Below are 114514 nucleotides of genomic sequence, written 5' to 3'. Positions count from 1 at the left end.
CGACCAGCTGCTTCAGGTAGGCGGCGTTGGCGGCGGCGTCCAAGGACTTGCCCGCGCCGGCCATCTCGTACTTGCCGCCCGCGAAATACTCGGTCGCGGCGCAGTCGAGCGCCAGCGCGATTTCAGCTCCCGGCTTGTAGCCCGCCGTCTCAATCGCCTTCATGATGAAGTCGAGCGCCTCGTCGGCGGATTTCAGATCCGGCGCGAATCCGCCCTCGTCGCCGACATTGGTGTTGTGGCCGCCCTGCGTCAGGCCTTTCTTCAGCGCATGAAAGACCTCCGCGCCCCAACGGACGGCTTCGGCCAGGCTGTCGGCGCCGACGGGCGCGATCATGAACTCCTGAAAGTCGATCGGATTGTCGGCATGCGCCCCGCCGTTGACGATGTTCATCATCGGCGTCGGCAAGGTGCGCGCGAAGGCCCCGCCGACATAGCGATAAAGCGGCAGGCCGGCGTCTTCGGCCGCCGCCTTGGCGACCGCCAAGCTGACGCCCAGGATCGCGTTGGCGCCGAGCCGCGCCTTGTTGGGCGTTCCGTCGAGCGCGATCATTTTAGAATCGAGGTCGACCTGATCCTCGGCGTCCAGGCCGGAGAGCAGATCGAAGATTTCGCCGTTGACCGCATCAACGGCGTCGCGAACGCCCTTGCCGCCGTAGCGCGCGCCGCCGTCGCGCAGCTCATGCGCCTCATGCGCGCCGGTCGAGGCGCCGCTGGGCACGGCCGCGCGGCCAGAGGCGCCGCTCTCCAGCACTACATCCACCTCCACCGTGGGATTGCCCCGGCTGTCGAGAATCTCACGGGCGTGCACGTCGAGAATGGCGGTCATGGAAGCGTCTCTCCTGGCTGCATCGGTGGGCGGCCCTTGCTATAGCCGCGCAAGCCCAGCGCTTCAAGGCGGCGCCGCCGTTCGCCCGCGACGCGCTCGGGGGGACGGGCCTGCAGCGGAGGGAGCTGAATTCGTCGGCCCGGACCTGTTCCGGGCCAACCGAGGCAGGCGCCGCCCGTGCGATCAGCCGGTCCGTCGGACCGGGTCCCTACCCCGCCGCGATCTCCGACAGGCGGTCGGCGAGCTGGCGGGCGCCTTTGAGGCGGTCGGCCTCGCCGTCCCAATCGCGCATCACGACCAGCTTGTGATCGGGGCGCAGCTTGGCCGAGCCTGCGAACTTCTGGATGAAGCCGATCAGCCCCTGAGGGTTGGGGAAGTCGTTGTTGCGGAAGGCGACGACGGCGCCCTTCGGACCGGCGTCCAGCTTCTCCACATGCGCGCGTTTGCAGGCCTGCTTGATGGCGACGACCTGCAGCAGGTTCTCCACCTCGGCGGGCAGCGGACCGAAGCGATCCACGAGTTCGACCGCGAAGGCGTCGATCTCCCGCCGGTCGGTCAGCGCAGAGAGCCGGCGATAGAGGCCGAGGCGCACGGACAGGTCGCTGACGTACTTCTCCGGGATCAGCACCGGCGCGCCGATGGTAATGGCGGGCGACCAGGTTTCCTCCACCTCCTCGGCCGCCACCTCGTCGCGCGCGGCGGCGACCGCCTCTTCCAACATGCGCTGATAAATCTCGACGCCGACCTCGCGTACCTGGCCCGACTGCTCGTCGCCGAGCAGGTTGCCCGCGCCGCGGATGTCGAGATCGTGGCTCGCCAGCGTGAAACCGGCGCCGAGCCCGTCCAGCGTCTGCATGACGTCGAGCCGCTTCTTCGCCGTCTCGCTAAGGAGCCGGCCCGGCGGCAGCGTCAGGTAGCAATAGGCGCGCTGCTTGCCGCGCCCGATGCGCCCGCGCAGCTGATAGAGCTGCGCGAGGCCGAACATGTCCGCGCGGTGGACGATCATCGTGTTGGCGTTCGGGATGTCGAGGCCGCTCTCGACGATGTTGGTGGAGAGAAGCACGTCGTACTTGCCGTCGATGAAGTCGCCCATGACGGCCTCGAGCTCGCTGGCGCTCATCTTGCCGTGCGCCATGGCGACCCCGGCGTCGGGGGCGAGCTCGCGCAGCCGCTCGCGCACCCGGTCGAGGTCGGCGACGCGCGGGCAGACGTAAAAGATCTGGCCGCCGCGGAAGCGCTCGCGCCGGATCGCCTCGCGCAGCACCATCGGATCGTAGGGCAGTACGAAGGTGCGCACCGCCAGCCGGTCGACCGGCGGGGTCGCAATGATCGACATGTCGCGCACGCCGGCCAGCGCCATCTGAAGCGTGCGCGGGATCGGCGTGGCGGTCAGCGTCAGCACGTGGACGTTGGCGCGCAGCTGCTTCAAGCGCTCCTTTTGGGCGACGCCGAAATGCTGCTCCTCGTCGACGATCATCAGGCCCAACTCGCGGAACTCAACCGCCTTGGACAGCACCGCGTGGGTGCCCACGACGATGTCGACCGTGCCGTCCTTCAGGCCCGTCTTGGTCGCGGCGGCGTCCTTGGTTGAGGCGAGACGCGAGAGCTGGCCGATCTTGACCGGCAGCCCCTCGAAACGCTCCTTGAACAGCTTGAAGTGCTGACGCGCCAGCAGCGTCGTCGGCACCACGACCGCGACCTGAAAGCCGTTCATCACCGCCAGGAAGGCCGCGCGCAACGCCACCTCGGTCTTGCCGAAACCGACATCGCCGCAAATCAGGCGATCCATCGGGCGGCCGGACTGCAGGTCCTCCGCCACATCTTCGATCGCGCGCAGTTGATCGTCGGTCTCCGAATAAGGGAAGCGCGCCACGAACTCGTCATAGGCGCCTTCGGTCGGCAGCAGCCGGTCGCCCTTCTTGAGCTCCCGCGCGGCGGCCACCTTGAGGAGCTGGTCCGCCATCTCGCGCACCCGCTCCTTGATCTTGGCCTTGCGCGCCTGCCACGCCGCCCCGCCGAGACGGTCGAGCTGCACCTCCGACTCCTCGGAGCCGTATTTGGTCAGGACCTCCAGGTTCTCGACCGGCAGGTACAGCTTGTCCCCGCCGTGATAAATCAGGCGCAGGCAGTCGTGCGGCGCGCGGTCGACGGTCAGCGTCTCCAGCCCGTCATAGCGTCCGATCCCGTGGTCGACGTGGACGACGACGTCGCCGATCTCGATGGCGGAGAGTTCGGTGATGAACTCCTCCCCCTTGCGCCGGCGCCGCGCGGGGCGCGCCATGCGCTCGCCCAGGATGTCGCTTTCGGTCAGGACCTGGATCGCGTCGGTCTCGAAGCCGCGCTCGATGTTGAGCGCCGCGATCGACGCCCGGCCGGGCGGCCGCTCCAACGCCTCCGACCAGCGCGACACGCCGGGAAGATCGCCGAGCCCCGCCTCGCCGAGCAGCAGCTTCAGGCGTTCGCGCGAGCCCTCGCTGGCCGCGGCGATCAGCGTCGGCTTGCCCGTCTGGCGGCGTACGCGCTCCGCCACCGCTTCGTAGAGGTTGACGTGCGGATCAGTGCGGGCGGCCGCGAAATCGACCATCCGATGCGCCCCGAAATCGATGATCTCGCCGGTCTCCGGACTCGCCGTCAGGTCCGCGTCGGCTGCGAAGGGGGTGAGGTGCGCGTGCGCGCGGGCGTCCAACGCCTGGCCCCATTCCTGATCGGTCAGGTAGAGCTTCTCCGGCGGCAGGGGCTTGTAGAGCGGCGGCGCGTCGGCGTCCTTCCGCTTCTGGGCGATCTCCAGATCCTCGCGCCGGGCGGCGTAGTGGTCGCGCACCATCTCAAGGCGCGCTTCCACCGCCTCGTCGGCCTGGTGGTCGAGCAGAACCGGCGCGCCGTCGGGCAGGTAGTCGAACAGGGTCTCGAGCCGTTCGTGAAACAGCGGCAACCAGTGTTCGACGCCCGGCGGGCGCCGGCCCTCGCTCACCGCCTCGAACAGCGGATCGCCCTCGGTCGAGCCGCCGAACAATTGTCGATAGTTCTGACGGAAGCGATCGATGCTGTCGCCTTCCATCATCACCTCGGAAACCGGCTTTAGACTCAAGCGCTCGGCCTCGCCGGTCGAGCGTTGGCTCATCGCGTCGAAGCGGCGCACGGTCTCCAGCTCGTCGCCGAAGAAGTCGAGGCGCAGGGGCTCGGGCTCCCCGGGCGGGAAGACGTCCAGGATGCCGCCGCGCACCGCGAATTCCCCCGGCTCGCGCACAGTGTCCGCCCGGCGATAGCCGTTGCGCGCGAAGAAGGCCGTCAGCGTCTCCATCGAGGCGTCGTCGCCCGGTTTGAGGACCAGCGCCGCGTCGGCCAGCCGGTCGCGGGCGAGCAGGCGTTGGGTCGCCGCGGCAACGGTGGTCAGCACGATCGTGCGCGCGTCCGCCCCCTCGGCGGCGAGCCGGGTCAGCGCCTCCAGGCGGCGCGCCACCGAGTGGCTGTTGGGCGACACGCGGTCGTAGGGCAGACAGTCCCAGGCCGGGACCTCGATCACCGACGCCTCGGGATCGAGGAAGCGCAGCACCTCCGCCGTCGCCGCCATGCGGCCTTCGTCGCGGGCCACGAACAGACAGGCGCGGCCGGCCGCGCGCGCGGCGTGCAGGATCGCCAGCGCGTCGGCGCCTTCCGGCGCGCCGGCGACGACGCCGCGGCCCGGCCGGGCGAAAAGGGCGCGCAAATCGGTCATGGGAGAGGCGGTCTCTTGAACGGAGGCGGTCAGGAGAAGCGGCTTTCGGCGTAATCGACGATCTCGCGCATCATCGGCGTGTCGTAGACCGGCGGGATCGGCCCGTCCTTGACCAGCATGTTGTAGAAATCTTGGTCCGGGATGTGCAGCAGCGCCTCGAAGGCGTCGAGCTCCGCATCGCTCATTCCCTCGATTCGGGCCTGGGCGAAGCCGCCGAGGAGAATGTCCATCTCCTTGGTGCCGCGATGCCAGGCGCGGAACATCAGCTTGCGCACCCGCGCGCCGCGCTCGCCCGCGCTATTGTCGTTCACCGGATCCATCGCTCCGCCGTCCTTGCTTCCCGTCCGCTTTGATCGCGCGCGAGGGGATATAGCGCCGGGGGGCGGTCAGGTAAACCGGCGGACGCCGTCCTCCTTGCGCAAGGCCGGGGTGACGCCGTTTGCCGGACCTCGCCCGCCGCCCTTTCGGCGCCCCGGACCCGTTCCGGCCCGACCGCCGCCCTTGTCGCCGCCGAAGCCGGGGCGCTAGGTTGGACGCCGTCCAGCCAAGCGTGAGCGCCGCCCGTCATGCGTCCCGAAATCCTCTTTCCCCTGTTCACGCCCGTGACCGCGCTGAAGGGCGTCGGCGCGCGGATCGCGGCGTTGCTGGAGAAGGCGGCGGGTCCGAAGGTGGTGGATCTGCTGTGGCATCTCCCGCGCGAGGTGATCGACCGCGGCGAGGTCGAGAGCGTCCAGGCCGCGCTTCCCGACCGGATCGCGACGCTGAGCGCGATCGTCGACAAGCACGAGCCCCCGGCGGACCGCAAGCGGCCCTACCGCGTGCTGCTGCGCGACGAGACGGGGTTCGTGACGCTCGTCTTCTTCCACGCCGACAAGCGCTATGTCGGCAGCGTCCTGCCGGAGGGCGAGCGCGTCGCGGTGAGCGGGCGGGTGGAAACCTACGGGAGCCGCAAGCAGATCGTCCATCCTGACTACATCGTCCCCGCCGACAAGCGCGACGAGATCCCGCGGATCGAGCCGATTTATCCGCTGACCGCCGGCCTGACGCCCAAGGTGATCCACAAGCATGTGCGTCAGGCCCTGGATCTCGCCCCGGACCTGCCGGAATGGCTGGACCCCGCCTATCTGGACCGCGAGCGCTGGCCCGGATGGCGCGAGGCCTTGGAGACGGCGCACGCGCCGTCGAGCGAGGGCGCGCTGTCGCCGCTCTCGCCGGCGCGCAAGCGGCTCGCCTATGACGAGCTGCTGGCGAACCAATTGGCGCTGGCCATCATGCGCCGGCGGGCGAAGCGGCAAAGCGGGCGATCGGTCCAGGGCGACAAGCGCCTGCGCAAAAAGGCCCTCTCCGCCCTGCCCTTCGAGCTGACCGGCAGCCAAATCCAGGCGTTGCAGGAGATCGGCGCCGACATGGCGGCCGAGACCCGCATGCTGCGCCTGCTGCAGGGCGACGTCGGCAGCGGCAAGACGGTGGTCGCCCTGATGGCGATGCTGAACGTCATCGAATGCGGCGGACAAGCGGCCTTGATGGCCCCGACGGAAATCCTGGCCCGCCAGCATTTCGAGACAATCAAGCCGCTGGCCGACGCCGCCGGCGTCAAGGCGGCCGTGCTGACCGGCCGCGACAAGGGCAAGGGCCGGGCCGCGCTGCTGGAGCAGTTGGCGCGCGGCGAGATCCAGTTGATCGTCGGCACCCACGCGCTGTTTCAGGAGGAGGTGATCTTCCACCGCCTGATGTTGGCGGTTGTGGACGAGCAGCATCGCTTCGGCGTGCACCAGCGCCTCAACCTAGCGGCCAAGGGCAAGGCGGTCGACATGCTGGTGATGACGGCGACGCCGATCCCGCGCACGCTGATGATGTCGGCCTATGGCGACCTGGACAGCTCGCGCCTCACCGACAAGCCGCCGGGTCGCAAACCGGTGAAGACCGTCGTGGTCGCCGCCCCGCGGGTCGAGGAGGTGGTCGCCGGAATCGAGCGTCAGATGCGCGAGGGCGCCAAGATCTACTGGGTCTGCCCGTTGGTCGAGGAATCGGAAACCAGCGACATGGCCGCCGCCGAGGCGCGCTACGCCGACCTGCGGGCGCGCTTCGGGGACGAGAAGACCGCCCTCGTCCACGGCCGCATGAAGGGTCCGGACAAGGACGCCGCCATGGCGCGCTTCGCCGACGGGACGGCGCAGATCCTGGTCGCGACCACGGTGATAGAGGTCGGCGTCAACGTGCCGGAAGCCACCGTCATGGTGATCGAACATGCGGAGCGTTTCGGCCTCGCCCAGCTGCATCAGCTGCGCGGACGCATCGGGCGCGGCGACAAGGCGTCCACCTGCATCCTGCTGCGCTCCGAGCAGATGACGGAGACCGCCCGCGAACGTCTGAAGACGCTGGCCGAGACCGAAGACGGCTTCGTCATCGCAGAGAAGGACCTGGAATTGCGCGGCGCCGGCGAAATCCTGGGATCGCGGCAAAGCGGCCTGCCCGTCTTTCGCCTGGCCGACATCGCGCTGCACGGCGAGCTGATGGCGGTCGCGCACGACGATTCCCGCCTGATTTTGGAACGCGATCCGGAGTTGGAGGGCGAGCGCGGGCGGCGCCTGCGCACCTTGCTTTATCTGTTCGAACGGGACGCAGCGATCGCGACCCTGCGCTCAGGCTGAGCGTGCGCAGGCCGGGCGCGACGCCGGCGCCTCAGGCGTCCTCGCGGCTGCCCCGGTCGGCCAGCGCTTTTCCGATCGCATCGCGCGTGGCGGCGGGCGTGCGCGCCTCCTCCGGCTCGGGCAGGCCCAGGTCCGGCTCGGCGGGGCTTTGGCGCGGCGGGGTGACGATGCCGGCGGAGATCACCAGCTTCACCGCGTCCTCAACCGGCATGTCGAGGATCACAACCTCGTCGCTCGGCACGAAGAGGAGGAACCCGGACGTCGGGTTGGGCGTCGTCGGCAGGAAGACGTTGACGTGGTCCTTGGCCAGCTTCTCGCGGATCTCCCCCTTGGTGGAGGCGGTCAAGAAGGCGACGGCCCAAAGCCCGCGGCGCGGATACTCCACCAGCACAGCCTGGCGAAAGGCGTCGGACTGGTTGCGCAGCACGGTCTCGAAAATCTGCTTGGTCAGCTTGTAAAAGCTGCGGATGATCGGCATGCGGTCGAGCAGTTTCTCGCCCATGCCGAACACCCAGCGCCCGACCAGACCGGCCGCCAGGAAGCCGATCAGCGTGATCGCGACGACCAGCACCACGAGTCCGAGGCCCGGCAGACCGAATTCGACGCCCAGATACTCCCGGAAGTAGGTGTCGGGATTCCAGCGGGCGGGGATCAGCGGGACGACCTGGCTGTCGATCAGCTCCACCAGCCACCAAGCCAGCGCGGCGGTGATCCCGATCGGCGCGGTGACCAGCACGCCGGCCAGAAAATAGCCGCGCAGCCGGGCCAGCAGGCCGCGGCCGTGATGGCCTTTGCCGTCGCCGCCGTCCGAGCCGCCGGCCGGCGCATTGGTCTGCGGATCGTGCTTCATGGCGCGCCTGCATCCCCTTCGCCGCATTTCGCAAATGCGAAAAACTCTCGTCTATATAGGGGTCGAAAGGCCCGAGGGGAAGGCGCGTTCGTTTAACCCTCGCGCCGGTGGAACATCGCCTCGACGGCGCCCAGACGACTGGCGGGAAAGACGGCGTGGACGCTGGTTCCGACGCCCGGCGCGCTGTCGATCGAAAGCCGCCCGCCGTGCAGTTCCAGCAGATTGACGGCCAAAGGCAATCCCAACCCGGTGCCGTCGGCGCGCCGGGCGTGCGTCCGATCCAGTTGACCGAACTTCGACAAGGCGACGGGTATCTCTTCGGCCGTCATGCCGCGCCCGGTGTCGCGGACGGTAAGGATCAGATCGCCGTTCTCCGCACGCGTCGCCGCAAGCGAGATCAAACCGCCCCGATCGGTGAACTTGATCGCGTTCGAAAGGAGATTCAGTAGAATTTGCTTCACCCGCCTTTCGTCGCACAGCAACAGCGGCAGGCCCTCGGCCGCTTTCACCTCCAGCGTCAGGCCGGCTGTGTGCGCGCGCTCGCGCACCAGACGCACCGCGCCGTCGATCACGGTCCGGATCTGCGCCGGGCTCTCGTTCAACTCGAGCCGCCCCGCCTCCGCCTTCGACAGGTCGAGGATGTCGTTGATGAGCGACAAGAGATGGCGGCCGCTGACTTTGATGTCGTGGGCGTAGTCGACGAACTCGCCCGCGTCGGCGCGTCGGGCGAGTTCCTGCTCCAGCACCTCGGAAAAGCCGATCACGGCGTTAAGCGGCGTGCGCAGCTCGTGGCTCATATTGGCGAGAAACTCGGACTTCGTGCGATTGGCGACCTCCGCGGCTTCAAGCGCGCGGGCGAGTTCTTGCGTGCGCACTCGGACCCGCTCGGCCACTTGACGGTTGGTGAACAGCATCAGGCCGAGCGAGAGCGCAATCAGCGCGAAGACGAGCGGCCCGCCGAATCGCACGGCGCGCCCGAGATCCAGACCCGGACCGCCCTGATAGGCCGGCAACAGGTCCCACTGAAAACGCCATGTGGTCTCCCCAAAAGGCTGGACGTGCGTGAAGGTGGCCGCAGTGTCCGGCGGCGGGGCCGAGCCGCCGATCAAAGCGGTCGTCCGCTCGCCCCCGTCCGGCCCGCGCGCCTGCTCGCTCAACCGCAGGACCAACCCATCCGGCGCGGCGGTCGCCAGCACCTCGCGCAGGAAGGCGCCGATGTCGAAGACGCCGATCAGCACGGACGACGCTTCGCCGTTTTCCACCCGCGCGGCGAAGGCGGCCAACCGCTCCGGACGCCCCCGCTCGGCCCGGCCCTCGAAGGCCGAGCTCAGCGCGACCTGGCCCGGCGCCAGATAGGCCGCGTCGGCCGCGCGCGCCAACGCCGAGTGGCTGGCGAGATCGGACCCGACCGGCAGCAGGTCGTCGCGGTAGAGCGTCATCGTCACCGCATAGCCGTCCAGATCCGGGTCGCGTCCTTCAGCAGCCGGCAATCCGATCGGCGAAAGCGCACGGCTGAGCGCCGCCTCGGCCTTCGCGCGCGCGCCGGCGGCGAACCGGCGCGCGACCGCCACGCTCTCGAAGCGCACCGACCGATAGCGATAGAGAATTCGACGCGCCTCCCGCTGAAAGCGCTCGGACGGCAGGACCCGCTCCGGGCTGAAACCGCCGGCGACGACGCGCAAGCCGGCTTCCGCCTGGGCCAAGGACAAGGTGGTGAACTCGGTGAGGCGCGCGGCCTCGACCGCCGCCTGATCGCGCCAGGCGGCGCGAGCGGTATCGTCCATCTCGGCTGCGATCAGGAAAGAGGCGAACGCCCCGGCCGCAACGACGATGAGCGTCAACAGAGCGCCGGCGGCCGCCGGGCCTATCGCCGCGCGCGGCGCCCCGTCCGGCCGCCGGCCGCCCTGGCGGCGCCGGCTGACGAAGCGTCCGAGCAAATCATTCATTGGCGCTTGCGAATCCTGAGGTCCCAACCGCCGTTGCGACGCGGCGCCCGCCGCGCGCAATGCGGCTTTAGCGCGCATTCGACAACCTGCTCGCATCCGGGTCAACCAATTGCTAAGCTCGCGGTCTCCGTTTGGGGGGTGGGGACAAGGGACGCCAAACGACATGACCGTCGAGCAGGATCAACGCTCGCTTTCCGACATTGCGATCTTCGACGATCTGACGGCGGAGGAGTTGCGGGCCGTCGAAGCGCGCTGTCGCTGGCGAAACTATGCGCCGCACGAGCAAATCATCGACTTCCAGGACGACTCCAAAGACGTGTTCTTCGTGACGCGCGGCGCCGTGCGCGTGGTCAATTACTCGATCTCCGGCCGGGAGGTCGCCTTCGACGACATCCAGGCGGGCCACATCTTCGGCGAACTCGCCGCGCTCGACGGCGAGCGTCGTTCCGCCAACGTGGTCGCCGTCACGCCGACCACCGTCGCCAGCATGAGCCCGTCAGCCTTTCAAGAGATGCTGTGCGCCCACCCGCAGGTGGCGATCAAGCTGATGCAGCGGTTGGCCCGCATCATCCGCATTTCGGTCGAGCGAATCATGGATTTGAGCACGCTTGGCGCAAACAACCGCGTCTATGCGGAGATCCTGCGGCTCGCCAAGCTGGGGCGCATAGAGGACGGCCGCTCCACCATCAGCCCGGTGCCGATCCACGGCGAAATCGCAAGCCGCGTCAGCACGACCCGCGAGACGGTCGCCCGGGTGATGAGCGACCTGGCGCGCAAGGGACTGGTCAAGCGCAAGGGCTCGGTGCTGGAGATCGCCGACATCGAGATGCTGCAGGACATGGTCGAAGAGTTCCGCGGCGAGTGAAGCGAGACGAGGCGCGCCGCGCGTCGGAGCGATCGAGCGCCGGAGCACGGCTGGCGTCGCGCCAAAAGATTGCTACACTTCACGCTATGGGAGCGAGAGAGGGCATTCCGCGCGACCTCTTCACCACGGAGGGCGCGCCGCAGGAGGAGCGCTTCGCACGCTGGCGCGAGGCGATTTCGGTCTATTTCGACGTCGAGCGCGCCGCGCCGCTGCCCGATCGCGCCCTGTCGAGCCGACTGGAGAGCTATCTGATCGGCGAGACCGGATTCGTGCGCTGCGACAGCCACGGCCAACGCTTCCTCCGTCGACCCGGCCGCTATGCGCTCGACGACCTCGATCACTATCTGGTCCAGCTCTATGTCGCCGGCGCCTCCGAGCATCGCCGCGGCGCGCAAGAGGTGGCGGTCCGTACCGGGGACATCGCGATCTATGATCTGGCGGACGTGCACGAGGCGCTCACCTCCGACAGCTACAGCAATCTGACCCTGATCGTACCGCGTCGGCGCCTCGCCCCGCTGCTTCGCGCGCCGGACAGTCAACAAGGCCGCACGCTGGCGCGCGAGGGTTTCGCGGCGGGGGTGTTGCGTGACGTGATGCTGCGCCTCGATAAAGGGGCGGGCGACATCGACCCGCGCGCCGCCGCCGCTTTCTCGACCGGCCTGATCAATTTGTGCGCGGCGGCGATGAACGAAGGCGAAAGCGTTCCCGCCGGTCGCGGCGCGCTCGATTATCCGCGCATCTATCGGGTTCGCCGCCTGATGCAGGAGCGGCTCGGCGACCCGGAACTGAACCCGGAGACTCTGGCCGACTTGGCCGGTCTGTCGCGCGCCTCCATCTACCGGCTCTTCAAGGAACGCGGCGGGGTCCAACAAGAGCTCTTTCGGATGCGCTTGAACCGCGCCGCTGCCGAGTTGGCCGATCCGGCCCAAGCGCGGTTGAGCGTCGCCGAAATCGGCTTTCGATGCGGCTTCAAAAGCCCGGCGCATTTCTCGCGCCTGTTCAAGGACTCCTTCGGGCGCAGCCCGAGGGCGTTCCGGACCGAGCGGCGCCGATTCAACCCGCAGAGCGACGGCCTTTTGCCGCGATGGTTCACGACGCTGAGCGCGTAAAAATCTCCGCACCGCCCAGCGACCCCTTCCTGAAACGCCCAGGCATCTTTCTGAGACGCCCAAGTCTTTGCGCCGGTTGAGAGACGCGTACCATAAGCGCCTTGAAGCGATGCGGCGCGCCTGGGAACCGGCGCCGGATCGCACGGCGGGAAGCCAATGTCCTTACTCTGACAGAGGATTAGACCGCGGGGACGGCGATGGGCGGAGACAATACGGAAGACTGCAACTCTTGGGCGCGTTTGTTGCTCCGGGCCCACGGTCCGAACGCGGCGGCCGAGGCGCGGAAACTCGCGTATGAGGCGCGCCTTTCGGGCGATCGGGCGGCAGCGGCTAAATGGACGAAGGTCAGCGATCTGGCCGTCCGCGGGGGCGTCGCGACCCAGCGCTGACGCCGCGCGGACGATACCCCGCTCCGGCCCGGGGCATTACGTGCAGAGGGCGCAAAACCTCCCGCGATAGAGGTATTTCCATCAATTGATTTCTTTCTCGTGCGTATTCCAACGCACGGTGTTTTACTGTTTCAGATGGGAGCGTTCGTTTGGTGCGGTTGTATCGGATGATGCAGGATGAATAGGCGTGCGTTGCGGATGTTGCTCGGATCGGGGCGATTTCTGTGCTTCGACGTGCGACAGCCGTTTCAGGACCTGAAGGTCAAGGCCGCGGCCGACCGAGATCAAGCCGACACGAACGCCCCCGAGCAATCGGGCGTGCCCGGGACGCTTTTCGATCTCAGCACTCTCAATTTGGGGATTTTTTTCAAGGAAGTGGGGGCCGCCCAGGACGACGACGACGACGTGGGCGTCACGACCCGCATCTTCTTTCCCTACAACGACGAGGACATCCTCGAAGGGGGCGAAAGCACTTCGGCCGATCCGAAGGAGATTTTCGAGATCCTGAGCAAGCGCGGGGCCGTCAAGCCGGGCGAGCAGTTCACGCCGCATGATCAGAAGGTGTTGGAGGTCCTCTCCACCCTGCCGACCTTCGATCCCTTCCTGCTGCTGTCCCGCCGACGCGAATTGGAAAGCGACCGGTCGGTCAACGGGGCCTATTTCGAGATTTCGGAAGCCGACTGGGCGCGCATTCGCAAGCCGGTCATGTCCCGCATCTCCATGCTGGTCAGCAAGGCCAACCAGGGCTCGGCGGTCGACGTCTACCAACAATACGTCAACGGCGGCCAGCAGAGCGGCGAAGACGAGGCGGCGCGGATGATGACGTCCGCCGTGGTCGACAGCATTTGGCGCGGCGAAGCCACGCAGGGCGCGCGCCAGCTGATTCGCAGTTTCCGGTTGGAGGAGGCGGAAACCGCCCAGATCCTGTTCGCCTGGAAAGGCATCAACTATTACGAATACCAGTATCAGAGTTACGAAGTGAAGCTGCGCAGCTTCTACCGCTGGCTGGGCTCCACCGATTCGATGCCGAAGGACGCGACCGGCATGGAATCGAGCGCCATCGATCGTTTCACCTATCGCCGCGACAAGGCGCGCAAGCTGATCCGCGCGACGCACGCCAAGATCACCTCGATCCTGATCGAGTACAATCAGGCGTTCGACGCGCTGATCGACGAGGACAGCCCCGGCCGCTTTCAGGAATTCCTGCGCACCGCGCCGCAAAGCTTTATAACCGTCGGGCTGTCGATCGGCGTGCTGGCGCACACCGCCAACGCCTGGGCCGAGCTGACCAGCGACGGTCGCAAGCCGTTGCAGAAGGCGAGCGTTCTGGAGCCGTTCTATGACTTCATCATCGCGGTGAACGGTCAGGACTATTCGATGGAGCGCGCTTCATGAGCCGCGGCGCCGGCGACATCCAGGCGGGAGCAAGCTTTTTCTTCGACGTCGCGGAGGCGGGCGAAATCCGTCGCTGCGAGGGCGACACGTTCGCCGCCCTGGGCCTGTCGCCCACCGCGATCGAGGGCGTCAGCCTCTACGATCTGATCTCGGGCGAAGACGTTTGGCTCGCTTCGGACGCGATCGAAAGCGTGTTGCGGTCCGGCGCGCCGCAGGAAGACCGCATCAGCGTCAACGATCATATCGGCGGCGCCCTGCCCTTTCGGATGAAGTTCTCCCGCCTGAGCGGCGGCGGCGACGCCGGCGTCGTGCGCGTCTTCGCGATGCAGGACGAAGGCGACGGCTCCCTCGAGGTCGACGCCGAACCGCTGGAGAGCGTCGCCGACATCCTGGCCGACGTGGAACGGGACCTCGCGGACGGCGCCTACGCGGACCCGATGCTGTCGATCTATGCGCTGGACGCCGACATGGAGGCGCAAGGGGCCGACATCGACGGGATCGTCGCCGCCGCCGACCGCATGGCGCGCAGCGTCCAGCTTGCGGCCGAAGGACGCGGCCGCGCCTTCCGCGTCGATCGGCAGACCGTCTCCGTGCTGCACGGCGACGACTTCGACGCCGACGCGGCGTCGGACCGGGCGAACAAGGCCGCCGGCCCCGACTACGAGGTCGGCCGCGCGGCCGTCGATCTGGCCGACGCCGAGATGGACGTGCAGGAAAAGCTGGACGTCATCGAGAAGACGATCACCGCGACGCGGCTCGCCGGCGTGCGGCTCGAGCCGGGCGCGGTGCAGAGCCCCGCCGCGGCGCGCAAGGCGGTCGACGCCGCGCTGATCGACAAACGCACGCGCCAAGCCTACGGGTTGGAGATCGCCTACTCGACGCGGACCGGCGCCCCCGTTCTGGCGCTGCTCGATTTCGCCAATGCGCTGTCCGATCTGGGCGAGAAGCCGTCAGCTGAGGAATTCCGCCTGGCGCTCAGCCTGCTGACCGGCCGGATCGAGGCGGCGGAAGCCGCCGGCGGCGACAGCGGCGCGCCCGCATGCGTGGCGATGGACGCCACCATGCTCGCCCGGTTAGGCCGCGGGGCCGTGCAGGCGCTGAAGCCGGACGTGCTGATCCTGACGACCGGCGTGCGCGCCCTCTCCTCCGGCGACGGCCAGCGTTTCGCCGCCGTCTTCAGCCACATCAAACGCGCCATCGTCGACGGCGTCGATCTGGCCCAATCGAACGCGCTGCAGCGCCTGGTCTCTCAGACCGGGAACGTCGAGTTCATTCGCGTACCCCGAGAGCGGTTCGGGGCCGACCCCGCGGCGGTCGCCGAAAGCTTCCGCCAGATCGCCCAACTCTGCGCGCGCCGCGACGTCGCCCTTTACGTCAACGGCGTCGACGACGCGGGCGCCGCCATGCAGCTGCGCGCCGTAGACCGCATCTGCCTGGGCGGCCCGGCGGTGTTTCCCGGCCTGTTCGAGGGATGAGGCGGCAGGTCAGCCGTCTCGTGCAAGACTTTAAGCGTCGAATGTAATGCGTTGAAAAAATGGTGAGCCCGACAGGGTTCGAACCTGTGACCTACTGATTAAAAGTCAGTTGCTCTACCAGCTGAGCTACGGGCCCTTGATCGTCGGGGCGGCGCGGGGCCGACCCGGCGGACGGCGCGGAAAATAGAAGGCCGGGTTCGGGGCGTCAATTGCTCTTGGGCGCGACGCCCGATAAAAGGCGGCAGCCGACCGTCATTCCGCGAGAAAGCGCCCGATGCCCTCCGCCCTCAAGAAAGCCGCGCTGATCGCGCTCAAGCTGGCCGTCGCCGGCGCGCTGATCTGGCTGATCGCGCGCAACGCGGATCTGACGGCGGTTTGGACGCGGCTGGCGCAGATCGACCGGGGGGCCTTCGCGCTCGGCGTGGCGGCCATGTTCGGCTTCTGCCTGGTGATGGCGCTGCGGTGGCGGATGCTGTCGGCTGCGGCGGGTCAGCCGATCGGCGGCGTCCGCTCCGCCTTGCTCTATCTCGAAGCCTTGAGCTTCAACCTGGTGCTCCCAGGCTCCGTCGGCGGCGAAGTGGTGCGGGTTTGGCGCACCACCAAACTGTTCGGCGGCCTGCGCCGCAACATCGCGGTGGTTCTCGCCGAACGGGTCGCCAATGTGGGGACGTTGGCGTTGGTCAATGTCGGGCTGTGGTCGGTGCTGCTGGCGGCGGGGTCGGTGGAGGGCTTGTTGGCGCTGGCGGGCGTGACGGCTCTCGCGCTCGCCGCCGCGCCGGGATTGAGGACGATGCTGCGATTGCTGGCGCCCTACCGGCGCCGGCGCACCCCGCGCGAGGTCTTTCGGTTCGGGTGGCTGGTGCGTCGGCGCTTCCTGAAGCCCCGCGTGCTGGCGGCGTTCCTGCTGTATTGCGCCCTCGCCTATGCGATGGCGGCGGGCGCGATCGCGGCCGCGCTCGCCGCCGCCGGTGCGACGTCCCCGGGACCGGGCGCGCTAGCGGCGGTGGCGCTGGCGGCGCTGCTCGGCTCGTCGATCCCTCTGTCGATCGCCGGGCTGGGCTTTCGCGAAGGGGCGATGGTCGCGGCGCTCGGCTGGTTCGGCGTGGCGCAGGACGCCGCCTTGGCGGCGGCCTTGCTGTTCACGGCGATGCTGCTGCTGCAGGCGGCGCCGGGTCTGGCGATCTGGCTCAGCGGACGCAACGGCGGACGCCCGGCGCCGCCCGCCCCCTATGCGGCCGACTGACCCCGCCGCGGCGTCGACGCCGAATCATTGCGACTCCGCGGATTTCCTGACACGACTCGAATCCGCGCATGCTTTACTTAAAGCATTGAAAGGGCTAATCCTACGCGGCGCGTCGGCTCGTCCAGAAGGGGCTGCGCGGACGATCGCGACGGGGAGATCGGCAGCGGTGTTGAAGCGACGGGGATTCGCGCGCAGCGTGCGCGCGCTCGCCTTGGCGGGCGCGGCGTGTCTCGCTGGGCCGATCCTGGCCTCTCCCGCGGCGGCGCAAAACGCCGAGGGCGTCAGCCTGTCCCAAACTGAAGAGACGCTGTTCCGCGCAGACGAGATCGTCAATCACGGCGATCTCGGGGTCACCGTTCTGCGCGGCGGCGTGGAGATCGCCCAGGCGGGCTACGTGCTGACCGCCGAGACCGTCAGCTACAACCGCGAGGCGGACGTCCTGAGCGCGTCCGGCGACGTAGTGCTGATGCACCCCGACGGCACGGTGATGTTCAGCACCTACATGGAGATCACCTCGGACGGCTTCAAAAACGGCGTCATCGAGAACATCCGGATATTGTTGCAGGACGACGCCCGCATCGCCGCCAACGGCGCGCGGCGCAGCGACGGCAATCGCACGGAACTCGCCAAAGCCGTTTACTCGCCGTGCGCGGTCTGCCGCGACGATCCCACGAAGGACCCTCTGTGGCAGGTCAAGGCGCGGCGGATCACCCACGACGAAGACCGTTTCCTACTGCAGTATGAGGACGCATGGCTCGAGGTCTTCGGCGTTCCGATCCTCTACACGCCCTATTTCCAGCACTACGATCCGCGCGTAGAGCGCAAATCCGGCGTCCTTGCGCCGAGTTTCGGCTCGACCGCCGGCCTGGGTCAGTTCTTTCAGCCGCGCTATTTCTGGGTGATCGACGAGAGCAAAGATATCACCGTCGAGCCGGTGCTCGGATCCAGCGGCGACGTGATCGCGGCGGCCGAGTACCGTCAGCGCTTGAGCCGCGGCGAGATAGAAGCCGATTTCTCGCTGGGCGAACTGGACCCCGTGACCGGCTCCGAGGCCGAGAATGAGGCGGTCCCGGGCGAGGACGAAATCAGCGACCGCGAGGTGCGCGGCCACATTCGGCTCGACGCGCGCTATCATCTCGACGAGACGTGGCGCGCCGGCCTGGATCTGAACCGTACGACCGACAAGTCGTACAACCGGGCCTATCCGCTCTTCGGCCTGCCGGAGACGCAACTGGTCAGCAAGGCCAACGTCGAGGGATTCCGGACCAGAAACTACGCGACGGCGGAAATGCTCTCGATCCAATCGCTGCGCATCGACAAGCCGGAAGGGTACCGGGAGCAAGACGTGATTCCGCGTCTTCTCTACAGCGGGCGCGGGGAGGCCGACCGGTTCGGCGGGCGTTGGCAGTTCGACACCGAGGCGCGGATGATTTCGGTCGAGAACGACGACGACACGCATCGCCTGACGGTGATGCCCGGCTACGGTTTCAACAAGGCGTCATCGCTCGGCTTTCGCACAGACTTCCTCGCGACCGCCCAAGCCAACGCCTATGTCGTGGAGCGGGACGCGAGCAGGTTGCCGGACGAGAAATCCTACGAGGTCGAGAGCTTCGTCCTGCCGAAAGCGTCGATGGAGGTCTCTTATCCCTTCGTCCGCTACGGCGCGGAGACCACGCAAACCGTCTCGCCGTTGCTTTTCGGTGCGATCGCTCCGAACACGACGCCCCCGAGCTCGGTCAGTTTCGAGGATACGACCCGCTTCGAACTCGAAGAACACAATATTTTCGCCCATAAGCGCCTGAACGGCCTGGACGCCGCCGAAGGCGGCTCCCGCGCGGCCGCCGGGGCGCGTTATCGGCTCGATTGGACCAACGGGATCGGCCTCAACGCCACCCTAGGCCGCCTGATCGACCGCAGCGTCAACGACGAACTCTCCGAGCGCACCGGACTCGGCCTCAACGCGCGCGATTGGGTCGGCGCGCTCTCCCTTGAACTCGCCGACTACGGGTCGGTCGACTACCGTTTCCGAAGCGGCGACCTGCTGCATGAAAACGTCCGCCGTCAGGAGCTAGATTGGTCCGTCGGTCCCCAGGTCTTCAGCGTTTCTGGCAATTACACCTTCGTGGAGGATCAGGGGAACGGGCTGGTTTCCGGCGATTCCGAGTTCATGTCCCTCGGCGTCGCCAGCCGGATCGACGAGCAATGGTCGGCCGTCGCCGCGTTCAATCGAGATATTGAGGCCGCGGCGACCCGCTCCGTCAACGGGCGCCTGCAGTGGGAGAACGAGTGCACGATCGTCAGCGCCAATCTGTCGCGCAGTTACACTGAGGTGAATGGGCGCGGGCAGCAGAACGACACCCTGTTCGTCAACTTCACGCTGAAAACTTTGGGCGAGTACGGGTTGGACATCGATCCCACGACGGACTGACCGCCCCCGCCTAGGCCTTCTTTGGGGTTCCGCGCCGTGCCAGACGCTAACCATCGCTTCGCCGGCGCCTGCCTTGCCGGCCTCACGGCGATCGGCCTGCCGATTACGCTGTTCTTTGCGTCTCAGCAGACGCCTGTGCTGTTGGCGCTGCTGCTCGCGGCGGCGGCCGGGACGATCGACGCCCCGGCCTGCGCCTGGCGCGAGGAGGCGGCGCGCTGCGTCAAGACGCCGGTCGCGCTCGCCCTCGCGCTTTTCGTCGTCTACGCGGCCTGCAGCGCGCTCTGGTCGCCCACGCCGGAAGCGACGCTCGCACGGGTCCCGAAGCTGGCCGCTCTGGCGGCGCTCGCGCTCGCAGCGCTCGCGCTCGGACGCCTGATGCGTCACAGCACGGCGCGCGGCCTGGGCTGGGCGGCGCTCATCGGCCTTGCGTTGCTGCTCGGTCTGATCGGGCTGGAAGCGGCGTTCGGCCTTTTCCGCGAAATCGAGGCGCTGTCCGAGACCCCGACGGATCGCGCGAACATCGCGAACCGCGCGGCGCTGGGCTTCGCCGTTCTGTTTTGGCCGCTGGCCGCTCTGGCGGGACCGAAACTCAGTCCCCCCGCGGCGATCCTTCTTTGTGCGGCCGGGCTCGCCGCCGCGCCGTTCACGGGAAGTCTTACAGCGGCGCTTGCGCTCGGCGGAGCCGCCGGCGTCGCGGTCGCGCACCTGCTGCGGCCGGCGGCCGGCGGGATAGCGCTCGCAGCGCTCACGATTTTGTTCGGCGGCGGCGCGGCCCTGATCGGCTTCAACGCCGAGGTCTTCGACGCCGTCGCCGCCTGGGGCTTCGACGAGGGCCTCAACAGCGTCGCCCATCGCGCCGGCGTTTGGCGCACGGCGGCTCACTTGATCGAGCAAGCGCCTTGGTTCGGTCACGGTCTCGACGCCACGCGGCACCTGCTCCCGCCCGACACGCCGCTCGGCGCCGTGATCGAGCTTCGCACAAGCATCGGCGAGCCCCACATTCTCTATCTGAGCAGGACGCCCGCGCTGCCGCTGCATCCGCACTCCGGCTGGCTGCAGGCCGGTTTGGAGTTCGGCGCGCTGGGGATCGTCGGCCTCGCCTTCGCCGCTTTCAGCGCGACTTTGCTTCTGAAAGGCTGGCCGGAGCGGGGCGCGCTGGCTGCGATCATCGTGATCGGATCCGTTAGCGTGGGACTTTGGCAGAGCTGGTGGCTTTGCCTGGGCGTGACGGCGATTTTCTTCGGGGCCGCCGCCAGGGCCGCCGCCGCGCGGCGCGCTGAGGCCGCGTCGTGATCCGACGTTCGATCCGGCTGCGCAGGATCGCGGCGCCGATCGTGTCTGCGGCGCTGATCGGCCTCGTGCTTTGGACGGTCGACCTCGGACAGGTCGGCGAAACGGTCCGCCGCGTCAGCCCGCTCGGCGTGATCGCCATCGTCGCCTGCCTATCCGTTAATCTCGCCCTCGGCGCGCAACGGCTTCGCCTGCTCACGCGCTATCTCGGCCGACTGTCCGTGGACTTCACGACGGCTTTGCGGGCCAACGTCGCAGGCCTGTTGTCCAGCTTGATCATCTTCAACGTCGTGGGCTCAATCATCGGGCGGCACGCCGTGCTGCGCAGCGCGGGCTTGAGCGCCAGCGCCCTGACCGGCCTGGTGACCTTGGAACGCCTGCTATTGGCGGCGATCGGCGGCCTGTTCATGGCGGCCGGTTTTCTGCTGCTGCAGGACGCCTCCACCTTGCAGGACATCCTCGCGGATTTGGCGCTGGTCGATATGATTTTGGCTATGGCGCTGGCTGCGGCCTTTTGCCGATTCGTCTTCGGCTGGCGCCGGGAAATCCGATGGGCGGCAGAACTTCTAAGCCGCGCCGCGCTCGCCCGGACGGCGGCGCTCGGCGGGCTCACGATCGCCGCGCATTCGCTGATGATCGCCTGTTACGTGCTCGCAGCCTTCGCTCTGGATCTGCAGGCGTCCTGGCTTGAACTGGCCGCGGCGGGGGCCGTGGTGGCCTTCGCGGCGGGCCTGCCGATCAGCGTCAACGGCTGGGGCGTGCGGGAAATCAGCGCGCTTTACGCGTTCGGCCGGCTCGGGATCTCGGCGGAGAGCGCGCTGACGCTCTCGGTCATGATCGGCGTCCTCTCGACGCTGGTCGTACTGCTGTTCGCACCCGTCGTGATGCGCCGATCCGATCCGCAAGCGGGGGCGAGCCTCCAGACCGGGCCGGGCGCGCCGGCGGCGGACCCGAAGACCGCCATGCCGCACGTGCGGGACGGCGAGCGCCAACCCACGCGGCTCTTCATCGCCGTGGTCGGGCCTTTGGCGGCCTTGCTCGTCTTTTTCCAGATTCATGTCGAGGTGGACGGAGTGCTGCTGTCGGTCAATCTGGCCGATCCGTTGGCGCTCGTCACCCTGACCCTGGCGGCGATCCTCTTGATCGCCGAGCGCGGCGCTCCGGTCCCCGTCCCGCGCGGCTTCCTGCTTTGGCTCGGCGCGTTGAGCGTGATGATGCTGGGCGGGTTCGTCCTCGGCTATATGCGCTTCGGCCCGATCGATTGGGCGATCAACAATCGGCTGGCCGGGTGGCCGATCATCCTCGGCTATGTCAGCCTTGGCGCCCTGCTCGTCAACGGCTTCGGGCAACACGGGCTGCGCCGGCTTGCGGAAGTTCTGATCTGCGCCGCGGCCGCAACCGCGCTTGTATCGTTGCTGCACCTTGAACTCGCGCTGACTTACGCCGTGGTCGAGCCATGGCTGTCCAATTTCGAGGGCTTCTCCCGCAACCGAAACACCTACGCCTTCCAATTGCTGGCGGCCGCGGCGGCCGCCCTCGCCTACAGCCGCGCGTTCGCCCGGCGCACGTCCGATTGGGCGTTGGCGATTCTGATGGGCGTCATCTTCTTCGCGATCTGGCGGACCTATTCGAAAACCGGCGTTCTGATCGAACTCTCACTGATCCTTTTCGCGGTGGCGGCGGGTTTCACGGATCGCCGGGTCGTGGTCAAAGCCTGCCTGTGCGCCGTCGGCGTCTATGCGGCCTTCAAGCTGCACGGAGTCGCGGTCGACCTCTTCTCCAGCACGAACGCCGCCACGCCGATGCTGGATAGGCTTTATGTGGGCAGCAACCAGTCCGAGCGCTGGATGACGATCGAACGCGGCCTCGACATGTGGCGCGCCCACCCGATCTTCGGGGCCGGGCTCGGCGCCTTCGCGCATCTTGATCTGGGCGAATTCGGCGGCGTTCTGGTCATCCATTCCACGCCGATCTGGCTGCTTGCCGAGTTCGGCGTCGTCGGCCTGGCCGTGGCGCTCGGTCCGCCGCTCTTCTGGCTCTGGCGAGCGCGCCGGGCGGCGTTCCGCCCCAAGCGGCCGTATCAGGCCTTCATGTTCGGGGTCGCGCTCTGCTTCGGGCTTTTCAGCCTTCCGCACGACATTTTCTATCAGCGAATTTTCTGGCTGGCGCTTGGCGGAATAGCCGCCGCCTGGGGGCTTCAGGCGCGGGCTCAGCCCTCTCCGGCGCGATAAAGAGCCTCGAAGCGATCGACCGCGCGGCTGATCGAAAATTCTTGGCGCATGCGTCGGGCGGCGGTCGCGCCCAACGCCCGCCGGGCGTTCTCGTCTGCAGTCAAGGCGCCGACGGCCTCCGCCAAGGCGTCGGCGTCGCGCGGCGCCACGACCCGTCCGGCCGCGCCGACGAGGCGCGCCGCGTCGCCGACATCGGTCGCCGCCACCGGCAGGCCGGCGGCGAGCGCTTCGGCGATGGAGTTCGACATGCCCTCCCCATAGGCCGAGCACGAGATCAGCAAATCCGCCGCCGCCAGCAGCGTCGCGGTGTCGTCGCGCGCGCCGAGCCCGCGAAAGTTCGGCGGCCCCTCGAGACGCTCAGTGCCCTCGCCCGCCGCCAGAAACTGGACCGACGGCAGTCGGCGCGCCGTCTCGATCAGAAGCGGGTAGTCCTTCATCGGATCGACCCGCGCGAGCGTAAGCGCGACGACCGCGTCGTCCGGCGCGTTCAGCGCGCGGCGCGCCGCGGCGCGCCTCTCGGCGTCCGCCGGAGCGAAACTCTCGACGTCGACCCCGTTCTCGATCACCGGCGCCGGCTCGACGATCAGGCCGAGGCGCAGATGATCGTCGCGCCCCGCTTGCGAATTGACCGCAGTCAGATCGGGCAGGCCGCGCAGCAACCGGTGCAGCGCAAGGGTGACCCGCAGCCGCCAGGAGTAGCGCTCCACCTCCATCGCCGAACAGCGTACGCCCCAGATCAGGCGCGGCCGATCCGCCTTCGGGATCACCATCAGCGCCAGCGCCGCCGCCACATTCGCGTGATACATCCAGGCCTGAAGAACGTCGGGCCGCTCGCGCCGGATAAGGCGCGCCAGCGCCAGCACGGCGGCGGGAAACCGCCACACCTGACCGGCGTCTACGGTCGTCACATGGATGCCGACCCCCTCCAGCAGCGGCCGATAGCGTCCTCCCGGCAGAAGGGACGCCACGTGATGGGCGATCGGCGCGCCGCGCCGAGGCTCGGCGTCGGCCCGGCGTCGGGATTCGGCGCACACGGTGTAGAGCATGCGCTCCGCCCCACCGCGCCCCAGGCCGGTGATCACATGCAAGACCCGGATGGGGCCCGCGGCGCCCTCGCTCATGCCCCGCCCCCCGTCAGTCGGGCGCGAGACCGAGGTCGATCTCCAGCGCAGCGCACAGCATCTGCCCGGCCAGGATGTGCATCTCCTGGATCCGGGCCGTCACGTCGCTGGGCACTGTGATGCAGAGATCCGCCGCCTCGGCAAGCGCGCCGCCGCCGCAACCGCTGAATGCGGCCGTGCGAGCGCCGACCCGCCGCGCCGCCGCGATCCCGGCCAGCACGTTCGGGCTTTCACCGCTTGTGGAGATGCCGAGGGCGAGGTCCTCGGGCTTCGCCAACGCTTCAATTTGCCGCGCGAACAGCCGTTCGAAGCCGTAATCGTTGCCGATCGCCGTCAAGGTCGAACTGTCGGTAGTGAGCGCCAACGCGGCGATCGGCGCACGGTCGGCCTTGAATCGAACCGTGAGCTCGGTCGCCAAATGCTGGGCGTCGCCGGCGCTGCCGCCGTTTCCGAAGAAAAGGATCTTGCCCCCGCCCTGGATCGTCGCGAGCCATGCGCCCGCCATCGCATCCAGGTCGGCGGCGCAACCGGCGCGCGTCGCGGCCAGCACGTCGGCGTGTTCGTCGAAACAGCGCGTGAAGAAGGCGGTGCGGTCCCCCATTCGCCGGACCCTATCGCTGCGCCGGTCGGCTGACAACGGACAAGGCCGGGCTCAGCCCGCCGGCGCTCTCGGCGGCGATGCGCCGCAGCGCCGGAGCGGCGACCGCCCGGCGCGCCGGCCTAATCCCCCGCACGATTGGCCCGGCCCATCTGCTCGAACTTCGCATCCAGCGCGCGCATAACCCGCGGGCTGACGAACTGAGAGATGTCGCCCCCCAACTGGCGGATTTCCTTCACAAACCGGCTGGAGATGAACTGATGGCGTTCAGACGACATCAGAAAGACGGTCTCCACCTCCGTATTCAGGCGGGCGTTCATGCCGGTCATCTGGAATTCATATTCGAAGTCGGACACCGCGCGCAGTCCGCGGACGATCATGCTCGCGTCGCACTCTTCGGCCCAATGCATCAGCAGACCGCTGAAGGGCTTCACTTCGATCGTCGCGCCGCCCGTGCGCGACAGCGCCTCCACCTCCGCCTGAACCAGCGCAACCCGTTCCTCCAGCGAGAAAATCGGCCCCTTGCCGGCGTTGACGGCGACGGAGACCACCAAGCGGTCGCACAGATGCTTCGCCGCGCGGCTGATGATGTCCGTGTGCCCGTTGGTGATCGGGTCGAAAGTGCCGGGATAGATCCCGACCCGTTCATGCGCCGCCATCGACTTGCCCCCTCGCGCGTCCGGCCGACATCACGCCGGCGTCACTCGTCCGTCTCGGAGCGGCTGGAAGCGTCGGGCGCCGCGTCCGACGGCGCGTCCGGCGCATCGACCGGCCCCTCTGCATCCTCCGCCTCCGAGGCGGGCGGCATTTCGCCGTCGTCGCCCTCGTCCGTTAAGCGCGCGACGGACACGACGCGTTGGCCTTCGCCGATGTCGAAAAGCCGCACGCCCTGGGTGTTGCGGCTCTTCGGCGTCAATTCGTCCAGCCGGCAGCGGATGATCTGGCCGCCGTCGGTGACCAGCATCAACTCGTCCGTGTTGGTATCCACCCAAAAGCTGGCCGCGACCTTCGCGCCGCGGGTCTTCATGTTGTTGATGCCTTTGCCGCCGCGCCCGGTGACCCGGTAGTCGTAGGCGGAGGCCAGCTGGCCCATGCCGCGATCGGAGATGGTGAGGATGAACTCCTCATTCTCGCGCATCGCCCGGAACTCCGGCGCCTCAAGCTGGGCCGCGCGCTCTTCGTCGCGCGCGCGATCCTCTCCGTCACCGCCATATTCAGGGTTGGCGAGGCGCCGGGCGGCCGACGCCGCCTGGAGATAGGCGTTGCGATCGTCCGGCGAGGCGTCGGAATGGCGCAGGATCGCCATCGAGATCACCTCGTCCCCCTCGGCCAGGCGCACGCCGCGTACGCCGACGGAGTTGCGTCCCGCGAACAACCGCACGTCTTCGACCGGGAAGCGGATCGACATCGCGCCGGCCGTGGCCAGCAGCACGTCCTCGCCCGGCTGGCAAGGCTTCACGTCGACCAAGCGGTCGCCCTCCTCCAGCTTCATGGCGATTTTGCCGTTCGCCTTGATGTTGGTGAAGTCGGAGAGGGCGTTGCGTCGCACCGCGCCGGATGCGGTCGCGAACATGACGTTGAGCGCGTCCCAGCTCTCCTCGTCCTCCGGCAGCGGCATGATGGTGGTGACGAACTCCCCCTCCTGCATCGGCAGCAGATTGACCAAAGCCTTGCCGCGCGCCTGGGGGCTTCCCAGCGGCAGCTTGTAGACCTTCATCTGATAGACCATCCCGCGGGAGGAGAAGAACAGCACCGGCGTATGGGTCGAGGCGACGAAGACGCGGCCGACGAAATCCTCGTCCTTCATCGCCATGCCGGTGCGGCCTTTACCACCGCGGCGCTGCGCGCGATAAGTGGACAGCGGCACCCGCTTGATGTAGCCGCCGTGGGTGACGGTGACGACCATCTCCTCGCGTTGGATCAGGTCTTCTATGTCGTGTTCGAACTCGTTCTCTTCGATCACGGTGCGGCGCGGGGTGTCGAAGCGCTGCTTGATGTCGAGCAGCTCCTCCTTCATCACCTCGTAGCGACGCGCGCGGGAGGCCAGGATCTCGAGATACTCCTTGATCCGCTCCGCGATTTCCTTGGTCTCCTGCTCGAGCTTCTCGCGCTCCATGCCGGTCAGGCGCTGCAGGCGAAGCTCCAGGATCGCGCGAGCCTGCCGCTCGGACAGCCACGCCTCCTCGCCTTCGATCCGCGCCTCCGGATCGTCGATCAGCTCCAGATAAGGCAAGATCTCCGCCGCCGGCCAGGAGCGGCCCATCAACGAGGCGCGCGCCGTCGCCGGATCGGGCGCGGCGCGGATCAGCTCGATCACCGGGTCGAGATTGGTGATCGCCACCATGAGGCCGGTCAGGATGTGCGCGCGGTCGCGGGCCTTGGCGAGCTCGAAGGCGGTGCGGCGCTTGATCACCTCCTCGCGGAAGTCGGTGAAGGCCTCCAGCACGTCGCGCAGCCGCATCATCTCCGGCTTGCCGCCGTTCAGCGCGAGCATGTTGACGCCGAAGCTGGTCTGCAGCGGGGTGAAGCGGAACAGCTGCGCCTTCACCACCTCCGGCTCGACGCCGCGCTTCAGCTCGATCACCACGCGCACGCCGTCGCGATCGCTTTCGTCGCGCAGATCGCCGATGCCCTCGATGGTCTTGTCGCGCACCACCTCGGCGATGCGTTCGATCATCCGGGCCTTGTTGACCTGATAGGGGATCTCGGTGACGACGAGCTGCAGCCGGTCCTGGCCGCGCTCCTCCACGTCGATCTTGGCGCGCATGACGACGGAGCCGCGGCCCGTCGTATAGGCCGCCCGGATGCCGGAGCGGCCGAGGATGGTGGCGCCCGTGGGAAAGTCCGGCCCCGGCACCAGCTCCATCAGCGCTTCGTCGCTGATGTCGGGATCGTCGATCCAGGCGATGCAGGCGTCGACCACCTCGCCCAGATTGTGCGGCGGGATATTGGTCGCCATGCCGACGGCGATGCCGCCGCCGCCGTTGACCAGCAGGTTGGGGAAGCGCGCCGGCAAAACCGACGGCTCGCGCTCGCTCTCGTCGTAGTTGGGCTGGAAGTCGACCGTGTCCTTGTCGATGTCGTCCAGCAGCGTCTCGGCCGCCTTGGCGAGACGCGCCTCGGTATACCGCATGGCCGCCGCGGCGTCGCCGTCCATCGAGCCGAAATTGCCCTGCCCGTCGATCAGCGGCAGGCGCAGCGAAAAGTCCTGCGCCATGCGCACCATGGCGTCGTAGATCGCGCTGTCGCCGTGCGGGTGATACTTACCCATGACGTCGCCGACGATGCGCGCCGACTTGCGGTAGGGCTTGGTGCTGTCGTAGCCGCCCTCCTTCATGGCGTAGAGGATGCGGCGATGCACCGGCTTCAGACCGTCGCGCACGTCCGGCAGCGCCCGGCTCACGATCACGCTCATCGCGTAATCGAGATAGCTGGAGCGCATCTCGTCTTCGATCAGAACGCTGGAGACGTCGCCGGGACCGCCCGGCCCGCCGCCCATCGGCGCGCCGGGCGGCGAGGCGGGCGGATCGTCAGGCGGGTCGATCGGCGGGGGCGCAGCAGCGCCCGGCTCAGGGGTGTCGTCGCTCAAAGGGCACTCTCTGGTACAGCCGTAAAAACAAAACCCTCTTTCCCGCGAACCCGCGGACCGAAGGCCCCAAGTCTTAGCACACCGCCCCGGGATAAAACACTCCCCAGGCCGCAAAACGCGGCGAAAAGACCGGTTGCGGCCGGCTCGATTTACCCAATCAAACCAACGACTTGCACGTGCGCGCCGAAGGCGCGGGCCGCGCCGGCCCAAAAACCCTTCGCCGCATCGCCCGCGCGGGCCCCGATCGCGGCGAAAACTCGCCGAATCGGGCCCTGCGACGACTCCCTCGCCCCAGCCCCGCTCAGTCGCCGAGCGCCTCGAACATCCGCTCGCTCTCCTCATGCGCCGGGCGGCCGGGCAGGACGAGGTTGAGGAGGATGCCGATGATGGCGGCGAGCGCCATGCCGGCCACTTCGATGTTCGGCCCCAGCTGCACCAGCGCGCCGCCGACGCCGATCGTCAGGATCACGGAGGTGATCACCAGGTTGCGCTTGATCCCCAGATCCACCTTGTTGTCGACCATCATGCGCAGGCCCGACGCCGCGATGATGCCGAACAGCATGATCGAGATGCCGCCCATGACGGGCACGGGAATCGTCGAGATGAAGGCCGAGACCTTGCCGATGAAGCCGAAGACGATGGCGAGGCAGGCCGCGCCGCCGATCACGAAGACGCTGAAGACGCGGGTAACCGCCACGACGCCGATATTCTCGCCGTAGGTCGTGTTGGGCGGCCCGCCCAGCACGCCGGCCAGGAGGGTCGCAAGCCCGTCCCCGAGCAGCGAGCGTCCCAGGCCCGGATGGCGCAAGAAGTTGCGGCCCGCCACCTTGCTCAAGACCATCTGATCGCCGATATGCTCGGCCACCGGCACGATGGCGGCGGCCAGGAAGGCGACGATGATCGCGTTATTGAGCTCTGGCGTGTAGGTCACGAAGGGCACGATGAACTGCGGGACCTGGAAGACCGGCGCCTCAACCACCCGGGAGAACTCCACCAGTCCCAGCGGGATCGAAATCAGATAGCCGGCCACGATGCCGATCAGCACCGGCACCATGGAGAGAAAATTCTTGAGGAACGTGGCGCAGACGATCGCGACCAACAACGTCGCCAAGGCCGTGACCAGGTAGGTTCCGTTATAGGTGAAGTCGGCGCCGACGCCGCCCTTCATCGCCATGTCGACCGCGACCGAGGCGAGGCCGAGCCCGATCACCATGATGACCGGCCCGACCACGACCGGCGGCAGCAGGCGCATCAGCCAGTTGACCCCGAAGGCTCGAATCAGGAGCGAGATCACGACATAGACCAGCCCCGCCGCCATGCAGCCCACCAACGCGCCTTCGACGCCGCCCATCGCGCTCGCCGCCAGGATCGGCGCGATGAAGGCGAAGCTGGAGCCGAGATAGGCGGGGATCCCGCCCTTGGTGATGACGATGTAGAGCAGCGTCCCCGCCCCGCTGGTCACCAGGGCTACCGCCGGCGGCAGCCCGGTGATCAAGGGCACCAGCACCGTCGCGCCGAACATGGCGAACAGATGCTGCAGGCTGAGCAGCCCCCAAACGGGCGCAGACGGCTTGTCGTGCAGATCAAGCGCGATCCGCCGATCCTCATGGAAGGACATCGACCTTATCCCCTCGTCAAGGCTATCGTTTTATTGTCGCTTTGGCCGCCGGGCGACCGGCTACAGGAACCCAGGCCGGCGGGACGGCCGCGTGATGCGCCGATTCGGGCGCCGAACGCCAGTCCGACGGTCTTAGATCAGAACGGAATATCGTCGTCCAGATCCTGGGAATAGTCGGCCCCGCCGCCGGAGCGGCCGCCGCCAGAGCCCCCGGAACCGCCCCCGTACGCGCCGGAGCCGCTGTCGGGGAAGTCGCCGCCGCCGCCGTAACCGCCGCCGCCCGAGCCGCCGCCGTAGCCGCCGCCGCCGCCGCCGCCGGCGCTGTCGAGCATGGTCATGTTGCCGCCGAAGCCGCGCACGACGACCTCGGTCGAATAGCGGTCCTGGCCCGACTGGTCCTGCCATTTGCGGGTCTGCAGCTGGCCTTCGATCAGCACCTTGGAGCCCTTCTTAAGGTAGCGCTCGGCGATCTCGGCGACCTTGCCGAAGATCACGACGCGGTGCCACTCGGTCCGCTCCTGCTGGTTGCCCTCGCGGTCGCGCCAGCGCTCGGACGTCGCGATCGCGAGGTTGGCGACCTTGTCGCCGTTCTGCATCGAGCGGACCTCCGGGTCGCGCCCCAGATTGCCGACCAGGATGACCTTGTTGAGACTGCCGGACATGGATCCCCCAAATTGAAATGACGTGACGGCGGCTGACGGCTGGGCGCGCCCTCGGCCCAGGCGTCCGACGGCGCGGGCGACAGCCTACGCCATCGCGCCGGACGCGCAAAGCCCTCGACGCGCGTGGGGCGCGGCAATGTGACAATCCCATTTCGCACGGGTGGAAACCGCCGCGCCGATCTGTATACTGCGCGGCTATAGAACAAGACTCCTCATCACACAGGGAAGGTACATCATGAGGAAAATGCTCGCGATCCTGCTCACTTCGGCCGCCGTCGCGGCGCCGGCCGCAGCCCAGGACACGGTCAAGATCGGCATGCTTCAAGGCTTCACCGGCCCGACCGAGTCGCTGGTCAAGCCGATGGCCGAGGGCGGCGAAATGGCGATCCAGGAGGTCTCGGACAGCGGGGTCTTCATGGGCGGCATGAAAGTCGTCTCGGTCCGCGGCGACAGCACCTGCATCGACGCCGCCGCGGCGACCGCCGCGGCCGAGCGTCTGGTGACCTCGGAAGGCGTGGCCGGAATCAACGGGGCGACCTGCTCCGGCGCCACCACGGCGGTGTTGAACAATGTGGCCCGGCCGAACGGCATGGTCCTGATCTCGCCGTCCGCGACTTCGCCGGCGCTGACGACGATCGAGGACGACGGCTACTTCTTCCGCACCGCGCCGTCCGACGCGCGTCAGGGCGAGATCATCGGCGACATTCTGGAGCGTCGCGGCATCAAGACCGCCGCGCTGACCTACACCAACAACGACTACGGCAAAGGCCTCGCCGATTCGATCCAGGCCGCCTTCGAGGCGAAGGGCGGCACGATCACGGCCGTCGCCGCGCATGAGGACGGCAAGGCCGACTACTCGGCCGAAGTCGGCACGCTGGCCGCCGCGGGCGGCGAGGTGCTGATCGTCGCCGGCTATCTCGACCAGGGCGGCAAGGGCATGATCCAGGCCTCCCTCGACACCGGCGCGTTCGACCGTTTCGTGCTGCCGGACGGCATGGTCGGCCAGGCGCTGACCGATCACTTCGGCGACGCGCTCGACGGCTCCATCGGCACCAACCCGGGCACCGACAGCCCCGGCGCCGACATGCTGGCCGAGCTGGCCGAGGGCAAGGGCTTCAAGGGCGACGATCCCTACGTCCCCGAGGCCTACGACGCCTCCGCGCTGATCCTGCTGGCCATGCAGGCGGCGAACTCGACCGATCCGGCCGTCTACAAGGACGAGATCATGATGGTCGCCAACGCGCCGGGCGAGAAGATCTTCCCGGGCGAGCTCAAGAAGGCCCTGCAGATCCTGGCGGACGGCGGCGACATCGACTATGTCGGCGGCACCGCGCTGGAGCTGATCGAGCCGGGCGAGTCCGCGGGCAGCTTCCGCGAGACCATCGTCGAGAACGGCGAGTTCACGACGGTCATGTACCACTAAGGATCGGCTTTCCGATCTGTGTCGGGAGGAACGGTCAGGGCGATCCCCTGGCCGTTCCTTCTTTCAAGGGGCGCGTCGGGGTGCGTCCAGCGGTAGTCGGGGACGGTTTTCGGTATGATCAGGGTAGAAGACGTCGAAAAACGGTTCGGCGGCATCCGCGCGGTCGACGGGGTGTCGCTGGAGATCGAGGAAGGCTCGATCACCGGGCTGATCGGCCCGAACGGGGCGGGCAAGACCACGCTGTTCAACATCATCGCCGGCGCCTTTCCGCCCTCGTCCGGCAAAATCTATCTCGACGGCGAGGACGTGACCGCGCTGCAGCCGCACGAGCTCTTCCACAAGGGCCTGCTGCGCACCTTCCAGATCGCGCATGAATTCTCCACACTCACGGTGCTCGAGAACCTGATGGTCGTCCCCGGCCAGCAGGAAGGCGAACAGCTGCGCCACACCTGGTTCAATTTCCGGAAAGTTATGGAGACCGAGGCCAAGGTGCGCGAGCGCGCGCGCGAGGTGATCGATTTCCTCGAGATCTCGCACCTTGAGAACGAGTTGGCCGGCAATCTTTCCGGCGGGCAGAAGAAGCTGCTGGAGCTCGGCCGCACGATGATGGTGGACGCGAAGATCGTCTTCCTGGACGAGGTCGGGGCCGGCGTGAATCGCACGCTGTTGAACACCATCGCCACGTCGATCCAGCGCCTCAACGAAGAGCGCGGCTACACCTTCTGCCTGATCGAGCACGACATGGACTTCATCGCGCGCCTGTGCGACCCGGTCATCGTGATGGCCGAGGGCAAGCTTCTGACCCAGGGCACGATCGAAGAGGTGAAGAACAACGAGGAGGTGATCGAGGCCTATCTCGGCACCGGCCTCAGCAATAAGAAGAAAAAGGCGGACGCATGAGTTTTCTTTCCGCAACCGGCATGACCGGCGGGTACGGCGGCGTCGACATCATCCACGACTGCTCCATCACCGTGGAGAAGGGCGAGATCGCGGTCGTCGTCGGCCCCAACGGCGCCGGCAAGTCGACGGCCATGAAGGCGGTCTTCGGCATGCTGAACCTGCGCGAGGGATCGATCGTCCTGGACGGCGAGGACATCACCCACGTGCCCCCCCAGAACCGCGTGCCGAAGGGCATGGGCTACGTGCCGCAGAACCGCAACGTCTTCGTCTCGCTCACCGTCGAGGAAAATCTCGAAATGGGCGGCTTCATCCGCGACGACGATCTGTCGGACAGCAAGGAATTCGTCTTCTCGCTGTTCCCGATCCTGGCGGAGAAGCGCAACCAGCCGGCGGGCGAGCTCTCCGGCGGCCAGCGTCAGCAGGTCGCGGTGGGCCGCGCCATGATGACCAATCCGAAGCTTCTGATGCTGGACGAGCCGACGGCCGGCGTCTCGCCGATCGTGATGGACGAGCTGTTCGACAAGATCCTGGAGATCGCCGAGACCGGCGTCGCAATCCTGATGGTCGAGCAGAACGCCCGCCAGGCGTTGGAGATCGCCGACCACGGCTTCGTGCTGGTCCAGGGCCGCAACAAATTCACCGACACGGGCGAAGCGCTCCTCGCGAACGAGGAAGTGCGGCGCTCCTTCCTGGGGGGCTGAGCCGATGGAGATCCTCAACGCCCTCGCCCTTTTCGCCAATTTCGTCGTCGTGCCGGCGACCGCCTACGGCGCGCAACTCGCCCTCGGCGCGCTGGGCGTCACGCTGATCTTCGGCATCCTGCGCTTCGCCAACTTCTCGCACGGCGAGTTGATGAGCTTCGGCGCGATGGCGTCCATCCTGGCGACTTGGGCCCTGCAGGAGGCGGGAGTGAGCATCGCCCCCTTCCCCACCGCCCTTTTGGCCCTTCCGATCGGCGTGTTGGCCGCGATCGGCATGGCGCTGGTCACCGACCGCATGGTCTTCCGCTTCTATCGCCGGCAGCGCTCCAACCCCATCGTGATGGCGATCGTCTCGGTCGGCGTGATGTTTGTGTTGGCGGGCGTGATCCGCATCGTTATCGGACCCGGCGATCAGAGCTTCGCCGACGGCGAGCGGTTCATCATCGGCGCGCTCGACAGCCGCCGCGCCATGGGCCTGGACGAGGGGATCGCCATCAAGCAGACCCAGGTGATCACCGTCGTCGTCGCCGTGGCGGTCGTCTCCGCGCTGTTCTGGTTCCTGCAGAAAACCAAGTCAGGCAAGGCGATGCGCGCCTATTCGGACGATGAGGATCTGGCGCTGCTTTCCGGCATCAGTCCGGAGAAAGTGGTCGCCATCTGCTGGATCATCGCGGCCGCGCTGGCGGCGATCGCCGGCACGCTGTACGGCCTCGACAAGACCTACAAGCCCTTCATCTTCCTGCAGATCCTGCTGCCCATTTTCGCCGCAACGATCCTCGGCGGCATCGGTCAACCGGTGGGCGCGATCCTGGGGGCCTTCATCGTCGCCTTCTCGGAGGTCATGGTGACCTACGCCTTCCGCAAGGTCTTGGCCTATCTCGGGCCGGAGGGCTGGGCGCCGGACGGGCTCGTGCAGCTGCTGTCGACGGACTACAAGTTCGCCGTCTCCTTCATCATCCTGGTGGCCGTTCTCTTGATCCGGCCGACCGGCATCATCCGCGGAAAAGTCATATGACGAAACGCATCGCCCTTCTCTACGGCCTGATGGCCCTGGTGCTGATCTTCGTCGGCTTCTACCAGAGCTGGAACGTCGCCTTTAACATCTTCAATCTCTGCGTCATCTCCGCGATCATGGCGCTGGGCGTGAACATGCAGTGGGGCTACGCCGGGCTCTTCAACGTCGGCGTGATGGGTTTCACGGCGCTGGGCGGCCTGACGGTCGTGCTGATCGCCATGCCGCCGGTGGGCGCGGCTTGGGAGGCCGCCGGCTGGGAGCTGTTCCTGTCCTTCGTCGCGCTGCTCGGCACCATCGCGGCCACTGTCGCGGTGCGCCGCGTGACGGAACGGCCGTTCAAGCTGCCGGCGACCATCGTCACGCTGCTGATCGGATATTTCGTGATCGGCCAGTTCTTCGGCCCGGCGACCTCCAAGATCGAGGCGATCGACCCGGCGCTGTCCGGCTATCTCGGCGGGCTGGGTCTGCCGGTTCTGGTCGCTTGGCCGATCGGCGCGCTGGTCGCGGCGGGCGCGGGCTGGTTCATCGGCAAGATCGCGCTGGGGCTGCGCGCCGACTACCTTGCGATTGCGACGCTCGGCATCTCCGAGATCATCATCGCCATCATCAAGTATGAGGAATGGCTCTCGCGCGGCGTGAAGAACGTCACCGGCATTCCCCGCCCCGTGCCCTACGAGGTCGATCTGGTCGAGCAGGATTGGTTCATCGGTCTGGCGAACTTCTTCGGCGCCGCCGACGTCGCGGACGCGGCCAGCCTGTTCGTGAAGCTGTGCTACGCGGTGCTGTTCGTCGCCGGCCTCGCGATCGTCATGTGGTTCGCCGAGCGCGCGTTGCGCTCCCCCTGGGGTCGGATGATGCGCGCGATCCGCGACAATCGCGACGCGGCCGCCGCAATGGGCAAGGACGTCAAGCGCCGCCACCTGCAAACCTTCATCATGGGCTGCGCGGTCTGCGGCTTCGCCGGCGCGATGCTGACGACGCTGGACGGCCAGTTGACGCCGACCAGCTATATCCCGCTGCGCTACACCTTCCTGATCTGGGTGATGGTCATCCTGGGCGGCTCGGGAAACAATTTCGGGGCCGTGCTCGGCGGCTTCGTGATCTGGTTCCTGTGGGTCCAGGCGGAGCCGATGGGCCAGTGGTTCATGCAGACGATCACCATCCCGCTGTCGGAGGATTCGACCGTCGCCCAGCATCTGGTCGCCGGCGCGGCTTACACCCGCTATCTGCTGATGGGGGCGATCCTGCTTCTGGTGATGCGCTTCGCCCCGCGGGGCCTAATCCCGGAACGCACGACGGGGAGCGCTGCGTGACGGCGCCGGCCGGCCGACCGCTCTACCCGCTTTCGGGCAAGCGCGTCTTCGTCGCGGGCCATCGCGGGCTTGTGGGCGGAGCGCTCGTCCGGCGGCTGGAGAGCGAGGGCTGCGAGATCCTCACAGCCGGGCGCGAGACCCTCGATCTCGGCCGTCAACGCGAGGTCGAGGGCTGGCTTGCGGCCGAGAAGCCGGACGCCGTCTTTGTCGCCGCCGCCAAGGTGGGCGGCATCCAGGCGAACGACACCCGGCCGGCGGAGTTCCTGTACGAGAACCTCGCGATCGAGACGCATCTGATCCACGGCGCCTACGAGGCCGGTGTGGAGAAGCTGATCTTCCTCGGCTCGTCCTGCATCTATCCCCGGCTGGCGCCGCAGCCGATGAGCGAAGACGCGCTGCTGACCGGCCCGTTGGAGCCGACGAACGAGTGGTACGCGCTCGCCAAGATCGCCGGCATCAAGCTGTGCGACGCCTATCGCCGGCAGTACGACGCCGACTTCATCTCGGTGATGCCGACCAACCTTTACGGTCCCGGCGATAATTTCAGCCTGGAGGGCGGTCACGTCCTGCCCGCCCTGCTGCGGCGCTTTCACGAGGCCAAGCAGGCCGGCGCCGCCGAGGTGACGGTCTGGGGCGACGGCTCGCCCTTGCGGGAGTTCCTGCATGTCGAGGATCTGGCCGACGGCGCGGTTTTCCTGGCCAAACACTATTCCGCCGAAGGCCACGTCAATATCGGCACGGGCGAAGAGGTGTCGATCGGCGCGCTGGCCGAGTTGGTAAAGCGCGTCGTCGGCTTCGAAGGCCGCCTCGTCTACGATGCGAGCAAGCCGAACGGAACGCCGCGCAAACTGGTCGACGCGTCGAAGCTGCAGGCGTTGGGCTGGACCCCCTCGATCGCGCTGGAGGACGGCGTGCGCCGCACCTACGACTGGCTGCTGGATCGCCTCGCGTCGGGCGAGGAGATCAACGGCTGGCCGCGCGCCGAACGCGCCGCTTGATCCATCGGCGTCGGCCCCTGATCCAAGGGGATCGCAACCCTTAGCGCGGAGATCGCGCAGAGGCCGCCCATCGTCGTCCCCGACCCACGATGCCGGGTTCGTCCGCCGCAGACCCGTCACCCCGGGCTCGTCCCGGGGGAACGGCGGATCGCAAGAGCGGCGCCGGGAGCTGTCGGCCCGGATCGCGTACGGGGCGTACGGGGAAGCGACGGGGCCTACGTGCGCAGATCCGGCGGCGGGCGTTTCGCGCCGCGCACGCGTTCGCGATAGATGGTGTAGAGGCCGCTGGCGACCACGACGCCGGCCCCGACGACGGTCCACAGGTCCGGCAGATCGTCGAAGACCAGGTAGCCGATCCCCGTCGCGAAGACGAGCATGGTGTAATTGAACGGCTGAAGGACCGAGGCCGGCGCCGCCTCAAGCGCCTGGATCAACAGCATATGCCCGGTGGCGGCCGTACAGCTCAGCAGCAACAGCCAACCCCAGTCAACCAGCGTCGGGGGCGTCCAGAAGAAGGGCCCGATCGCGGTCATCACCACAGCCCCGATCACCGCCATATAGACCAGCGAGGTCTCGCTGTCGTCATAGCGCGCGACGACCCGGGTCATCACGTTGTAGCCGGCGAACAGGAAGGCGGTGAACAACGCCACCAGCGCGCCGGGCTTCAGCGCCTCCAAGCCCGGCCGCAGGATGATCAGCACGCCGACGAAGCCGACCAGCACAGCCGCCCAGCGCCGAATCCCGACCGCCTCCCGCAGGAAGACGGCGGCGATCGCGGTCACCATCAGCGGAAAGGTCGCCATCAGCGAGTGGATTTCGGCCAGCGACAGGACGCGTATCGCGACGATGAAGAAGCCGATCTCGGCCAGGATCAGCAGCGATCGGAGGATCTGCAGCTTGGGCGCTTCGCTCTTGAAGCACTGACGCAAGGGCTTCTTGCGCATGGAAAAAAGCAACGCGAAGGCGGCGTAGAAGACGAAGCGCACCCACAGGATCTGCGCCGGCGCGTAGCTCTGGGCCAGGTGTTTGGTGATCGCGTCCTGGGTCGCGAAGATCAGCATAGCGGTCACCACCAACGTGATGCCCAGCGTGGGATTGTCCTGTTGCGGCGCGCGTCTCATGCCCCGCCGCTTAGCCGATGGGCGCCCGCGCGGCAATCTGGATTGCGGCGAAACAGCCGAGCGCGCGCGGAACATGTGCGCGCCCCCGCCTCTCCTCCCCGCTTCCCCGCCTTGAAGCCGCGCCCGCGCGGGATTAGAACCGGCGGACCTCTGGAGACAAGGAGCACGCCCCGTGCCCGACGGTACGTTTCAGGAAGCGGCGCTCAACCGCCGCACCTTCGCGATCATCTCGCACCCGGACGCCGGCAAGACCACGCTGACGGAGAAACTGCTGCTGCGCGGCGGCGCGATCCATCTGGCCGGCGAGGTGAAGGCGAAGGGCGAGCGACGGCGCGCGCGCTCCGACTGGATGAAGATCGAGCAGCAGCGCGGCATCTCGGTCACCACGTCGGTCATGCACTTCATCCGCGGCGGCGTTCACTACAATCTGCTGGACACGCCGGGTCACGAGGACTTCTCGGAAGACACGTACCGCACGCTCACGGCCGTCGACAGCGCCATCATGGTGATCGACGGCGCCAAGGGCATCGAGCCCCAGACGCGGAAGCTGTTCGAGGTGTGCCGCCTGCGCGACGTGCCGATCACGACCTTCATCAACAAGATGGACCGCGAGACCCGCGACCCCTTCGAACTGATGGACCAGATCGCCGAGGAACTGCAGCTCGACGTCACGCCGCTGACCTGGCCGATCGGCGTCGGGCAGGACTTCATGGGCTGTTACGATCTCGTGCGCGACCGGCTGCTTCTGATCGGCGACGATCGCACGGAATCGGTCGAGGTGAACGGGCTGGACGATCCCAAGATCGCCGAGCACGTCCCCGAGCGCCTGCTGGACCGCCTGCGCGAGGAGGCGGAACTGGCGCGCGAAGCGTGCCCGGATTTCGACGTGGAGGCTTATCGCGCCGGCCATATGACGCCGGTCTTCTTCGGCAGCGCGCTGCGCGATTTCGGGGTCGGCCAGGTGCTCGACGCGCTGCAGGACTACGCACCCCCGCCGCGCCGCCAGGAGGCCGATACGCGCACGGTCGACCCGCTGGAGGAGAAGGTCACCGGCTTCGTCTTCAAGGTGCAGGCCAACATGGACCCGAACCATCGCGACCGGATCGCCTTCGTGCGGCTGGTCTCGGGCCGCTTCAAGCGGGGGATGAAGCTGAAACACGTGCGCTCCGGCAAACCGATGGCGATCTACAACCCGATCCTGTTCTTCGCCCAGGACCGGGAGCTCGCCGAGGAGGCTTTCCCCGGCGACATCATCGGCGTGCCGAACCACGGCACCTTGCGCGTCGGCGACACGTTGAGCGAGGCGGACGATCTGCGCTTCACCGGCATTCCCGACTTCGCGCCCGAAATCCTGCGCCGCGTGCGCCTCGACGACCCGATGAAGGGCAAGCATCTGCAGCGCGCGCTGGAAAGCCTGGCCGAGGAAGGCGTCACCCAGGTCTTCAAGCCGGAGCTGGGCGCCAACTGGATCGTCGGCGTCGTCGGCCAGCTGCAGCTCGACGTCCTCGCCGCGCGGATCGAGGCGGAATACAACATCAAGGTCGCCCTCGAGCCCGCGCCTTACGAGACCGCGCGTTGGGTCGCGGCCGACGACAAGAAGACGCTCGATAAGTTCGAGGGGTCCATCCGTTCCGCCATGGCGCATGACCGGGACGGCAATCCGGTGTTTCTGGCGCGGAATATGTGGGAATTGAACCACCAGCAGCAGGTCAATCCGGACATCCGCTTCACCAAGACGAAGGAGCGGGCGTGAGCGCCGCCCCCGGAGGCGACGGCCCGCTGGCGGGCCTCTTCGTCGTCTCCCTGGAGCAGGCGGTGGCCGCGCCCTACTGCGCGTGCAAGTTGGCCGACGCCGGCGCGCGGGTCGTCAAGATCGAGCGGCCGGAGGGCGACTTCGCGCGCGGCTACGACCGGCTGGCGAAGGGCGAGAGCGCCTATTTCGTCTGGCTGAACCGCGGCAAGGAATCGGCCGTCGTCGACATCAAGGATCCGGACGACCTCGCCTTTCTCAAGGCGATGATCGCCAAGGCGGACGTCTTCATCCAGAACCTAGCCCCCGGGGCGGCGGCGCGCGCGGGCCTGGGCTCGGCCGACCTGCGCGCGGCGCGCCGGGAGCTGATCTGCGTCGACATCTCCGGCTACGGCGAGGACGGCCCCTATCGCGACATGAAGGCCTACGACCTGCTGATCCAGGCGGAGTCGGGCCTGTGCGCCATCACCGGCACGCCCGACGAGCCCGGGCGCGTCGGGGTCAGCGTCTGCGACGTCGCCTGCGGCATGTACGCCTATCAAGCGGTGCTGGAAGCCTTGATCCAGCGCGGGCGCACCGGCGAAGGCCGCGCGATTAAGGTCAGCCTGTTCGCCGCCATGGCGGATTGGATGACGGTGCCGCTCCTGCAGACGCAGTACGGCGCAAAGGCGCCGAAGCGCGTCGGCCTCGCCCACCCGACGATCGCGCCCTACGGCGCCTTCCCTGCGGCCGACGGCCGGCCCGTGCTGATCTCGATCCAGAACGAGCGGGAGTGGCGGCGTCTGTGCGCCCATGTGCTGGAACGTCCGGAGATGGCGGACGATCCGCGTTTTGCCGACAACAGCGCGCGCATCGACAACCGCGCGGCGCTGGACGGCGCCGTCGCCGCCGTCTTCGCGACCCAGGACAGCGCGACGCTGGCCGCGCGCCTTAAGACGGCGGGGATCGCCTACGGTCTATTGAACGACACGGCGGCGCTGATCGCGCATCCGCAGCTGCGCCGCCGGCCCGCAACCCTGCCGTCGGGCGAAGCGATCAACCTCGTCGCTCCCCCGGCCGCCTGGGACGGGCAGGCGGAGGCCTTCGGCCGCGTGCCTGGCCTGGGCGAGCACACCAAGGCGTTGCGGCTGGAGTTCGGAGAGTAGCGCGCCCCTCGCTGAGATCCCCAAGTCAAGGCCGGGGATGACGATAACGCCATGCAAATCATAAGGTGTGCATCCCCTTGACGCACGTAAGCTGTGAGCATATATTTAGGTCATCAACGGAGATGACCAATGGCCAAGCTTACTGTTCGTGACTTCTTTAACCGCTTCCCTGACGACGACGCCTGCCTGCATCACGTGATGGAGGTTCGCTATGGCGTGCGTCACGTCTGCGGCGCGTGTGGGACCGAAAGCACCTATCACAAGCTGGCCAATCGCAAGGCGTATTCCTGCGCTCACTGCGGCAATCACGTTTACCCCTGCGCGGGTACCGTCTTCCAAGACAGCCGTACGCCGCTCCAGCTCTGGTACTATGCGATCTTTCTGTTTGTCGTGACGCGCCACGGCGTGTCGGGCAAGGAACTGCAACGCCAGCTTGGCGTGACCTATAAGACGGCCTGGCGCATGGGGCAGCAGATCCGCAAGCTTATGGAGAGTGCGGACGGCTTCGCGATGCTCCAAGGGCACGTTGAAATGGACGAAGCCTATATCGGCGGCAAGCGTCCCGGTAAACGTGGGCGCGGCGCTGCGGGAAAGACCATTGTCATGGGCATGGTCGAGCGCAATGGGCGCATGGTTACTGAGGTCATTCCCGATATCCGCAAGGCTACCCTGCGGGCCGTGACGCTGCGTAACGTCGATAACGGCGCGACCGTCTCGACCGACGAGCTTATGAGTTACGGCTTACTCAAGGGCGATGGGTACAGGCACCGTGCGGTGAAGCACGGCGCCAAGGAATGGTCGCACTACGATTACCGCACCGATGCGCAGCACCATACAAACACGGTTGAGCAATTCTGGGGGCTGTTCAAGCGGGCCGTGCGCTCTACCCACACCTCGATTTCATCGAAGTATATGCAGCGCTACCTGAATGAGTTCACTTTCCGGGCGAACCATCGGGATCAGCAGAACGCGATGTTTGACCTGCTGATTTCGCGGGTTTAGCGGCCTCAGCCAGCAAGCGCTCCAATTCAGCGGGGTCGGCCGTGCCGACTCCGCGCGCCTCCTCTTGGGCGATGAATTCTTCCATACGTCCTTGGTCTCGCGCTTTCGATAATGGCAACGTCATGCAGCCCTCGCGTAGCGAATGAAGTCTTCGTCTGAAGCGTTCAGAGAGACGATATTTGCCACGTCCCCGACCATCTGGGCCTTGTCGTCCAGCGTATCTATGCTTTTGACAACCGCGTTCAGGGAGAAGGATGGATTCGCTTCTCGGATGTCCGTAAACATCAAGAACTTGCTTGATACGGAGACGGGGCTTTTTGACATAAACTCAAAGACAGCTCTACCACCTTTCGGCAACGCGATCACATTGTGTGCGTTCCACTTGGCATGACGCCCTGTAACCTCGGCCTCTTTAGCAACATTCTTGGGGCCGAACACGGTGCTTATCCGCTCAAAAATTTGTTCGTTTCGATGCTTGCTTTTTGCTTCAGCTGCGCGCCGAACAGCTTCCGCTGCTGCTTTGCACGACGCGTTTGCAACACAGATAATAGCGGACTCCGTCGCTGTTTCAGGAACCCACAAGGCAAACATTGAATGACCATCAAAAGACACTGAGAAATCTTCTGCGGCCTCTTTCGCGGCTGGAGCGTAGAAACTTTCCGCAGCCGCAAATTCCGCCTCAACGAGGCCGCTTCCCATGTCAGAGACGAAACACTTACCGCGATTTATTTCCACCTCGACAACGACCATGGCTCCGCTTGGGTACATGATCGGGAGGTCAACCAGCACACGGCCACCATCGTCGCGCATCCGAGCAACACGCGACAACGCATTTGCGATCCTCTCTCGCGCGCTTTCTGCCTCTTTAGTCAGCATCATAGCAAGGCGCCTTGATCTCCCGGACCCGGCACAGCGGACCCATTTATGATATTGATTCTACTACAAACGAGCGCAAGCCCGGTAGCAAAATCTGTAGGTTCCGGGCTCACAAGGCGAGCCTGTTCACACGCGTTGGAACGCAACTCGTTACCAGCCTTTAGACTATCGTAAAAGACGTGCTCATGCGTTTGTCCGGCGTCGATGAACAGCCCATTAATGTCGTCGGAACCATAGGGTTTGTTCCCATGGGGCTTGAGGGGGTTCATCTCCAATCGGTACAGCGCCAGGTGTTGCCTCCCAGTCGGGAGGTCACATTCAAGCTGAAAAGTCATTCGCGTGAGCGACCGGGGATAAACGGTCATCCGGAAAAATACGCCACGCGGCACACCGCCATCGACCTCGACGCGGCATTCAAGCCTTTTGCGCTGCTCGTTGCCCCTCTTAACGGCGACCGCTTCCCAACGAAGCGGCTTAAGCAACCGCTTGGGCGCGCGAAAGATATGATCCGCTATCTCGAAGGGAATCGGCATTCGCCGAATTAAGCATGCCGTCTGCCGTGTTGCGAGTCATACAGGCATGACGCGGGTCGCACCTGCTTCCAGGGGATACACGCCAATCATAAAGGGTCTCGCCATGGCCGGGCGCGACCCGGCCATCTCAGCGCGCGCGCCGGCCTTAAGCGTCCACCGTCACGAAATGATGCTGTTCGCCCAGCCCGTCGACGCCGCATTGGACCTTGTTGCCGGCGCGCAGATATTGCCGCGGGTTCATGCCGTGTCCGACGCCGGCGGGCGTTCCGGTGGCGATCACGTCGCCCGGCTGCAGCGTCATGAACTGCGAGAGGTAGGAGACCAGCTCCGCCACGCCGAAGATCATCAGTTCGGTCGAGCCGAACTGCTTGCGATCGCCGTCGACTTCGAGCCATAGCCCCAACTGCTGCGGGTCCTTGACCTTCGAAGCCGGAACGAGCCAAGGCCCCAGCGGTCCGAAGCTGTCCGCGCTCTTACCCTTGGTCCACTGGCCGCCGCGTTCGTTTTGATAGGTGCGTTCCGAGACGTCGATGGCGCAACAATAGCCGGCGACGTGGGAGAGCGCGTCCTCCTTGGCGACGTATTTCGCCTTGCGGCCGATGACGGCGGCGAGCTCGACCTCCCAATCCGTGGTCTCCGAATCACGCGGCAGCACGATCTCGTCGCGCGGGCCGACGATGGCGCTCGTCGCCTTCATGAACACCACCGGCTCTTTCGGGGCCTCGGCCCCCACTTCTTCCGCGTGATCGCGATAGTTGAGGCCGATACAGATGAACTTGCCAACGCCGTCGATCGGCGGGCCGAGGCGCGGCTTGCCGTCCACCAGGGGGAAGTCCGCCGGATCGCGGGCGGCGAGCGCGTCGAGCTTTGTCGGATCCAGCGCTTCGCCGGCTAAGTCGGCGATCTCGCTCGAGAGATCGCGGATCGCCCCGTCGGCGTCGACAAATCCCGGTTTCTCCGCGCCGATCTGGCCGTAGCGCACGAATTTCATGACGGCGTCCCCCGCTCCTTGGTCTCTTGATCGGCGATGGTAGCCGCAACGAACGGTCGTGCAATGGGGAAGTCTTGCGTCCAACGTCGGAAATTTGTATATACAAATTTGTCGAACGGGAGCGCCCGATGGCCGAAAGCGACGCCCTACCCCTTTATCTGCAGGTCAAACGCCGGCTGATGGACCGGATCGCGGCGGGCGACCTGTCTCCCGGCGACCGCGCGCCTACCGAGCGCGCGCTGGTGGAGCAGACGGGCGCCAGCCGGATGACCGTCAACCGGGCGTTGCGGGAGCTTGCCGACGAAGGCGTGATCACCCGAATCCAGGGCGCCGGCAGCTTCGTCGCCGAGCCGAAGAGCGCGAGCGACCTGCTGACGCTGCATAACATCGCCGACGAGATCGCCGGGCGTCGGCGACGCCACAGCGCCGACGTTCTGCGGCTTGCGCGCACGCGGCTGTCGGCGGACGAGGCCGCGCGAATGCGCCTGGAGCGCGGCGCAGAGGCGTTCCATTCGATCCTGGTCCATCGCGAGGACGGAACGCCGATCCAGTTGGAGGATCGCCTCGTCAACCCGGCGTCGGCCCCGGATTATCTGACCCAAGACTTCACCCGCCGCACGCCCAACGCCTACCTAACCGCCTGCGCCCCGGCGAGCGCGGTCGAGCATGTCGTGGAGGCGGGCGGCGCGGACGCGCAGACCGCCGAACGTCTGGCCATAGCCCCTGGCGCGCCGTGCCTGATCGCCTGGCGGCGCACTTGGACCGGCGGGGCCGTCGCCAGCCTCGCCCGTCTGACCCATCCCGCAGATCGTTACCGCCTGACCGCCGGCCGGCCGCCCGTCGGCGACGCCGCCCCGCTTTAGCTTTCTGAGGAGTTCTCCATGAGCGAGAGGATCGACAACAGCCGCCGCATCGCCGCCCCGCATGGGACGGAGCTCAGCTGCAAGAGCTGGCTCGCCGAAGCCCCGTTGCGCATGCTGATGAACAATCTTGACGCCGAGGTGGCGGAGCGCCCGGAGGAGCTGGTCGTCTACGGCGGCATCGGCCGGGCGGCCCGCAACTGGGCCTGCTACGACCGGATCGTCGAGGCGCTGCGCGGGCTGGAGGAGCGCCAGACCCTGCTGATCCAGTCCGGCAAGCCGGTCGGCGTCTTCACCACCCACAAGGACGCGCCGCGCGTCCTGATCGCGAACTCCAACCTGGTGCCGAAATGGGCTGATTGGGAGCATTTCGGGGAGCTAGATCGCAAAGGGTTGATGATGTACGGCCAGATGACGGCCGGCAGCTGGATCTACATCGGCAGCCAGGGGATCGTGCAGGGCACCTACGAGACCTTCGTGGAGGTCGGCCGCCGACACTATGACGGGAGCCTTGCGGGCAAATGGATTCTGACCGCAGGCCTCGGCGGCATGGGCGGCGCGCAGCCGCTGGCCGGGACGATGGCGGGCGCCTCGGTGCTCGCCGTCGAATGCCGGCCGAGCCGGATCGACATGCGCCTCAAGACCCGTTACCTCGACCGCAAGGCGCAAAGTCTGGACGAGGCGCTCTCGATGATCGAGGAGGCGACCGCAAAGCGCGAGGCGATCTCGGTCGGTCTTTTGGGCAATGCGGCCGAGATCTTTCCGGAGCTCGTGCGCCGCGGCGTCCGTCCGGACGTCGTCACCGACCAGACCAGCGCGCACGACCCGCTGAACGGCTACCTGCCGGCCGGCTGGACGCTGGAGGAATGGGCCGCCAAGCGCGACAGCGACCCTAAGGCGACGGTCAAGGCGGCCAAACGCTCGATGGTCGATCACGTCCAGGCGATGCTGGACTTCCACAAGGCGGGCGTCCCGACCCTCGACTACGGCAACAACATCCGACAGATGGCGCAGGACGAGGGGCTGGCCCACGCCTTCGACTTCCCCGGCTTCGTGCCGGCCTATATCCGCCCGCTGTTCTGCCGCGGGATCGGGCCGTTCCGCTGGGCCGCGCTCTCCGGCGATCCGGAGGACATCTACAAGACCGACGCCAAGGTGAAGGAGCTGATCCCCGACGACCCGCACCTGCACAATTGGCTCGACATGGCGCGCGAGCGGATCTCCTTCCAAGGGCTGCCGGCGCGGATCTGCTGGGTGGGCTTAGGTCAGCGCCACCGGCTCGGCCTCGCCTTCAACGAGATGGTGCGCACGGGCGCGCTGAAGGCCCCCGTCGTGATCGGGCGCGACCATCTCGACAGCGGCTCCGTCGCCTCGCCAAACCGGGAGACGGAGGCGATGCTCGACGGCTCCGACGCGGTCAGCGATTGGCCGCTTCTGAACGCGCTGCTCAACTGCGCGTCCGGCGCGACCTGGGTGTCGTTGCACCACGGCGGCGGCGTCGGCATGGGCTACTCACAGCACAGCGGCATGGTGATCGTGTGCGACGGGACCGAAGACGCGGATCGACGCCTTGAACGGGTGCTGTGGAACGATCCCGCCACCGGCGTCATGCGACACGCCGACGCCGGCTACGAGATCGCGCAGGACTGCGCCCGAGAGTACGGACTCACTCTGCCGATGATGGAGGGGTGAGGGATGCGGCTTCCGTTCGTCCGCCGCCGGCAGGTGTCCCCGCGAAGGCGGGGACCTTTTTCGCCGCGCAAAGCGAAAACGCCTGATCAGGTCGATGGAGGCCCCCGCCTTCGCGGGGGCGCCGAGCGCGCCTTGACGGCGAGGCGTCATCCTGGGCGGTCGGCCGGCCGACCCGGGATCTCGACGGGCGCTCGCCTGCCGCCAGATCCCGGCTCTCCGCTTCGCTCCTGCCGGGATGACAAGATCGTTCCGGTCCGCTGATCCGTCTCCCGATCTCCGCTCGAAAGGCTCCCACCATGCCTGACGCCCCCCGCCTTCTCACCCCTGATCTGACGCTGGCCGACTGGCGGGCGATCGCCGACGGCGCGCCGGTCGCGCTCGACCCCGCCTCGAAACCTGGCGTCGACGCCGCGCAGGCGACGGTGGCGCAGATCATCGCGGACGGGCGCACCGTCTACGGCATCAATACCGGCTTCGGCCGTTTGGCTAAGACGTCAATTTCGCGCGACAAGCTGTTGGATTTGCAGAGCAATCTGGTGATGAGCCATGCGACGGGGACGGGCGCGCCGCTGCCGGAGCGCACGGTGCGGCTGATCCTGGCGCTGAAGGCGGCCAGCCTGGCGCGCGGTCATTCCGGCGTCGCTTGGGAGACCATCGCGGCGCTGGTCCGCCTGATCGAGACCGAGACCTATCCGGTGATCCCGGCGAAAGGGTCGGTCGGCGCCTCGGGCGATCTGGCGCCGCTGGCGCACATGGCCTGCGCGCTGATCGGGGTCGGCGACGTGACCCGCGGCGGGCGGACCCTGCCGGCGGCCGAAGGGCTGGCCGAGGCTGGAATCGCGCCGCTGACGCTGGGGCCGAAGGAAGGGTTGGCGCTCTTGAACGGCACGCAGGTCTCGACCGCGCTGGCGCTGGTCGGTCTGTTCGCGGCCGAGGACGTCTTCGCCGCCGCGGCGGTCGCAGGCGCGCTGTCGGTCGACGCCGCCAAGGGCTCCGACGCGCCGTTCGATGCGCGCATCCACGCCGTGCGCGGCCATCGCGGGCAATCCGAGATGGCGGCCCTGTATCAGGATCTGATGCGCGGCAGCCGCATTCGCGAAAGCCATCTGGATTGCGACCGGGTCCAGGACCCGTACTCGCTGCGTTGCCAACCGCAGGTGATGGGCGCGTGTCTGGATCATCTGCGCGTCGCCGCATCGACCTTCGAAACCGAGGCCGCGGCCGTTTCCGACAACCCCCTGGTCTTCGCCGACGCGGGCGATGTCTTGTCCGGCGGCAATTTTCACGCAGAGCCGATCGCGCTTTCCGCCGACGTGCTGGCGATCGCGCTGTCGGAGGTGGGCGCCATCTCGGAGCGCCGCACCGCGCTCCTTATGGATCCCGCCTTGAGCGGCCTGCCCGCCTTTCTGGTCGGCGACGGCGGGGTCAATTCGGGCTTCATGATCGCCCAGGTGACGGCTGCGGCGCTCGCCAGCGAGAACAAGACGCTGGCCCACCCGGCCAGCGTCGACAGCCTGCCGACCAGCGCCAATCAGGAGGATCACGTCTCCATGGCGACCTTTGCGGCGCGTCGGCTCGGCGACATTGCGGAGAATACGGCCGGCGTCGCGGCGGTCGAACTGCTGGCCGCCGCCCAGGCGATCGACTTCCACCGCCCGCTTGAGACCTCGCCCGACTTGAAGCGCGCGATGGCGCTGATCCGCGAGCGGGTTCCGACCTACGAGGCGGATCGCTTCTGGGCCCCCGACCTGGCGGCGATCACAAAACTTGTGCAAAGCGGCGCGTTCAGAGCGTTTCTCCCGGCGGATCTTCTGCCAAGCGGCTGAGCGCGCCCCTGACCCGGGCGACGACGCCGGTCCAGTCGCCGATCGTGCGCTGCCGAAAAAGCCGCATGGTCGGGTACCAGGGCGTGGTCTCCAGGCCCCGCAGCCAGCGCCATTCGCCGCCGAAGGCGATCAGGGTCCAGACCGGCCTGCCGAGCGCGCCGGCCAGATGCGCGACCGAGGTGTCGACGCTGATCGTCAGATCCGCCGCCTGCAGGATCGCGGCCGTATCGGCGAAGTCGGCGATCTCGCCGCCATGATCGAAGACGTTCGGCCGGTCGCGATAGGCGGCCAGCTCCTCGCGCCGCGGGCCGAGCTGGACGCTGTGGAAATCGACGCCCTCCACCTCGAACAGCGGGGCGAGGCGATGAAGCGGGATCGATCGGTAGCAGTCGTCCGAATGGTTGGGCCGCCCGGCCCAGACGATCACGACCGCAAGGCGCGCGCCCTCGCTCTTCGGCAGGGCGCGCCGGCGATCGTTCGGGACGCTGAGATAGGGAGTCTCGGACGGGACGGTCTCCAGCGTCGTGCCGAGGCGATGGGGCAGCGACAGCAGGGGGACCTGCAGGTCATAGCCCACCGACACGTCCTGCATCTGCAAATGCACGACGCGGTCGACGCCTGGCAGCGTCTCCATCAGCGGATGCAGCGCCGGCTCGGTGAGGAAGGTGATCTCGGCCTCCTCCCCGACCCGGGCGCGCAGCAGCGGCAGATAGCGGCAGAATTGCAGCGTGTCGCCGAACCCCTGTTCGACATGGACCAACAGGCGCTTCGCCCCGATCGGCTTGCCGTTCCAAAGGCCGCGATGGACGTCCGGCACGTTCGCCTTGAAGCTTTTCATGCGAAAGCGGCTCTCGTAGGCCGCCCAGCCGCGCTCGTACTGGCCGTCCATCAGCAAAAGCGCGGCTGGCGCGAAGAGCCCGCGCGGATGGTCGGGCTGCAATTCGCGCACCCGGGCGTAGGCGTCGGCCGCCTCCTGATAGCGCTCGCAGCGCATCAGGGCGTTGCCGTAACTGTAAAGCAGGTCGGGATCGGCGGGCGCGCGCGCCATCGCCTGCTTGAGCAGGGAGAGCGCCTCCACCGGCGCGCCGAGCTTAAGCGTCATGTGCGCCAGCCCTTTAAGCGCGCCGATCGTATCGGGCGCCAGCAGCAGCGCCTGGCGCAGATGCGCAGCCGCGCGCTCCGGATCGCCGTTGCGCTCCAAGGCCGCGCCCATGTTGACATGGGCGCGGACGTCGTCCGGAGCGAGCGCCAGCGCGCGCTCATAGGCGCCGACGGCCTCGCCCGCGCGGTCGAGCGCGTGCAGCAGATCCGCGCGCTTACGCCAGCCCTCGGCCCAGCCGGGCGCGCGCTCCAAGGCCTGGGTCAGAACGGCAAGCGCCTCCTCGCGCTGCGGCCCGTCCGGCGCGCGCATGAGCGCTTCGGCCTTGTTGGCGTAGGCGTCGATATAGCCTGGATTGAGCGCCAGCGCCGCGTCATATTCCGCGAGCGCGGCGTCTAGCCGTCCCTGTCGCGCCAGCAGATTGCCGAGATTGGCGTGCGCCTCCGCGAAGCCCTCGCGCGCCGCGATCGCTCGGCGATAGGCCTCCTCCGCCGCCTCCAATCGACCGAGCTCGACCAGGGTGATGGCGAGGTTGTTGAGCGCTTCGGGATGGCCCGGCGCGCGCGCCGTCGCACGCTCCAAGACGGCCAGCGACTCTTGCCTGAGGCCCGACAACCGCAGCAGATATCCGTAGGTGTTGAGCAGCGTCGGATCGTCGGCCCCCGGCGGCTCGGCGGTCAGCGCCGCCATCAGCTCCACAGCCTCGCGCCCGCGGCCGAGGCGCTGCAACGCGACCGCGCGCACATGGGCGAGCGCCACGCGCTCGGCCGCGGTTCCGCGACTCGCCTCGGCCCCCGCTTCGCCCCCCGCCCCCGTTCGGCTCGCGGCGGCCGGGCCGGACTCCGCGGCTTCGGCGATTTCGGCGGCCTCCGCCGCGCGCCCGTCCTGCAGCGCGGCGACCGCGCGTCGGTGCGCGGCCTCCAGCGCCGTCTCGCGATGCGTCGTCCCTTCGCTCACAGGCTGCTGCGCCCCCTTTCTCCGCCCGCCCGACGGCGTCGTCTTCGCCCGGCTTTCGGCAAGCCTAAGCGTCCACAGGCCGGCCGTCGTGAAATTTTTTCGATAAGAAACGTTCAACTTCCCGGTCGGCTCGCGTATAAACGGGCCAACCAAGAACATCGCAACAGGGATACGGAGGAGACTCGATCCATGAAAAAATCGACCTTCAAGACGGCCGTTCTGGCGGGCCTCGCCTTCAGCTTTCTCGGCGCGGAAGTCGCCCAGGCTGTGGAATGGAACGTCTCGCTTTGGGGCAAGCGGCGCGCCTTCACCGAGAATACCGAGAAGCTGGCCGAACTGGTGGCCGCCAAGACCAACGGCGAGTTCACGCTGAACATCTCCTACGGCGGCCTGTCGAACAGCCGCGAGAATCTCGACGGCATCTCCATCGGCGCCTTTGAGATGGCGCAGTTCTGCGCCGGCTACCATCGCGACAAGAACCCCAGCATCACGGTGCTGGAACTGCCGTTCCTCGGCGTCACCTCTCTGGAGCAGGAGCGTCAGGTCTCGATGGCGCTCTACGACCACCCGGCGGTGGTCGAGGATCTGGCCCGCTGGAACGCGACGCTGCTGATGCCCTCGCCGATGCCGCAGTACAACATCATCGGCATGGGCGACGCGCCGACGACGCTGGCCGATTTCGAGGGCCTGTCGGTCCGCGCGACCGGCGGCATCGGCGCCGCGATGGAGGCCGTCGGCGCCGTCCCGACCTCGATGTCCGCGTCCGAGGTGCGTCAGGCGCTGGACAGCGGCGTCGTGAAGGCGGTCGCCTTCGCCCCGCACGCGCATATGGCCTTCGGCACGGTGGAGAAGGCCGACTGGTGGACCACGAACCTGAACCCGGGGACGGTGAACTGTCCGGTCGTGGTCAACACTGACGCGTTGAACGCGCTGTCGGACGCGCACCGCGAGGCGCTGCTCGGCTCGATCGACGAGGCGCTCGACCACTACATCGACAATTACGAGAACAACACGATGGGCAAGTGGGGCCCGACGCTGGACGAGCGGGGGATCGAGCGGATCACCTTCTCTGACGAGGCGCTGGACGCCTTCCGCAACAAGGTCGCCGGCCCGGCCGCCGCCGACTGGGTCAAGGAGATGTCGGACGCGGGCCTGCCGGCCGAGGAGCTCTACGACTTCGCCAAGGCGAAGATCGCCGAGTTCGAGTGACCGACTGACCTGAGCTGAAAAGCCCCCGCCGCCGCGCGCCGACAAGCGCGCGGCGGCGGGGTTGTTTCTTATCGACGTTCTGGCGGTTACGGGGGAAACGCGCGTGGCGATCGGCAGCACGGTCCTGACGGACGACAGCCTTCTCAGCCGCCTCGACCGGAAGCTCAACAAGCTCGAGAAGTTCCTCGCGCTGTTGAGCGGCCTCGCGGTGCTGTCGCTGATGGCGCTCGCCGTGGTCTCGGTCAGCGGGCGCAATTTCTTCAACCAACCCCTGCCCGGCTATGTCGATTGGATCGAACAGATCTTGCCGCTCATCGCCTTCATGGGCATCGCCTACACCCAGCGCGACGGCGGCCACATCCGCATGGACATGGTGGTGACCGCGCTGAAGGGACGCGCGCTGTGGACCGCGGAATTGATCAGCGTGGTCCTGATCCTGATCGTCATGATCCTGCTGGTCTGGGGCAGTTGGGCGCATTTCGAGCGCAGCTTCGATTTCGGCTCGCCGATGTGGAGTCGCGACAGCTCGATGGACATCGCGCTGCCGATCTGGCCCGCCAAGCTTTTGGCTCCGGTCGCCTTTTCCGTGCTGTGCCTGCGTCTGCTGGTGCAGATCTGGGGCTATGTCCGCGCGATCGCGCACGGCGACGACGAACCCGTCGCCGTGCCGCTGGTCGAGGACGCGGCCGCCCAGGCCAAGCGCGAGGCCGGCCACGTCTCCGGCCACGATGAATAGGGAAGCCGCCTGATGGAGCCGCTGGATATCGGCATCGTGGTTACGGGCGGCCTCCTCGTCCTGGTCGTACTGGGCATGCGGGTCGCTTTCGCGGCCGCGATGGCGGGCATTGTAGGCCTTGTCTGGATCTTCTGGGCGAAGGCCGGCTACGCGCCCGAGCGCTTCCTGTGGGCGCTGTCGGTCGCGGCCAAGACCGCCGGTCAGGTGCCGCACTCCAAACTCTCGAGCCAGGCGCTGTCGCTGATCCCGACCTTCGTGCTGATCGGCTATCTCGCCTATTACGCAGGCCTGACGCGCGCGCTTTTCGAGGCCGCCAAGCGCTGGATCGCCTGGGTGCCGGGCGGGCTCGCGGTCTCCACCGTATTCGCGACAGCCGGATTCGCGGCCGTGTCGGGCGCGTCCGTCGCGACCTCCGCCGTCTTCGCGCGCATCGCGATCCCGGAGATGCTCAAGATCGGCTACGACAAGCGCTTCGCCGCCGGCGTCGTGGCGGCGGGCGGCACGCTCGCCTCGCTGATCCCGCCGTCGGCGATCCTCGTCATCTACGCCATCATCGTGGAGCAGGACGTCGGCCGGCTGCTGCTGGCGGGCTTCATCCCCGGCGCGTTCTCGGCCGTCGTCTACGCGACCCTGATCATCGGCATGGCCATGCTGATGAAGAATTTCGGCCCGCCGGTCGGCGGCTTCACCTGGCGCGAGCGCTTCTCGGCGCTGCCCGGCGCGCTGCCGATCTTCTTCGTCGTCTTCATCATCATCGTCTTCATCTACAACCCCTTCGGCGGCGACGCCTGGGGCACGCCGACCGAAGGCGGCGCCTTGGGCGCGGCGGTGGTCTTCCTGATGGCGCTCTATCGCGGCATGCGGTGGGCCGAGCTCAAGGACGCCCTGTTGGAGACCGCCAAGCTTTCCGCGATGATCTTCACGATCATCTGGGGCGTGTTGATCTATGTGCGCTTCCTCGGCTTCGCCGACCTGCCGGCCTCGTTCGCCGACTGGATCGCAGGGTTGGAGCAGTCGCCGATGCTGACCTTGATCCTGATCCTGTTGGCCTACGCGATCCTCGGCATGTTCATGGATGCGATCGGGATGCTGCTGCTGACGCTGCCGGTCGTCTATCCGGCGGTGATGGCGTTGAACGGGGGCGAGTTCGTCTCGGCCGCCGACAGCGCCTTCGGCATGTCGGGACCGATGTGCGCCGTCTGGTTCGGCATCCTCGTGGTCAAGATGGCGGAGTTTTGTCTGATCACGCCGCCCATCGGCCTCAACTGCTTCGTCGTCGCCGGCGTGCGCGACGACGTGTCCGTGCAGGACGTCTTCAAGGGCGTCATGCCCTTCTTCGTGGCCGACGGGATCACCATCGCGCTGCTCGTCGCCTTCCCGGCCATCGTGCTGTGGCTGCCAAGTCAGGTGTAAAGGCCGTCGCGCTGCGCGATCCCGACGATTGGTATTACCGCTTGCGCGAAATAGGGCGCGGCCTATGCTTACTCCCGCGTGAGGCGGCTGAGACCGCCCTTTGTGCAAGAACAACAGATCAGTGGAGGAACTCCATGACCCGTAATTTCGTCGCCGGCCTTGCGCTGGCGCTCGCTGTCGGGGCCGGCCCGGCCCTGGCTCAAGACCGCGAAGGCTGGCCCGACAGCTTCACGGTCGGCACCGCCTCGCAGGGCGGCACCTACTTCGCCTACGGCTCCGGCTGGGCGAACCTCGTCGCCGACGAGCTCGGCATCTCCGGCGGCGGCGAAGTCACCGGCGGCCCGATGCAGAACATGGCGTTGGTTCACACCGGCGAGGCCGCCTTCGGCATGACGACGATGGGTCCCGCGGCGGAGTCGATTGAGGGATCCAATCCGATCGCGCCGGGCCTGCAGATGACCAACGCCTGCGCAATGTTCCCGATGTATCAGACGCCCTTCTCGATCACGGCGCTGTCGAGCTCGGGCATCACCTCGATCTCGGAGATCCCGGACGGGGCCAAGATCGGCTTCGGTCCGGCCGGCTCGACCTCGGACACCTACTTCCCGCGCATGCTTGAGACGCTCGGCGTCAACTTCGAGCGGCGCAACGGCGGTTGGTCCGACTTGGGCGGCCAGCTGCAGGACGGCCTGCTGGACGTCATCGCCTTTGCGGCCGGCGTGCCGGTTCCGGCGGTCAGCCAGCTCGAGGTTCAGACCGACGTGAACATCATCGAGTTCACCGAGGAAGAGCAGGCGACCATTCTCGAGGCCTTCCCGGTCTCGGAGTTCGAGATCGCGGCCGACACCTACGCCACGCTGGAGGCGCCGGCGCGCTCGGTATCCATGTGGAATTTCGCGATCGCCAACTGCGACCTTCCGGAGAGCTTCGTCTACGCGGCGACCGACGTCGTGATGTCGGACAACGAGCGCATGGTCTCGATCCATCGCGCCGCTCGCTCCACCGTCCCGTCGAACTGGGACAAGAACAAGGTCATGAAGTGGCACCCCGGCGCGGCCAAGTGGTTCAACGAGAACGGGGCCTCGATCGGCGCCGACATGATCCACGGCGGCTGATCGCCTGATCGACGCGACGTCGGGCCGCCCGCCCCGCACGGGCGGGCGGCTGCCGTCGCACTCTTTGCGAATATTCCCACGCTGAATCGTTTCTCGATTTCTTCACCTTCAGGGGACCGGGAATGGCCGCCCACGGCGATGACAAGCCCGACGCGAAACAGGACGACGACCTGCATCTGATCGCCCAGGGCGTCGACGAGGTTCCGGTCGAGGAGAACCGACGCCTTTTCGACGGCCGCATGATGACGGCGATCACGGTGGCGGCGGCGGTCTATGCGGCGTTTCACATGGCCGCGCTTAACGGTTTCGGCCTGTCCGCGATCACCTTCGGGCTGATCGACCCGCCCTTCCTGCCCGACTTCCCGATGGAGACGTGGAACTTCCGCATCACCCACGTCGCCGGCGCGCTGGCGCTCGGGTTTCTGTGGTACGCCGGCGCCGGATTCGTCGGCGAGGGCGAACGCGGCACACGCTTGTTCGACGTTCTCGGCTACCTGCTGCTGATCCCGGCCTTCGTCGCGCTGGGCGCGTCGATCTGGTTCGGCGTTCAGATCGCCGGCGGGGTCAGTTGGAACGGCATCGACCCGACCATCAAATTCAACGAGACGTGGATCTTCGGCGCGCCGCTGGTGGGCGCGACGGCCGGCGCCATCCTGCTGGGCTGGGTCGACAAGACGCCGCGCAACCGGATCGCGGCGCCCGATCTGGCGCTGACGGTCTGCGGCGTTGCGGTGGCGACATACCTCATCACCATCTACGGCACCCTGATGCGCAACTCGACCGGCACGCCGTTCGCGCCGATCGGCATCAGTCTGGCCGCGGTCGCCGGCACGTTGTTGATCATGGAGCTGACGCGGCGGGTCGCCGGGCTGGCCTTGATCGTCATCGCCACGATCTTCCTGATCTATGTTTTCGTGGGCGAGCACCTGCCTGGCTTCCTGCAAAGCCCGGCGGTCAGCTGGCAGCGCTTCTTCAGCCAAGTCTATACCGACGCCGGCATCCTGGGGCCGACCACGGCGGTGTCCTCCACCTACATCATTCTGTTCATCATCTTCGCGGCGTTCCTCCAAGCTTCCAAGGTGGGCGACTATTTCGTCAATTTCGCCTTCGCCGTCGCCGGGCGCGCGCGCGGCGGACCGGCGAAAGTGGCGATCTTCGCCTCAGGCCTGATGGGCATGATCAACGGCACCTCGGCGGGCAACGTGGTCGCCACCGGCTCGCTGACCATCCCGTTGATGAAGAAGGTCGGCTACAAGCCGAAGACCGCCGGCGCAATCGAAGCCGGCGCGTCGACCGGCGGACAGATCATGCCGCCGATCATGGGCGCCGGCGCCTTCATCATGGCCGAGATCACCGGCATCCCCTACACCGACATCGCCGTCGCGGCGATCATCCCGGCGATCCTTTATTTCGTCTCCATCTTCTTCATGGTCGATTTCGAGGCCGCGAAGCTCGGCATGCGCGGCATGCGCGACGACGAACTTCCGCGGGTGAAGGCGTTGGCGAAGCAGGTCTTCCTGTTCCTGCCGATCGTGATTTTGATCGCGGCCCTGTTCATGGGCTATTCGGTGATCCGCGCCGGTACGCTGGCGACCGTCGCCGCCGCCGTGGTCAGCTGGCTGACGCCCTACCGCATGGGTCCGCGCTCGGCCTTCAAGGCCTTCGAGCTGGCGGGCTCCATGTCAATCCAGATCATCGCGGTGTGCGCCTGCGCCGGCATCATCGTCGGCGTCATCTCGCTGACCGGCGTGGGCGCGCGCTTCTCGAACCTGCTGCTGGGACTGGCGGAGGCCTCGCAGCTCCTGGCGCTGGTCTTCGCCATGCTGATCGCCATCCTGCTGGGGATGGGCATGCCGACGACCGCGGCTTATGCGGTCGCCGCCTCGGTCGTCGCGCCGGGCTTGGTGGAGCTCGGCATCCCGATGCTGACGGCGCATTTCTTCGTCTTCTATTTTGCGGTCGTCTCGGCGATCACGCCGCCGGTTGCGCTGGCCTCCTATGCGGCCGCGGGCATATCGGGCGCGAACGCGATGGAGACGTCGGTCGCTTCCTTCAAGATCGGCATCGCGGCCTTCATCGTGCCGTTCATGTTCTTCTACAATTCCGCGCTGCTGATGGACGGGGGCACGCTCGAGATCGTGCGCGCGGGCGCAACCGCCGTGGTCGGCGTCTTCTTACTGTCATCCGGCGTGCAGGGGTGGTTCCTCGGCGGGCCGGCCGCTTGGTTCCTGCGCATCGCCTTGGCGGCGGCTGCGTTATTCATGATCGAAGGCGGCCTGATCACCGATCTGATCGGGATCGGGCTGGCGATCGCAACCTTCCTGATCCAACGCCTCTTCCGGCCGAAGGCGGAGGCGCCGACGCTGGTGCGGGGGCCGGATTGAGCGCTTTCGACCGCCGGTATGACGCCCTCAGGCTGGAACGCCCCCAGCCGGAGGTCCTGCTTGTCGTGATGAACCGACCGACCGCCCGCAACGCCTTCAACACGGCGATGGCGACAGAGTTGCTCACCGTCTTTCAGGCGCTGGCGCATGAGCCGGACGGCGTGCGCGCCGCCGTGCTGACCGGCGAAGGCGACCGCGCCTTTTGCGCCGGCGCCGACTTGAAAGAGCGACGCGGCATGAATGAGGCCGCCTGGCGCGCGCAACACAAGATCTTCGAGGATATGGCCCGCGCGATTTTGGACTGTCCGATCCCGGTGATCGGCGCGGTCAACGGCGCGGCCTTCGGCGGCGGCTGCGAATTGGCGTTGGCGTGCGACTTCGCCTATGCGGCGGACGACGCGCGCTTCGCGTTGACCGAAACCTCGATCGGGCTGATCCCCGGGATCGGCGGCACCCAGCTTTTACCGCGCCGGGTCGGAACCGCCCGGGCGAAAGAAATTCTTCTGAGCGCCCGTCCCTTCTCGGCCGAAGAGGCGGCGGCCTGGGGAATCGTCAACCGGCTGTGCGCGCGTGAAACGCTGGTCCCGGAGACGCTCGCCACGGCTGCGCGGATCGCCGCCAACGCGCCGCTGGCCGTCGCGCAGGCCATGCGGGCCGTCGACCAGGGCATGGAAAGCGGCCTTGCCCAGGGGCTTGCGGTCGAGCTCGATTGCTACGACAAGCTGGTCGGAACCGAAGACGTCGCCGAAGGCGTCGCGGCCTTCAACGAGAAACGGCAGCCGGTCTTCAAAGGTAAGTGACGGTTTCCTCATGCAGATGACGCTCGACCGGGATTGGCCCGACATTCGCGCCGCGGTGGCGAAGATCTGCGCCGACTTCCCCGGTTCCTATTGGCGGGAGAAGGACCGCGAGAGCGCCTATCCGGCCGAGTTTGTCGCCGCCTTGACCAGAGGCGGGTGGCTCGCCGCGCTGATCCCCGAGACCTACGGCGGCGCCGGACTGCCCTTGCGGGCGGCCGCCGTGATCCTGGAGACGATTCACGCCTGCGGCGCGAACGCGGGGGCCTGCCACGCGCAGATGTACATCATGGGCGCGCTGCTGCGCCACGGCACGGCCGCGCAGAAGGAACGCTGGCTGCCGCAGATCGCCGCGGGCGATCTCACGCTGCAGGCCTTCGGCGTAACCGAACCGACGACCGGCTCCGACACCACGCAGCTCAAGACCCGCGCGGTGAAAGACGGCGATCGCTACATCGTCACCGGCCAGAAGGTCTGGACCAGTCGCGCGCGCCAATCCGACCTGATGCTGCTGTTGGCCCGCACCACGCCGATCGAGGCCTGCGCCAAGCGCAGCGAGGGGCTCTCGCTGTTCCTGATCGATCTGCGCGAGGCGCGCGGAAACGGGCTGGAAATCCGACCGCTGGAGGCGATGATCAACCATAATTCCAACGAGGTCTTCTTCGACGACCTGGCGATCCCCGCCGACAGCCTGGTGGGCGAAGAGGGCGCAGGTTTCCGCTACGTCTTGGACGGGATGAACGCGGAACGGATCCTGCTCTCGGGCGAGGCGCTCGGCGACGCGCGCTGGTTCCTGGAGACGGCCTGCGCCTATGCGCGCGAGCGAGTGGTCTTCGCCCGGCCGATCGGCGCCAATCAGGGGATCCAGTTCCCGCTGGCGCGCGCGCACGCGCAGAGCGAGGCCGCCGACCTGATGGCCCGCAAGGCGGCCGCGCTGTTCGACGCGGGCGCGCCCTGCGGGGCGGAGGCTAACATGGCGAAGCTGCTCACCAGCGAGGCGGCCTGGGCCGCGGGCGAAGCCTGTTTCCAGACCCACGGCGGTTTCGCCTTCGCGCGGGAGTACGACGTCGAGCGCAAATGGCGCGAAACGCGCCTGTTTCAGACTGCGCCGATCTCCACGAACATGGTGCTGGCCTACATCGCGCAGCACGTCATGGGGTTGCCGCGTTCTTATTGACGGGCGCCTTGCAGCTTGAGCCGGCGGGCGCCTCCGGCCTATGCTTGCCGCCCCTGGGGAGGGTCCGGCCGGTCCGCGCCGTCAAGCGGCCGTTGCAAGCGTCAAGGACGGGCAGGATGACGCGCGCTTCTCTCTTCCGTCGATGGTCGGCGCCGTGCCTTTTCGCGGGGTTGGCGCTGGCCGCCGCGCCGACTGCGGCGCAGCAGGTGATCGCGCCGAACCTTTCCGAGGCGGCGGCGATGGAGAACACGCGCCCCATCGCGGTTAACCAGCTTGAGCTCGAGCGACGCTTCGAGTTCCGCGAAGAGCAGCGCGGCGCGCATGGCGTCGTCTATCGGTTGGAACGCCCGACACGGGTGGGCCGCCAGACGCTGCAGCTCGGCTACAGTCACGAGGGCGAGGCGAAAATCGCGCGGTTGGCGCTGCAACTTAGCGACAATGCGACCGTCAACCGTCTCGTGCTGACCGACGCGGTGGAGATGCTGGCCGAGACGCTGCGCCCCCAATGGACCACCGCGCGCCAGAACGCGGCCGTCGCGCTCGAGGGCGCCTTCGCCGACTGGAGCGCCGACAAGCCGGATTCCGCGTTGGCGTTGGAAACCGATCGACCGGGAGAGACCGCAGCCTTGCGCCTCTACCCCTCGCGCGCGATGGCGACGGTGGATCTGCGCCCCCGCTTGCCGCGCTACCGTTTGCTGGACCAATCGGCGACAACGCGGTTGCTGGAAGATTCGACCCTGATCATCCGCCCCGCAGACGGCCGCCCCCCCTATCGCGCCTATCATGCGCCGGACCGGCTGCTTTCCGGTCAAGCGGATGGGGCGGACGGGCTGGACACCGGGTCGTGGCGTGTGGCGGCGGACGGAACCTATTGCGTCGAAATGGCCCCGACCGCCGGATGGCGCTGCAGCGTGCTGGTTGATGTCGGGGATGGCGGCTACGCCATGATGGACGCCGTGGAGGGCCGCCCGACGGGCGTGATCCGCGCCCGGCTCGATTTCGACCCGGGCAACCCGGAAAGCTTTTTCGTCGCGCGCGTCGCCGACACGCTGCCCTCGGACATGGTCCTGGAGTTGACGTCGAATCACACGGAGCGCCGCCGCCCCGCCGACGGCGGCCCGCCGGTGACCGTCTACTTTCGGCCGGACGGCACCTTCAAAGAAGGGCCGGAAGAAGGACGCTGGAACATTCTGCAGGACGGGCGACGCTGTTGGAAGGTGGAGGCGCCGGACCCGGGCCCTTGGCGCTGCGTCTTCCTGCGCGAGGAATACGGGGCCTATTCGCACGTCGACGAGGGCGGCGAAATCCTCGCCGAAGCGCTGATCGAAGAGGGTAACCCGCGAGGCTGGTGAGACGGGCTGAGACGGCGGGGCGCGCCCCCTACCACGGCAGCAGCCCCTCGATCGCGCGCACGAGCTTAGGGTCTTCAGGCTTGGTCAGCGGCGCGAACCAGTCGACGAAGCGACCGTCGGGGCCGATCAGATATTTGTGGAAATTCCACCAGGGGCGGCGGCCGAAGAAGCCCGCCTCCTGCTTGATCCAGCGGTAGAAGGGATGGGCCTCGGGGCCGGTCACGTGGACCTTGGCCGCGATCGGAAACTCGACGTCATATTCCGACTGGCAGAAATAGCGGATCGCCTCGTCGTCCTCCGGCTCCTGGTCGGCGAAATCGTTGCTGGGCACGGCGAGCACGGTGAGCCCGCGATCGCCGTAGCGCTTGTGCAGGCGCACCAAGCCTTCGTACTGGCCGGTGAAGCCGCAGCGCGAGGCCGCGTTGACGATCAGGATCGGCCCGCCCGCGCAGTCGGCGAGTTCAAGCCGCCCGCCGCCGTTGAGGTCGAAACCGAAGGCGTGCGCGCCGGCCCGCCGCGCGGACTTTGGTTCGCGCGGGGCGTCGCCTGCCGGGCTGTTGTCCAAGGGTGCTGTCATAGACTGTTCTACGTAAGCGCACAGCCTTCGGATTGAAAGGGTCAGCGGCGATAGACGGCGACGCCGCCCAATTCGGCGAGTTTCGCCGATGCGCCGACCTCATCCGCGGCCAGTTCGAGAAACGGCGCGCCAAGGAGAAGACTGAGAAAAAGAGCCGGCGTTCGCCCGAGCGCAAAGACACATCCCCCGCCGCCCCCAGTCTCTCTGTAAAATGGTCGCGGTCCGAGGACACGCCGCATTCGTGGTCGATTGAAGAGCCCGGCCCGCTTCATCGGTTGTCATCGACCGACGCGCCCCTATAGTGCGCGCTTATGTTCCCGACCCTCTTCTTCCGCCTGAAATCCGCCGGCGTGCCGGTGACGTTGCGCGAATATCTGACGCTGTTGGAGGGCGTGGAGAAGAACGTCCCGGAATACGACCTCGATCGCTTCTATTATCTCGCGCGCGCGTCGCTGGTGAAGGACGAGCGCTATCTGGACCGCTTCGACGCCGTCTTCGGTCAGGTCTTCGAAGGCGTGGCGAGCGATCCGGGCGTGGAGGCGACGGCGCTGCCGACCGAGTGGCTGATGAAGCTCGCCGAAAAGACGCTCTCCGAAGAGGAGAAGGCGATGGTCGAGGCGCTGGGCGGCTTCGAGAAGCTGATGGAGACGCTGAAGCAGCGTCTCGCCGAGCAGGAGAAGCGCCATCAGGGCGGGAGCAAATGGATCGGCACGGCCGGGACCAGCCCCTTCGGCGCCTACGGCTACAACCCCGAAGGCGTGCGCATCGGTCAGGAGGAAAGCCGCCACCGCCGCGCGGTTAAGGTCTGGGACAAGCGCGAGTTCAAGAACCTCGACAGCGACGAGCCGCTCTCAAACCGCAACATGAAGGTGGCGCTGCGCCGGCTGCGGCGCTTCGCACGCACCGGCGCGAATTTCGAGCTGGACCTGCCCGACACGATCCGCAGCACGGCCAAGAACGGCGGCTATGTCGACATCCGCTGGCGGCGCGAGCGGCATAATGCGGTCAAGATCCTGGCGCTCTACGACGTCGGCGGTTCGATGGACGACCACATCCTGGAAAGCCGCAAACTGTTCGACGCGGTGGGCGCGGAGTTCAAGCACGCGGTCCACCTTTATTTCCACAATTACGTCTACGAGCATCTGTTCGAGGACATGCGCAACCGCTGGCGCAGCGCGATCCCGACCTGGGACGTGATCCGCACCTATCCGCGCGACTACAAGCTGGTGATCGTCGGCGACGCCACCATGAGCCCCTACGAGATCGCCTATCCCGGCGGCAGCGTGGAGCATTGGAACGAGGAGCCGGGGCGGGTGTGGATGCAGCGCCTGCTCGACCATTTCGACAAGGCCGTGTGGCTCAATCCGCAGCCGGTCGAGCGTTGGCGCTATCACCAGTCGGTGCATATGGCGATCGAGCAGATGGAGGGGCGCATGCACCCGCTGACGCTTTCCGGCCTGGACGCGGCGATGCGGGATCTGTCGTGAGGGATCGAGGCGGACCCGGTTTCTTGCGCCTGCAGCGCGCCCCCGCGAAAGCGGGGGCCTCAGGCGGCCAACCGCTAAGCGCGCGCGATCGCGCAAAGGTCCCCGCTTTCGCGGGGACTCCCGTTTGGGCGCCGTTCCTCGCGGGGTCCGTCGTGACGGGACGGCGCGAGCGCGATCTGGACCGCCTGCAGCGCGCCCCCGCGAAAGCGGGGGCCTCAGGCGGCCGGCCGCTAAGCGCGCGCGATCGCGCAAAGGTCCCCGCTTTCGCGAGGACTCCCGGTTGACCCCCGCCCCCGCCCGCGCGCTCGGCCCCGCCGTCGTGCTCGGCTCCGCCGCCGGGTTCGCGATGAACACGCCGATCGCGCCGCTGGTCTACGCCGACGGCGGGAACGCCGCGACGCTGATGGTGGCGCGCACCGGGGCGGCCGGGCTTTTGGCCCTGCTGGTCCTGATCGCAGCGCGCCGCTTGCCGCGCATCCCCCGGGCGGCGTGGCCCGCGCTCGCCTGCGCGACGGTCAGCCTGGCGGCGCAGGGGCTGGGCTATCTCGGCTCCGTCGCCTTCATTCCCGTCGGTTTGGCGGCGGTGATCTTCTTCACCTGGCCGATCATGATCGCGCTGATCGACCCGCTGCTGGGCGGGCCGAAACTCCGGAGGCTCGACGGGCTCGCCTTCCTGGTCGCCTTCGCCGGTCTTGCGCTCGCCATCGGGCCGTCGCTGGAGACGCTTGACCCGCGCGGGATCGCGTTGGCGCTGCTGGGAGCGGTCGGGCTGGCCTCCTTCTTGCTGTTCAGCCGTCATGCGCTGACCAGCGTGCCCACCATGACCGTCAGCCTGACCGCGAATTTCGGCGCCGTCGCGATCTGCGCCCTGGCCGCGCCGATGCTGTTCGGCGGCCTCTCCTTCCCCGGCGGCGAGACGGGGCGCCTTGCGATGGCGGCGGTGTGCGGCTTCTACACGTTGGCGCTGCTCTTGCAGTTCACGGCGTTGAAGATCGCCAGCGCGCCGACGATCGCGATCCTGTTCAATCTGGAGCCGGTGATCTCTATCCTGGTCGCCGCCGCGCTGCTTGGCGAAGTGCTCTCGACGGATCAATATGTCGGCGGCGCGCTGGTCGTCGCGGGGCTGCTCCTTTATAGCCGCCCGGGCAAAAGAGCCGCGCCTTAGCGGCGTCTTTTCCGATCCGTTTAAAGGGGGTAGCGTTTCACCCATGCATCTGACGACCCAACAAGTGGAAGAGTTCGACGAGCGGGGCTATCTGCTCTTCCCCGGCTTGCTGGACGCGGAGGAAGTCGCGGTCCTCAACGCCGAACGCCCTGGCCTCTACGCCCGCACGGGCGCGGAGGTGGTTCGCGAAAAGACCTCGGACGCGATCCGGCTTGTCTACGGCGCGCATGAGTATTCCGAGCCCTACCGCCGGCTTTGCCGCCTGCCCCGCCTGCTTGGGCCGGTGGAGCAGTTGCTGCGGGATCGCGCCTACATCCACCAGAGCCGCCTGAACCCGAAACAGGGCTTCACCGGCGGCGCGTGGAACTGGCATCAGGATTTCGGCACCTGGCACCGCGAAGACGGGATGCCCGAGCCGGTCTGCGTTATGACCGCGATCATGCTGGACCCGGCCAATGCGGTGAACGGCCCGCTGCTGGTCGTCCCCGGGTCGCACCGTCACGGCGAGGTTCAGGAGGTCGCGCCCGAGGCCGACGCCAAGGGCTACACCGTCATGCAGATCAGCGAGACGACGCTGCAGTCGCTGGCGGAGGACGGCGGGATCGAGCCGCTGTGCGGCCCGGCCGGCACCGTCGCCTTCATCCATTGCAACCTCGTCCACGGCTCGGCCAACAACGTCAGCCCCTGGCCGCGGGCGATCATGTACATGAACTATAACAGCGTGACCAACCTGCCGACGGGCGGGAACGACCGCGCCTGGTTCCACAACAACCCGGACCGCGCGGCGCTGGCGCCGACGGACGACGATGCGCTGCACGAGTTGGCGCGCGAGGCCGCCGCGCGCGCCGGCTGACGGCGAAGAAGGAGAGGGAAAATGCCCGACGATCTGCGCCAGGATCTGAGCCCGCCGACGCGGACGCTCGATTGCTCGGAGGCCGAGTGGAAGATGCGCGTCGATCTGGCGGCCTGCTACCGCCTGATCCATCACTACGGCTGGACCGATCAAATCTACAACCACATCACCGCGCGCGTGCCGCACGGACCCGGGGAAGAGGATCGGCACGAGATCCTGATCAACCCCTACGGCCTCGCCTATGACGAGGTCTGCGCCTCCAATCTGGTGAAGATCGATCTAGACGGCGCCGTCCTCGACGGCTCGGAATACGGGATCAACGCGGCCGGCTACACCATCCACAGCGCAGTCCACGGCGCGCGGCCGGACTTGGTCTGCGTGCTGCACACTCACAGCCGAGCCGGCGTCGCGATTTCCTGCCTGGCCGAGGGCTTTCTGCCGATGACGCAAGGCGGCTTCCAATTTTACGACAGGCTCGCCTATCACGATTACGAGGGCATCGCGCTCGACCTGTCGGAGCGCGAGCGTCTCGTGGCCGACCTTGGCGATAAGCACTCGATGATTCTTAAGAATCATGGGCTTCTTACCTGCGCGGGAAGCGTTGCGCGCGCATTCTCGCGACTGTACTATCTGGAGCAGGCGTGTCAGGTCCAGTTGGACGTGATGCAGACCGGGCGGCCGATCACCCTTCCCCCGCCGGAGGTGTGCGAGCACACCGCACAGCAGTGGGAATCAAACGAGGCCGCCGCCGGGTCGAGCGAGGCGGTGCCGGAATGGCCGGCCTATCTGCGCATGCTGGATCGGATGGACCCCAGCTACCGCAGCTAACCCCGCCGCCCGCGCGTCGTCGAAGCCCGATGGGATCGGGCGCGCCGGCCGGGGTGGGGATCCCGAAACTGCGAAAGGCCTTGATCGGTCATGGCGGGCGACGTCGCCGGGCGATGGATGCGTGCGGGCGCACTGGCGCTGGCGGCGCTGGTTTTCACCACGGCTGCGGACGACGGCCCCGCGCGCTCCGAACAGGCCGGCGGCTACACCCGCGAGGGCAGCCGGCCGGCGGTGCGCCTGCAAGAGGATTTGGGCGACTACGACCGCGGCGAGTACCTGGCCGAACGGCTGGACTGCATCAAGTGCCACGGCCCCGCCGGCTACGGCGAGAAGCCGGGCTGGCCGAAGCTCGCCGGGCAATATGAGCAGTATCTGCTGAACGCCATCAGGAATTTCCGCGACGGAAACCGCCCGCACGCGTTCATGTCGCTCTACGCCGAACAGCTGACCGAGCGGGTAATCCACGATCTCGCGCTTTACTACGCCTGCCAGACGGAGAATCCGGGGGTAGGGGACGAGGAGCGCTGTCCGCAGTGAGGCCGGGGCGGACTGCCGGGATGACCCGCCATGCTCAGAATCGCGGCGGCCCTCACCCCACCCCGATCGCCGCCCGCACGTCGGGGTCGCGCAGGCTCATATCCTCGCCGGCGTAGGCCGCGCCCGCGTCAGTGCAAAGGTAGGCGATCGCCTTCGCCGCCCAGTCCGGCGGGATATGGACGGCGGGGTCGAGTTCGCTGACCGGATTGATCCCGGAGGCCTTGATCGCGACCTGCATGTGCGTGCGCACCGTGCCGGGGCTGAGGCCCGTGACGCGAACGCCGCTTTCGCCCGCCTCCAACTGCGCGCAGCGTGTCAGCATCAGGGCCGCCGCCTTGGCCGCGCAATAATGGCTCCACCCCTCCAGCGGGCTCGTCGCCGCGCCGGAGCTGACGTTGACCACGACGCCGGCGCGCCGCGCGATCATGCCCGGCAGCACGGCCCGCAGCCCGTGATAGACGCCCTTAAGATTGACGTCGATCGTGTGGTCCCAGCCGGCCGGGTCACTTTCCGTAAGACGCGCGATCGGCTCGATCAGGCCGGCGTTGTTGACCAGAATGTCGGGCGGGCCGAAACGCTCCTCGCACAGGCTGGCGGCCGCGTCGACGGATTCCCATTCGGCGACGTCGCAGACTTCGGCCAGCGCGCGACCGCCGGCGGCTTCGATCTCGCCCGCGATCCGCTCGATCGCGGCCTCGTCGCGCGCCAGCAACAGCACCGCCGCGCCGCGCGCGGCCAGTTCGCGCGCCGTCGCCTCGCCGATGCCGCGGCTGGCCCCGGTGACGATGGCGGTCAGGCCGTCGAAATCCTTGTCGCTCATGCCGTCTCCCCTCATGCTGTCGGGCTGCAGGCCTTGCAGCCCGCGCCGTGCAACGATATCTCCCCGGCAGGCTACGCGACAAGGAACGAGCGATCATGAGCGAGCGCGACAGCATCCACATCATCGGCGGCGGCCTCGCCGGCTCGGAAGCGGCCTGGCAGGCCGCGGAGATGGGGGCGCGCGTGGTGCTCCACGAGATGCGGCCGGTGCGCAAGACCGACGCTCACCACACCGACCGGCTGGCGGAACTCGTCTGCTCCAACTCCTTTCGGTCCGACGATCCGGACTTCAACGCCGTCGGTTTGCTGCACGAGGAGATGCGGCGCTGCAATTCGCTGATCCTGCGCTGCGGCGACGCCGCCAAGGTGCCGGCCGGCGGGGCGCTGGCCGTCGACCGCGACGATTTCGCGGCCCGCGTCAGTCAGGCGATCGAAGACCACCCCAATATCGAGATCCGCCGCGAGGAGGTGGCCGGGCTGCCGCCGGCCGAGTGGGAAAGCGTCATCGTCGCGACCGGCCCCCTCACCTCGCCCGGATTGAGTCAGGCGGTGCTGGATCTGACAGGGGAGACGCAGCTCGCCTTCTTCGACGCGATCGCGCCGATCGTCTATCATGAGAGCATCGATTTCTCCCGCGCCTGGCGCCAATCACGCTACGACAAGGGCGACGGGAGCGACTATATCAACTGCGCGATGGACAAGGCGCAGTACGAAGCCTTCATCCAGGCCCTGATCGACGGCGAGAAGACCGCGTTCAAAGAGTGGGAGAAGGACACCCCCTATTTCGAGGGCTGCCTGCCGATCGAGGTGATGGCGGAGCGCGGCGTGGAGACGCTGCGCTACGGCCCGATGAAGCCGGTGGGCCTGACCAATCCGCACAGCGACGAGCGCCCCCACGCGGTCGTCCAGCTGCGCCAGGACAATAAGCTCGGCACGCTCTACAACCTCGTCGGCTTCCAGACCAAGCTGAAATACGGCGCGCAGAAAGACATTTTTCGCATGATCCCCGGACTGGAGGAGGCCGAGTTCGCCCGGCTCGGCGGGATCCATCGCAACACGTTCCTGAACAGCCCGCGGCTGCTCGACGAGCGGCTGCGCCTCAAGGCCGATCCGCGCATGCGCTTCGCCGGTCAGGTGACGGGCGTCGAAGGCTATATCGAAAGCGCCGCCATCGGCCTGATCGCCGGACGCTACGCCGCTGGCGAGCGGCTCGGCGTCGACCAGCCCGCGCCGCCGGCGGAGACCGCGCTGGGCGCGCTCGTCGCCCACATCACGACCGGCGCGGACGCGGCGACCTTTCAGCCGATGAACGTGAACTTCGGCCTGTTCCCGCCGCTGGCCGAAGAGATCGGGGTGACCAACAAGAAGCAGCGCCCGCGCGGCCGGGCGCGCAAACAGCTGCTCTCCCAGCGCGCGCTCGCCGCCCTCGACGGCTGGATCGGCCGGCAGGCGGAGGCGGCGGAGTAGCGGCGACGCGCCGGCCCTCCTCCCGACACGCCGTCAAGTCAGTCCGTCCTCCAGCCGTCCCCGTGAAGGCGGGGACGTGTCTCGCGCCCGCGCCGCCGCCGGAGCGCGCTGAGCAAGCCCCCGACTTCGCCGGGCCTCACCATGGGCGAGCTGACTTAATGACATCGCCGTTTTAAAGTCGCGACGCCCCGCTTAAAACAACGACATCTGCCCGCCCTTGCCCGTCTTGGGGTCGGATTGGGGCTCGGTGGGCTTCTCCTCTTCCTCCGCCGCATCCAGATCGATCGGCTCAAGCAGGCTCTCATCGTCGTTGCGCACGTCGTTAAGGCGCCGGTCGACCGCGTGGAAGGTCATCCGCCGGGCGCCGGCGTAGGGCTGGAGAAGCGCCTCCGCCTCTGGCTGCGGCGCGCCGAGCCAGGCCTCGAACATCTCGCGGTCCAGGATCACCGGCATGCGGTGATGGATGTCGGCGATTTCGGGCGCGGCGTCGGTGGTGACGATGGTGCAGCTGTCGATCTCGGAACCGTCCTCCGACTGCCAGCGCTCCCACAAGCCGGCGAAGGCGAAGGGCTCGCCGTCCTCGAACAGGATGCGGAAGGGCTGCTTCTTGCCGCCTATCGTCTTCCATTCATAGAAGCCGTCCGCCGGCAGAAGGCAGCGCCGGCGCTGGAAGGCTTTCTTGAAAGCCGGCTTCTCGCGCACCGTTTCGGCGCGCGCATTGATCATCTTGGCGGCGATGGAGGCGTCCTTGGCCCAACTTGGGATCAGGCCCCAGCGGCAGACGGCGCTCTTCGGCCCGCCTTCCGCCTGGTCCTGATCGCGCAAGCCGTCGCCGCGGCGCACGGTCAGGACGGCCTGGGTAGGCGCGATGTTGTAGCGCGGCGGCAGGTTCGGCAGCTCCTTGAAGCCGAACAGCTGGCGCATGCCGTCGACCGGCGTGGTCAGCGAATAGCGTCCGCACATGGACTTTCTCTCCTTACCGTCGCAGCTTTGACCGCCCGATATAGCAAGAGCTCAGTCGTCGCGAAACAGCGCGCGCGCCTGCAAGGCCCGGCCGGCGATGGTGATCCAGCAGATCGCGGCAAAGCCGTAGGCGAGCCACTGGAAGTGCTGCGGCGCGAGGCAGGCGAGGATGAAGAACAGGATCGTCTCCGTTCCTTCCGCCAGACCGCCCATATAGTAGAAACTCTTGGCCCCGCGCGCCTCTGTCGAGAGGCCGCGCTTGGCCGCGATCGTCGCAAACGCGAGGAAGCTGGAGCCGGTGCCGAAGAAGCTGACCATCAGCGCCGCCGCGGCGATTGCGTTGGCGTCCGGATCCGCCAGCAGGAAACCCAGGAGCACGGCCGCGTAGAAAATGAAATCGCTGACGATGTCGAGATAGCCGCCGAAATCCGTCAGCCGTGAATGCCGCGCGACCGCCCCGTCCAGTCCGTCGCACAGCCGATTGACGAGGATGAGCGCCAGCGCGAGCCCGTAGGCTTGGTGCGCCAACGCCCAGACCGCGCCCGCCCCCGGGATCAATGCGAAGAGGGTCACGCAATCGGCGCTGACCCCGATCCGCGCGAGTAAAGCGCCGAGCCGGTCGAGCGGCGGGTCGATGATCGTGCGCATCGCAGCGTCGAGCATGGGCGCGCCCCTTTCCTTGAGGTCCGGTCATCCTGCCCCAGGCGAGCGCCCTCGGCCATAGGCTGACGGCGACGCGGAAGTCTCCGCGCACGCCGTCCCTTCCGCACCGTCCGCCGATCCCGGCGCGGGCCGTCTGAGGCCCCCGCCTTCGCGGGGGCGCCCGGAGTAAGATGAAGATGTCTCGGGAGTCCCCGCGAAGGCGGGGACCAACCGCACCCTGCGCCGAGGCCGGGGTAAGCCGCCGACGGCCGCGCTTTCGCGAGAGCCCCCACGCCCGGCGTCGATTATGACGAAGCGAAGACTCTTTGCCTTTGACAGGAAAAGCGCTCTCGCTATATCTTGTCACTCGTTCGGCGGGGAGCACAGTATATAGTGTGGTTATCCCCGGGTTTCGAAGAGACCGCCTTGTGGATAACGGGGATCGAACAGGCCTCGGGCGGCTCAGCCCCGGAAGACGGGCGATCGCCGGCCGATGCGGCTCGGAGCACCTGTGGACAAGCGCCGGGAGAACCGGCGAACGACAACGGGATTCCGCGGACGGCGCAAGCGAAACCGTCCGATCCGCGGGGCAAGGACTGGGGGATTTGAGACGTGCCTGATGGGTCCTATAAAGCCAGCGACGAGAGCCGCGCGGCGGTGAAGCAGGATGTCGACGACGCGCTGGCGCGCCTGCGCGACCGGGTGGCGGCCGAGGGCGGCGTGCTCGATCTGGGCGGCGATGCGGCCGCGCACAGTCTGAGCGACGACGATCTGATCGGCGATCTCGACATCGACGTGCGCGACCACAAGCAGAACGATCGCGGGATCAACGTCCTCGTCGACCGTGAACGGGATTCCAACCTGACGCCCTTCGGCCTCGCCACGGTGGAGGACCGCTATCTCCTGCCCGGCGAGGAGCCGCAGGACATGTTCGCGCGCGTGGCGATGCATTTCGCCGACGACAGCGCGCACGCCCAGCGGCTTTACGACTACATCTCCAAACTCTGGTTCATGCCGGCGACGCCGGTGCTGTCCAACGGCGGCGCCAAGCGCGGTCTGCCGATCAGCTGCTTCCTGAACGAGGCCAACGACAGCCTGGAGGGCATCGTCGGCCTGTGGAACGAGAACGTGTGGCTGGCCGCCCGCGGCGGCGGCATCGGCAGCTACTGGGGCAATCTGCGCTCGATCGGCGAGACGGTCGGCCAGAACGGCAAGACGTCGGGCGTCGTCCCCTTCATCCGGGTGATGGACTCGCTGACGCTGGCGATCAGCCAGGGCTCGCTGCGCCGCGGCTCGGCCGCGGTCTATCTGCCGATCTGGCATCCGGAGATCGAGGAGTTCCTGGAGATCCGGCGGCCGACCGGCGGCGATCCGAACCGCAAGGCCCTCAACCTACATCACGGCGTGCTGCTGACCGACGACTTCATGCGCGCGGTCGAGGCCGACGAGGATTGGAAGCTGCAGAGCCCGAAGGACCGCAGCACCATCCGCAAAGTGCGCGCCCGCGACCTGTGGATCCGCATCCTGACCGCACGGATCGAGACGGGCGAGCCCTACGTCGTCTATATCGACCATGTGAACAATGCGCGGCCCGAGCATCAGAAGCTCGCCAATCTGGAGGTAAAGACCTCCAACCTCTGCTCCGAGATCACCCTGCCGACCGGCAAGGACATCTGGGGCGAGGAGCGCACGGCGGTCTGCTGCCTTTCCTCCCTCAATCTCGAGAAATATCTCGAGTGGGAGGGTGAGCCGCAGTTCATCGAGGATGTAATGCGATTCCTCGACAACGTGCTGCAGGACTTCATCGACAACGCGCCGGACGATTTCCGCCGCGCAAAGTACTCGGCGATGCGCGAGCGCTCGGTCGGCCTCGGCGTGATGGGCTTCCACAGCTTCCTGCAGAGCCAGATGATCCCCTGGGAGGGGGTCATGGCGAAGGTCTGGAACAACCGGATGTTCCGCCACATCCGCGGCCAGGCCGACGCGGCCTCCGTGACGCTGGCCGAGGAGCGCGGGGCCTGCCTCGACGCGGCCGAGTTCGGCGTGAAGGAGCGCTTCTCCAACAAGATGGCGATCGCGCCCACCGCCTCGATCTCGATCATCTGCGGCGGCGCCTCGCCGGGGATCGAGCCGATCGCGGCCAACAGCTTCACCCACAAGACGCTGTCGGGCAGCTTCTCGGTGCGCAACAAGCACCTGAAGGCGCTGCTGGCCGAGAAGGGCAAGGACGACGACGATGTCTGGTCGTCGATCTCGATCAACGAAGGCTCGGTCCAGCATCTCGACTTCCTGACGGACGAGGAGAAGGACGTCTTCAAGACCGCCTTCGAGATCGACCAGCGCTGGCTGATCGAACATGCGGCCGACCGCGCGCCGCATATCTGCCAGGCGCAGTCGCTCAACATCTTCTTGGCCGCCGACGTGCATAAGCGCGAGCTGCACCAGCTGCACTTCCAAGCGTGGAAGAAGGGGATCAAGAGCCTCTACTACTGCCGCTCCAAGTCGATCCAGCGCGCGGAGGCCGACGCCGCGATCCTGAAACCGCGCTCGGACGCCGCGGCCGGCTCCGTCGCCGTGCCGATGATGGGCAAGGTCGGCGGCGGCAAGCCCGAGGGCCCGCCGGATTACGAAGAGTGCCTGAGCTGCCAGTAAGCGGCCCGGCCCGGAACGAAACGCCTAGTTAGGGAAGACGAACGCACCATGAGCCTTCTCGACGCCAGCCCGGTCTACAAGCCATTCAACTACCCCTGGGCCTATGACGCCTGGCTCACCCAGCAGCGCATCCATTGGCTGCCGGAGGAGGTGCCGCTGGCCGACGACGTGAAGGACTGGCACCGCAATCTGAGCGAGGGCGAGCGCAACCTGCTGACCCAGATCTTCCGCTTCTTCACCCAGGCCGACGTCGAGGTGAACAACTGCTACATGAAGCGGTACAGCCAGGTCTTCCAGCCGACGGAAGTCCAGATGATGCTCTCCGCCTTCTCCAACATGGAGACGGTGCATATCGCGGCCTACAGCCATCTGCTCGACACCATCGGCATGCCGGAGGTGGAGTATCAGGCGTTCCTCAAATACAAAGAAATGAAGGACAAATACGACTACATGCAGGGCTGGGGCATGGAGTCGAAGGAGGACATCGCCAAGACGCTGGCGGTCTTCGGGGGCTTCACCGAGGGGCTGCAGCTGTTCGCCAGCTTCGCCATGCTGATGAACTTCCCGCGCAACAACAAGATGAAGGGCATGGGCCAAATCGTCAGTTGGTCGGTGCGCGACGAGTCGCTGCACACCAGCTCGATCATCCGCCTCTTCAAGACCTTCGTCGCAGAGAACCCGGAAGTCTGGACGGAGGCCTTCAAGGCCGATCTGACGGACGCCTGCGCGACCATCGTGACGCATGAAGACGCCTTCATCGACCTCGCCTTCGAGCACGGCGACGTCCAGGGCCTCTCGGCGCAGGATGTGAAGGACTACATCCGCTACATCGCCGATCGGCGCTTGGGCCAGCTGGGCCTCGAGCCGCTCTTTGGGGCGGAGAAGAACCCGTTGCGCTGGATGGACGAGATGCTGAACGGCGTCGAGCACACGAACTTCTTCGAGAACCGGGCGACCGAATATTCCAAGGCCTCCACTCAAGGCACCTGGGAGGAGGCGTTCGCGTAACACAGAGCGCGCCGCTTTTTTGATCGGATCAAAGCGGGGACGGCGCGTTCGAGAGATCCCTGGCGCTCCCTGTTGATCCCTGCGCCCTCAGCGAAGAGGGTTTCTCTTCGCCCCTCCCCCGCCGGCGGAACCGTCGGCGGGGGTTCTGTGTTAGAGGCCTGAGCCGTCCACGCTCATGAAAAGCGCCGCCGCCAAAAGCAGCGCCCCAACCAGCCCCACGATCGTGGCCCAAGGGCTGGCGGCCAACGCCTTTTCTGTAAGGCCGACGCGCATCCCGCGGCGCACATTCGCCGGGTCGTTCTCGTGTTTGCGCAAAATGCGCCGCCGTCGAATGCGAATGACAACTTCGACGAAGTAGGGGACTGCGAGCATCAGAGATCCGACCGCCCCTAGGACCGCCACCCAGTCGCTCGGCTGCATGCTCGGCTCTCGCGGCGTTACGGAGCGACCTTCGCCCGCTCTAATCGAGCGGCGGCTTCTGGCGCAGACTGCTTAAGGCGCGCCTGCAGGTCGGCGCCGTCCGGAAGGTTGTCCAGCGGAAGGGAGGCTAGGGGAACGCGGCTCCGCAACGCATCCTCTGTTTCCTCGAGGCCCGATGTGCGGCCGCCGCCGCCGCCGATGCCGACGCCGTTCGCCAACCGATAAAACGCCAACCGCATTCCAGACATCAAGATCCTCCTAGATGACCTTTCGTCACCGCTTAAGTATATGCCCTAATTCGCGTGATATTCAAACCCTTACCGCCCATTTCGCGCGTAAGGCGATATGTCGCCAAAGCGTTTTCACGGCCCAGTGCGTTCGCATTCGCGCCGAGGCGCGCGAAAGTCGCGTAGGTGTTCATCGCGGCCAACTCGAGCTGCGTGTACGCGAACGATGCATCGTCTTGCGTATCGAACCTCAGAATAACGAGCCGAACCTCAGCGCCTCCCGGCGCGGCGCTTGAATCATGCAGGACGGTGTACCAGCATGACGCCACTCCCCGCATGCCTTTGTAGACTGCGGCGCTGACCGTTTGCGACCGCGGATCAACCGCCATGACTTCAACCTCCGGACGGAGGGCCTCGTCCACTCGGCGCAACGGATCTTCTGCATATCGCGCGATCGCCACGTAGAGATCCAACGCATCCTCGAAAGCCGCGTGGGGGCCATGATCCGGACTGAGCGCCCTTTCCGTTTCCGTCGAACAGTCTATGCGAGGACCTGTCGCATCGTGCTGCAAATCCAAGAACTTGATCCTATGCTCGCCCATCCCCCCTCGCCCGCTGCCGCGAAACCCAGGGGACCCTAGACACTCAAAGAGTGTATTTCAATAATTTTACGCGACAACAAAAAAGCAATCAAAGCGGCGGCTTTCGCTCCCGGGCGAAAGCGATCGACATCCGGGGAGTTCGCCCCCCTATCGGCTGCAGGACGGCCGCGCCCGGTCTTTTGGCGCGCCCCGCTATCGCCGGCCGAGACCCGGCCCGCGCGTCGTTCCGCGCTTCAATGCACCGCCTCCTTCGGCCGCCCCTCCTCTGCGCAGACAGCGAAGCTGATCCCCGCCCGCTCCGCCGGCGCGGCGTCTTGCGTCGCCATCGCGAGCGCCAGGCCCCGCGCCTCCACCGCCAGCGCCGAGCCGACCTCCTGTCCCGCCCCGGCCAGCGGATCGAGCCCCAGCAGGTCGCAGGCGTACGCCGCCGCTCGGTCGAGCCGGCCGGCGGCGGCCGCGCCGACCAGCGTCAGCAAGCGGATTTCGTCGGCGGCGAGGCAGGGGCAGCACTGTGCGTGATGCAGGATCCGTCGGCGCGCGCCGCCGCGCATGCCCTCGACCAGACGGATCAGCCCGCCCATCACCGCCCTGCCGTCACGTCCGCCGAAGACGCCGGCGACGGCGTCCCACGCGGCGGCGTGATGCGCCTTTCCGGCGACCCAGCGCCGGAAAGCGCGGACCAACGCCTGCTCGCCATGCGACAGATCGGATAGCCGGATCGGCGCGCCCGACGCCTGCGCGCGGGGGTCGCCGGCGCTGACGGACCAGATCGGACGGGCGGCGGGACGAGAGCGGCGGGGACGAAGATTGCTCATAGCTGCAGAACCCTTGGCGATGTGAAGATCTCATCTCCGAACAACGTATTGCGAGTCATTCGCATTTGCAATGGTGATTTTACGCCGCCGCCCCGCGCCGTTCTCCGGGGTCTCGCCGTGCAGGATTACAATTCACATTTTCTATTCGTATTATATTGACAAACACCAATCGACTGCGTAAAAGACACGAACAGCGCCGATTTGAGTCTCAGCTTGCGGGCGCTTTAAAAATTCAGCTAAAGCGGGTTGCGGCTAACCGCCCAGCCCCTGGCTGCGGCGGTTTTTTCGTGCGCGAGGAACCCGCCGCTCATATAGGCCCGCAAGCCCCGCCTCCGCTCGGCGTTCTTATGAACCGAGACTATGAGAAAGGGGTCCCGCCCATGTCCGAGAGCATCCATCCGCAGACGCTGGCGCTGCACGCCGGCTATCGCGCCGATCCGACGACCGGCTCCGTCGCCGTGCCGATCTACCAGACGACGAGCTACCAGTTCGAGAATGCGGAGCACGCGCGCAAGCTCTTCGCCTTGGAGGAGCTCGGCAACATCTACACGCGCATCATGAATCCGACCTGCGACGTGCTGGAGAAACGCGTCGCGGCGTTGGAGGGCGGCGTCGCCGCGCTGGCGCTGGCCTCCGGCCAGGCGGCGAGCGCCTTCGCGATTCAGAACATCGCCAAGGCCGGCGACAACGTCGTCAGCTCCACCGACCTTTACGGCGGCACCTGGAACCTCTTCGCCAACACGCTGAAGGACCAGGGGATTGAGGTGCGCTTCGTCGATCCCGCCGATCCGGAGAATTTCCGCAACGCGATCGACGATCGCACCCGCGCCTTCTATGCTGAGACCCTTCCCAACCCCAAGCTGCAGGTCTTCCCGATCGCCGAGGTCGCCGCCATCGGGCGCGAGTACGGGATCCCGCTGATCGTCGACAACACAGCCGCGCCGATCCTGTGCAAGCCGCTTGAGCACGGCGCGGCGGTCGTCGTCTATTCCGCCACCAAGTATCTGGGCGGACACGGCACGACGATCGGCGGCCTGCTGGTCGACGGCGGCGATTTCCCGTGGGAGGACTTCAAGGAGCGTCAGCCTTACCTCAACCAGCCCGACCCCTCCTACCACGGCGCCGTCTGGACGGAGGCGGTGAAGCCGCTCGGACCCATCGCCTACATCATCAAGGCGCGGGTCACGCTGCTGCGCGATCTCGGCGCGGCGCTCAGCCCCTTCAACGCCTTCCAGGCGATCCAGGGGATCGAGACGGTCGCGCTGCGCATGCGCGAGCACAGCCGCAACGGCGCGGCCGCAGCCGAGTTCCTGGAGAAACACCCGCTGGTCGACAAGGTGATCTATCCCGGCCTGCAGGAGGGCGAAGCCAAGCGCCGCGCGGACGCCCATCTGACCGGCGGCTACGGCGGCCTGGTCGGCTTCCACATTAAGGGCGGCCGGGCGGCCGGCGCAGCCTTCATCGACGCGCTGCAGTTGTTCTATCACGTGGCCAACATCGGTGACGCACGCTCGCTCGCCATCCATCCGGCGACGACGACGCACAGCCAGTTGACCGCCGAAGAGCAGGAGCAGAGCGGCGTCACCGACGCCTATGTCCGCCTGTCGATCGGGATCGAGCATATCGACGACATCCTGGCCGACCTCGACCAGGCGCTGAAGGCGGCGAGCTCCGTCGCGGAAGCGGCCTGACGCTTCACCCCAAGGCAGGAGCGAAAGCCATGAGCGCACCGAAGATCCCAACGCCGGCGCCCGTGCGCGCCCCCGCAGATCTGGGACGGCCGCCGCCCGCGCCGGCGCGCCCGTCCCCCTCCCCCTATGACGCTTTCGCGATGGCCGGCCTGGCCGGCTGACCGCGGAGGGTCAGGAGGCGTCGCGTCCGGCCGGTTGCGGGACCCTCTGATAGCCGGACGCGCTCGCGAGAGGCCGGGTCGCTCTCCTTTCCCGCGGGGGCGGGAGGGCGGCCCGGTTTACTCGTCATTCGCAGCCCCTCAAATCGGCCCTTGCGGGCCGCATTGGGCGCCGACCCTAGCTCTAAGTCGGCCGCCGCGATCGCGGATCCACTCCGACGGGGCGAGTGATCTTCTCGTTCCGGATGCACGAGATCGGCATCGAAAAGATCTCGTCCAGGGGCCGTTCCCAGGCGATCGTCGGGGGGATAACATAGAGGGAGGCTTCCCTCCGGGCGAGAACGTAGACCGTGATTTCGCCTCCCCCGTCTTTAGCCCCGCCTGCGTCGCGCCTTTCCCCGAACGGCGCCGTGCAGGACGGACCGAGGGTCAGGACTGATTGCGAGACCGGGTAGAATCCCCCTCGGTTCATTGGAATGTAGCGGTATAGAGAGGAGGCGTACGCGCTGAGAGAGAGGTAATAGACGGCGATGAAGAACGGCGCCGAGATGGCTAAAGAGACCAGCATATGCGACTGACGGCCGCGCGGCGTCAGTATGATCGTGCTCAAAAACGCGGCGACGAATAGCGCGACGGAAAGAACCAAGTTCCCGAAGCGGAAGCCCACCTCACCAATCCAGGAAACACTTCCAAACAACACATAGGCGGAGAAGATGAAGAATGTCGCCGCCAGACAGTGCAAAACCTTCAAGAGGGCGTGACGACCCCGTTCCTTGAACAGGTTCCGATAACTGATAAGCGGAGACGCGGACACAAGCGCCAAGCCTAGAGTGAAAAAGACGTAAAAGGAGTCCCGCAGCTCCCAATCAAAAACGGGATCTTTTATCAATCGCCACTCATGATATGAAAAGAAAATTACGCAAAAGAGCGTAATCCCTATGTATATTGCAATATTAAAGAAAACGATGATTCTATAAATGAATTTCCAAAAATTAGATTGTACAAAATCTAATGGCCCGTTCTTGATCTCCAAGGCCAGTATCAACATCGAAATGATATATCCAACCAAAATCGTATAAACAAATCCGACCTCGATAAATTGGGCGCGCGTGTAGTCATGACTCGGCAGGCCGATCTGCTTCAGGAACATCGAGTTTATGAGATATCCGGAAATGAACACAAAGCCGATTAAGGCCGTCGCAAGCGCAAGAACGCTGACGCCTCCGTCAACATAGAGAGGCCCCTTGTGTCTCCGCGGTTCGCGCTCAAGCTCGGCCGATGCGCTGCGCGGTCGGGATCCCCGGTTCGACCGTCTTGGCGCCCCCCTATCGAAAAACCTATTGTTACGTTTACGCATTGAGCGCCCCAGCGAAGCAGAAAGATGCAAAACAGATTAAATGCCCGTCTTTCGGGCGTCTAGAATGCTGGCGGCGTCACGCAAGCGCAGGATGAGGTTATGCCCACCCTCTACATCGACGCCGACGCCTGTCCGGTGAAGCAGGAGGCCGTGCGGGTCGCCGAGCGCTACGGCGTGCGCGTCGTGATGGTGAGCGACGGGGGTCTGCGCCCCTCCCGCCATCCGCTGGTGGAGACGGTCGTCGTCGCGCAAGGCGCCGACGCGGCCGACGACTGGATCGCCGATCGCGTCGGACCGGAGGACGTCTGCGTCACCTCGGACATCCCGCTCGCCGACCGGTGCCTGAAATACGGCGCGCAGGCGATCCGCCCGAATGGGGAGCTGTTCACGCAAGACATGATCGGCCAAGCGCTGGCCGGCCGCGCAATCGCGGAGCATCGCCGCTCCTTCGGAGAACAGACCCGGGGTCCCAGGCCCTTCAGCAAGGCCGACCGCTCGGCCTTCCTCGATCGGCTCGATTCGCTGCTGCGGCCGTTAGCTACATCAGCCCGCGACGCTTGAACCAGAGCCAAACGCCGAGGCCGAGCGCCGCCAGCACGGCGCAGACGATCCAGAAGGCGGCGCCGCTCTCGGTTCCCGGCATGCCGCCGACATTGATTCCGAGCAGCCCCGTGACGAACCCGAGCGGCAGGAAGATCGCCGCCACCACCGCCAACATGTACATGGTCCGGTTCATCCGCTCGCCCTGGAGAGCCACCGCTTCCTCGAAGCCGACGGCCGCGCGTTCGCGCACGCCGTCCAGATCGTCGACGATGCGGCCGTACCGCTCCCGCGCGTCGCGCAAGCGCCGACGCATCGGCTCCTTCAGCCAAGGCAGATCGCATTCGGCGGCCAGCGCCAGCGCCTCGCGCTGCGGCGCGATGTAGCGGCGCAGTTCGACGGCGCGGCGCCGCGCGTCAGCCAGCGCGTGGCGATGCGCCGTCAGCGTGCGCGGATCGCGTTCGTCCAGGGCGCTCTCGAAGCCGTCTATCTCTTCCTCCAGCTTCAGCACCACGGCGTGGATCCGCTCCGCAAGCCGTTCGGCCAGCCGATGGAACAGACCGAGCGCCGTCTTCGGCCCGCGTCCCGCCGCAAGCAGGCCCTGCACGTCCTCCACCGCCCGCAGCTTCTTGAGACGCAGGGTGACGATTCGGTTCTCCGAGACCGAAAGACGCAGCGAGACCATGTCTTCCGGCTCGGCCCCCGGATTCAAATTGACGCCGCGCAGATTCGCTTCAAGCCGCCCCTCGAAGGCGTCCGCGCCGGGGCGCGTCTCGGCGGCGAGCAGCCGATCGCACAAGATCTCGTCGTAGCCGGAGCGTTCGCGCAGCCAAGCCTGGGCCTCCGGCGCATCGCGCCGCAGATGGACCCAGATCACCGCCTTGTCCGGATCGCTCCAGGCCGTCTCCAGCTCCTGCTCGGTGAGCGCGCTCGCCCCGCCCCGACCGTCGAGGCGCATTGCGAACAACAGCCAAGGGTCCTCCGGGGCGACGGTGTCGGGGTCGGTCATCATGGCCGACAGTCTCGGCCACGCGCCGACGCTTGCCAAGCCGCGCGCAAGCGTCGAGCCTGTCGTCGTCATGATCGAAATCCTCGCCGCCTTGGCCCCGATCTTTCTGGTGATCGCGCTGGGAGCCGCCTTGCGGCGCGCCGGCTGGCTTACGGACGGGTTCTGGGACGGCGCGGAGAAGCTGGTCTACTACGGCCTGTTTCCCTGTCTGTTGTTTCGCAAGGCGGCGACGGCGCCGCTGGACCAACTGGCGGCCGGGCCGGTGGCGCTGACCCTGCTCGGGGCGATCCTGGGAACCGGATTGGCGGCTTTCGCTCTGCGCCCCGCGCTCAAGCTCTCTCCGGCCGCTTTCGGCAGCGTCCTCCAAGGCTCGATCCGGATGAACACCTATGTCGGTTTCGCCGCCGCGGCGGCGTTGGCGGGCGAAGTCGGCGCGGCGGCGGCCGCGCTGTGCGCGGCGGTGATGGTTCCCAGCGTCAATGCGCTGTCGATCATCGCCCTGACCGGGCTGCACGGCGGGGCCGAGGGCGCGCGTCCGACCGGGCCTCGCCTCGCTTGGCGGATCGTGCGGGGGCTTGCGCTGCATCAATTGATCGCGGCGATTCTGGCGGGAGCGGCGCTCAACCTGGCCGACCTGCCGATCCCGCCGCTGGTCGATCCGGCGACGGAGATTCTGGCGGCGGGGGCCTTGCCGATGGCGCTGCTGACGGTGGGCGCGGGGCTGCGGCTGTCCGCGCTCAAGGAGGCCGGGCGGGCGATGGGCGCAGCGGTCTTCCTTAAGCTCGCGTTGCACCCGGCCCTGGCGGCGGGGATCGCGTTTTCGGTGGGGCTGGACGGCGCGGTTCTGCTGACGGTGATGATCTTCGCCGCCCTGCCGTCTAGCGCCAGCGGCTATCACATGGCGCGACGGATGGGCGGCGACGCGCCGCTGCTGGCGGGCGTGATTTCGGCGCAAACCCTGGCGGCGGCGGTCACGCTGCCCGCGATCATTCTGCTGCTTCGGTGAGCGACCGCGTCGTCGCGCCCTCGCCGGCCAACCGCACCGCATCCTCGACGCTCAGCACGGAGCCGGACGGAAAGCGGATGCGCACCGCGGTGCCGACGCCCAACTCGCTTTCGATCGTCATCTCCGCCCGCATCAGCGCGGCCAGACGCTTGCAGATCGCGAGCCCGATCCCGGAGCCCGAGGCCTCATGGCGACGCACGCTGGGCGCGCCTAGTTGCGTGAAGGGCTCCATCACGCGCGCGAGGTCGGCGTCCGCGATGCCGACCCCGTCATCCGCCACGCTCAGGGTGAGCGCCCCGTCAGAGTCGGTGGCGACCTGCACGTCGATGCGCCCGCCCTCGGTCGTGAACTTGATGGCGTTGCTCACCAAATTCAGCAGAATCTGCTTCACGGCCCGCCGGTCGCCGAGAACGTACACGCCCCGCCGGCCGGACTGGACGAGCGTGAGGGAGCGCGCGTCGGCGCCCTTGCCGAGCAAGCCGATCGCGGCGCGCACCACCTCGTCCACAGCGACGGGCGCGCGCTCCACCTCGTACTTGCCCGCCTCGATCTTCGACAGGTCCAGGATGTCGCCGATCACCTCCATCAGATGCTTGCCGCTGCGATAGATGTCGTCCGCATACTCTTGATAGCGCGGATTGCCGAGCGGGCCGAAGACCTCTTCGCGGATCAATTCAGCGAAGCCGAGAATCGCGTTGAGAGGGGTGCGGATCTCGTGGCTCATATTGGCGAGAAAGTCGGATTTGGCCCGGCTCGCCATCTCCGCCTCCTCCTTGGCGAGCTTGAGCGCGCGCTCCGCCTCGCTGCGCACCGTCACGTCGATGTCGAGGCCGCCGAGTCCGACGACCTCGCCCGCCTCGTTCAGGATCGGGAATTTCGTCACCTGAAACTTGCGCCCGCTGGACCGCTTGGTGTCGACGCCTTCCAGCGTGACGCAGCGATTGTCCTCGAGCACCATCCGATCGGTCTCGTGCATCTCCTCCGGCGCCTCATCGCCGAAGGCCGCCGAGATGTCCTGTCCGATCATCTGCTCAGGCGGCGCCTCGTAAGTCTCGGCGAAGTAGCGGTTGACCACTTGATAGCGCCCCTTGCGATCTTTGAGATAAATCGCGAAGGGCGCGTGGTCGAGAATCGCTTGGAAGCGCTGATTGGCCTGATGCAGCAAGGTCTCGGCGCGTTTGGCGTCGGTGATGTCCACGACCACCGCGCCGATCCCCTGAAGCTGATCGTCGGGCGCGAAGAGCGGAAACTTGACCGTGTAGAGACTGCGCACGCCGGACTTTGTCTCGACCGTGTGCTCGCGGGCGACGACTTCACGCCGCGTCATAACCTCGAGATCGTGCGCTCGGGTCGCCTCGCCCAGCGCGCCGTGATGGACCTCTTGCGGCAGCTTGCCGATGACGTCGGCGGCGGCGACGCCGAAGAGCTGCTCGAATCGCCGGTTGATCTGAAGATAGCGCCCCTCGGCGTCCTTCAGGTAAATCTCCACCGGCGCGTGATCGAAAATCGCCTTCAGCCGGCTCTCCCCAAGCGCCGCCTCGCGGGTGCGCTGATCCAGGGCGACGGCGAGCTCCGCCTGCGCGGAACGCAATTTACGCTGCTGCTGCAGCAACTGCAGGACCAGCACGCCGCCGATCGCCAAGGCTGCGGTCAGTATCCACAGCGAGAGAGACCCGACGCCGACGACGCTCGGCCCGACGGCGGTCGACCAGCTTTGCGCCGGAATAGGCGTCGCGCCCGGCGTCCCGAGGGCGGCCAACTGCATCGGGGCCGGCGGCCCGCCCGCCCTGGCGGCCGCCCACCAGCCGCCTGCGGCCGTGAGAGCGAGCGCGCCGAGCCCGGCGTGCGCCATCCGCCGGCGCATGCGCCGGCGCTTCGCCCGAAGAAAAATCCGCTCCGCCATGACGCCCCGCCCGTCCAAGATCAGAGGCCGCCGCCTGGTCGGTGACGTCGGCCCGACGGCGTACGACGGCAGCCTAGGACAAGCCGTCTTTCGCATTCGTTAACAGGGCCGGGAAAAGCGACGGGCGTCGGCGCGGCGCCAAAAGAGTTGCCGCAGACGCGCTTGGGCGTATAGTGCGGCCCCGATGTCGACCGCACCGGCCATAGGCTTCTCCCACCGCCACCTGCTTGGCATCGACGGTCTTTCCCCTCCCGAGATCACGCACCTCCTCGATCTGGCGGACAGCTACGTCGACCAATCGCGGCGCGTCGACAAGAAGTCGGAGCTCCTCAAGGGACTCACCGTCATCAACCTCTTTTTCGAGAATTCGACGCGCACCCGCACCTCTTTCGAGGCGGCGGCGAAACGTCTCGACGCCGACGTCATCAACATGGCGGTCTCGACCAGCTCGATCAAAAAGGGCGAGACCCTGATCGACACCGCGATGACGCTGAACGCCATGCATCCCGACGTGCTGGTCGTGCGCCACGGCGACTCGGGCGCCGTGCAGCTGTTGGCTGAGAAGGTGGACGGCGCGGTCATCAACGCCGGCGACGGTCGCCACGAGCATCCGACCCAGGCGTTGCTCGACGCGTTGACGATCCGCCGGCGCATCGGGCGGCTCGACAATCTGACGGTCGCGATCTGCGGCGACATCGCGCACAGCCGGGTCGCGCGGTCGAACATCCATTTGCTGCAGATCATGGGCGCGCGGGTGCGCGTCATCGCACCGCCGACCCTGCTGCCGAGCGCCATCGACCGCATGGGCGTGGACGTCTTCACCGACATGCGCGAAGGCCTCAAAGACGTCGACATCGTGATGATGCTGCGCCTGCAGTTGGAACGCATGCAGGGCTCCTTCGTCCCCTCGGTGCGCGAGTATTTCCGCTTCTTCGGGTTGGATCGCGACAAGCTCGCCTGCGCCAAATCCAACGCGCTGATCATGCATCCCGGTCCGATGAACCGCGGCGTGGAGATCGACAGCGAATTGGCCGACGACATCGACCGCTCGCTGATCCGCGATCAGGTCGAGATGGGCGTGGCCGTGCGCATGGCGGTGCTCGACGTGCTGACCAAGCCGCTGCGCGAGGCCGGCGCGGCCGAGGGGGTCTCGTCATGAATCAGGAAGGCCGGATCGCCTATCTGAACGCGCGGCTAATCGACCCGGCGACTGGGCTCGACGAGACCGGGGCGCTCCTGATCGAAGACGGCCGAATCGCCGACTTCGGGGCGCATCTTTTCCGCACCGGCGCGCCGTCGGTCAGCGAAGTGGTCGACTGCAAGGGCATGGTTCTCGCCCCGGGCCTGATCGACGCGCGCGTGCAGTTGCGCGAGCCCGGCGCCGAGCACAAGGAGACGATCGACACCGGCGCGCAGGCCGCGGCCGCCGGAGGCGTCACCGCGATGATCTGCCTGCCCAACACGGATCCGCCGGTCGACGACGTCTCGGTCGTGGAGTTCATCGCGCGCCGCTCGCGCGAGCTCAAGGCCGCCAAGGTCTACAGCTACGCCGCCCTCACCAAGGGCCTTAAGGGCGAGGAGATCACCGAGATCGGCCTGTTGAGCGAGGCCGGCGCGGTCGCCTTCACCGACGGCGAATGGGCGCTGGCCAACGCCAAGGTGATGAAACGTGCGATGAGCTACGCGCAGACCTTCGACGCCCTGATCGTGCAGCACCCGCTGGAGCCGACGCTGTCCGCCGGGGGCGTCATGAATGCGGGCGAGTTGGCGACCCGCCTCGGCCTGTCCGGCGTGCCGATGGCGGCGGAGACGATCCAGGTGGAGCGCGATCTCCACCTGCTGGAGGCGACGGGCGGGCGTCTGCATTTCGCGCACGTGACGGCGCCGAGCGCGTTGAAGGCGATCGCGGCGGCGAAGGCCCGCGGCCTGGACGTCAGCTGCGACGCGGCCCCGCACTATTTCGCGCTGAACGAAAACGCCGTCGACCAGTATCGCAGCTTCGCGAAGGTGATGCCGCCGCTGCGCGCGGAAGCCGACCGGCAGGCGCTGGTGGAGGCGATCGCCGACGGCGTCGTCGACCTGGTGGCCAGCGACCACAGCCCGCACGACCAGGACAGCAAGCGCCTGCCCTTCGAGCAGGCGGAGTTCGGCGTGATCGGCCTGCAGACGCTGCTGCCGATGACGCTGGAGCTTTACCATAACGGCCACCTGTCCCTGATCGACGCGCTGGCGCTGGTGACGTCCAAGCCGGCCGAGCGCTTTCGCGTCCCGGGCGGCCGGTTGAAGCGCGGCGCGGCCGCAGACCTGGTGCTGTTCGACCCGGACAAGCCCTGGACCGTGCGCGAGGAGGATATGCGCTCCAAATCCAAGAACACCGCCTTCGGCGATCGCCCCGTGCAGGGTCAGGTGCTGCGCACCGTCGTCGACGGCCGACCGCTCTACCGCGCGACGGGGTTCTGAGCCGGGATCTCAGCGACGCAGCGCTATGCCTCGTCGGCCCGGACTTCGGTCCGGGCCGACAGCGTCACGCGTCGGGCGGCCCGCGCCGCTGTTCTTCCTCCGGGCCAAGCCCGGGGTGACGGCAGGCAGCCTTTGAGGGCGCGGGCGGGAACGGCGCCGCCCGGCTCACCCCCCCGCCAACCCCAACTGCCTCGGCAGCCAGAGCGCCAGCGCCGGGATCAGCAGGATCAATGCGACCCGCAGCCCGTCGGCGGCGATGAAGGGCAGGATTCCGCGAGACAGCACCCGCAAGGAAAGCTCCCGGCTGACCCCCTGAATCACGAACAGGTTCATGCCGATCGGCGGGGTGATGAGCCCGATCTCCGCGACCGAGACCAGCAGGACGCCGAACCAGATCGGATCGAAGCCGAAGGCCGTGACGATGCCGAAGGCCGGCGTCACCGTCAGCAGGATCATCGACAGGCTGTCCATGAAGCAGCCCAGGATCACGTAGAAGACCAGCATCAGGACCAAGACCGCCATCGGCGGCAGCCCGGCCGCCGTGATGCTCTCCACCAGGAGCGTGGTGAGGCCCGAGGCCTCGATGAAGAAGTTGAACAGCGCGGCCCCGATCAGGATCAGGAAGATCATGCCGGTGAGTTCCGCCGTCTCCTGCATCCCCTTGCCGAGCGTGGAGAGCGTGAGCTTGCCCCGCAGGGCCGTGAACAGCAGCGCCCCGCCGGCGCCGATCGCCGCCGCTTCCGTCGGCGAGAAGATCCCGGCGTAGATCCCGCCGATCACCAGGACGATCAGCAGGAAGGCGTCCCACATCCGCCAGAAGGCTTGGAGACGCGCCGCCCCGCTCGCCTTCTCGACCGCGGGGCCGGCCGCCGGGTCGCGGCCGACGCGAACCCGGATCGCCCCCATATAGAGGAGCGCGGCGAGCGCGCCGGGGATCATGGCGGCCGCGAACAGCGCGCCGATCGACTGCTCCGTCAGCAGGGCGTAGATCACCAGCAGGATCGACGGCGGGATCAGGACGCCCAGCGTCCCGCCCGCCGCGACCGACGCGCCGGCGAGGCCGGGATCGTAGCCGCGATCGCGCATCTCCGGCAGGGCGACGCGCCCCATCGTCGCGCAGGTGGCGAGCGACGAGCCGCAGATCGCCCCGAACACGCCGCACGCGCCGACCGTCGCCATGGCGAGCCCGCCGCGCAGATGGCCCATGAAGGCGTGCACCCCGGCGTAGAGGTTGCCGGAGAGCCCCGAATGCGCCGCGAACACCCCCATGAAGATGAACAGCGGCACGACCGACAGCCCGTAGGGGAAGACCGCCTCGAACGGCAGACTGGCCATCACATAGGAGGCGGAGCGCCAGCCCATAAGCAGGATCCCGCCGAGGGCCCCCACCGCCCCCATCGCGATCGCGATCGGGACGCGAAGCGCCGCCAGCGCCAGCACCGCCAGGAAGCCGAAGAGCCCGATCAGCGGATCGTTCACCCGCGCGCCTCCCCGGCGGTCAACCGCTCCAGAAAGAGGCTGAGAGCCGCCAGCGCCGACAGCGCAAAACCGAGCAGAACAAACGCCCAATAGGCGATCATCGGGATCGCCAGATCCTGGCTGACGTCGCCGTAGCGCCACTGCTCCATCGCGCGTCCCCAGGAAAGATAGAGCAGAAAGGCGACGAGCGCCGCGGACAGCGCCGCCCCCGCGGCGTCCAAAAGCCGCGTCGCCCGCGGCCCGAAGCGGCTGGCGAACAGATCGACGGTGACGTGCGCGCCGCGCATGAAGGCGTAGGGAATCGAGAGGAACGCCGCCGCCATGACGCAGAGCTGCGTCAGATCCACAGCCCCGATCAGCGATTGCGACCCGATCCGCCGCCAAGCGACGTCGACCACGACAAGCCCGATCGCCACCGCCAACGCGGCGATCCCGACGCCGGCGAAAAGCCGGGTCGTCCGCTCCATCGCCCGGGCGAAGGCGCGCGCGATCCGGCGCGCGCCGCCGCCCAAGGCGGTGTCGCGGTGAGGGGGATCAGGGGGCGTCATCGCTTAAAGCGGCTCGTCAACCTTCTGAGAATTGGGCGACAAGCTCTTGAGCGCGCTCGTAAATCGCCATCGGATTCTCGACGCCCTCGCCGCGGAGAGACTTGAGATAGCCCTCGATCATCGGCTCGAGCTGGGCCTTCCATTCGGCGCGGGTCGCGTCGTCGATCTCGATGATGGTGTTGCCCCGCTCGACCGCGTCCTTGCGGCCTCTGGCCTCCCACTTGTCCCACCAGGGTCCGAACTTGGCGACCAGATTGTCGCCCGACAGCTCGTCGACGGCGGTGCGGACGTCCTCGGGCAGGTCGGCGTAGCGCTGCTTGTTCATCAGCACGTGGAAGCCGGCGACATAGGCGCGCGCGTCCGTGTGATAGCCGAGCAACTCGTTCAGCTTGATCGCGCCGACCAGATCCCAGGTCGTCACCACGCCGTTGATCACGCCCTTCTGAAGATTCTCGTAGATCTGCGCGGGCGGCATGCCGACGGGAGAAGCGCCGACGGATTCAAGCATCGCCGAGACCGCCGGACCCGGCGTGCGCATGCGCAGCCCTTCGAGATCTTCGAGCGAGCGCACCGGCCGATCCGCCGTGTGGAACAGTCCGCCATGATGGGTGAAGAGCGCGAGGACGTGGAAATCATCGTACTCGCCGCCCAGCATGCCTTCCTCGTAGAGGGTGTAGAGGGTCTTGGAACCTGGCCCCGCCTTCTCCACCAGGAACGGGAGCTCGATGATGGAACTCGCCGGGAATCGCCCGCGCGGAATACCGTTGAGCCCGAGCGCGATGTCGATCACGCCGGCGCGCACCTGATCCGCCTGACGCATGATGTTGCCGAAGCTGGAGGTGGCGTCATAGACCTCCACCTTCACGCGGCCGTCGGTCTTTTCGGTCAACTGCTCGCCCCAGGGGACCAGAAAATCCGTATGGAAGCCGTGACGCGGCGGCAGATAGTGGCTGATCTTCAGCGTGATCTCGTCCTGCGCGCGCACTGGGCGCAATCCGGAGGCCAGCGCCAGCGTTGTCGCGCCGGCGCCCGCCATCATGCTGCGGCGGGTGATGGTCGGGGTCATGGGTCGGTTTCCTCACCTGTTTGTCAAAGCCTCGGGCTCCGTCCCGCACCGGATCGGTGCGAGCGAACCTCTTCTTCCTCTGGCGTCCATTTCATAGGCCGGAGCGCAGCGCTTCAAGGGCGAAATCCGAGCCGACCCACCGCGAAGCCGCGTCGCGCTTTATAACGGGGCGGCAATCGCTTATGCAGGGGCGTGATGGAAACGCTCATGACGCCGCCCCTCATCGCCGCGGCGCTCGGCGGGTATCTGCTGGGCGCAATCCCCTTCGGCCTCGTGCTGAGCAAGCTCGCGGGACTCGGCGACATTCGGGCCATCGGCTCCGGGAATATCGGCGCGACCAACGTGCTGCGCACCGGGCGCAAGGGCCTGGCGGCGGCGGTGTTGCTGCTGGATTCCGGCAAGGGCGCGGCGGCCGCCTTGGCCGCGCTGGCGCTCCTCCCGGCGGAGGCGGGTCCGCTCGCCTCGCTGATCGCCGGGGTCGCTGCGGTCATCGGTCATAACTTTCCCGTCTGGCTGCGCTTCAAGGGCGGCAAAGGCGTGGCGACCACGTTGGGCGTGCTGCTGGCGGTCGCCTGGCCCATAGGGCTCGCCGCCTGCGCCACTTGGCTCGCTGTCGCGGCGCTCTTTCGCTACTCGTCGCTGGCGGCTCTGCTCTCGCTCGCCGCCGCGCCGGGATACGCCCTTCTCATCGATCGGCCCGACACGGCGGTCGCGGCCGGATTCCTCGCCGCCCTCGCCTGGGCGCGCCACCATCAGAACATCGCCCGCCTTCTGAAGGGAGAGGAAAGCAAGATCGGCGGGGAGAAGGGTTAACGGGGCGCATCGGCCCTCTTTTTTCGATTGACCGCACACACAACGTGCGATGTCCTTTGCTTCATGAATACGACCATTGAGCGCCTGCCCGAAGCGGAGCGGCTGGCGCGGCTTCGGCTTTACCGCAGCGAGAATGTCGGGCCGATCGCGTTTCGCCAGCTGTTGGCTCGTTTTCGCAGCGGCGAAGCGGCGTTGGAGGCGCTGCCGGCGCTGGCCAAGCGCGGCGGTCGGCGCCGGCCGCTGAAAGTCTGCCCGAAGGCGGAGGCGGAGCGCGAGCTTGAAGCGCTGGAGGCGGCCGGCGGCTGGATGGTCCATCGCGGCGAAGCCGGCTTTCCCGCGCCGCTGGCGACGATTGAGGACGCGCCGCCGCTGCTCTCCGGCTTCGGCCACCCGCATCTGTTGAGGCGCCCCGCCGTCGCGATCGTCGGCGCCCGCGAATGTTCCCTGAACGGCCGGCGGTTGGCGGAGCGCTTCGGCCGGGCGCTGGCGGAGGCGGGCTTCGTCGTCGTCTCCGGCATGGCGAAAGGGATCGACGCGGCCGCCCATTCGGGCGCGCTCGACGGCGGGACGATCGCGGCCTTGGCCGGCGGGGTCGACGTGATCTACCCGCGCGAGAACGCCGATCTGTACCGCGCGATCAAGGAGCGCGGCGCGCTGGTGGGCGAGATGCCCTTCGGCTTGGTCGGCCAGGCCCGGCACTTCCCACGGCGCAATCGGGTGATCTCCGGTCTGTCGCTTGGCGTGCTGGTGGTCGAGGCGCGCCAGCGCTCCGGCTCGTTGATCACGGCGCGTCTCGCCGCCGATCAAGGGCGGGAGGTGTTCGCCCTGCCGGGCTCCCCCCTCGATCCGCGGGCGCGGGGGCCGAACGACCTGATCCGCAAGGGGGCCGCGCTCGTCGAGAGCCCCGAGGAGATGATCGCCTATCTCGCGGACCTGCCCGGTCCCGACGCAATGGAGGAGCCGACCGGCGGCTTCGACGACGCGCCGGTCGGCCCGCCCGACGAGGCGAGCCTGGACGCCGCCCGCGCGGCGATCCGTCAGGCGCTTAGCCCGACGCCCGTCGGCCAAGACGAGCTGATTCGGGATCTGGGCCTGCCGCCGGCCGCGGTGCTGACCGTGCTGTTGGAGATGGAGCTGGCCGGGACCGTGGAGCGGCTGCCCGGCGGGCGGGTGTCGCTCCTCGCCCCGGAGGCGTGAGCCGCTAACCCAACGCCATATGCGCGGCGAGCCCGAGCGTGAAGCCGGCCACTGCGCCGAACGGCGGTCCCCAGGCCGCCTCGAGCCGGGCTTCCGGGGCGATGTCTTGGAAGGTGAGATAGAGAATCCCGCCCGCGGCCGTCAGCATCACGACCGCCAGCGAGTCCGGCGAATGGCCCAAGGCGAGAAAGCCGAGGGCCGCCGCCGCCGGCCCCAACAGCGCGCACAACGCAAGCAGGCCGAAGACCGTCCAGCGCCCGCCGGCGAAGCGCGCGGCGCGCAGTTCGCGATAAGCGTTGAAGGCTTCGGGCAAGTTCTGCAGCCCGATGATCAGCGCCAACAGCAGCCCGACCGGATCGCCCGTGGCGAGCAGCGCGCCCAACGCCGCCGCCTCCGGCAGGAAGTCGAGCAGCATGGCGAGCAGCTGCGCCAACTTCGCCCCGCTCTCCTGCAGGCGCTTGTCGATCCATAGGAAGACCGCGCCGCCGGCCAGCACGGCGGCCGACGCCGCGACGGGGCCGAGGCTCTCCGCTCCTTTGGGCGCGAGAACGAAGGCGACGGCCGCGACGAGCACGCCGCCCCCGAAGGCGGTGACGCTATGGCGCAGTTCGCGCTCGATCCACTGAGGCGCGAGCCCTTCCGCCGCGGCGAGGGCCGCGCCCAACAGGATCGCGCCCCCCGCCCCGCCGGCGTAAAGCAATGCTTCGAGCAGATCCGGGTCCATTCCCCGAGCCTAGCGTCGCGCGCAGACCCGACAAGCCTTCACCGTAACCGGATCGGGGGCTTTGCGCGCCGGGCCGGCTTGTCTACCATTCCCCCGGTCCGTTCATGAGGTAGAGAAAGCGCGCCGCCGATGACCTTCCCCCTCGTCTCGCCTGATTGGCTGAAATCCCAGTTGGACGATCCAAAGGTGGTCGTCCTCGACGCCACCTATCATCTGCCGACCACGGGCCGCGACGCCCGGGCGGAGTTCGAGGCCGAACGTCTTCCCGGCGCGCGTTTCTTCGATATCGACGCGATCAAGGACGAGACCGACCCTCTGCCCCACATGGTTCCCGAGGCGGCCGCCTTCGCCGAAGCCGTCCGCGCCCTCGGGATCGACGACGCAAGCGAGCAGATCGTTTGCTACGACAGTTACGGCCTCTTCTCGGCCGCCAGGGCGTGGTGGATGTTCCGCTTGTTCGGGATCGAGCGGGTCTCGATCCTGGACGGCGGGCTGAAACAGTGGAAGGCCTGCGGCTATCCGACCGAGAGCGGGCCGGCCGAGTGGCCGGCCGCCGACGCGACGCCGACGGTGCGCCTGCGCCCGGAGCTGATCCGTCGCCTTCCCGACATGCTGGACAGCCAGAAGGACGGACCCGGCGGCCCCTTCGCGATCCTCGACGCGCGCGCGCAAGGCCGCTTTGAGGGGAGCGCCCCGGAACCGCGGCCCGAGCTGCGCTCAGGCCACATACCCGGCTCGCTCAACCTGCCCTACGATCGCTTAACCGATCCCGAAACGGGACGCGTGCAGCCGGTCCAGACATTGCAAGCGCTTTACGAGGCCGCGGGCGTGCGCGTCGGCCGCGACAGGGTCGTGACCAGCTGCGGGTCGGGCGTCACGGCGGCGGCGCTCGCCTTCGGGCTTTACCTGTTGGGGGACCGCAACGCCGCAGTCTATGACGGCAGCTGGTCGGAATGGGGGGCGCGGCCGGACACGCCGGTGGAGACCGGGCCGGCGCAGCCATGACCTCCGCCGTCGAGGTCCGGGTGATCGCGAACGCCGACCGGGCGGGCGTCGTGGCGCTGTGGGAGGCGTGCGGCCTGACGCGGCCCTGGAACGACCCGGCGGCGGACATCGACCTCGCCCTCAAGACCGCCGGCGCGTCGATCTTCGTCGCCGAGGGCGAGGCGGGCGCGATCGTCGGCGCGGTAATGACAGGCTTCGACGGGCATCGCGGCTGGCTCTATTACCTGGCCGTGGACCCGCAGCGCCGCGGCGAAGGAATCGGCGTCGCCTTGATCCATGCGGCCGAAGCGCATCTGAAGCGGCTCGACTGTCCCAAAGTCGAGTTGGTCCTACGTGCGGAGAACAAGGCGCTTCAACGCTACTATGAAGCCGCCGGTTATCACGCCGAGCCGCGTCGACTGATGGCCAAATGGCTGATCGACCCGCCCGCCCCGCAGATTGAGGAGGCCGTGGACCCGGCGGCGGAAGCGGCGCTCGACGCAGCCGACGCACCGACCTTGGCGGTCACCGTAACGTATCTCGAGATGACCGAGCAGCCGCGCCGAGCGCCGACGCCGGCGCCGATGCTGGACAAGCCGCTGGCCGTCCAGCGGTTGATCGATCCGCCGGTCGATTACTACCGCTTTGTGCAGCATACGATCGGCGATCCCTGGCTCTGGTGGTTGCGCAAGACGCTCTCGGACGCCGAGATCGCCGAAATCATCGGCGACGTGGACGTCGAGATCTACGTCCTGCAACTCGGCGGCGCGCCGGCGGGGATGTTGGAGCTCGACTTCCGCGACCAGGCCCGAACAGGTGACGCGGAGCTCAAGTTTCTGGGCCTGATGCCGTGGGCGATCGGCCGCGGGCTGGGCCCTTACCTGTTGGATTGGGGCGTTCGTTGCGCCTGGGAGCGCGAGCCGCGCCCGAAGCGCCTGATTCTCGACACCTGCACCCTTGATCATCCGAAGGCCCTGGCCGGCTATCAGAAGGCCGGCTTTCGGGTCTACGACCGCAAGGTTCGCCACGACCCCGACCCCCGCGCGCGCGGCTTGGTCCCGCCGGGCGTCAAGGTGCTGAGCGATGTGCCGCCTCTGAGCGCGAAAGGCTGACGACCCCCATGACAGTCGGCGTCCTGAAAGAGATCAAACCGCAGGAAGGGCGCGTCGCCCTGCTGCCTCGTCATGTGGGGGCGCTGACGCAGTCGGGCGAACGCGTCCTGGTGGAGCGCGGCGCCGGCGCCTCAAGCGGCGCCGCGGACGCCGACTATGAGGAGGCGGGCGCCGAGCTGCGCGACGCCGCCGCGCCGATCTGGGCCGAGGCCGACTTCATCGTGAAGGTGAAGGAGGTCCTGCCGCAGGAGTACGATTTCCTGCGGCCCGGGCATCTGATCCTGACCAACCTGCACACCGCCGCCAACCGAGAGGAGACGGACCGCCTGCTGGCCGCCGGCCTCACCGCCATCGCGGCGGAGGATACGCACCGGTTCGGCAGCCCCAATTGCGCGCTGGCCGGCGAGATCGGCGCATTCGAGGGCGTCCGGCTTTGCCTCGGCCCCCAGGGCGGGCCGGGGCGGCACTTCTTCGGCCATTACGGCGCGCCGCCGATCCGCGCCGTGGTGATCGGCCTCGGCAATGTCGGACGCGGGGCGTTGCGCACCTTGTTGAGTCTCGGCTGCCGGACGACCGGCCTCGACGTGGTGTGGGGCGCGCGCTATCGCGCCGAACAGGATCACCCGACGCCGCTGTTCGATACGGGGCCTGTCGAGGATCTGCCGGACCTGTTGGGCGACGCCGACCTGATCGTGAATTGCGTCCTGTGGCCCAAGCATCGCGACGACCACCTGATCGGGCGCGCAGACCTCGCCCGCCTGAAGCCCGGCGCCGTGATCTGCGACATCGCCTGCGACGAGGGCGGCGCAATCGAGACCAGCCGTCCGACCAGCTGGGCCGATCCGGTCTACGCGGTCGACGGCGTACGGCACTTCTGCGTCGACAACATTCCCGGCGCGGCGCCAGTCGCCGCCAGCGCCGGCTACGGCGACGCGTTGATGCGCCATATCGAACAGATCCTGACCCACGGATGGCGCGAGGCTTGCCGGCGCGACGATTTCCTGCGCCGCGGCCTGGTCTGCGCCGGCGGCCTGCTGCTGCATGAGGAGACCGCGCGCGTACAGAGCCGCGAGCGCGCGTCGCCGGAGGCCGTGCTGGGGGCCTCAGAAGGCTGACGCCGCCTGAGGCCTAGCGCGATCCGTCACCGACGCGAAGCGGCGGGGGCGGCCGCACCCTCAGATGAACTCCGCCTCCGTAACCGGCTCGCGGGCGACGGCGAGCGCGTCCTTGACCGACAGCCAGCGCTCGTAGAACGCCCATCCGATGATCACGCCTTGAACCCCCGGGATGTGCTTCAGGACCGAGACGTCGTCGAGCGTACGCACGCACCCGGACGAAATCAGCGGGATCGAAATCTCCGAGCCGAGCGCCGAGGTCTCCGCGAAGGTCGCCTCGCGCTCGCCCTCGGTCGCATCGATGTCGGTGAAGACAATCGCCGCAACGCCGCTGTCCGCCAGTTCCTTGGCGAGGTCTGAGGCGGTGAAAGCGGTCTGTTCGCGCCATCCTTCGATCACGACGTAGCCGTCCCGGGCGTCGAGCGACACGACGATCTTGCCGGGATGCTTGGCGCATGCTTGGCGAACGAAGTTACGGTCCTTGACCGCAGCGGTGCCAAGGACGACGCGCGCCGCGCCGCGCTCGATCCAAAAGTCGACGCCCGCCATGCTGCGCACGCCGCCGCCGACCTGCACCGGAATGTCGACCGCGTTCAGGATCTCCTCGATCAGGTCGGCATTGTGTCGGCCGCCCTGCTCCACCCCGTCCAGATCGACGACGTGCAACTGGCGCGCGCCGGCGGCGACGAACTTCTTCGCCGCATCCACCGGGGCGATGTCATAGGTCTTGGGATCTTCGAAACTGCCGCGGCGCAGCAAAACGGTGCGGCCGCCCTTGATCTCGATATCGGGAAAGATGTCCATGGCGTGCGCTCCCTCGCGGGCTCCCTTTGGCTGTCGGCGGCGCTTCGTCGTCGATCGACGGCGCCGCGTCGGTATCGGCGAATACTAGCACAGGACGCAGGGGCATCGCGCGCCGGCGACCAATCCGAACGGTTGCGCGACATGGCCGCCCGCGCGGCGCGGGCGACGCCGGGGACAACTCTCGTTGTACGGCCGGCGTGGAATACAAGCTGACGCGCGCTTTGATTGCGCACAGACTTTCCTGCAATGTTTAGATGCAACCTGAAATCGGCGGTCTTCGCCCTCAGTCTATTCATGCTGGCGCCGACGCCGGCCGCCGCGGAGACGTTGACGCTGGCGAGCTGGAACCTGGAATGGCTGGGCGCGCCGCAGAGCGGCCCGGCCTGCGATGCGGACGCAACGGAAGAGACGCGCTGCAAGGACATGGCCGCCCTGCAGCGTACGATGCGCGCGGTGAATGCAGACGTTATCGCCTTCCAGGAGGTGAAATCGCCGGCCGCCGCGGCCGCCGTGTTCGGCGAGGATTACGTCCTCTACTTCTCCGATCGCGCCCACCGCAACCCTCAGCGCACCGACGACAGCGAACAGCGAACCGGCTTCGCCGTCGCGAAGCGGTTGGTCGAGGCGGGCCGGGTGATGGATCTGCCGGACCGCATCCTGCGCCGCAGCACCTACACCCGGCTCGGCGCCGAGACGGCGATCCGGCTCTCCGACGGACGCTGGCTGCATCTGCTTTCGGTGCATCTCAAGTCGGGCTGCAGCGGCGGCCTGTTCATCGGAACCAGCGACGCGTGCGAGGATCTGCGCGCGGAGACGCTGACGCTCGCCGATTGGATCGACGAACGCGAGATGGCCGGGGTCCCCTACATGGCGCTCGGCGACTTCAACCGGCGCTTCGACGAAGAAGCGGCGGGGCGTCCGCCGGAAGAACGCATGATGACCGCGTTGGAGGACGGCTATCACGCCGACACGCGCCTGACCCTGATCCCGTCGGGCCGCCAGGCGATCTGCTGGCCGGAGGACAAGACCTACTTCCTCGACTACATGATGTTCGGCGAGGCGTTGCGGCCGCTGGTCGAGGCCGGCAGTTTCATCGAGCATCGCTATCCGGTCGACAGCGCCCGCCGGCATCAGGCGTCCGACCACTGCCCGATCTCCGTGCGCCTGACGGTTCCGGCCGGCTAACCCTCGTCGCCGAAGGTCTCCGCGACGAAATCGACCATCAGATCGGCCAGTCCGTGTTCGTAAAGGTCGGAGTGACCGCCTCCCTCCAACACTTCAAGCTTGACCGGGGCGGCCGACGCCTCGGCCAGGGCGCGGGCGTGCCGCGGCGGAACGATCCGGTCGGCGGCGCCGTGGGCGATCAGCTTCGCGACGCCGGCGGCGCGGGCGAGTTGCGCGGCGTTGTCCCAGCGATCCTTCACCAGCCAATAGGCGGGCACGTAGGGGTAGGCCCGCTGGGCGACCGCCGCCATGCTGTCGAAGCCGCCGTCGATCACCACGGCCGCGCCGCGCCCTTCGGCCGCCAGGGTCGAGACGATCCCGGAGCCGAGCGATTCGCCGTAAAGCAGCGTCCGCTCCGGCGGGACGCCGCGCGCCGTCTCAAGCCAGCGGGAAACGGCGCGTCCGTCGGCGGTCAGCGCCGCCTCGCTCGGATCCCCGCCCAGGCCCGCATTGTAGCGGTAGGTCGTCATCAGGACGCCCCACCCCTGATCCAGATAAAACCGCGCGCGCCCCGCCCGATCGGCGAGGGAGCCGGCGTTGCCGTGGAAGTACAGCACGGTCGGCGCGCCCGGCCTTTCGGCGGGCGCCCACCAGCCGTACAGCGAAAAACCGTCAGCCGCCGGAACCGAGACCGCGCGCATCTCGGCCAAACCGGAAAGCGCGGGCGGCGGCGTCAGGCCCGAGGGATGGTACATCAGGCTGCGCTGCCCCGCATAAAGGCCCGCGACCAGAAGCCCGTAGGCGCCGGCCAGCGCGGCGGCGTACCAAATCATGCGCATGCTCTCCTCAAGCTTTTCCCGCACGGCGCGCGAGAGGCGGCGCGCGCCGGTTGCGCCCGATCCGCGTTCTGGGGTCAAATATGGCGGTCGACAGCCCGCGCCGCCAGCCGAGAGGAAAGCGCAATCCGCCCGCCCCGTTCCCTGCGCCGCGCGCTGAGCGCCCTCGCCGCCCTTGTCGCGGCGACGCTGGCCGCGTCGTCCGGCGCGCCGGCGCGCGCGCAGACGGTCGATCTGCTGCTGGTTCTGGCGATCGATTGCTCCTACAGCGTCGACGGCGGCGAATACGACTTGCAACGCAAGGGCGTGGCCTACGCGCTGCAGGATCCTGAGATCCAAGAGGCGATCCTGTCCGGGCCGAACGGGGCGATCGCGATCAGCGTCGTGCAGTGGTCGTCCGGGGCCAGCCAGGTGCTGGCCCTGCCGTGGCGTCTGCTCGACAGCCCGGAGGCGATCGCGGCGACGGCGGCCGAAATCGCTGCGCTGCCGCGAACCACCCGCGACGGCGCGACGTCTATCTCGGCGGCGATCGCCTTCTCGATGGGAGTCATCCAACGCAGCCCCTATCAGGCGGTGCGCCGGATCATCGACGTCAGCGGCGACGGCCGCAACAACAACGGTCCGCCGCTAGCGCGGTATCGCGAGGCGGCGGCCGCGCGCGGCGTCACCATCAACGGGCTCGCTATTCTGAACGAGCATCCGACGCTCGACTACTACTTCAAGGCCCAGGTGATCGCCGGCTTCGGCGCCTTTGTCGAGGCGGCGAACACCTATTCCGCCTATCAGGAGGCGATCCGGCGGAAGATGCTCCGCGAGATTCGCTACGTGCCGGTGTCCGACCGCGCGGACCGGCTCGACCCTCCGGGATGAGGGGCGGGCTTAAACCGCTTCAATTTGGCTGAAATTTCCGTATACTATGGCGCACGCGACGCGTGTTTCGCTGGTTTTGGCCGCTTTCTTGCATCCCCGACGTCATGCTTGAACGGTCGCGCGCTCTGTTTTACGGGGCAAGTGATCGTGGCGTCGCGGATCGTTGAGGGCTGAGGCCCGCGATTCAATTGGGGCCCGCCCGCCGGGGCGGGAAACCTGGGAAGGGATATGACCGACCTATCCCGCGAGGAGTTGAGAGCCCACCTGTCCGCCGTCGAGGCGCAGGTGCGCGCTGCGCTGCGGATCGTCGCGGCGGAGTCGAAGTCCGTGCAGCAGGCGCACAGCTCCTTGCGCGCGGATCTATCGGCGGCGCTGATCCGTCTTCAGTCGGAGATGAACAGCGGCTCCGGCAAGATCGACAATAAGCTCGACCGCGTGCTTTCGGACGTGAACAGCCTGGGCCGACAGCGCAAATTGACCACCGCGATCCTGACCACGCTGGTGCTTCTCTTCGGGGTGACGGTCGGGGTGCTGGCGGGCGGCAGTTGGTATTTCCTGCAACAGAACCAAGCCGGCGCCAACGTCAGCCTGCCGACGATGGAGGAGCGGGCCCCGCCTCGAGACTCCGCTGCAGCGGCCCAGAGCATGGTCCGCGACGAGCCTGCGTTGAGCGTGGAACAGCCCGCAAGCGGCGCGAGGCAGGGGGCGAGCGCCGCCGGGGCCGCGGCTTCGCCTGAGCCCCCACCGTCGGACGAGCCGAGCGTGCGGATCATCACCGCCGAATAAGTCGGACGTCATGGCCGGGATCAAACGCGTCCTTCTCATCGGCCTCGACCCCGCGATCGTCGACTACGCCCGCTGGCCGATGCTCACGCCGGCGAAGATCCACGCCGCCTTGGATCAGGCGGTCGCCGCGCTGACGGCTGAGGGATACGACGCGGACATCTGCCTGATCGAGGATCCGGAGCGCGCCGCCGAGGCCGTGCGCGCCGCCCTGACCGAGCGCCCGACGCATGCGGTCATGATCGGCGCGGGCGTGCGAACGGACGATTCCCACCTGCTGCTGTTTGAGCGCTTGATCAATCTGATCCAGGCGGCGGCCCCCTCCGCGAAGGTCTGCTTCAACCGCTTCCCCGCGGACACCGTGAACGCCGTCAAACGCTGGGTGTGAAGCATAGCCGCCCGGGCGACTAGAGCTGCCGCGCCGCGCAGTAGAGGTTGCGCGCCTTGAGCGCCGTGCACAGCGCCCGAGCGTTCGCCATGTCCGCGATCGGCCCCGCGTAAAGCCGATAGAACAAGCCCTTGCCGGGCACGTCGACCCGGCGAACGATCGGGCGCGTCCCGCCCAGCAGATCGCTGTTGGCGGCGCTCAGCTCGCGCCAACCGCGCTCGGCGTTGGCTTGCTGCTTGTAGGAGGCGAGATGCAGCGCGACTGCGCCGTCGGCCACCTCCGCGCCTTGCACGACGCTCGGCGTCGCGGCGCTCTGCTGCGGCTCGGCGGCGGCCTGGTCGCTCGGCTGGGCTGCCGGTTGCTGGGCCGCGGTCTGCTGGGCGGCGGTCTGCTGGGCGGCGGGCTGCTGGGCGGCGGGCTGGCCCGCGGCCGCGGCCCGGCCTTCGCCGCTGAGTTCCGAGGTCGGCGTCTGGCCGTCTCGCATGATCAGCACCGGCCCGTCCTGCTGATCGAAGCGCGGGTCCGGTTCGTCCATCGGATTTTCCAGCACCGGAACCGGCACCAGGGGCGACGCGGGGGGCGCGGCGCCGTCCGCCGCCATCGCCGCGTCGCCGAGCGCGCGCGACGGCTGGACGGCGCCCAGCGCGCCCTCGCCCGCCGAGGTCTTGGGATCGATAAAGGCGATGTAGCGACGGCTCAGGAAGTCGGTCATCTCACGGGTGACGCGGTTGCGCTCGGACCCGCCGCCCGGCCGGCTCACCATGCGGATGTAGTGGCCGATCTGCGGGGCGTAGTAGAAGGTCAGTTCGTTGGGACTCTGGCGCCCGCACTGAATGACGTAGGTCTCGAACCGGCCGGCGGGGACGTCGATTTCCTCCGTGCGCAACGTCTCGCAGGTCCAGACGAACTCCCACGCATAGGGCGGCCGATCGGTGCTGACGGTCGAGTTGAAAGTAACCCGCTTGCCGACCTTGAGGGGGAAGAAGGCGGGCTGCATGTCGGTGATCAAACGGCGACCGCGCCCTTGGCCTGCGCTCTCCCAGGCCAACGCCGGCAGGATCGGGTTGAGGCCGGTAGTCTGGCGATCCCCGTTGTCGGCGCTCCAGAAGATGCGGTCGTCGTCCACCCGATCGACCGTCCAGGTGACCGCCGGGTTGTCGAAGGAGAAGCGGTCGCCGGCGACCAACTGGGGCGGACCCGCCGCCAGATCTTCGAGCTCTGGACGCGGCGCGGGCGCGTCCGCGCCCTCCACCCGCGACTCTCCCGAAAACCAGTCCGACAGGAAGCTGAAGTCGAACACGCCCTCCAGGCTGCTGCAGCCGCCAAGCAGCAACGCAAAGGCCGCTGCGGTCGGCAGCCGGCTGCGGAAGCGTCGATCACGGGCGCGCGCATCGTTCATACGATAAGCTTAGACGCATCAGGCGCGCACGGCACGCACGCCGTGAAGCGACGTCGAAAAGCGGCGGAAAAGCAGGCCTTTGGCCGATCGGCCTCAAGCGCCCTGAGGGCGCGGCGCCGCCCCTGCGCCGCCGCGGCGATTCGCGGCCGGGTCGACGAACGCGGCCGCCGCATTTCCCGCAAGACAAAGCGCGACCCGCCGCCTACACTCCCGCCCATGGGGACGGAGGAGGATAAGACGGGCGCGGACGAGGGCGGGCGCAAGAAGAAGCGCCGGCGCAGTCGAGGCCCTTGGTGGAAGCCCAGCTTGGCGGCCCTGATCGCCTTCGCGGTGATCGGCGGCGGGCTTTTCCTGCGCTATGTCGATCCCTGGTTCGTCGAATTCGTGCGCGTCAAGGCGTTCGACGCCTACAATCGGATCGAGCCGCGTCAACCGCCCCCGCAAAGCCCGGTCGTGATCGTCGACATCGATGAGAAGAGCCTGGCGGCGCTCGGCCAATGGCCCTGGCCGCGCACCGTGGTCGCCGACCTGATCACGGCGCTGCGCGACAACGGCGCGGCGGTGGTCGGGTTCGACGTCGTCTTCGCCGAGCCCGACCGCACCTCGCCCAATCGGATCGCCGACAGCCTGCGCGGGGCCGAACCCCAGTTGGTCGCGGCCCTGAAAGACCTGCCGTCGAATGAGGAGGTCATGGCGCGCGCCATGCAGACCATGCGCGTCGTCATGGGCCAGGCCGGCTCCAAAGCCGCCGCCGCGACCACGCCGCCGCCGATCTCGAAATTCACCAGCGTGGGCGCCAATCTCGGGATTCTCGGCGCGACGGACACCGATCCGACCCGCTACCTCTTCAGCCAGCCGACGCTGATCCACAATCTCGAGATCCTGGAAAGCTCGTCCAGCGGCCTGGGCTTCTTCTCGGTGGAGGAGGAGGTCGACGGCGTCGTGCGCCGCGTGCCCCTGGTGATGGAGATCGCGGACGTGGTGAAGCCGACGCTGTCCGTCGAGATGTTGCGCGTCGGCTTCCAAGGCAACAGCATCGTCACCGTCGTCGATCCCGGCGGCATGCATGAAATCCGGCTGCAGACGCCGCAGGGGAATTACCCGATCCCGGTCGACGGCAAAGGGCGGCTGTGGGTCTATTTCGCGGAACCTGACCGATTCAACACGCCGGACAATTCCGGGCGCATGTACGTCTCGGCCGCCGACATCGTCCAGGGCCGCGTCGGGCCGGAACGGCTCGGCGGACGGCTGGCGCTGGTCGGCACCTCGGCGACCGGCTTGCTCGATATTCGGGCCACGCCGATCGAGCCGCGGCTGCCCGGCGTGGAGGTGCACGCCAACATCCTGGAAAACATCCTGCAGCAGGATTTCATCCGATACCCCTTCACCATGGTGCTGTGGGAGATGATCGCCATCGTCGGGGCCGGCCTGCTGCTGATCTTTTTCGTTCCGCGCGTCGGTCCGCTGGTGACTCTGGTCGGATTGGTGGGCGCGGGCGGCGGCATTGCGGCGACAAGTTGGTACCTGTTCACCGAACACAAGCTGTTCCTGGACGTGACCTATCCCGGCGCGATGGTCTTTGCGGTCTACGCGACGTTGGCGTTCGCGAACTACGCGCGCGACGCGGCCGAGAAGCGCCAGGTGCGCGGCGCCTTCAGCCAGTATCTCTCGCCCGACCTGGTGGAGCAGTTGGCCGAAAATCCAGACCAGCTGCGCCTCGGCGGCGAGACGAAGAAGATGACGCTGCTGTTCTGCGACGTACGCGGCTTCACCACCATCTCGGAGACCTTCCGCGCTGATCCGCAGGGCCTGACCCGGCTGATCAACCGGCTGCTGACGCCGCTGACCAACGAGATCCTCACCCGCCAGGGCACGATCGACAAATATATGGGCGATTGCATCATGGCCTTCTGGAACGCGCCGTTGGAGGACCCGCGGCAGGAGGCCCATGCGTGCGAGTCGGCGCTCGCCATGTTCAAGGCGCTGGAACGTCTGAACGAAGAGCGCAAGCAAGAGGCCGAAGAGGGCGGGTTCGAGTACCTGCCGCTCAACATCGGCATCGGCATCAACACCGGCGACTGCGTCGTCGGCAACATGGGCTCCGACCAGCGCTTTGACTATTCGGTGCTCGGCGACGCGGTGAACCTCGCCAGCCGCCTCGAGGGTCAGAGCAAGAGCTACGGCGTCGGCACCGTCATCGGCGACGAGACGGCGGCGGCGGTCAAAGGCCTGATGCCGACGGCCGAGCTCGACCTCATCGCGGTGAAGGGCAAGAAGGAGGCGGTGCGCATCTTCACCATCCTCGGCGCCCCGGAACTCGCCCAAACCGACGAATACGCCAAGTTCCTGGCCGACCATGACGCCATGCTGGCGGCCTATCGCGGTCAACAGTGGGACGAGGCCGAACGGCTGATGGGCGCGCTCGAAGGCCGTCTCGGCGGCGTGATGGACGAGTTCTACGCCATCTACCGCGAGCGCATCGCGATCTTCCGCGAGGAGCCGCCGCCCGCCGACTGGGACGGCGTCTTCGTGGCGACGAGCAAGTAGGCGGCGAACCGCTGCGCCGACGCCGTCTGCGCTCTATCCATCCGAAAGCGGTCTTTCGAGAGTCCCCGCGAAAGCGGGGACCTGTCTCAACCCGCACGAGACGCCCGAGCGCGCCGCAAGGAGGCCCCCGCTTTCGCGGGGGCGCCGAGAAAAACCGGTCGCCCGGGCGGCGTGGGTGAGGCCCATGTTGCCGCAGACCCGCGTCCCCGCGAAAGCGTGGACCTTGTCTCAACCGCCCGAGACGCCCGAGCGCGCCGCAAGGAGGCCCCCGCTTTCGCGGGGGAGCCGAGAAAACCGGCCGCCCGGGCGGCGTGGCTGAGGCCCATGTTGCCGCAGACCCGCGTCCCCGCGAAAGCGGGGACCTGTCTCAGCCCGCCCGAGACGCCCGAGCGCGCCGCAAGGAGGCCCCCGCTTTCGCGGGGGCGCCGAGAAAACCGGCCGCCCGTACGCCGACGGCGAGACCCCGGGTCGCCCTGCTGGGCACCCGGGATGACAGCCCTTGCGTACGAGGGACGGGCCGCCCCCTACCCGTCCAGCTTCTGCTTCAGCAGCTCGTTGACGGTTTGCGGATTGGCCTTGCCCTGGCTCGCCTTCATGACCTGGCCGACGAACCAGCCGATCAGGCCGGTTTTGCCGCCCTGATACTGCTCCACCTGGCCGGGATTGTCGGCGATCACCTGATCGACGATCGCCTCGATGGCGCCCGTGTCGGTGATCTGCTTCAACCCCTTCTCCTCGACGATCGCCTTGGCGCCGCGGCCGGTCTCGAACATCTCGTCGAAGACGTCTTTGGCGATCTTGCCGGAGATCGTGGCGTCGGCCATCAGCGCCAGGAGTTCGCCCAGCGACTCGGCGCTGACCGGGCTGTCGGCGATCGTCTTATCGGCCTTGTTGAGGCGCCCGAACAGCTCGACCGTCACCCAGTTGGCGGCCTGCTTGGGATCGCCGTGTTTGGCGACCTCCTCGTAATAGGCCGCGATCTCCCAATCGGCGACGAGCACCGAGGCGTCGTAGCCGGAGAGGCCGTAGCTCTCCATGAAGCGCTTCTTCTTCTCCGCCGGCAGTTCGGGCAAGCTGTCCCGGCACGCCTCGACGAAGGCGTCGTCGAACTCCAGCGGCAGCAGGTCCGGATCGGGGAAGTAACGGTAGTCGTGCGCCTCTTCCTTGTTGCGCATCGAGCGGGTCTCGCCCTTCGTCGGGTCGAAGAGCCGCGTCTCCTGATCGACGGTCCCGCCGTTCTCCAGGATCTCGATCTGGCGCAGCGCCTCGATCTCCACCGCCTGGCGCACGAAGCGGACCGAGTTGATGTTCTTGAGCTCCGCCCGCGTGCCGTACGGCTCGCCCGGCTTGCGCACCGAGACGTTCACGTCCGCGCGCATCGAGCCTTCGGCCATGTTGCCGTCGCAGGAGCCGATGTAGCGCACGATCGAGCGCAGCGCCGAGACGTAGGCCGCCGCCTCGTCCGGCGAGCGCATGTCGGGCTTCGAGACGATCTCCATCAGGGCGACGCCCGAGCGGTTCAAATCGATGAAGCTCTTCTTCGGATGCTGGTCGTGCATCGACTTGCCGGCGTCCTGCTCGAGATGCAGGCGCTCGATCCCGACCGTCTTGGTCGAGCCGTCGGGCAGGTCGATCTCGATCTCTCCCTCGCCCACGATCGGCTGATCGTACTGGCTGATCTGATAGCCCTGCGGCAGATCGGCGTAGAAGTAGTTCTTGCGCGAGAAGACGCTCACCTTGTTGATCGCGGCGTTGAGGGCCAGGCCCGTGCGCACGGCCTGGCGCACGCATTCGCCGTTGATCACCGGCAGCATGCCGGGCATCGCGGCGTCGACCAGGCTGACCTGCGCGTTCGGATCCGCGCCGAAAGCGGTCGCCGCGCCGGAGAACAGCTTCGCTTGGCTCGTGACCTGCGCATGCACTTCGAGGCCGATGACGACCTCCCACTCCCCGGTCTCGCCCTTCAGACGGTACTCGGCCATCGCTCTATCTCTCCTCCAAGTCCCGTCCGTCAGCCGGCCTGAAACTGCGGGCGTCCCGTGAAGCCCGCCGCCTGCTCCAGCGCATACGCCGCGCGCAGCACCGTCTCCTCGTCGAACGCCCGTCCCAGGATCTGCAAGCCCAAGGGCAGGCCCTGATCGTCCGTCCCAGCCGGCACGCTGATCCCCGGCAGCCCGGCGAGGTTCGCGGGCACGGTGAAGACGTCGTTCAGATACATCTGCACCGGGTCCGACGGCTCCTCGTCGATGCCGAAGGCGGCCGACGGGGTGGCCGGCGTCAGCAGCACGTCGCACTGCTGATAGGCCTTGGCGAAATCCTCGGCGATGCGGGTGCGGACCTTCTGGGCCTTCAGGTAATAGGCGTCGTAGTAGCCGGCGGAGAGCACGTAGGTGCCGATCAGCACCCGGCGCTTCACCTCCTCGCCGAAGCCCTCGCCGCGGCTGTTCTCATACATCTCAATCAGCGAGTCGCCGTCGACGCGCAGGCCGTAGCGGACGCCGTCATAGCGCGCGAGGTTGGACGACGCCTCCGCCGGCGCCACGATGTAATAGGCCGGCAGCGCGTACTTCGTGTGCGGCAGCGAGACGTCGACGATCTCCGCGCCCTGATCTTTCAGCCAGGCCACGCCCTGGTCCCAGAGCTGCTGGATCGCCTCGGGCATGCCGTCGACGCGGTATTCCTTCGGCACGCCCACTTTCAGGCCCTTAACCCCGCCGTCCAGCGCGGCCTCGTAATTCGGGACCGGGCGGTCGACGCTGGTCGAGTCCTTCGGATCGAACCCCGCCATCGCGCCCAGCATGAGGGCCGCGTCGCGCACGGTGCGCGTCATCGGCCCGGCCTGGTCGAGGGAACTGGCGAAGGCCACGATCCCCCAGCGCGAGCACCGCCCGTAGCTGGGCTTCAACCCGACGATGCCGGTGAAGGCCGCCGGCTGGCGGATCGAGCCGCCGGTGTCCGTCCCCGTCGCCGCCAGACAGGCGCGCGCGGCGACCGCAGCGGCCGAGCCGCCCGAGGAGCCGCCGGGGACCAGGTCCTTATCGTCGCCCTGACGCTTCCAGGGGTTCTTCACCGGCCCGTAATGGCTGGTCAGATTGGCGGAGCCCATCGCGAATTCATCGAGATTGAGCTTGCCCAGCATCACTGCGCCGGCGTCCCACAGATTGCGGGTGACCGTGCTCTCATAGGGCGGCTTGAAGCCGTCCAGGATGTGGCTGCCGGCCGTCGTCAGGACGTCTTCGGTGCAGAACAGATCCTTGATCCCGAGCGGCAGGCCTTCGAGCGCGCCGGCCTTCCCGTCCTTTAAGCGCCGGTCGGAGGCCTCGGCCATCTCGCGCGCGCGCTCGGCCGTCTCGGTGATGTAGCAGTTGAGCGGGCGCGCCGCCTCCACCGCCTTGATGTAGGCGTCGGTCAACTCGACCGAGGAGATCTCGCGCGCGACCAGCTTGTCCCGGGCGTCGGTCAGGGTGAGGTCCAGAAGATCGGTCATGGCTCGAACTGGCTCCCGCTCACTCGACGACCTTGGGGGTCGTGTAGAAATTCATTTGCGCGTCCGGCGCGTTGGCCGTGACCTTCTCGGCATAGCCGCCGTCGTCCACCACGTCCTCGCGCCAGCGCAGGCCGGTCTCGACCGCGGACGTCATCGGCGCGACGCCGTCGACGTCCACCTCGCCCAGTTGTTCGACCCAATTGACGATGCCGTCGAGCTCGCCGGCCAGGCTCTCCAGCCGCGCCTCCGGCACCTTGATGCGGGCGAGGTGCGCCACCTTCGCCACCGTCTGCTTGTCGAGCGCCATGGGCGAGCCCTCTTCTTCCAAGATCGATGCTGTCCAATGATGCGGCGACGGGCGCATGACGCCCGCCGAAAGCCGCGCGGAAGCTATCACCGGCCTCCCGGTCGGGCAAGAAGGCGGGGCGCTTGACCGATCGACCTTGCGGAGCAAATATGGCTAGGCTAGCTAAGACGCAGGAGGCGTCTCGATGAAAATCAACATGCTCGAAGCGAAAAGCCGTCTGTCGGAGCTCGCCCGCCGCGCGGCGGAAGGCGAAGAGATAATCATCGCGCGCGCGGGCGACCCCTATATGCGTCTCGTTCCCTACCACGCCGCCGCGGCTGCGCCGCGGCCGCTCGGTCAGGCGCCGGGGCGCTGCGAAATCGCGGAAGACTTCGACGCCCCGCTGGAGGATGCGGCGGGCTTCGAGGGCGGAGCGGTCTTCCCGATCGGCTCATGAGCCTGCTCCTCGACACTCACGTGCTGCTCTGGTGCGGATATCGACCGGAGGTCCTGGCCGCGCCGGTGCGCGCGCGGATCGCGGATTCATCCGTGCGCGTGTATGCGAGCGCCGCCAGCGCATGGGAGATCGCGATCAAACGCCGCTTGGGGAAGCTGACCCTGGACATCGCGGCGGAGGATCTCCTGCGCGCCCTTTCCATCGCCCCGCTGCCTATCGGTGTCGCTCATGCCGAGGCCGCGGGCGCGCTCCCGTGGGATCACCGCGATCCGTTTGACCGGATGTTGGTTGCCCAGGCGCGCGCGGAGGGGCTGACGCTGGTCACCGCCGATCAGGCGATCCTGACCGCCTTTCTCGACTGTCTGGCCGCCCGGTGAGCGCGGGCGCGCCCGAGGCTGGTCAAGCGCCCCGCGACAGGCCATAACCCGCCCATGAGCGAACCGGACGACCTCTCCGCCCTGCCCCGCGGGACTGTGCTGCTGGGCCTTGATCCCGGGACGAAGACGATCGGCGTGGCGGCCTGCGATCCGGGCTGGCAGATCGCCTCGCCGGTCGAGACCGTCAAGCGCACCAAATTCACGAAGGACGCCGAACGGCTGGAACAGCTCGCGGCCGAGCGCAAGGCCGGCGGCGTGATCATGGGCCTGCCGGTCAACATGGACGGCAGCGAGGGGCCGCGCGCCCAGTCGGTGCGCCAGCTCGCCCGCAACCTGATCGAGCTGCGCGGCTGGACGATCCCCATCGTCTTCTGGGACGAGCGGCTGTCGACCAGCGCGGTCGAGCGCTTCCTGGTCGGCGAAGCGGACATGACCCGCAAGCGCCGCGGCGAAGTCGTCGACAAGATGGCCGCCGCCTACATCCTGCAGGGGGCGCTCGATCGGTTGCGGCAAGGCCTCTGAGCGAGGGCCATTGAGCGGCGCCGCCCCCCCGGCTAGTCTTCGAGCCGAGACAGAGTTCCGTTGGGGGAGACGCGCAAAATGGACCCGACCCTGGGCCGCTATCCGACGAGCCGCATGCGGCGCAACCGCACGAATGACAATATCCGGCGCCTCGTCGCCGAGACGCGCTTGGGCCCCCAGGACTTCATCTGGCCGCTGTTCGTGAAGGACGGCGACGCCTTGCGCGAGCCGGTCGCCGCCATGCCTGGGGTGGAGCGCCTGTCGGTCGATCAGGCGGTCGAGGACGCAAAGCGGGCCGAGGACCTAGGCATCCCCGCGATCGCGCTGTTTCCCCAGACCGATCCGGCGAAGAAGGACTCCCAGGGCTCCGAAGCCCTCAATCCGGAGAACCTCGTCTGCCGCGCGACGCGCGCCGTGCGGGCCGCCTGCCCCGACATGGTGATCCTGTGCGACGCGGCCCTCGACCCCTACACGGACCACGGGCATGACGGGCTTATCGCCGACGGCCGCATCCTGAATGACGAAACGGTCGAGGTGCTGAAGCGCCAAGCCGTCAACCAGGCGGAGGCCGGCTGCGACACGATCAGCCCGTCGGACATGATGGACGGGCGCGTCGGCGCGATCCGCCAAGCCCTCGACGCGGCCGGGCATCAGGAGGTTCGGATCATCTCCTACGCCGCCAAATACGCCAGCGCCTTCTACGGCCCCTTCCGCGAGGCGGTCGGCAGCGCGTCGGCCCTGATCGGCGACAAGCGCACCTATCAGATGGACCCCGCCAACACCGACGAGGCCCTGCGCGAAGTCGCCAAGGACCTTGAGGAAGGGGCCGACCTGGTGATGGTGAAGCCGGGGATGCCCTATCTCGACATCGTGCGGCGGGTCAAAGACGCCTTCGGCGCGCCGACCTACGCCTATCAGGTCTCCGGCGAGTACGCGATGCTGGCCGGCGCGATCCAGAACGGCTGGCTCGACCGGGAGCGCGCGATCCTGGAGGCGCTGCTCTGCTTCAAGCGCGCCGGCGCCGACGGCGTCCTCACCTATTTCGCGCGCGAGGCGGCGGAGTTGCTGGCGCGGCGTTAGGTCGGGCCGGGCGGCGTCGCACAACGTCTGTTCAGCATCAGGTGTCCCCGCGAAAGCGGGGACCTGTCACAGCCCGCTCCGGACGCCGCGCGTCGGGCGCGATGACATCCCTCCTGAAAACTTCGAGAACTCGCCAAAAGCCCCTCACCGTCACCCCGGCCTTGCGCCGGGGGAACAGCGGTGCGCGCCGGCGGACGCGAGAGGCTGTTGGCCCGGAACCAGTCCAGGCCGACGGTTAGGGGTCGCGGCTCGCGGATCGTCTTTCGACATGGACTGACTTGATGACAAGAACTCACATGTCTTGCGGCTAAGACCGCCCGTCCCGCCCCCCGCGGAAGCCCTGCGCCACCACATACATCTCCGGGCTTTCCTTGCGGCTGGCGGGCGGCTTGACGTGGGCGACCTTGTCGAAGTCGCGCTTCAGGAGGTCCAGCAGATCCTTCCCCGCCCCGCCGGCGAAGACCTTGGAGACGAAGGCGCCGCCGGGCTTCAAGACCTCGGCCGCGAAATCGTAGGCGAGCTCGGCGAGAGCCTGGGTGCGCAGATGGTCGGTCTGGGCGTGGCCGGTGGTGTTGGCCGCCATGTCGGACAGCACAACGTCGGCGGGTCCCTGCATCTCGGCCTTGAGGCGCGCGGGCGCGTCGTCGTCCATGAAGTCCGCCTGGATCAGCGTCGCGCCGGCGATCGGCTCGCATTCCAGCAGGTCGACGCCGACGATCGTCCCCCGTTCGCCCATGCGCTCCAATGCGACCTGCACCCAGCCGCCGGGCGCGCAGCCGAGATCGACCACGGCGCCGCCGCCGGTCGGCAGCAGGCCGTATTTCTCGTCGATCTCCTTCAACTTGAAGGCCGCCCGCCCGCGATAGCCGAGGCGCTTGGCCTCCTGCACATAGGGGTCGTTCAACTGGCGCTGAAGCCAGCGGGTGGAGCTCGACTTGCGGCCGCGCGCGGTCTTGACACGCACCGCCTTGTGGCGCGCGTCGCTGACCTTGCCCCCGCCTTTGGGGCCGCCGCCTTTCTTGCCTGACGCCATGCCTCTCGAGGCTCCGTTTTTAGGGTCGATCGTTTCGATCGGCCGCGATGAGGTCCATAAGAATGCCGTCGCGCAAGCCCCGGTCGGCGACCCGCAGTCGGCCGACGGGCCAGCGCCGGCAGATCGCGCCCACGATCTCGCACCCCGCCAGCACCAGCCCGGCGCGATCGCGCCCGACGCAGGGATGCGCCGCGCGCGCCGACCCGTCAAGCGCGGCGAGCTCCGCGCTCAACCGGTCGATCGCCGCGAAATCGAGCCAGGCGCCGTCGACCTTGGCGCGCTGATAAGACGCCAGCTTCTGATCTAGACTGGACAGCGTGGTCACCGTGTTGGACGCGCCGATCATCTGAACCCGTCCGGCGCCGACGGCGCGGTGGAGCGCATGGGTCGCGTCGAAGGCCGCCAACCCCTCGGCAAGCAGCCGACTTTCGCCGGCGCCGACGCCGGCGGCGCGCGCCTCCGCCAAGCCCACCACGCCGACCGGGATCGACGTCGCGCCCAGCACCTCCGGGGCCGTGCGCCGGGTCGGATCGACGGCCAACCAGACGATCTGCGTGCTGCCGCCGCCGATGTCGAAAAGGATCGCGCGGTCGTGGACCCGATCCAGCAGCGGCACGCAGCCCGCAATGGCCAGACGCGCCTCCTCGCTCGGCGGGATGATCTCTATCGTCAGGCCGGTCTCCCGCCGGACCCGCGCGACGAAACGCTCGGCGTTGGCGGCGCGTCGGCACGCCTCCGTGGCGACCGCGCGCATGCGCGACACACCCCGCCGGCGCAGCTTGGCGGCGCAGACGCCCAACGCGTCGAGCGTCCTGCGCATGGCGGGCTCGCCCAATCGGCCGCCGCGACTGACGCCCTCGCCCAGCTGTACGACGCGGCTGAAGGCGTCGACAACCTTGAAGCCGCCCGCCGTCGGCGTCGCCACCAGCAGCCGGCAATTGTTGGTGCCGAGGTCGAGCGCGCCGTAGACGGCGCCCTCCGCGCGCCGCCCCCGTCCGCCCGCTTTCATCTGCGGCCGACGGCGCGCGGCGCGGCCCGCCCCGGTCGCTGGCGACGCGCCGCCTGCGCTCATCGATCGGGCCTTTCAAAAATTGGGCGTACAGCCCTAACGGCGCACAGTCTAACGCCGCCGCGCCGGCGCCAAAAGACCGGCGCCCGCGCGCGCCCGGGTTGACAGTCCCGGACGGCTTCAGTACACCCCCGCGCACCGGCGGCGCAGCGCTGGGGGATCGTCTAACGGTAGGACGCCTGACTCTGACTCAGGTAGTCTAGGTTCGAATCCTAGTCCCCCAGCCCTGCGCCGCCGGTTTTTTGATTCTCTCCTAAAATTCAATGATTTAGGCGACGGCATGCGAGTCTGGACAGGCTGCTGTAGCAAGGCGCTGTGACGTCTTCCTGTAGCAGCCGAACAGGAGGGCGCCATGCCACGCCACCTCATGAAACGCGGCGACATCTACTATTACCGGCGCTCCGCTCGGCCGCTGGCGCCGATATCCGGCGTCGATATAAGGATCGTCTTCTCCCTCAAAGCCCATGTACCCGGTGTCGCCCGCTTCCGCGCGGCCGTCGCCGACAAGGGTTTCGAGAGAATGACCGAACTGCTTCATAATGATCCGACCGCTTGGACGCTCGACGAGCGGACGCTCCACGAGGCCGTGAGCGCCGTCATCCAGACGGCGCTCGCCGAAGCGGAGCAGCAACGCATTCTCAGCGGCGAGATCTCGCCGTTTGAGGTCCAGCGCGCCGTCCAACATTGGCGCGCGGAAGCGCAGCGGCTCTCCGAAAGCCTCGCGCGCCGGTCTCCGGACGCCGCGCGGCCTTTCCTCGAGCGCCTCACGCGCGCGGGCCTCCTTCCCCCGGAGCTCGATGCGGCGTCCCAAGCGCGGGCCGCGCGCGAGGTAACCAAGGGGCTGATCCGCGCGGCGGATGAGAACGCCCGGCGCGAGACCGGGGTCTATGACGCGGTCGTCGGCGCGTCGCACGCCGCGAGCGGCGTCGGTCACGCGTCGAGCCCGCCGCCCGTCGCTTCTCTGCCGGTCGCGGCGGCGTCGGCCCCGCCGCGTGACATGTCAGCCCAAACCGCACCGCCGCCGTCGCGCGCCGAAGGAGCGGATCGCGAAGCCGCCCCGGTGTACGCAGCGCCCGCGCCCGAGCCTGCGTCGCCGGCCGCTCAGAGCGAGCCAGATGAGACCGCCTGGAGCCGCAGCCGGGCCGCGAGCGACGGCCTGATGGACCAAATCGAGGCCCGGGCCGCGCTGCCGATCACCGAGGCCATGGATAAAGCGCTCGCCCGGTCGAATATCTCGGATCATTCGAAGAAGAGCTACCGCAGCTCGGCTAAGCTCTTCGCCGCCTTTTTCGGTGATGTCGCTGTTCGCGACGTCACGGACGACATGGCGCTATCGTTCCGAGAGAAGATGCTGGATGTGCCGGCCGGCTACAGCCATGACGCGCGCTTCCGGGGCCTTAGCTTCCCAGCGATGATCGATGCGGCCGACGAGTTGGACGATGAGTTCGAGACCGACTTGACGGAGCGCCGGAAGCAGGGCGAGCTCACGGAGGCCGAGTATGAGAGCGCGTTGGAAAAGGGGCGGATCGCGCGCATGACCAAGAAGACGGCCTGCAAGCATCTGTCCGCAATGAACTCGATTTGGACCAAGTTCATCAACGCAGGCGCGACCCCCAGCCGTAAGCGCATCAATCCTTTCGGAGGGTTGATCTTCTCCGTGGCGGAACGGGATAAGGATCGCCGCGTGAAGCGGGAGTTCGAAGGGGAAGATCTGGTCAAGATCTTCTCGTCGCGGCCTTTCCGGGAGGAAATGGCGCGCGCGCCCGAAGAGCGGTCCCGCGAGTTCTGGATCACGACCTGCGTCGCTTTCACCGGCGCACGCCGGGAAGAAATCGCGCAGCTCCGGCTTGAGGACGTGAACCTCAAGACCCGCATCCCGCACTTCTCGTTCAAGGAAGGCAAGGGGCAGTCGCTCAAGACGGAGCGGGCGACGCGCGACGTGCCCATCCATCCGTTCTTGATGCACCTCGGGATCGAGGCGTACGTCGAGCGCCGCGCCGCCACCGGCAGCGTCTGGCTTTTCCCGGGGGCCGGCGACATTAATGTCGGCCATCGCAGCAAAACTTCGGCCGAGTGGTTCGGGCGCATCATTCACGATCTCGGGCTCTACGAGGAAGGGGGCTGTCTTCATAGGCTCAGGAAGAGCCTGGCGACCCAACTCGCGGACAGCCACGTAAACACGGCCTACATCAAGGACATCCTCGGTCACGAGCGGGAGTGCGTCACCGAGAGGCACTATATCGGGGGAGCGACGCTCGAAAAGAAAGCCGAGCTCCTGAAAATGGTCACCTTCGGGCTTAAACCGGCGGAGGCTTGCCGGCTCATCCCCGCCGCTTCGATCGAGGCGGGAGAAGGGAACGTTCTGCATCTGACGAGGTGAGTGCGATCGCGAGAAGTCGGTCTATCGCCCGGAAAGAACTTCTGCAGCGCCCTGACTTACGTATACGGCTCGAAGAGAACGCTATCGATGGCGAGCGCACGCGTCTCACGCACGCCCAGCTGTTCCTCAATGAAGAGGTCGAGCAGTCGGTCGCTCCCGACCTATTCGATACGCGTCGCGTTTTAGCGGCCTGCCTCGGTCGCGCCTCACTTGGATGAGCATGCCTCCGGCGGGACATGCTCCTCTCGAGACCCGTGGCGCCACGCCGAGGGACTACTCACGGGGCGGTCCGCCGAGGAAGGAGAGATGCGGGGGCGGAGCCAGGGCCGGGAGAGCCAGAGCCGGGAGAGCCAGGGGCGAACGGCTGCCGGGCCGTCGGCTCAATCATTCCGCAGCAGCCCGTAACGGCGGAGTATTCGGTT

The 114514-nt window shown here is 67.6% G+C and carries 97 protein-coding genes, 2 tRNA genes and 1 riboswitch (1 of these 100 cut by a window edge); of the genes, 60 read left to right on the top strand and 39 right to left on the bottom strand.

Going from position 1 to position 114514, the window contains the following annotated elements:
• From eno to RIB45_RS11975, 3 genes are all read right to left on the bottom strand, one after another.
• Positions 1-826: the 5' portion of a phosphopyruvate hydratase gene (gene eno, locus RIB45_RS11985; protein ID WP_350050510.1), read on the bottom strand. 449 nt of this gene lie to the left of the window's left edge; only the first 826 of its 1275 coding nucleotides appear in the window; its start codon is at positions 824-826; its stop codon lies beyond the left edge, outside the window.
• A 208-nt stretch (positions 827-1034) separates the two neighbouring features.
• Positions 1035-4541 carry a transcription-repair coupling factor gene (gene mfd / locus RIB45_RS11980; protein ID WP_350050509.1) on the bottom strand — a complete coding sequence of 1169 codons (3507 nt, stop codon included), beginning with the start codon at positions 4539-4541 and terminating at the stop codon, positions 1035-1037.
• A gap of 29 nt (positions 4542-4570) precedes the next feature.
• Complete coding sequence (locus RIB45_RS11975; RefSeq protein WP_350050508.1) at positions 4571-4861, bottom strand: succinate dehydrogenase assembly factor 2; 291 nt, start codon at positions 4859-4861, stop codon at positions 4571-4573.
• Positions 4862-5107: 246 nt separating this feature from the next.
• On the opposite strand from RIB45_RS11975, the gene recG reads away from it, so the two are divergent.
• Positions 5108-7192: an ATP-dependent DNA helicase RecG gene (gene recG / locus RIB45_RS11970; RefSeq protein ID WP_350050507.1), complete on the top strand. Its 2085-nt coding sequence runs from the start codon at positions 5108-5110 to the stop codon at positions 7190-7192.
• Between the two features lie 31 nt (positions 7193-7223).
• On the opposite strand, the gene RIB45_RS11965 is transcribed toward recG, so the two are convergent.
• The gene (locus RIB45_RS11965) at positions 7224-8042 is read right to left on the bottom strand and encodes a DUF502 domain-containing protein (protein WP_350050506.1); all 819 of its coding nucleotides are present in this window, start codon (positions 8040-8042) and stop codon (positions 7224-7226) included.
• Between the two features lie 92 nt (positions 8043-8134).
• The gene (locus RIB45_RS11960; protein ID WP_350050505.1) at positions 8135-9988 is read right to left on the bottom strand and encodes an ATP-binding protein; all 1854 of its coding nucleotides are present in this window, start codon (positions 9986-9988) and stop codon (positions 8135-8137) included.
• Between the two features lie 163 nt (positions 9989-10151).
• Between RIB45_RS11960 and RIB45_RS11955 the strand changes: the two genes are divergently transcribed.
• The 4 genes from RIB45_RS11955 (at position 10152) to RIB45_RS11940 (ending at position 15221) form a co-directional block, all read left to right on the top strand.
• Positions 10152-10853 carry a Crp/Fnr family transcriptional regulator gene (locus RIB45_RS11955; RefSeq protein ID WP_350050504.1) on the top strand — a complete coding sequence of 234 codons (702 nt, stop codon included), beginning with the start codon at positions 10152-10154 and terminating at the stop codon, positions 10851-10853.
• An 86-nt stretch (positions 10854-10939) separates the two neighbouring features.
• A complete protein-coding gene (locus RIB45_RS11950) occupies positions 10940-11962 on the top strand; it encodes a helix-turn-helix domain-containing protein (RefSeq protein ID WP_350050503.1) in 1023 nt (340 codons plus the stop codon).
• Positions 11963-12549: 587 nt separating this feature from the next.
• The gene (locus RIB45_RS11945) at positions 12550-13746 is read left to right on the top strand and encodes a hypothetical protein (protein ID WP_350050502.1); all 1197 of its coding nucleotides are present in this window, start codon (positions 12550-12552) and stop codon (positions 13744-13746) included.
• Positions 13743-15221, top strand: a complete 1479-nt coding sequence (locus RIB45_RS11940; RefSeq protein WP_350050501.1) for a PAS domain-containing protein — start codon at positions 13743-13745, stop codon at positions 15219-15221. Before RIB45_RS11945 ends, RIB45_RS11940 begins: the two co-directional genes overlap by 4 nt.
• A 60-nt stretch (positions 15222-15281) precedes the next feature.
• Here RIB45_RS11940 and RIB45_RS11935 read toward each other — a convergent pair.
• Positions 15282-15357: transfer RNA gene (locus RIB45_RS11935), tRNA-Lys, on the bottom strand.
• 138 nt (positions 15358-15495) lie between these two features.
• Here RIB45_RS11935 and RIB45_RS11930 point away from each other — a divergent pair.
• The 4 genes from RIB45_RS11930 (at position 15496) to RIB45_RS11915 (ending at position 22413) form a co-directional block, all read left to right on the top strand.
• Positions 15496-16464, top strand: coding sequence for a lysylphosphatidylglycerol synthase transmembrane domain-containing protein (locus tag RIB45_RS11930; protein WP_350050500.1), 969 nt, complete (start codon positions 15496-15498; stop codon positions 16462-16464).
• Between the two features lie 166 nt (positions 16465-16630).
• Positions 16631-18892 carry an LPS-assembly protein LptD gene (locus tag RIB45_RS11925; protein ID WP_350050499.1) on the top strand — a complete coding sequence of 754 codons (2262 nt, stop codon included), beginning with the start codon at positions 16631-16633 and terminating at the stop codon, positions 18890-18892.
• 36 nt (positions 18893-18928) lie between these two features.
• A complete protein-coding gene (locus tag RIB45_RS11920) occupies positions 18929-20185 on the top strand; it encodes an O-antigen ligase family protein (RefSeq protein WP_350050498.1) in 1257 nt (418 codons plus the stop codon).
• Entirely contained in the window at positions 20182-22413 is a 2232-nt protein-coding gene (locus tag RIB45_RS11915) for a lysylphosphatidylglycerol synthase domain-containing protein (RefSeq protein WP_350050497.1), read from the top strand. The genes RIB45_RS11920 and RIB45_RS11915 overlap by 4 nt, the downstream gene beginning before the upstream one ends.
• On the opposite strand, the gene RIB45_RS11910 is transcribed toward RIB45_RS11915, so the two are convergent.
• The 6 genes from RIB45_RS11910 to ssb form a co-directional block, all read right to left on the bottom strand.
• Positions 22392-23534, bottom strand: coding sequence for a glycosyltransferase (locus RIB45_RS11910; RefSeq protein WP_350050496.1), 1143 nt, complete (start codon positions 23532-23534; stop codon positions 22392-22394). The genes RIB45_RS11915 and RIB45_RS11910 overlap by 22 nt on opposite strands.
• 13 nt (positions 23535-23547) lie before the next feature.
• Positions 23548-24135 (bottom strand): SIS domain-containing protein, encoded by a 588-nt coding sequence (locus RIB45_RS11905; protein WP_350050495.1) that lies wholly within the window; start codon positions 24133-24135, stop codon positions 23548-23550.
• A 119-nt stretch (positions 24136-24254) separates the two neighbouring features.
• Entirely contained in the window at positions 24255-24791 is a 537-nt protein-coding gene (gene coaD, locus RIB45_RS11900; RefSeq protein WP_350050494.1) for a pantetheine-phosphate adenylyltransferase, read from the bottom strand.
• Positions 24792-24832: 41 nt separating this feature from the next.
• The gene (gene gyrA, locus RIB45_RS11895) at positions 24833-27631 is read right to left on the bottom strand and encodes a DNA gyrase subunit A (protein WP_350050512.1); all 2799 of its coding nucleotides are present in this window, start codon (positions 27629-27631) and stop codon (positions 24833-24835) included.
• A 391-nt stretch (positions 27632-28022) separates the two neighbouring features.
• Positions 28023-29339, bottom strand: coding sequence for a uracil-xanthine permease family protein (locus tag RIB45_RS11890; RefSeq protein ID WP_350050493.1), 1317 nt, complete (start codon positions 29337-29339; stop codon positions 28023-28025).
• Between the two features lie 137 nt (positions 29340-29476).
• Positions 29477-30001, bottom strand: coding sequence for a single-stranded DNA-binding protein (gene ssb / locus RIB45_RS11885; RefSeq protein WP_350050492.1), 525 nt, complete (start codon positions 29999-30001; stop codon positions 29477-29479).
• A gap of 235 nt (positions 30002-30236) precedes the next feature.
• On the opposite strand from ssb, the gene RIB45_RS11880 reads away from it, so the two are divergent.
• The 6 genes from RIB45_RS11880 to fcl all read left to right on the top strand — a co-directional run bounded on the left by RIB45_RS11880 (position 30237) and on the right by fcl (position 36351).
• Positions 30237-31424, top strand: a complete 1188-nt coding sequence (locus tag RIB45_RS11880; protein ID WP_350050491.1) for an ABC transporter substrate-binding protein — start codon at positions 30237-30239, stop codon at positions 31422-31424.
• 114 nt (positions 31425-31538) lie between these two features.
• A complete protein-coding gene (locus tag RIB45_RS11875; protein WP_350050490.1) occupies positions 31539-32324 on the top strand; it encodes an ABC transporter ATP-binding protein in 786 nt (261 codons plus the stop codon).
• A complete protein-coding gene (locus tag RIB45_RS11870; protein WP_350050489.1) occupies positions 32321-33025 on the top strand; it encodes an ABC transporter ATP-binding protein in 705 nt (234 codons plus the stop codon). The genes RIB45_RS11875 and RIB45_RS11870 overlap by 4 nt, the downstream gene beginning before the upstream one ends.
• A gap of 4 nt (positions 33026-33029) precedes the next feature.
• Positions 33030-34040, top strand: coding sequence for a branched-chain amino acid ABC transporter permease (locus RIB45_RS11865; RefSeq protein WP_350050488.1), 1011 nt, complete (start codon positions 33030-33032; stop codon positions 34038-34040).
• Complete coding sequence (locus RIB45_RS11860; RefSeq protein WP_350050487.1) at positions 34037-35353, top strand: branched-chain amino acid ABC transporter permease; 1317 nt, start codon at positions 34037-34039, stop codon at positions 35351-35353. Before RIB45_RS11865 ends, RIB45_RS11860 begins: the two co-directional genes overlap by 4 nt.
• Positions 35350-36351, top strand: coding sequence for a GDP-L-fucose synthase (fcl, locus tag RIB45_RS11855; RefSeq protein WP_350050486.1), 1002 nt, complete (start codon positions 35350-35352; stop codon positions 36349-36351). Before RIB45_RS11860 ends, fcl begins: the two co-directional genes overlap by 4 nt.
• 215 nt (positions 36352-36566) lie before the next feature.
• Here fcl and RIB45_RS11850 read toward each other — a convergent pair whose 3' ends face one another.
• Positions 36567-37472: a DMT family transporter gene (locus RIB45_RS11850; protein ID WP_350050485.1), complete on the bottom strand. Its 906-nt coding sequence runs from the start codon at positions 37470-37472 to the stop codon at positions 36567-36569.
• A 172-nt stretch (positions 37473-37644) separates the two neighbouring features.
• Between RIB45_RS11850 and RIB45_RS11845 the strand changes: the two genes are divergently transcribed.
• From RIB45_RS11845 to RIB45_RS11835, 3 genes are all read left to right on the top strand, one after another.
• Entirely contained in the window at positions 37645-39225 is a 1581-nt protein-coding gene (locus RIB45_RS11845; RefSeq protein ID WP_350050484.1) for a peptide chain release factor 3, read from the top strand.
• Complete coding sequence (locus RIB45_RS11840; protein ID WP_350050483.1) at positions 39222-40367, top strand: CaiB/BaiF CoA transferase family protein; 1146 nt, start codon at positions 39222-39224, stop codon at positions 40365-40367. Before RIB45_RS11845 ends, RIB45_RS11840 begins: the two co-directional genes overlap by 4 nt.
• 129 nt (positions 40368-40496) lie before the next feature.
• Positions 40497-41369: an IS1595 family transposase gene (locus tag RIB45_RS11835; protein WP_350050482.1), complete on the top strand. Its 873-nt coding sequence runs from the start codon at positions 40497-40499 to the stop codon at positions 41367-41369.
• Between the two features lie 120 nt (positions 41370-41489).
• On the opposite strand, the gene RIB45_RS11830 is transcribed toward RIB45_RS11835, so the two are convergent.
• The gene (locus RIB45_RS11830; protein WP_350050481.1) at positions 41490-42248 is read right to left on the bottom strand and encodes a hypothetical protein; all 759 of its coding nucleotides are present in this window, start codon (positions 42246-42248) and stop codon (positions 41490-41492) included.
• Positions 42249-42430: 182 nt separating this feature from the next.
• On the opposite strand from RIB45_RS11830, the gene RIB45_RS11825 reads away from it, so the two are divergent.
• Positions 42431-42790, top strand: coding sequence for a hypothetical protein (locus RIB45_RS11825; RefSeq protein WP_350050480.1), 360 nt, complete (start codon positions 42431-42433; stop codon positions 42788-42790).
• A 133-nt stretch (positions 42791-42923) separates the two neighbouring features.
• On the opposite strand, the gene RIB45_RS11820 is transcribed toward RIB45_RS11825, so the two are convergent.
• A complete protein-coding gene (locus RIB45_RS11820) occupies positions 42924-43769 on the bottom strand; it encodes a fumarylacetoacetate hydrolase family protein (protein WP_350050479.1) in 846 nt (281 codons plus the stop codon).
• A 128-nt stretch (positions 43770-43897) separates the two neighbouring features.
• Here RIB45_RS11820 and hutC point away from each other — a divergent pair, with 128 nt between their 5' ends.
• From hutC to hutH, 3 genes are all read left to right on the top strand, one after another.
• On the top strand, positions 43898-44632 hold the full coding sequence (hutC, locus tag RIB45_RS11815) for a histidine utilization transcriptional repressor HutC (protein WP_350050478.1): 735 nt from the start codon (positions 43898-43900) through the stop codon (positions 44630-44632).
• 18 nt (positions 44633-44650) lie between these two features.
• The gene (hutU, locus tag RIB45_RS11810) at positions 44651-46321 is read left to right on the top strand and encodes a urocanate hydratase (protein ID WP_350050477.1); all 1671 of its coding nucleotides are present in this window, start codon (positions 44651-44653) and stop codon (positions 46319-46321) included.
• 296 nt (positions 46322-46617) lie between these two features.
• Positions 46618-48147 (top strand): histidine ammonia-lyase, encoded by a 1530-nt coding sequence (gene hutH / locus RIB45_RS11805; RefSeq protein WP_350050476.1) that lies wholly within the window; start codon positions 46618-46620, stop codon positions 48145-48147.
• Here hutH and RIB45_RS11800 read toward each other — a convergent pair.
• Positions 48107-50203 carry a tetratricopeptide repeat protein gene (locus RIB45_RS11800; RefSeq protein ID WP_350050475.1) on the bottom strand — a complete coding sequence of 699 codons (2097 nt, stop codon included), beginning with the start codon at positions 50201-50203 and terminating at the stop codon, positions 48107-48109. The genes hutH and RIB45_RS11800 overlap by 41 nt on opposite strands.
• 189 nt (positions 50204-50392) lie before the next feature.
• Here RIB45_RS11800 and RIB45_RS11795 point away from each other — a divergent pair, with 189 nt between their 5' ends.
• The 8 genes from RIB45_RS11795 to RIB45_RS11760 all read left to right on the top strand — a co-directional run bounded on the left by RIB45_RS11795 (position 50393) and on the right by RIB45_RS11760 (position 60386).
• Entirely contained in the window at positions 50393-51412 is a 1020-nt protein-coding gene (locus tag RIB45_RS11795) for a C4-dicarboxylate TRAP transporter substrate-binding protein (protein ID WP_350050474.1), read from the top strand.
• Positions 51413-51515: 103 nt separating this feature from the next.
• Entirely contained in the window at positions 51516-52148 is a 633-nt protein-coding gene (locus RIB45_RS11790) for a TRAP transporter small permease subunit (RefSeq protein ID WP_350050473.1), read from the top strand.
• A 12-nt stretch (positions 52149-52160) separates the two neighbouring features.
• Complete coding sequence (locus RIB45_RS11785; RefSeq protein ID WP_350050472.1) at positions 52161-53561, top strand: TRAP transporter large permease; 1401 nt, start codon at positions 52161-52163, stop codon at positions 53559-53561.
• Between the two features lie 134 nt (positions 53562-53695).
• Positions 53696-54676, top strand: a complete 981-nt coding sequence (locus tag RIB45_RS11780) for a TAXI family TRAP transporter solute-binding subunit (RefSeq protein ID WP_350050471.1) — start codon at positions 53696-53698, stop codon at positions 54674-54676.
• 122 nt (positions 54677-54798) lie between these two features.
• A complete protein-coding gene (locus RIB45_RS11775) occupies positions 54799-57060 on the top strand; it encodes a TRAP transporter permease (protein WP_350050470.1) in 2262 nt (753 codons plus the stop codon).
• Positions 57057-57860, top strand: coding sequence for an enoyl-CoA hydratase/isomerase family protein (locus tag RIB45_RS11770; protein ID WP_350050469.1), 804 nt, complete (start codon positions 57057-57059; stop codon positions 57858-57860). Before RIB45_RS11775 ends, RIB45_RS11770 begins: the two co-directional genes overlap by 4 nt.
• 10 nt (positions 57861-57870) lie before the next feature.
• On the top strand, positions 57871-59034 hold the full coding sequence (locus tag RIB45_RS11765) for an acyl-CoA dehydrogenase family protein (RefSeq protein WP_350050468.1): 1164 nt from the start codon (positions 57871-57873) through the stop codon (positions 59032-59034).
• 116 nt (positions 59035-59150) lie between these two features.
• Complete coding sequence (locus RIB45_RS11760; RefSeq protein WP_350050467.1) at positions 59151-60386, top strand: hypothetical protein; 1236 nt, start codon at positions 59151-59153, stop codon at positions 60384-60386.
• Positions 60387-60414: 28 nt separating this feature from the next.
• On the opposite strand, the gene RIB45_RS11755 is transcribed toward RIB45_RS11760, so the two are convergent.
• Positions 60415-60963, bottom strand: a complete 549-nt coding sequence (locus RIB45_RS11755; protein ID WP_350050466.1) for a glutathione peroxidase — start codon at positions 60961-60963, stop codon at positions 60415-60417.
• Positions 60964-61274: 311 nt separating this feature from the next.
• Between RIB45_RS11755 and RIB45_RS11750 the strand changes: the two genes are divergently transcribed.
• From RIB45_RS11750 to RIB45_RS11730, 5 genes are all read left to right on the top strand, one after another.
• A complete protein-coding gene (locus RIB45_RS11750; RefSeq protein WP_350050465.1) occupies positions 61275-62450 on the top strand; it encodes a vWA domain-containing protein in 1176 nt (391 codons plus the stop codon).
• A 280-nt stretch (positions 62451-62730) separates the two neighbouring features.
• On the top strand, positions 62731-63615 hold the full coding sequence (locus tag RIB45_RS11745; RefSeq protein WP_350050464.1) for a DMT family transporter: 885 nt from the start codon (positions 62731-62733) through the stop codon (positions 63613-63615).
• Positions 63616-63658: 43 nt separating this feature from the next.
• Complete coding sequence (locus RIB45_RS11740; RefSeq protein WP_350050463.1) at positions 63659-64468, top strand: phytanoyl-CoA dioxygenase family protein; 810 nt, start codon at positions 63659-63661, stop codon at positions 64466-64468.
• A gap of 21 nt (positions 64469-64489) precedes the next feature.
• Positions 64490-65296: a class II aldolase/adducin family protein gene (locus RIB45_RS11735; protein ID WP_350050462.1), complete on the top strand. Its 807-nt coding sequence runs from the start codon at positions 64490-64492 to the stop codon at positions 65294-65296.
• A 90-nt stretch (positions 65297-65386) separates the two neighbouring features.
• Entirely contained in the window at positions 65387-65833 is a 447-nt protein-coding gene (locus tag RIB45_RS11730) for a c-type cytochrome (protein ID WP_350050461.1), read from the top strand.
• A gap of 52 nt (positions 65834-65885) precedes the next feature.
• Here RIB45_RS11730 and RIB45_RS11725 read toward each other — a convergent pair whose 3' ends face one another.
• Positions 65886-66653 (bottom strand): SDR family oxidoreductase, encoded by a 768-nt coding sequence (locus tag RIB45_RS11725; protein ID WP_350050460.1) that lies wholly within the window; start codon positions 66651-66653, stop codon positions 65886-65888.
• 95 nt (positions 66654-66748) lie between these two features.
• Between RIB45_RS11725 and trmFO the strand changes: the two genes are divergently transcribed.
• Positions 66749-68119 (top strand): methylenetetrahydrofolate--tRNA-(uracil(54)-C(5))-methyltransferase (FADH(2)-oxidizing) TrmFO, encoded by a 1371-nt coding sequence (gene trmFO / locus RIB45_RS11720; protein WP_350050459.1) that lies wholly within the window; start codon positions 66749-66751, stop codon positions 68117-68119.
• Between the two features lie 192 nt (positions 68120-68311).
• On the opposite strand, the gene RIB45_RS11715 is transcribed toward trmFO, so the two are convergent.
• Positions 68312-69082 (bottom strand): SOS response-associated peptidase, encoded by a 771-nt coding sequence (locus tag RIB45_RS11715; protein ID WP_350050458.1) that lies wholly within the window; start codon positions 69080-69082, stop codon positions 68312-68314.
• A gap of 51 nt (positions 69083-69133) precedes the next feature.
• The gene (locus tag RIB45_RS11710) at positions 69134-69745 is read right to left on the bottom strand and encodes a CDP-alcohol phosphatidyltransferase family protein (RefSeq protein WP_350050457.1); all 612 of its coding nucleotides are present in this window, start codon (positions 69743-69745) and stop codon (positions 69134-69136) included.
• 774 nt (positions 69746-70519) lie between these two features.
• Here RIB45_RS11710 and RIB45_RS11705 point away from each other — a divergent pair.
• Both RIB45_RS11705 and RIB45_RS11700 read left to right on the top strand, forming a co-directional pair.
• On the top strand, positions 70520-72376 hold the full coding sequence (locus tag RIB45_RS11705; protein ID WP_502882569.1) for a ribonucleoside-diphosphate reductase subunit alpha: 1857 nt from the start codon (positions 70520-70522) through the stop codon (positions 72374-72376).
• Positions 72377-72424: 48 nt separating this feature from the next.
• Positions 72425-73384: a ribonucleotide-diphosphate reductase subunit beta gene (locus RIB45_RS11700; protein ID WP_350050456.1), complete on the top strand. Its 960-nt coding sequence runs from the start codon at positions 72425-72427 to the stop codon at positions 73382-73384.
• A gap of 150 nt (positions 73385-73534) precedes the next feature.
• Here the strand turns inward: RIB45_RS11700 and RIB45_RS11695 are convergent, their stop codons facing one another.
• From RIB45_RS11695 to RIB45_RS11685, 3 genes are all read right to left on the bottom strand, one after another.
• Entirely contained in the window at positions 73535-73804 is a 270-nt protein-coding gene (locus RIB45_RS11695) for a hypothetical protein (RefSeq protein WP_350050455.1), read from the bottom strand.
• 280 nt (positions 73805-74084) lie between these two features.
• Entirely contained in the window at positions 74085-74609 is a 525-nt protein-coding gene (locus RIB45_RS11690; protein WP_350050454.1) for an antibiotic biosynthesis monooxygenase family protein, read from the bottom strand.
• A gap of 257 nt (positions 74610-74866) precedes the next feature.
• Positions 74867-75448 (bottom strand): hypothetical protein, encoded by a 582-nt coding sequence (locus RIB45_RS11685; RefSeq protein ID WP_350050453.1) that lies wholly within the window; start codon positions 75446-75448, stop codon positions 74867-74869.
• Between the two features lie 183 nt (positions 75449-75631).
• Positions 75632-75709: riboswitch (SAM riboswitch) on the top strand.
• Positions 75710-75828: 119 nt separating this feature from the next.
• Here RIB45_RS11685 and RIB45_RS11680 point away from each other — a divergent pair.
• Both RIB45_RS11680 and RIB45_RS11675 read left to right on the top strand, forming a co-directional pair.
• Positions 75829-77139, top strand: a complete 1311-nt coding sequence (locus RIB45_RS11680) for an O-acetylhomoserine aminocarboxypropyltransferase/cysteine synthase family protein (protein ID WP_350050452.1) — start codon at positions 75829-75831, stop codon at positions 77137-77139.
• 29 nt (positions 77140-77168) lie between these two features.
• Positions 77169-77300 (top strand): hypothetical protein, encoded by a 132-nt coding sequence (locus RIB45_RS11675; protein WP_350050451.1) that lies wholly within the window; start codon positions 77169-77171, stop codon positions 77298-77300.
• A gap of 181 nt (positions 77301-77481) precedes the next feature.
• Here RIB45_RS11675 and RIB45_RS11670 read toward each other — a convergent pair whose 3' ends face one another.
• Positions 77482-78447 (bottom strand): hypothetical protein, encoded by a 966-nt coding sequence (locus RIB45_RS11670; RefSeq protein ID WP_350050450.1) that lies wholly within the window; start codon positions 78445-78447, stop codon positions 77482-77484.
• A 306-nt stretch (positions 78448-78753) separates the two neighbouring features.
• Here RIB45_RS11670 and RIB45_RS11665 point away from each other — a divergent pair, with 306 nt between their 5' ends.
• On the top strand, positions 78754-79215 hold the full coding sequence (locus RIB45_RS11665) for a YaiI/YqxD family protein (protein ID WP_350050449.1): 462 nt from the start codon (positions 78754-78756) through the stop codon (positions 79213-79215).
• Here RIB45_RS11665 and RIB45_RS11660 read toward each other — a convergent pair.
• Positions 79193-80206 (bottom strand): zinc transporter ZntB, encoded by a 1014-nt coding sequence (locus RIB45_RS11660; protein WP_350050448.1) that lies wholly within the window; start codon positions 80204-80206, stop codon positions 79193-79195. The two genes, RIB45_RS11665 and RIB45_RS11660, sit on opposite strands and share 23 nt — an antisense overlap.
• On the opposite strand from RIB45_RS11660, the gene RIB45_RS11655 reads away from it, so the two are divergent.
• Positions 80205-81209 carry an AEC family transporter gene (locus tag RIB45_RS11655; protein ID WP_350050447.1) on the top strand — a complete coding sequence of 335 codons (1005 nt, stop codon included), beginning with the start codon at positions 80205-80207 and terminating at the stop codon, positions 81207-81209. The genes RIB45_RS11660 and RIB45_RS11655 overlap by 2 nt on opposite strands.
• Here the strand turns inward: RIB45_RS11655 and RIB45_RS11650 are convergent.
• On the bottom strand, positions 81190-83112 hold the full coding sequence (locus RIB45_RS11650; protein WP_350050446.1) for a PAS domain-containing protein: 1923 nt from the start codon (positions 83110-83112) through the stop codon (positions 81190-81192). The two genes, RIB45_RS11655 and RIB45_RS11650, sit on opposite strands and share 20 nt — an antisense overlap.
• A gap of 184 nt (positions 83113-83296) precedes the next feature.
• Here RIB45_RS11650 and RIB45_RS11645 point away from each other — a divergent pair, with 184 nt between their 5' ends.
• Together RIB45_RS11645 and pyrC are read left to right on the top strand one after the other, a co-directional pair.
• The gene (locus tag RIB45_RS11645; RefSeq protein WP_350050445.1) at positions 83297-84271 is read left to right on the top strand and encodes an aspartate carbamoyltransferase catalytic subunit; all 975 of its coding nucleotides are present in this window, start codon (positions 83297-83299) and stop codon (positions 84269-84271) included.
• On the top strand, positions 84268-85572 hold the full coding sequence (pyrC, locus tag RIB45_RS11640) for a dihydroorotase (RefSeq protein WP_350050444.1): 1305 nt from the start codon (positions 84268-84270) through the stop codon (positions 85570-85572). The genes RIB45_RS11645 and pyrC overlap by 4 nt, the downstream gene beginning before the upstream one ends.
• Before the next feature lie 165 nt (positions 85573-85737).
• Here pyrC and RIB45_RS11635 read toward each other — a convergent pair whose 3' ends face one another.
• From RIB45_RS11635 to RIB45_RS11625, 3 genes are read right to left on the bottom strand one after another with little or no spacing between them, the layout of a single operon-like run.
• Positions 85738-87051, bottom strand: a complete 1314-nt coding sequence (locus RIB45_RS11635) for a TRAP transporter large permease (protein ID WP_350050443.1) — start codon at positions 87049-87051, stop codon at positions 85738-85740.
• Positions 87048-87599 carry a TRAP transporter small permease gene (locus RIB45_RS11630; RefSeq protein ID WP_350050442.1) on the bottom strand — a complete coding sequence of 184 codons (552 nt, stop codon included), beginning with the start codon at positions 87597-87599 and terminating at the stop codon, positions 87048-87050. Before RIB45_RS11630 ends, RIB45_RS11635 begins: the two co-directional genes overlap by 4 nt.
• A 16-nt stretch (positions 87600-87615) precedes the next feature.
• Positions 87616-88665 carry a TRAP transporter substrate-binding protein gene (locus RIB45_RS11625; protein ID WP_350050441.1) on the bottom strand — a complete coding sequence of 350 codons (1050 nt, stop codon included), beginning with the start codon at positions 88663-88665 and terminating at the stop codon, positions 87616-87618.
• A gap of 195 nt (positions 88666-88860) precedes the next feature.
• Here RIB45_RS11625 and plsY point away from each other — a divergent pair, with 195 nt between their 5' ends.
• Both plsY and dprA read left to right on the top strand, forming a co-directional pair.
• On the top strand, positions 88861-89478 hold the full coding sequence (plsY, locus tag RIB45_RS11620) for a glycerol-3-phosphate 1-O-acyltransferase PlsY (RefSeq protein ID WP_350050440.1): 618 nt from the start codon (positions 88861-88863) through the stop codon (positions 89476-89478).
• A gap of 63 nt (positions 89479-89541) precedes the next feature.
• Positions 89542-90675 (top strand): DNA-processing protein DprA, encoded by a 1134-nt coding sequence (gene dprA / locus RIB45_RS11615; protein WP_350050439.1) that lies wholly within the window; start codon positions 89542-89544, stop codon positions 90673-90675.
• Between the two features lie 4 nt (positions 90676-90679).
• Here dprA and RIB45_RS11610 read toward each other — a convergent pair whose 3' ends face one another.
• Positions 90680-91399, bottom strand: a complete 720-nt coding sequence (locus RIB45_RS11610) for a ZIP family metal transporter (protein ID WP_350050438.1) — start codon at positions 91397-91399, stop codon at positions 90680-90682.
• Positions 91400-91528: 129 nt separating this feature from the next.
• On the opposite strand from RIB45_RS11610, the gene sseA reads away from it, so the two are divergent.
• The 3 genes from sseA to RIB45_RS11595 are packed head-to-tail and all read left to right on the top strand — an operon-like array spanning position 91529 to position 94610.
• Entirely contained in the window at positions 91529-92404 is an 876-nt protein-coding gene (sseA, locus tag RIB45_RS11605; protein WP_350050437.1) for a 3-mercaptopyruvate sulfurtransferase, read from the top strand.
• Positions 92401-93495, top strand: coding sequence for a GNAT family acetyltransferase (locus RIB45_RS11600; RefSeq protein WP_350050436.1), 1095 nt, complete (start codon positions 92401-92403; stop codon positions 93493-93495). Before sseA ends, RIB45_RS11600 begins: the two co-directional genes overlap by 4 nt.
• Before the next feature lie 8 nt (positions 93496-93503).
• The gene (locus RIB45_RS11595) at positions 93504-94610 is read left to right on the top strand and encodes an alanine dehydrogenase (protein ID WP_350050435.1); all 1107 of its coding nucleotides are present in this window, start codon (positions 93504-93506) and stop codon (positions 94608-94610) included.
• 60 nt (positions 94611-94670) lie between these two features.
• On the opposite strand, the gene RIB45_RS11590 is transcribed toward RIB45_RS11595, so the two are convergent.
• A complete protein-coding gene (locus RIB45_RS11590) occupies positions 94671-95414 on the bottom strand; it encodes a 1-(5-phosphoribosyl)-5-[(5-phosphoribosylamino)methylideneamino]imidazole-4-carboxamide isomerase (RefSeq protein WP_350050434.1) in 744 nt (247 codons plus the stop codon).
• Positions 95415-95660: 246 nt separating this feature from the next.
• Here RIB45_RS11590 and RIB45_RS11585 point away from each other — a divergent pair, with 246 nt between their 5' ends.
• Entirely contained in the window at positions 95661-96599 is a 939-nt protein-coding gene (locus RIB45_RS11585) for an endonuclease/exonuclease/phosphatase family protein (RefSeq protein WP_350050433.1), read from the top strand.
• Here RIB45_RS11585 and RIB45_RS11580 read toward each other — a convergent pair.
• On the bottom strand, positions 96596-97417 hold the full coding sequence (locus RIB45_RS11580; protein ID WP_350050513.1) for an alpha/beta hydrolase: 822 nt from the start codon (positions 97415-97417) through the stop codon (positions 96596-96598). The genes RIB45_RS11585 and RIB45_RS11580 overlap by 4 nt on opposite strands.
• Here RIB45_RS11580 and RIB45_RS11575 point away from each other — a divergent pair.
• The 3 genes from RIB45_RS11575 to RIB45_RS11565 all read left to right on the top strand — a co-directional run bounded on the left by RIB45_RS11575 (position 97325) and on the right by RIB45_RS11565 (position 99455).
• Positions 97325-98284, top strand: coding sequence for a DUF1194 domain-containing protein (locus RIB45_RS11575; RefSeq protein ID WP_350050432.1), 960 nt, complete (start codon positions 97325-97327; stop codon positions 98282-98284). The two genes, RIB45_RS11580 and RIB45_RS11575, sit on opposite strands and share 93 nt — an antisense overlap.
• Positions 98285-98512: 228 nt before the next feature.
• Positions 98513-99070: a hypothetical protein gene (locus RIB45_RS11570; RefSeq protein WP_350050431.1), complete on the top strand. Its 558-nt coding sequence runs from the start codon at positions 98513-98515 to the stop codon at positions 99068-99070.
• Positions 99071-99080: 10 nt separating this feature from the next.
• The gene (locus tag RIB45_RS11565) at positions 99081-99455 is read left to right on the top strand and encodes a hypothetical protein (RefSeq protein ID WP_350050430.1); all 375 of its coding nucleotides are present in this window, start codon (positions 99081-99083) and stop codon (positions 99453-99455) included.
• 19 nt (positions 99456-99474) lie between these two features.
• Here RIB45_RS11565 and RIB45_RS11560 read toward each other — a convergent pair whose 3' ends face one another.
• Positions 99475-100854: an SPOR domain-containing protein gene (locus RIB45_RS11560; protein WP_350050429.1), complete on the bottom strand. Its 1380-nt coding sequence runs from the start codon at positions 100852-100854 to the stop codon at positions 99475-99477.
• A 216-nt stretch (positions 100855-101070) separates the two neighbouring features.
• Between RIB45_RS11560 and RIB45_RS11555 the strand changes: the two genes are divergently transcribed.
• Complete coding sequence (locus tag RIB45_RS11555) at positions 101071-103401, top strand: CHASE2 domain-containing protein (RefSeq protein WP_350050428.1); 2331 nt, start codon at positions 101071-101073, stop codon at positions 103399-103401.
• Between the two features lie 524 nt (positions 103402-103925).
• Here the strand turns inward: RIB45_RS11555 and gatB are convergent.
• Genes gatB through gatC form a run of 3 tightly spaced genes read right to left on the bottom strand, consistent with a single transcriptional unit; the run spans position 103926 to position 107195 of the window.
• Positions 103926-105383, bottom strand: a complete 1458-nt coding sequence (gatB, locus tag RIB45_RS11550) for an Asp-tRNA(Asn)/Glu-tRNA(Gln) amidotransferase subunit GatB (RefSeq protein ID WP_350050427.1) — start codon at positions 105381-105383, stop codon at positions 103926-103928.
• A 29-nt stretch (positions 105384-105412) separates the two neighbouring features.
• Complete coding sequence (gatA, locus tag RIB45_RS11545) at positions 105413-106888, bottom strand: Asp-tRNA(Asn)/Glu-tRNA(Gln) amidotransferase subunit GatA (RefSeq protein WP_350050426.1); 1476 nt, start codon at positions 106886-106888, stop codon at positions 105413-105415.
• 19 nt (positions 106889-106907) lie between these two features.
• On the bottom strand, positions 106908-107195 hold the full coding sequence (gene gatC, locus RIB45_RS11540; protein ID WP_350050425.1) for an Asp-tRNA(Asn)/Glu-tRNA(Gln) amidotransferase subunit GatC: 288 nt from the start codon (positions 107193-107195) through the stop codon (positions 106908-106910).
• A gap of 184 nt (positions 107196-107379) precedes the next feature.
• Between gatC and RIB45_RS11535 the strand changes: the two genes are divergently transcribed.
• From RIB45_RS11535 to hemB, 4 genes are all read left to right on the top strand, one after another.
• The gene (locus RIB45_RS11535) at positions 107380-107631 is read left to right on the top strand and encodes a type II toxin-antitoxin system Phd/YefM family antitoxin (RefSeq protein WP_350050424.1); all 252 of its coding nucleotides are present in this window, start codon (positions 107380-107382) and stop codon (positions 107629-107631) included.
• On the top strand, positions 107628-108008 hold the full coding sequence (locus RIB45_RS11530) for a type II toxin-antitoxin system VapC family toxin (protein ID WP_350050423.1): 381 nt from the start codon (positions 107628-107630) through the stop codon (positions 108006-108008). Before RIB45_RS11535 ends, RIB45_RS11530 begins: the two co-directional genes overlap by 4 nt.
• A 54-nt stretch (positions 108009-108062) precedes the next feature.
• Positions 108063-108530, top strand: a complete 468-nt coding sequence (gene ruvX / locus RIB45_RS11525; RefSeq protein ID WP_350050422.1) for a Holliday junction resolvase RuvX — start codon at positions 108063-108065, stop codon at positions 108528-108530.
• 78 nt (positions 108531-108608) lie between these two features.
• On the top strand, positions 108609-109610 hold the full coding sequence (gene hemB, locus RIB45_RS11520; RefSeq protein WP_350050421.1) for a porphobilinogen synthase: 1002 nt from the start codon (positions 108609-108611) through the stop codon (positions 109608-109610).
• A 307-nt stretch (positions 109611-109917) separates the two neighbouring features.
• On the opposite strand, the gene RIB45_RS11515 is transcribed toward hemB, so the two are convergent.
• Both RIB45_RS11515 and RIB45_RS11510 read right to left on the bottom strand, forming a co-directional pair.
• Entirely contained in the window at positions 109918-110643 is a 726-nt protein-coding gene (locus tag RIB45_RS11515; protein WP_350050420.1) for an RlmE family RNA methyltransferase, read from the bottom strand.
• A 19-nt stretch (positions 110644-110662) separates the two neighbouring features.
• Positions 110663-111715, bottom strand: a complete 1053-nt coding sequence (locus RIB45_RS11510; protein ID WP_350050419.1) for a Ppx/GppA phosphatase family protein — start codon at positions 111713-111715, stop codon at positions 110663-110665.
• Between the two features lie 150 nt (positions 111716-111865).
• On the opposite strand from RIB45_RS11510, the gene RIB45_RS11505 reads away from it, so the two are divergent.
• A tRNA-Gln gene (locus tag RIB45_RS11505) sits at positions 111866-111936 on the top strand.
• A gap of 44 nt (positions 111937-111980) precedes the next feature.
• Here RIB45_RS11505 and RIB45_RS11500 read toward each other — a convergent pair.
• Positions 111981-112646, bottom strand: coding sequence for a hypothetical protein (locus tag RIB45_RS11500; RefSeq protein WP_350050418.1), 666 nt, complete (start codon positions 112644-112646; stop codon positions 111981-111983).
• Between the two features lie 225 nt (positions 112647-112871).
• Here RIB45_RS11500 and RIB45_RS11495 point away from each other — a divergent pair, with 225 nt between their 5' ends.
• The gene (locus RIB45_RS11495; protein ID WP_350050417.1) at positions 112872-114092 is read left to right on the top strand and encodes a tyrosine-type recombinase/integrase; all 1221 of its coding nucleotides are present in this window, start codon (positions 112872-112874) and stop codon (positions 114090-114092) included.
• Positions 114093-114514 lie beyond the last annotated feature (422 nt).

Source organism: Marivibrio sp. (assembly GCF_040218065.1).
GTDB lineage: Bacteria > Pseudomonadota > Alphaproteobacteria > UBA8366 > Aestuariispiraceae > Marivibrio.
This window is presented reverse-complemented; position numbering and strand designations above follow the sequence as displayed.

Excerpts from the sequence above, each read along its gene's own strand:
- mfd (WP_350050509.1), bottom strand. The coding sequence starts at position 4,541 with ATGACCGATTTGCGCGCCCTTTTCGCCCGGCCGGGCCGCGGCGTCGTC.
- RIB45_RS11975 (WP_350050508.1), bottom strand. The coding sequence starts at position 4,861 with ATGGATCCGGTGAACGACAATAGCGCGGGCGAGCGCGGCGCGCGGGTG.
- recG (WP_350050507.1), top strand. The coding sequence starts at position 5,108 with ATGCGTCCCGAAATCCTCTTTCCCCTGTTCACGCCCGTGACCGCGCTG.
- RIB45_RS11965 (WP_350050506.1), bottom strand. The coding sequence starts at position 8,042 with ATGAAGCACGATCCGCAGACCAATGCGCCGGCCGGCGGCTCGGACGGC.
- RIB45_RS11960 (WP_350050505.1), bottom strand. The coding sequence starts at position 9,988 with ATGAATGATTTGCTCGGACGCTTCGTCAGCCGGCGCCGCCAGGGCGGC.
- RIB45_RS11955 (WP_350050504.1), top strand. The coding sequence starts at position 10,152 with ATGACCGTCGAGCAGGATCAACGCTCGCTTTCCGACATTGCGATCTTC.
- RIB45_RS11950 (WP_350050503.1), top strand. The coding sequence starts at position 10,940 with ATGGGAGCGAGAGAGGGCATTCCGCGCGACCTCTTCACCACGGAGGGC.
- RIB45_RS11945 (WP_350050502.1), top strand. The coding sequence starts at position 12,550 with ATGTTGCTCGGATCGGGGCGATTTCTGTGCTTCGACGTGCGACAGCCG.
- RIB45_RS11940 (WP_350050501.1), top strand. The coding sequence starts at position 13,743 with ATGAGCCGCGGCGCCGGCGACATCCAGGCGGGAGCAAGCTTTTTCTTC.
- RIB45_RS11930 (WP_350050500.1), top strand. The coding sequence starts at position 15,496 with ATGCCCTCCGCCCTCAAGAAAGCCGCGCTGATCGCGCTCAAGCTGGCC.
- RIB45_RS11910 (WP_350050496.1), bottom strand. The coding sequence starts at position 23,534 with ATGAGCGAGGGCGCCGCGGGCCCCATCCGGGTCTTGCATGTGATCACC.
- RIB45_RS11905 (WP_350050495.1), bottom strand. The coding sequence starts at position 24,135 with ATGGGGGACCGCACCGCCTTCTTCACGCGCTGTTTCGACGAACACGCC.
- coaD (WP_350050494.1), bottom strand. The coding sequence starts at position 24,791 with ATGGCGGCGCATGAACGGGTCGGGATCTATCCCGGCACTTTCGACCCG.
- gyrA (WP_350050512.1), bottom strand. The coding sequence starts at position 27,631 with ATGGGCGGCGGGCCGGGCGGTCCCGGCGACGTCTCCAGCGTTCTGATC.
- RIB45_RS11890 (WP_350050493.1), bottom strand. The coding sequence starts at position 29,339 with ATGTCCTTCCATGAGGATCGGCGGATCGCGCTTGATCTGCACGACAAG.
- ssb (WP_350050492.1), bottom strand. The coding sequence starts at position 30,001 with ATGTCCGGCAGTCTCAACAAGGTCATCCTGGTCGGCAATCTGGGGCGC.
- RIB45_RS11880 (WP_350050491.1), top strand. The coding sequence starts at position 30,237 with ATGAGGAAAATGCTCGCGATCCTGCTCACTTCGGCCGCCGTCGCGGCG.
- RIB45_RS11875 (WP_350050490.1), top strand. The coding sequence starts at position 31,539 with ATGATCAGGGTAGAAGACGTCGAAAAACGGTTCGGCGGCATCCGCGCG.
- RIB45_RS11870 (WP_350050489.1), top strand. The coding sequence starts at position 32,321 with ATGAGTTTTCTTTCCGCAACCGGCATGACCGGCGGGTACGGCGGCGTC.
- RIB45_RS11865 (WP_350050488.1), top strand. The coding sequence starts at position 33,030 with ATGGAGATCCTCAACGCCCTCGCCCTTTTCGCCAATTTCGTCGTCGTG.
- RIB45_RS11860 (WP_350050487.1), top strand. The coding sequence starts at position 34,037 with ATGACGAAACGCATCGCCCTTCTCTACGGCCTGATGGCCCTGGTGCTG.
- RIB45_RS11850 (WP_350050485.1), bottom strand. The coding sequence starts at position 37,472 with ATGAGACGCGCGCCGCAACAGGACAATCCCACGCTGGGCATCACGTTG.
- RIB45_RS11835 (WP_350050482.1), top strand. The coding sequence starts at position 40,497 with ATGGCCAAGCTTACTGTTCGTGACTTCTTTAACCGCTTCCCTGACGAC.
- RIB45_RS11830 (WP_350050481.1), bottom strand. The coding sequence starts at position 42,248 with ATGATGCTGACTAAAGAGGCAGAAAGCGCGCGAGAGAGGATCGCAAAT.
- RIB45_RS11825 (WP_350050480.1), top strand. The coding sequence starts at position 42,431 with ATGCGTTTGTCCGGCGTCGATGAACAGCCCATTAATGTCGTCGGAACC.
- RIB45_RS11820 (WP_350050479.1), bottom strand. The coding sequence starts at position 43,769 with ATGAAATTCGTGCGCTACGGCCAGATCGGCGCGGAGAAACCGGGATTT.
- hutC (WP_350050478.1), top strand. The coding sequence starts at position 43,898 with ATGGCCGAAAGCGACGCCCTACCCCTTTATCTGCAGGTCAAACGCCGG.
- hutU (WP_350050477.1), top strand. The coding sequence starts at position 44,651 with ATGAGCGAGAGGATCGACAACAGCCGCCGCATCGCCGCCCCGCATGGG.
- hutH (WP_350050476.1), top strand. The coding sequence starts at position 46,618 with ATGCCTGACGCCCCCCGCCTTCTCACCCCTGATCTGACGCTGGCCGAC.
- RIB45_RS11795 (WP_350050474.1), top strand. The coding sequence starts at position 50,393 with ATGAAAAAATCGACCTTCAAGACGGCCGTTCTGGCGGGCCTCGCCTTC.
- RIB45_RS11785 (WP_350050472.1), top strand. The coding sequence starts at position 52,161 with ATGGAGCCGCTGGATATCGGCATCGTGGTTACGGGCGGCCTCCTCGTC.
- RIB45_RS11780 (WP_350050471.1), top strand. The coding sequence starts at position 53,696 with ATGACCCGTAATTTCGTCGCCGGCCTTGCGCTGGCGCTCGCTGTCGGG.
- RIB45_RS11775 (WP_350050470.1), top strand. The coding sequence starts at position 54,799 with ATGGCCGCCCACGGCGATGACAAGCCCGACGCGAAACAGGACGACGAC.
- RIB45_RS11765 (WP_350050468.1), top strand. The coding sequence starts at position 57,871 with ATGCAGATGACGCTCGACCGGGATTGGCCCGACATTCGCGCCGCGGTG.
- RIB45_RS11760 (WP_350050467.1), top strand. The coding sequence starts at position 59,151 with ATGACGCGCGCTTCTCTCTTCCGTCGATGGTCGGCGCCGTGCCTTTTC.
- RIB45_RS11755 (WP_350050466.1), bottom strand. The coding sequence starts at position 60,963 with ATGACAGCACCCTTGGACAACAGCCCGGCAGGCGACGCCCCGCGCGAA.
- RIB45_RS11750 (WP_350050465.1), top strand. The coding sequence starts at position 61,275 with ATGTTCCCGACCCTCTTCTTCCGCCTGAAATCCGCCGGCGTGCCGGTG.
- RIB45_RS11740 (WP_350050463.1), top strand. The coding sequence starts at position 63,659 with ATGCATCTGACGACCCAACAAGTGGAAGAGTTCGACGAGCGGGGCTAT.
- RIB45_RS11735 (WP_350050462.1), top strand. The coding sequence starts at position 64,490 with ATGCCCGACGATCTGCGCCAGGATCTGAGCCCGCCGACGCGGACGCTC.
- RIB45_RS11730 (WP_350050461.1), top strand. The coding sequence starts at position 65,387 with ATGGCGGGCGACGTCGCCGGGCGATGGATGCGTGCGGGCGCACTGGCG.
- RIB45_RS11725 (WP_350050460.1), bottom strand. The coding sequence starts at position 66,653 with ATGAGCGACAAGGATTTCGACGGCCTGACCGCCATCGTCACCGGGGCC.
- trmFO (WP_350050459.1), top strand. The coding sequence starts at position 66,749 with ATGAGCGAGCGCGACAGCATCCACATCATCGGCGGCGGCCTCGCCGGC.
- RIB45_RS11715 (WP_350050458.1), bottom strand. The coding sequence starts at position 69,082 with ATGTGCGGACGCTATTCGCTGACCACGCCGGTCGACGGCATGCGCCAG.
- RIB45_RS11710 (WP_350050457.1), bottom strand. The coding sequence starts at position 69,745 with ATGCTCGACGCTGCGATGCGCACGATCATCGACCCGCCGCTCGACCGG.
- RIB45_RS11700 (WP_350050456.1), top strand. The coding sequence starts at position 72,425 with ATGAGCCTTCTCGACGCCAGCCCGGTCTACAAGCCATTCAACTACCCC.
- RIB45_RS11695 (WP_350050455.1), bottom strand. The coding sequence starts at position 73,804 with ATGCAGCCGAGCGACTGGGTGGCGGTCCTAGGGGCGGTCGGATCTCTG.
- RIB45_RS11685 (WP_350050453.1), bottom strand. The coding sequence starts at position 75,448 with ATGAGCAATCTTCGTCCCCGCCGCTCTCGTCCCGCCGCCCGTCCGATC.
- RIB45_RS11680 (WP_350050452.1), top strand. The coding sequence starts at position 75,829 with ATGTCCGAGAGCATCCATCCGCAGACGCTGGCGCTGCACGCCGGCTAT.
- RIB45_RS11675 (WP_350050451.1), top strand. The coding sequence starts at position 77,169 with ATGAGCGCACCGAAGATCCCAACGCCGGCGCCCGTGCGCGCCCCCGCA.
- RIB45_RS11670 (WP_350050450.1), bottom strand. The coding sequence starts at position 78,447 with ATGTTCCTGAAGCAGATCGGCCTGCCGAGTCATGACTACACGCGCGCC.
- RIB45_RS11665 (WP_350050449.1), top strand. The coding sequence starts at position 78,754 with ATGCCCACCCTCTACATCGACGCCGACGCCTGTCCGGTGAAGCAGGAG.
- RIB45_RS11655 (WP_350050447.1), top strand. The coding sequence starts at position 80,205 with ATGGCCGACAGTCTCGGCCACGCGCCGACGCTTGCCAAGCCGCGCGCA.
- RIB45_RS11660 (WP_350050448.1), bottom strand. The coding sequence starts at position 80,206 with ATGATGACCGACCCCGACACCGTCGCCCCGGAGGACCCTTGGCTGTTG.
- RIB45_RS11650 (WP_350050446.1), bottom strand. The coding sequence starts at position 83,112 with ATGGCGGAGCGGATTTTTCTTCGGGCGAAGCGCCGGCGCATGCGCCGG.
- RIB45_RS11645 (WP_350050445.1), top strand. The coding sequence starts at position 83,297 with ATGTCGACCGCACCGGCCATAGGCTTCTCCCACCGCCACCTGCTTGGC.
- pyrC (WP_350050444.1), top strand. The coding sequence starts at position 84,268 with ATGAATCAGGAAGGCCGGATCGCCTATCTGAACGCGCGGCTAATCGAC.
- RIB45_RS11630 (WP_350050442.1), bottom strand. The coding sequence starts at position 87,599 with ATGACGCCCCCTGATCCCCCTCACCGCGACACCGCCTTGGGCGGCGGC.
- RIB45_RS11625 (WP_350050441.1), bottom strand. The coding sequence starts at position 88,665 with ATGACCCCGACCATCACCCGCCGCAGCATGATGGCGGGCGCCGGCGCG.
- plsY (WP_350050440.1), top strand. The coding sequence starts at position 88,861 with ATGGAAACGCTCATGACGCCGCCCCTCATCGCCGCGGCGCTCGGCGGG.
- dprA (WP_350050439.1), top strand. The coding sequence starts at position 89,542 with ATGAATACGACCATTGAGCGCCTGCCCGAAGCGGAGCGGCTGGCGCGG.
- RIB45_RS11610 (WP_350050438.1), bottom strand. The coding sequence starts at position 91,399 with ATGGACCCGGATCTGCTCGAAGCATTGCTTTACGCCGGCGGGGCGGGG.
- sseA (WP_350050437.1), top strand. The coding sequence starts at position 91,529 with ATGACCTTCCCCCTCGTCTCGCCTGATTGGCTGAAATCCCAGTTGGAC.
- RIB45_RS11600 (WP_350050436.1), top strand. The coding sequence starts at position 92,401 with ATGACCTCCGCCGTCGAGGTCCGGGTGATCGCGAACGCCGACCGGGCG.
- RIB45_RS11595 (WP_350050435.1), top strand. The coding sequence starts at position 93,504 with ATGACAGTCGGCGTCCTGAAAGAGATCAAACCGCAGGAAGGGCGCGTC.
- RIB45_RS11590 (WP_350050434.1), bottom strand. The coding sequence starts at position 95,414 with ATGGACATCTTTCCCGATATCGAGATCAAGGGCGGCCGCACCGTTTTG.
- RIB45_RS11585 (WP_350050433.1), top strand. The coding sequence starts at position 95,661 with ATGTTTAGATGCAACCTGAAATCGGCGGTCTTCGCCCTCAGTCTATTC.
- RIB45_RS11575 (WP_350050432.1), top strand. The coding sequence starts at position 97,325 with ATGGTACATCAGGCTGCGCTGCCCCGCATAAAGGCCCGCGACCAGAAG.
- RIB45_RS11580 (WP_350050513.1), bottom strand. The coding sequence starts at position 97,417 with ATGCGCATGATTTGGTACGCCGCCGCGCTGGCCGGCGCCTACGGGCTT.
- RIB45_RS11570 (WP_350050431.1), top strand. The coding sequence starts at position 98,513 with ATGACCGACCTATCCCGCGAGGAGTTGAGAGCCCACCTGTCCGCCGTC.
- RIB45_RS11565 (WP_350050430.1), top strand. The coding sequence starts at position 99,081 with ATGGCCGGGATCAAACGCGTCCTTCTCATCGGCCTCGACCCCGCGATC.
- RIB45_RS11560 (WP_350050429.1), bottom strand. The coding sequence starts at position 100,854 with ATGAACGATGCGCGCGCCCGTGATCGACGCTTCCGCAGCCGGCTGCCG.
- RIB45_RS11555 (WP_350050428.1), top strand. The coding sequence starts at position 101,071 with ATGGGGACGGAGGAGGATAAGACGGGCGCGGACGAGGGCGGGCGCAAG.
- gatB (WP_350050427.1), bottom strand. The coding sequence starts at position 105,383 with ATGGCCGAGTACCGTCTGAAGGGCGAGACCGGGGAGTGGGAGGTCGTC.
- gatA (WP_350050426.1), bottom strand. The coding sequence starts at position 106,888 with ATGACCGATCTTCTGGACCTCACCCTGACCGACGCCCGGGACAAGCTG.
- gatC (WP_350050425.1), bottom strand. The coding sequence starts at position 107,195 with ATGGCGCTCGACAAGCAGACGGTGGCGAAGGTGGCGCACCTCGCCCGC.
- RIB45_RS11535 (WP_350050424.1), top strand. The coding sequence starts at position 107,380 with ATGAAAATCAACATGCTCGAAGCGAAAAGCCGTCTGTCGGAGCTCGCC.
- RIB45_RS11530 (WP_350050423.1), top strand. The coding sequence starts at position 107,628 with ATGAGCCTGCTCCTCGACACTCACGTGCTGCTCTGGTGCGGATATCGA.
- ruvX (WP_350050422.1), top strand. The coding sequence starts at position 108,063 with ATGAGCGAACCGGACGACCTCTCCGCCCTGCCCCGCGGGACTGTGCTG.
- hemB (WP_350050421.1), top strand. The coding sequence starts at position 108,609 with ATGGACCCGACCCTGGGCCGCTATCCGACGAGCCGCATGCGGCGCAAC.
- RIB45_RS11515 (WP_350050420.1), bottom strand. The coding sequence starts at position 110,643 with ATGGCGTCAGGCAAGAAAGGCGGCGGCCCCAAAGGCGGGGGCAAGGTC.
- RIB45_RS11510 (WP_350050419.1), bottom strand. The coding sequence starts at position 111,715 with ATGAGCGCAGGCGGCGCGTCGCCAGCGACCGGGGCGGGCCGCGCCGCG.
- RIB45_RS11495 (WP_350050417.1), top strand. The coding sequence starts at position 112,872 with ATGGACCAAATCGAGGCCCGGGCCGCGCTGCCGATCACCGAGGCCATG.